General features: G+C 75.0%; 42 protein-coding genes. 27 read left to right on the top strand and 15 right to left on the bottom strand.

Going from position 1 to position 110,518, the window contains the following annotated elements; all coding sequences use genetic code 11:
- Positions 1 to 82: 82 nt before the first annotated feature.
- Both ACZ52J_RS33330 and ACZ52J_RS33325 read left to right on the top strand, forming a co-directional pair.
- Positions 83 to 310 carry a hypothetical protein gene (locus ACZ52J_RS33330; protein ID WP_465624066.1) on the top strand — a complete coding sequence of 76 codons (228 nt, stop codon included), beginning with the start codon at positions 83 to 85 and terminating at the stop codon, positions 308 to 310.
- Positions 307 to 4,476 carry a CHAT domain-containing protein gene (locus ACZ52J_RS33325; protein ID WP_465624064.1) on the top strand — a complete coding sequence of 1,390 codons (4,170 nt, stop codon included), beginning with the start codon at positions 307 to 309 and terminating at the stop codon, positions 4,474 to 4,476. The genes ACZ52J_RS33330 and ACZ52J_RS33325 overlap by 4 nt, the downstream gene beginning before the upstream one ends.
- 7 nt (positions 4,477 to 4,483) lie before the next feature.
- Here the strand turns inward: ACZ52J_RS33325 and ACZ52J_RS33320 are convergent, their stop codons facing one another.
- A complete protein-coding gene (locus ACZ52J_RS33320) occupies positions 4,484 to 6,376 on the bottom strand; it encodes a caspase family protein (RefSeq protein WP_465624062.1) in 1,893 nt (630 codons plus the stop codon).
- A gap of 337 nt (positions 6,377 to 6,713) precedes the next feature.
- On the opposite strand from ACZ52J_RS33320, the gene ACZ52J_RS33315 reads away from it, so the two are divergent.
- Genes ACZ52J_RS33315 through ACZ52J_RS33295 form a run of 5 tightly spaced genes read left to right on the top strand, consistent with a single transcriptional unit; the run spans position 6,714 to position 11,288 of the window.
- Entirely contained in the window at positions 6,714 to 7,049 is a 336-nt protein-coding gene (locus ACZ52J_RS33315) for a hypothetical protein (RefSeq protein ID WP_465624060.1), read from the top strand.
- Positions 7,050 to 7,089: 40 nt separating this feature from the next.
- Positions 7,090 to 8,880, top strand: coding sequence for a hypothetical protein (locus ACZ52J_RS33310; RefSeq protein WP_465624058.1), 1,791 nt, complete (start codon positions 7,090 to 7,092; stop codon positions 8,878 to 8,880).
- Positions 8,877 to 9,062 (top strand): hypothetical protein, encoded by a 186-nt coding sequence (locus ACZ52J_RS33305; RefSeq protein ID WP_465624057.1) that lies wholly within the window; start codon positions 8,877 to 8,879, stop codon positions 9,060 to 9,062. Before ACZ52J_RS33310 ends, ACZ52J_RS33305 begins: the two co-directional genes overlap by 4 nt.
- A gap of 44 nt (positions 9,063 to 9,106) precedes the next feature.
- Positions 9,107 to 9,664 carry a hypothetical protein gene (locus ACZ52J_RS33300; RefSeq protein ID WP_465624055.1) on the top strand — a complete coding sequence of 186 codons (558 nt, stop codon included), beginning with the start codon at positions 9,107 to 9,109 and terminating at the stop codon, positions 9,662 to 9,664.
- 58 nt (positions 9,665 to 9,722) lie between these two features.
- Positions 9,723 to 11,288, top strand: coding sequence for an AAA family ATPase (locus ACZ52J_RS33295; RefSeq protein WP_033354984.1), 1,566 nt, complete (start codon positions 9,723 to 9,725; stop codon positions 11,286 to 11,288).
- Positions 11,289 to 12,881: 1,593 nt separating this feature from the next.
- Here the strand turns inward: ACZ52J_RS33295 and ACZ52J_RS33290 are convergent.
- The gene (locus ACZ52J_RS33290; RefSeq protein WP_465624053.1) at positions 12,882 to 13,439 is read right to left on the bottom strand and encodes an integrase core domain-containing protein; all 558 of its coding nucleotides are present in this window, start codon (positions 13,437 to 13,439) and stop codon (positions 12,882 to 12,884) included.
- Positions 13,440 to 14,068: 629 nt separating this feature from the next.
- On the opposite strand from ACZ52J_RS33290, the gene ACZ52J_RS33285 reads away from it, so the two are divergent.
- The 9 genes from ACZ52J_RS33285 to ACZ52J_RS33245 all read left to right on the top strand — a co-directional run bounded on the left by ACZ52J_RS33285 (position 14,069) and on the right by ACZ52J_RS33245 (position 27,799).
- Positions 14,069 to 14,917: a carbohydrate kinase family protein gene (locus ACZ52J_RS33285; protein WP_360493112.1), complete on the top strand. Its 849-nt coding sequence runs from the start codon at positions 14,069 to 14,071 to the stop codon at positions 14,915 to 14,917.
- Positions 14,914 to 17,988 (top strand): non-ribosomal peptide synthetase, encoded by a 3,075-nt coding sequence (locus ACZ52J_RS33280; RefSeq protein ID WP_465624051.1) that lies wholly within the window; start codon positions 14,914 to 14,916, stop codon positions 17,986 to 17,988. Before ACZ52J_RS33285 ends, ACZ52J_RS33280 begins: the two co-directional genes overlap by 4 nt.
- 26 nt (positions 17,989 to 18,014) lie before the next feature.
- Positions 18,015 to 19,016 carry a methyltransferase gene (locus ACZ52J_RS33275; protein WP_360493106.1) on the top strand — a complete coding sequence of 334 codons (1,002 nt, stop codon included), beginning with the start codon at positions 18,015 to 18,017 and terminating at the stop codon, positions 19,014 to 19,016.
- 2 nt (positions 19,017 to 19,018) lie between these two features.
- Positions 19,019 to 22,363 (top strand): ACP S-malonyltransferase, encoded by a 3,345-nt coding sequence (fabD, locus tag ACZ52J_RS33270; RefSeq protein ID WP_465624049.1) that lies wholly within the window; start codon positions 19,019 to 19,021, stop codon positions 22,361 to 22,363.
- Positions 22,364 to 22,467: 104 nt separating this feature from the next.
- Positions 22,468 to 23,754 carry a cytochrome P450 family protein gene (locus ACZ52J_RS33265; RefSeq protein WP_391492864.1) on the top strand — a complete coding sequence of 429 codons (1,287 nt, stop codon included), beginning with the start codon at positions 22,468 to 22,470 and terminating at the stop codon, positions 23,752 to 23,754.
- Positions 23,754 to 24,968 carry a cytochrome P450 gene (locus ACZ52J_RS33260; protein WP_360493098.1) on the top strand — a complete coding sequence of 405 codons (1,215 nt, stop codon included), beginning with the start codon at positions 23,754 to 23,756 and terminating at the stop codon, positions 24,966 to 24,968. Before ACZ52J_RS33265 ends, ACZ52J_RS33260 begins: the two co-directional genes overlap by 1 nt.
- A gap of 14 nt (positions 24,969 to 24,982) precedes the next feature.
- Positions 24,983 to 25,399, top strand: coding sequence for an aspartate 1-decarboxylase (gene panD, locus ACZ52J_RS33255; protein WP_360493574.1), 417 nt, complete (start codon positions 24,983 to 24,985; stop codon positions 25,397 to 25,399).
- Between the two features lie 31 nt (positions 25,400 to 25,430).
- The gene (locus ACZ52J_RS33250) at positions 25,431 to 26,390 is read left to right on the top strand and encodes a class I SAM-dependent methyltransferase (RefSeq protein WP_465624046.1); all 960 of its coding nucleotides are present in this window, start codon (positions 25,431 to 25,433) and stop codon (positions 26,388 to 26,390) included.
- Positions 26,391 to 26,449: 59 nt separating this feature from the next.
- Positions 26,450 to 27,799, top strand: coding sequence for an acyltransferase domain-containing protein (locus ACZ52J_RS33245; RefSeq protein WP_465624044.1), 1,350 nt, complete (start codon positions 26,450 to 26,452; stop codon positions 27,797 to 27,799).
- 81 nt (positions 27,800 to 27,880) lie between these two features.
- Here ACZ52J_RS33245 and ACZ52J_RS33240 read toward each other — a convergent pair whose 3' ends face one another.
- The 6 genes from ACZ52J_RS33240 to ACZ52J_RS33215 form a co-directional block, all read right to left on the bottom strand.
- Positions 27,881 to 28,426 carry a DUF2087 domain-containing protein gene (locus ACZ52J_RS33240; protein ID WP_360493090.1) on the bottom strand — a complete coding sequence of 182 codons (546 nt, stop codon included), beginning with the start codon at positions 28,424 to 28,426 and terminating at the stop codon, positions 27,881 to 27,883.
- A gap of 68 nt (positions 28,427 to 28,494) precedes the next feature.
- A complete protein-coding gene (locus tag ACZ52J_RS33235) occupies positions 28,495 to 28,827 on the bottom strand; it encodes a DUF6204 family protein (RefSeq protein WP_360493087.1) in 333 nt (110 codons plus the stop codon).
- A gap of 142 nt (positions 28,828 to 28,969) precedes the next feature.
- Positions 28,970 to 30,673: an MFS transporter gene (locus tag ACZ52J_RS33230; protein WP_465624042.1), complete on the bottom strand. Its 1,704-nt coding sequence runs from the start codon at positions 30,671 to 30,673 to the stop codon at positions 28,970 to 28,972.
- On the bottom strand, positions 30,670 to 31,413 hold the full coding sequence (locus tag ACZ52J_RS33225; protein WP_465624040.1) for a TetR/AcrR family transcriptional regulator: 744 nt from the start codon (positions 31,411 to 31,413) through the stop codon (positions 30,670 to 30,672). The genes ACZ52J_RS33230 and ACZ52J_RS33225 overlap by 4 nt, the downstream gene beginning before the upstream one ends.
- 118 nt (positions 31,414 to 31,531) lie before the next feature.
- Positions 31,532 to 31,927, bottom strand: coding sequence for a DUF3037 domain-containing protein (locus tag ACZ52J_RS33220; RefSeq protein ID WP_465624038.1), 396 nt, complete (start codon positions 31,925 to 31,927; stop codon positions 31,532 to 31,534).
- Complete coding sequence (locus ACZ52J_RS33215; RefSeq protein WP_465624036.1) at positions 31,924 to 32,682, bottom strand: HipA family kinase; 759 nt, start codon at positions 32,680 to 32,682, stop codon at positions 31,924 to 31,926. Before ACZ52J_RS33215 ends, ACZ52J_RS33220 begins: the two co-directional genes overlap by 4 nt.
- A gap of 763 nt (positions 32,683 to 33,445) precedes the next feature.
- On the opposite strand from ACZ52J_RS33215, the gene ACZ52J_RS33210 reads away from it, so the two are divergent.
- The 6 genes from ACZ52J_RS33210 to ACZ52J_RS33185 are packed head-to-tail and all read left to right on the top strand — an operon-like array spanning position 33,446 to position 92,398.
- Positions 33,446 to 39,373, top strand: a complete 5,928-nt coding sequence (locus ACZ52J_RS33210) for a beta-ketoacyl synthase N-terminal-like domain-containing protein (protein WP_465624034.1) — start codon at positions 33,446 to 33,448, stop codon at positions 39,371 to 39,373.
- Between the two features lie 58 nt (positions 39,374 to 39,431).
- Positions 39,432 to 51,911, top strand: coding sequence for an SDR family NAD(P)-dependent oxidoreductase (locus ACZ52J_RS33205; RefSeq protein ID WP_465624033.1), 12,480 nt, complete (start codon positions 39,432 to 39,434; stop codon positions 51,909 to 51,911).
- On the top strand, positions 51,908 to 56,635 hold the full coding sequence (locus ACZ52J_RS33200) for an amino acid adenylation domain-containing protein (RefSeq protein ID WP_465624031.1): 4,728 nt from the start codon (positions 51,908 to 51,910) through the stop codon (positions 56,633 to 56,635). Before ACZ52J_RS33205 ends, ACZ52J_RS33200 begins: the two co-directional genes overlap by 4 nt.
- Entirely contained in the window at positions 56,635 to 76,068 is a 19,434-nt protein-coding gene (locus ACZ52J_RS33195) for an SDR family NAD(P)-dependent oxidoreductase (RefSeq protein WP_465624029.1), read from the top strand. The genes ACZ52J_RS33200 and ACZ52J_RS33195 overlap by 1 nt, the downstream gene beginning before the upstream one ends.
- Positions 76,068 to 83,036: an SDR family NAD(P)-dependent oxidoreductase gene (locus tag ACZ52J_RS33190; protein ID WP_465624028.1), complete on the top strand. Its 6,969-nt coding sequence runs from the start codon at positions 76,068 to 76,070 to the stop codon at positions 83,034 to 83,036. The genes ACZ52J_RS33195 and ACZ52J_RS33190 overlap by 1 nt, the downstream gene beginning before the upstream one ends.
- Entirely contained in the window at positions 83,033 to 92,398 is a 9,366-nt protein-coding gene (locus tag ACZ52J_RS33185) for a type I polyketide synthase (protein WP_465624026.1), read from the top strand. The genes ACZ52J_RS33190 and ACZ52J_RS33185 overlap by 4 nt, the downstream gene beginning before the upstream one ends.
- Before the next feature lie 515 nt (positions 92,399 to 92,913).
- Here the strand turns inward: ACZ52J_RS33185 and ACZ52J_RS33180 are convergent.
- The 4 genes from ACZ52J_RS33180 to ACZ52J_RS33165 all read right to left on the bottom strand — a co-directional run bounded on the left by ACZ52J_RS33180 (position 92,914) and on the right by ACZ52J_RS33165 (position 98,480).
- Positions 92,914 to 94,299, bottom strand: coding sequence for a serine hydrolase domain-containing protein (locus ACZ52J_RS33180; RefSeq protein ID WP_465624024.1), 1,386 nt, complete (start codon positions 94,297 to 94,299; stop codon positions 92,914 to 92,916).
- A gap of 128 nt (positions 94,300 to 94,427) precedes the next feature.
- Entirely contained in the window at positions 94,428 to 94,841 is a 414-nt protein-coding gene (locus ACZ52J_RS33175) for a hypothetical protein (RefSeq protein ID WP_465624023.1), read from the bottom strand.
- A gap of 64 nt (positions 94,842 to 94,905) precedes the next feature.
- On the bottom strand, positions 94,906 to 97,668 hold the full coding sequence (locus ACZ52J_RS33170) for an FtsX-like permease family protein (RefSeq protein ID WP_465624021.1): 2,763 nt from the start codon (positions 97,666 to 97,668) through the stop codon (positions 94,906 to 94,908).
- Positions 97,669 to 97,670: 2 nt separating this feature from the next.
- The gene (locus ACZ52J_RS33165; protein ID WP_465624068.1) at positions 97,671 to 98,480 is read right to left on the bottom strand and encodes an ABC transporter ATP-binding protein; all 810 of its coding nucleotides are present in this window, start codon (positions 98,478 to 98,480) and stop codon (positions 97,671 to 97,673) included.
- Positions 98,481 to 98,853: 373 nt separating this feature from the next.
- On the opposite strand from ACZ52J_RS33165, the gene ACZ52J_RS33160 reads away from it, so the two are divergent.
- Together ACZ52J_RS33160 and ACZ52J_RS33155 are read left to right on the top strand one after the other, a co-directional pair.
- Positions 98,854 to 99,993 carry a sensor histidine kinase gene (locus ACZ52J_RS33160; protein WP_360493569.1) on the top strand — a complete coding sequence of 380 codons (1,140 nt, stop codon included), beginning with the start codon at positions 98,854 to 98,856 and terminating at the stop codon, positions 99,991 to 99,993.
- Complete coding sequence (locus ACZ52J_RS33155) at positions 99,981 to 100,643, top strand: response regulator transcription factor (protein ID WP_360493050.1); 663 nt, start codon at positions 99,981 to 99,983, stop codon at positions 100,641 to 100,643. Before ACZ52J_RS33160 ends, ACZ52J_RS33155 begins: the two co-directional genes overlap by 13 nt.
- A gap of 144 nt (positions 100,644 to 100,787) precedes the next feature.
- On the opposite strand, the gene ACZ52J_RS33150 is transcribed toward ACZ52J_RS33155, so the two are convergent.
- Positions 100,788 to 101,228, bottom strand: a complete 441-nt coding sequence (locus ACZ52J_RS33150; protein ID WP_465624019.1) for a hypothetical protein — start codon at positions 101,226 to 101,228, stop codon at positions 100,788 to 100,790.
- A 52-nt stretch (positions 101,229 to 101,280) separates the two neighbouring features.
- Entirely contained in the window at positions 101,281 to 101,487 is a 207-nt protein-coding gene (locus tag ACZ52J_RS33145) for a hypothetical protein (protein ID WP_350516285.1), read from the bottom strand.
- Between the two features lie 270 nt (positions 101,488 to 101,757).
- Here ACZ52J_RS33145 and ACZ52J_RS33140 point away from each other — a divergent pair, with 270 nt between their 5' ends.
- Together ACZ52J_RS33140 and ACZ52J_RS33135 are read left to right on the top strand one after the other, a co-directional pair.
- Positions 101,758 to 103,071: an MFS transporter gene (locus ACZ52J_RS33140; protein WP_465624017.1), complete on the top strand. Its 1,314-nt coding sequence runs from the start codon at positions 101,758 to 101,760 to the stop codon at positions 103,069 to 103,071.
- A 76-nt stretch (positions 103,072 to 103,147) separates the two neighbouring features.
- Positions 103,148 to 103,906 (top strand): thioesterase II family protein, encoded by a 759-nt coding sequence (locus tag ACZ52J_RS33135; RefSeq protein ID WP_465624015.1) that lies wholly within the window; start codon positions 103,148 to 103,150, stop codon positions 103,904 to 103,906.
- Here the strand turns inward: ACZ52J_RS33135 and ACZ52J_RS33130 are convergent.
- Entirely contained in the window at positions 103,869 to 104,498 is a 630-nt protein-coding gene (locus ACZ52J_RS33130; RefSeq protein ID WP_465624013.1) for an ATP-binding cassette domain-containing protein, read from the bottom strand. The genes ACZ52J_RS33135 and ACZ52J_RS33130 overlap by 38 nt on opposite strands.
- A 583-nt stretch (positions 104,499 to 105,081) precedes the next feature.
- Here ACZ52J_RS33130 and ACZ52J_RS33125 point away from each other — a divergent pair.
- Positions 105,082 to 110,518: amino acid adenylation domain-containing protein (locus ACZ52J_RS33125; protein WP_465624011.1), on the top strand; the 5,437-nt coding region annotated here is incomplete at its 3' end.

Raw genomic sequence — 110,518 nt, 5'->3', positions numbered from 1 at the left:
AAGACCGCAGACTCCCGCCCACGACCAGCACGAGCACCCCGGAGAACCGTCACGCCAGCCCCTCCGACCAGCACGTTCGAAGATGGCGAAGGCTCATTGGATCCGTGAGCACACCGACCTGTGGGCGCAGGGCTTCCTCTGGCCGTCCAAGCGTGAGCCCGGCGACCGGGTGGTGGTCCTGTTCGGTGACCGCTGCGTGCCGGACGTGATCGAGGAGACGGGCGTCCCGCCGGTCGACTTCGACACCGCCGAGGGGGAGAGGCGGCTCAACTCCTTGCTGGAGCCCTACCACGCGAGGATCGCCCCGTGACGCCGGAGCGGGCGATGGACCCGGACCCGGACCCGGACCCAGACGAGGTCTCCGACGACGAACTGCGCGCCGAGCGGGACGAGTTGCTGGAGCAGCTGGCAGGTCTGCGGGCGGACGACCCACAGGTGCCGACGGCGTGGGCGGTCGCCGGGGACTTCAGCTACCAGCTCTTCCTGCGGCAGGCACGCCCGGAGGACCTGGACCTGGCGGACGAGGCGTTCGAGCGGGCCTTCGCCCGGCCCGGCGACGAGGGGATCGACGACGAGGAGATCTGGGACGCCTGGCGGATCCTCCGCGCTCGCGTGCTGCTGTTCCGGTACGACGGCTGGCCGCAACCCGAACTGCTCGACCGGGCCTGGGCGTTGCTGGTCGACGGCCTGGCCGAACCGGTCGCCGGGTCGTCGTTCGAGCACCTCAGGATGCTCGGCAGGTACCTGGTGGCCCGGCTCGCCCGGTTGCGGTGGGTGCAGGCCGACGACCGGCCCGCCCCGCAACGGGCGGCTCTGCTCTCCGAGGCGCTGCGCCGGTACGACGCCGCGCTCGACGACCACGCACCCGGCAGCCCGGAGGCCGCCGAACTGCACGGGGAGGCCGGTGCACTGCACCACGAGCGGTACCGGACCGGCGGTGACCTGCCCGACGCGCAGGCCTCCGTCCGGCATTTCCGCGCGGCTCTCGAGGCGGCCACGCCGGACAGCGACGTCCCGCTGCTGCGCTACGGACTCGCCACCGCCCAGATGGTGCACGGCCAGCGCGCCCGGGACCGGGAAATGCTGACGGAGGCCCGGACCCAGTTCGGCCGAGCGCTGGTCGAGGCGGGCGAGCGATCCGCGGAGCGATCGTGGTGGGGCCGCGAGGCGATGGCCCGGATGGTCTACATCCGGGCGATGCTGTGGTGGCACTGGGACGACAGTACCCAGGTCGGGCCCGCCGAGGCGGAGTTGGCGCCACTGCTCGCCGAGCCCGATGCCGTCGACGAACTGCTGCCCACGTACCTGGACTGCTTCGGACGGCTGCTCTACCAGCGTGCCACCGAGCGCGACGACGACGCCGGACGAGACCGAGCGCTCCACCTGCTGCAGCGGGCTCTCGACTGCTGGCAGCCCGAACGCGACGGCGGCTCGGCCGCACCGCTGGGCCTGCTGGTGGCGTCTCTCCAGTGGGCCCGCTACCGGGCGGACGGCGACCCGGCGCGCCTGCCGGTGCTCGCCGCGGCCAGCGGGCGTGCCCTCGAAGACGAGAGTCAGGGCGCCGAGTTCCGGCGGATGGCCATCATGTGCCACGGCTGGGTCAGACACGAGCTGGTGCGCCAGGGCCTTGCCGAGGCGGGCCCCGAGGTCGACGCCCTCTTCCAGGAGGCCCACCGCGCCACCATGGGGACATTGGCGGATGCCAGACACGGCGGGGCCTTCCTGAACCTCAGCGATCAGGACTTCAACGGTCTCGCCAACGACATCGGCGGCGTCGACCGGCTGCCCGCGGAATTCGACCGGCTGTACCGGACCTGGCACGAGATGGACCCGGACAGCCGCGAGTCGGGTGAGTCGGCCGCGTTCTTGTACGGCCTGGTGCCGTTGCTCGATCCGCACGGCACGCACGTCACCGCCGAGCAGAAGACCGCGCTCCTGCAGGCCGCACTGCAGCACCGGAAGGGGGATGCCGCCGGGCTGAGCAACGTCCACGCCATCGCCGGCTTGATCGGCCTGAACGAGGCGACAGCCGGAGACGGGTCGGGCCTGGAAGGGGCGCTGGAGCACATCGATGCGGCCCGCGACCTGCGCACCGGCCAGGACGGGCGGGTGACCGACGGCATCGAGCTGCTGCGCTCGGCCGTCCAGGGCCAGCGAGGTCAACTGCGCGGCGGTCTCGACGAGGTGGAGACGGCCGCGAGCGCCATCGCCCGGTTGCGCGATCGGCCCGGCACCACCCCCTACCTCCGGTCGCTCATCGACGGCCAGGTCGCGGGTATCGAGGCCATTCGGTACGCGCGGCAGGGTGACCTGGCCGGCACCGACCGGGCCATCGCGCGGCTCGCCGAGGTCCACGGCGCGCTCGACCCGGACGACCCCGCCCGCGGGGAGCTGTGGACGCTGCTGGAGAACGCCCGGATGGGCCGCGACCAGCTCGCCAGGAGCCTGGGCCTGCCGACCGCCTCCATGGCGACCCACGGTGGTGCCACTCTCGACGAACTGCGCCGCCAAGCTGCACGGTTGCCGCGCGACCACCGTGCATGGGTGCTGGGGGACGCGGGTATCGCCCGCATCGCACGGGGGGTGGACCGGCCCGACCGCCGGCTTCTCGACGAAGGAATGACCCTGCTCCGGGAGGCCTTGGACCTGTCCGACGAGGGAAGCGACGACTGGCTGCGCTACGCCTTCGTGCTGGGCAGCACCCACTGCGCCAAGGCCTCCCGGAGCGGCGACCGCCGTGAGCTGGGGACCGGCATTGACCTGCTGGAGCGGGCCGCCCAGCTGGCCGGCGGCCCCGAGCACCGGCTCTGGGCGGTGTGCAGCCTGACCCTCGGCCGGGCCTACCGGCTGCGCGCCGACCCGGCCCGCGACGACCGCCGCCGGGGACGCCTCGCCGGGCTCGAGTCCCTGCGCGGACACTCCTGGATGGCGCTGCTCCAGTCCGGCACCGGGCACGCCGCCGAGGGCGCACCCGAGGCCACCGCCGCGGCCCTGGAGGTGGCCGCCTGGTGCCTGGCCGACGACGCCCCCGAGGCCGCCGTCCAGGCACTGGACGCCTGCCGCGGACTGGTGCTGCACGCCGCGAACACCGCGATGACGGTGCCCCAGCTGCTGACCGCCACCGGTCGGCCCGACCTGGCCGAGGAGTGGCGGGCCGCGGGCGGCGCCGAACCGCCTGGCGGAGCGGACGGCTCGACCGGGCCCGGCGGCGTCCCGAGCGAACTGCGCCGCCGCGTCCTGACCGCGCTGACCGCCGACGGCCCGTACGGCGGGCCGTCGGCCCGGCTGCTCGGCACCCCGGCCCCCGCGGAGATCGGTGCGGCGCTGCGCAGCTGCCGGGCGGACGCCCTGGTGTACCTGATGCCGGCCTCCGACGACCGCGGCGGGGCGGCGGTCCTGGTCACCGCGGATGGTGGCGCGCACTGGCTGCCGCTGCCGCTGCTGAAGGAGGACGCCGGGCCCCTGCGGGACTACACCCCGGCCGGCCGGTCCGTCCGGGACATGGGGCCGGCTCCGCACGCCGCCGCACCCGACTCGCCCTCGCTGCGCCGGCAACTGGACCGGCTGTGCTCCTGGGCCTGGTACGCGGCGGTCAAGCCACTGCTGGACATGCTCGTGCCGCCACCCGGCCGGACCCGCCCGCCGTCGCTGATCCTGGTGCCCATGGGCGCCCTCGGCGTGGTGCCGTGGCATGCGGCCTGGTCGGAGCCGGACGCCACCGGACGACGCCGGTACGCCGTCGAGCAGGCCGAGATCTCGTACGCCGCCTCGGCCCGGCTGCTGTGCGACGTGGCCGCCCGGCCGTCCACACCGCACACCGACGCCGCCCTGGTGGTCGGCAATCCGACCGGGGACCTGCGCTACGCCGGCGAGGAGGCGGACGCGGTGCAGCGGGCCTTCTACCCGCGGGGCACCTTCCTCGGGCGGCGCGCGGCGGGCGAGGCCGACGGCCCGGGCACGCCGGCCGAGGTGCTCGCCTGGCTGCGCCGCGGCGGTGGTGGCGTCCTGCACCTGGCCTGCCACGCCACCGTGGCCGCCAACCAGCGCTACAGCTCGTACCTCTCCTTCAGCGGCGGTGAGCTGGCCGCCGAGGAGCTGACCGAGGCGGCCGGGCGGGGCGGCGACGGGCTGGAGCTGGTGGTCCTGGCGGCCTGCTGGAGCCACGTGTCCGGGCGCGGCCACAACGAGGCGTACAGCCTTGCCACGGCGTTCCTGGTGGCCGGAGCCAGATCGGTGATCGGCTCGCTGTGGCCGGTGCCTGACGACGCCACCTCGGTCCTGATGTTCATGACGCACCATTTCCTGCGCCGGGAGCAGGAACAGGCGGGCCGGGCGCTGCGCAGGGCCCAGCTGTGGATGCTCGACCCGGACCGCCGGCTGCCGCCCGGTATGCCCGGCGCGCTGGCCGCCCGCGCCGCCGCGGTGGAGCCGGACGACCTCTCGGCCTGGGCCGGTTTCACCCACCTGGGGCAGTGACGGCGGATCAGTCCGGGACGACCGTGCAGAGCGGAAGAGTGAGCGCCGCCCAGCGGCCGGGGGAGGCCGCCGGGCGGCCGGGCAGCATGTCCCGGCTGCCGCCCGGGGCGAGCGGGCGGAACACGCCGTCCGTCGACCGGCCGGTCTGCCGGTCCGCGGGCAGCGTCGGATCCCAGGGCCCGAACTGGTAGGGCACGGTGTTCAGTTCGCCCTCCGCCACGATCAGCTTGAGCCAGTCGCGGACGTAGGCGCCGGGCCGGACCGGTCGGGTGGACGGGAGGCTGAGGTGAACCGGATCGCCGTCCAGCGCGTAGCCGGTGCAGCCGGAGGCGATGAAGGCCCCGGGGAAGAGGACCGATCGGCTGGCGTAGCTGTCCGTGAGGTTCAGCAGGACGCACCAGAGGGCCCTGCCCGTCGAACGATTGTGGATGCGCACGGACACTCTCGGCTCCTGCCAGCCGCCCGGCCCGCGACCGTAGCTGCAGACGATCTCACCGGAGCCCTCGGGCAGGATCGGGTCATCGCCGCCCCAGGGCGTCACCTCGACCCGGACGTGGGATCCGAGCGAGGGATCGGGGTTGGCGAGGTCGCGCAGCTGGTGCCAACCGGCCAGGTGGACAAGGCAGTCGACGATCCGCCGGGCGTCAGCCGAACCCGCCCACGGCAGCGCCGGGACGGCGGGGGACCCGTCCCGGAACAGCACCCGGGCCTCCGCCCGGTCCAGGACGACCCGCAGCAGTGTCCCGGGCGCGTCCCGCGGATCGTCCACGAGGCGAAGCAGCGGCGAGCGGGCGGTGCGCAGGGCGTCAGTCAACTCGGCATCTACCGCAGGACGTTCTAGTGCCTCGACCAGCACCGAAACCGGCGGCAGGGCCAACGCGGAGAGCGTCACCGGGTAGCTGAGCGCCGGATCGGGTGACCAGCCGGACGGCTCCACCAGGGTCCGGTCGACCCGGACCTCCCAGGCGGTCAGCAGGTGTCGGTCCTGGCTGCCGGGCCCGGGCTCGACGCTGAACTCGGTACCGCCGGCGTCCGGGCCGCCGCGCAGCCCGTGGACGGTTCCACAGTCCACCTCCCAGCCCGAAGCACCGTGGCGGAGCAGGTGAGGGCTCGGGGCGCGAACGGCCCCGCCGAGGAACGGCCGGTCGGCAGGGCCACCGGCCTCCAGGGGGAGCAGGACCGGGTGCTGGCGTTCACCCGAGCCCTGCACCCGGCACTGCACGGCCGCCATCAACCGGCGGTAGCTCAGCTCCGGGCCGCCCTGCTCGCCGAGCGCGCCGAGGAGTGCGTGCGTGAACACGCCGTGCCTGCGTCCGTCGAACCAGTCCTCGAACGCGGGCTGGTTCAGCCGACTCGCGGCCAGCAGGACGTGACCCGGCTCGGCCGCGGGACCGGTGACGTCGCGGGCCGTCGCGAGCGCCCCCCAGGACGGATCCGGTGGAAGGAGGCGCGCGCTGCCCTCGGCGTCCCGGGTCGCGCCGCCCGAGAAACAGCAGTCGAGGACCGCGACGACATGGGCGCCGCGGGCGGCGACCTCGTCCAGCAGGGCCCCCAGCTCCTTGTCCAGCAATGGCCCGTCGGCGCAGACCAGGGCCTGGCAGCGGCCGGTGGATTCGACCTTCAGCTGCTCGGCCGTGGCGTCGAACTCGGTCCCGTGGCCGGAGAACCAGAGCAGTGCGGTGTCCTGCGGCCCCGCCTGCCCGAGATGCCCGCGGATGCCGTCGATGACCGCACGCACGGTGGCGTCGGTGTCGAGCAGCGTCCGCACAACCGGCTCCGTCACCTTCGCGTCCAGCCAATGCTCAGCAGCAGCCGTGTCATTGACGCACCCCCGGAGCGAAGCGCGGCCGAGCGCCGAGTAGTCGTTGATCCCCACCAGGAGTGCAAAAACCGTCCTCATGGTCAGAAGTGTTCCAGGCGGACACCGCCCCGGCGGTCCGGTCGACCGGGCGAATGGTGGGTGGAAACAGGTCGTCATCCGGCCATGCGCGTGCGATCACCTGCACGGCTTCGCAATATGGCAGTGCGATCACTATCCTTCCCTTCTCGACCGCGCGGTGTGAGCGCGGTGTCACTCCATGGTCATCGGGGGATTCATGGGTTTCATTGAGCAGCCCCGCCGCGTCGTGCGACCGGGCCAGGCGACCGGGCCCGGTCGGGCTGCGGCGAGCGGTCCGGCCACCGGCGGGCGACCGCCACAGACCCGCGTCGGGGCGGACCGGCTGCGCGAGAGGCCGGTGGGCTTCCTGAACGCCGTACGCCGACTCGACGCCGGACTCGACCCGGCCGCCTGCAACGAGCTGGCCGACTGGCTCAAGGAGCACTACACCACCGAGTTCGGCGACGTCCCACTCGGCTTCCTCGCCACCTGCTACCTCGGTGCACCGTACGTCGACCATCAGCTGAACCTCTTCCACTCGATCGTGGACCACTTCGCACCCGGGGATCCGATGCCCCACCCCTTCGCGGCCGCCCGGATGCTGGTGCGCACCGGCGCCTACGCCTTCGTCGAGGTGTACGACGGCGGCCTGGTGCTGCCGGTACTCCCGGACGGCAGCGTGGTACGCCCGTGAACCCGTCCCGCCGACTGCTCCACCGTGAACGGAGACCCGCATGACAGAGGTGGACTACGTCCTGCGCAACCAGGTGGCGCAGGTCGACAGACTCGTGAACCGGCTCTCCGAGCAGGTCGGCCAGGTGTCCGGTCAGGTCTCCGCCGTCGGCATCGCGCAGCAGCAGACCCAGAGCGAACTGCAGCAACTGCGCGCCGACTTCCTGGCCTTCGTCCACCAGTCCCAGCTGACCGCCAACGTGCAGCGGGCCGAGACCCGCATCGGTGTCATCCAGGACAAGGTCGACCACGAGTTCGGCCACCACAAGGTGGTCCGGCGCACCGCCGTCGGCATGTTGCAGGCATTCGACCTCGGCCTGGTGTCCGAGGCGACGGTGACCTCGGTGAGTGAGCAGCTGATGATCCAGACGCCGCGCTACTGGCTCGCGCCCGCCCTGGTCGCCCTCGCGGCCTGGTCCGCCGACGACCCGGCGCTGTGCGAGCGGGCGGTGGACGAGGCGTTCCGGCGCTCACCGGAGCGCACCTCGCTCCTCTTCGCGCTGGTGCTGCGCCGCCAGGGCCGCCAGCAGTCCGCGGTGCGGTGGCTGCGGCACTACCTGATCGCCCAGGACCCGGCCGCGCTCGGTCGGGAGTTCGCGGTCATCCTGGAGTCCATCTCGCAGGGGGCCTTCGGCGCGGGCGGCCGCGAGATGCTGCACGAGACGCTCGGGCGGTGGCGCGAGACCCTGCTCGGCGACGACGAGGCCCGGGCCGCCCAGGTACGCCGGTGGCGTGCGGAGCTCGACAGCCTGCGCGCGCCGTCGGCCGCCGGCGAGTTCCCCCGGCTCTCGCAGGTGTCCCCGCAGTGGCCGCAGTTGGACGCCGTACTCGCCTCGGCCCGGGCCCAGCAGGCGATCTTCGCCAAGTACACCGCGATGATGGCGGGCGAGTCCGTCCCGTCCGAGCGGCTCGAGGACGCCATCGACGACATCCTGGACCGGTTGGTCTCGGAGTACGACAACGAGGAGCTGCCGCTCCGCCGCGACCTGGCGTTCAACCAGGCGGTGGTGGCGTGCGACGGCGACCTGGACGCCGCGAGGCACGCCGTGGACGTGGACTCCGCTTCGCTGGAGGAGACGCTCGACTACCTCACCATCCAGTCCACCGCGGCGCTCAACCCCTCGGCCATTGGTGCTTCGGCCTCCACCCAGCGGCTCGCCGTCGCCGCCTGCCACGAGTGGTTCGCGCAGGCCCACGCCGGCTTCAGCCGGGACTACCGGATGGCCGAACCGCCGGACGTCCACGCGGTGTTCGCCACCAGCCACACCTTCGGGGCCCAGGTCTTCAACCTGCCGCAGTGGGCGGGTTCGTTCAACACCCCGCTCCCAGCCCTGGAACAGTCGCTCGCCCAGCACTGGGACCAGCACACTGCCCCCTTCCTGGCCTCGCTGGCCTACCCGCTGACGCGCCAACTGGTCATGCTCGGCGGCGCGATCGCGCTGCTGCTGTTCGTCGTCGGCCCGATGAGCATCGCGGTCGCCCTCGGCCTGGCCGTCCTGGCCGGCAGTATCTGCGGACTGGTGCTGTACACCCGCTCCCAGGCCGCCCGGAAGGCCATGGAATCGGCCAAGCAGCTGCTGGCGCGCGCCAAGAACGACTCCATCCACCAACTGCGCGGCGCCTGCGCCGAGTACACGGACTGGAAGACCGCCTACCGGAACGCGGACCAGGTGGAGACCCGGACCCGCGAGTTCATCGGCTCACTGGCCGCCGCCGGCCACGCCCACAGCCCGTTCGACGGGCGCACCGTCCGACCCGCCGCCGCCACGCCGCAGTCCGGAGGAACGCCATGACCACGCCCTACCCCGCCCCGCCACCACCGCGTCGCCCCGCCGCCTCCCCGTGGGCGGCCAGCCCCAAGCCCACCACGGAGCGGGCCACCAGTCGGCTGCGCCGGATCGTCGAGGGCCTGCCGGACTGGGAACCGCTGCCGCCCGGCGAGGTGACGGTGCGCCGCCCCGGAAGCGGGCTGTGACACCGGCCTGGCGGCGGCGCGTGACACTGGCCAGGCAGCAGGCAGTGCGAACACCCGGACCACTCGGCGGCCCGTACCACGCCTGGGCCGAGTTCCTGGAACGCTGGTCGGCGGGCGAGCCGGTCGACGACACCGGCCTGCCCGCACTCACGCCCACCGACTTCCCCGAGGACACCTGGCAGCGGCTCGGGGCGCGGATCAGGGAAGCGCTCCAACAGCGCCTCCAGGCATGGGCGGACGCGCTCGTCGCGGCTGTCAACGCGGCCGACGACGAGTTCGCCGCGGGCCGCGCCCTCACCCAGGCACGCACCGGGCTGCACCGGATCCGGGTGCTCGCCGGCCACCCGCAGCTCCCGGCCGACCTGAAGGAGAAGCTGACCGCGATCATCGACGAGCAGACCCGCCGGGCCCAGCAGGACTTGGAACGCGAGCTGGAGCGCCGGGCGTCGCGCGAGCACGACCGACAGGCCGTCGACGCCCGCCGCCGCACCCTGCGCGACAACCCGCTCACCGCCGTCATCACCGCCACGCCCCCGGCCGACCCGGGCGGCTGGTCCTACGACCCCGCCGACGGGCCGCGCCGCCGCATCGTGCCGGGCTGACCGCGTCTTCGACCCGCCGTCCTACCGCCGTCCCGCCGAACCGAGACCCGAGGCCCAGATGTCCAACTACGCCGAGAGCCGAGACGACCTCGACAACTACCTCACTGCCCGAGTACCGGTGATCGGCCTGCGTACCATCGAGCAGCAGCGGGCGCTGCGGCTGGTGAAGGAGGTGGCGACCCGGTCGCGCCGTAGCAGCCAGCCGTTCTGGATCTACACCAGGGCCACCGGCCTGCGCGACCTGCGCTCCAACGCCACCGTCCAGGACGACCGCTCCCTGACCGGTGCCATGGAGTTCGCCGCCGCCCAGTTCACCAGCCGCCCGCAGGCCACCCTGATCCTGGTCGACCCGGACGGGCTGGAGACCGACACCCACTTCACCCGGCACGTCGCCGAACTCGCCCGGCTGGCCGACGCCAACGCCGGCAGCATCGTCTTGATCACCGACAGCCCGATCTGGAGCGGACTGCAACGGCTCGGCATGAGCCTGCAGCTCGAACTGCCGGACGCAGACGAGATGTACGGCACCATCAAGAGCTTCCTCGACGACCACCACGGCGTGGTGCCGATCGAATGGAACGAGGACGACGCGCGCCGCGCCTCGGAGTTTCTGCTCGGCGTGACCGAGGCCGAAGCGGTCAACCTGATGGCCACCATCGTCGCCAAGGGATCGGTCCAGCGCGACGACGTCCTCGCGCTGGCCCGGGCCAAGGACCGGATCTTCAGCGACCTCGCCGGCCTCGAGCGGGTCCAGCTCAAGGCATCGGACTACTCCGTCGGGGGCCTGAGCAGCCTGCGGGGATGGCTCCAGCGCAAGCACGAACTGATGCACGCTGATCTGCGCGGCACCGACCTGCGGCCGCCGCGCGGCGTGCTGCTGGTCGGCGTGCCCGGCTGCGGCAAGTCGCTGTCCGCCAAGGCCATCGCCTCGCAGTGGCAACTTCCGCTCTACCGACTCGACATGGCGAGCATCCACGGCAAGTACCTCGGCGAGTCCGAGGGCCGGATGCGGGAAGCGCTGGAGACCGCCGACCGGGTGGCGCCGTGCATCCTGTGGATCGACGAGATCGAGAAGGGGCTGGCCGGCAGCCACGACATGTCCGGCGTGCCGCAGCGCATCATCGGCCAGTTCCTCTTCTGGCTCCAGGAGTCGGACTCCCGCGCGTTCGTCGTCGCCACCGCAAACGACGTCCGCAGCCTCCCGCCCGAGCTCCTCCGCAAGGGTCGCTTCGACGAACTCTTCTTCGTCGACCTCCCCGACGCACAGGACCGCAAGGAGATCATCGATCTCTACTACCGCAAGTACGTCAAGGTCGAGCCCGACCCGAACCAGGTGGACCGCCTCGTCGACCTCTCCGAGGGATTCGCCGGCTCCGACATCGAAGCCGCCCTCCACGAGGTCGGCGCCGAGGTACACCTCAACGGCGGAGCCGCCAAGCTGCTCCCGTCGTTCGTGCTCGACACCTTCGCCAACACCACGCCGCTCAGCCGGACCAACCCCGAACAGATCGAGGAGATCCGCACCTGGGGCCGCGACCGAGCCGTCCCGGCCGGCCGCACCACGACCACCACGACGTCCGGCACCTCCGGTACACCCCGCCGCGTCGTCTTCATGGGCGAGTAACCGACCGCCCATGCGTGCGCCAGGGGTCTGTACTTTGAAAGGCTCCGTCTCGTAATCGGTGGTAACCGTTTGTGATTCAGGCGAGGAGGATGCGGTGTCATAGCCAGGAAGTGGCCTTGTCGCTGCGCACCGCCCGCAGCGTGCCGATGAAGGCACCGGCGCCGGCTGCGAGGAACTTCTGGGCCCATCCCGTCATCTGGGGTGAAGTCCGGGGAGGCTCCCGAGGAACGGCAGGCGGCGAGCAAGGCCAGCGGGTTGCTGCGGGCCAGACTGCGCTGGGCGCCTGCACCGTTGAGCAACTTTACGGACCGACGCTCCTCGGCCCTGGCTTGGTTTCCGTCAGCCGTCGGGGCCCGACGGGAACGGCGGGGGCGCGACCCGCTGTACAGGTCCATGTAGAACATGTACTGCATCAGCTGTTGGAGCGTGTGGAAGGTACGGGCGAAGACGCCCTCACCGACCGTGACGGGCGGGGTGCATGACCTCGAACAGGTCGCTCAGCCAGTCGGCCGAAGGCGAGGATGAGATCCCGCTCGACGCAGTCCTCGTACCCGGCGTAGGTCGTCAGCGCGAGCTCCTCCTTCCTCGCCACCAGCCACTCCCGCAGGAACTCGCCACCGTGATGCGCCGGTCTTCGTACACCCCGCGCGGCTCACCGTCCAGCACCGCCTTCATCTCCCGGGCCGCCTCGGCGCGGGTGGCGACCCCCGCGCCGGCGGGTCTTCCGGTTCCCGTCCTCGGGGGCAAGTTCGGCACAGTACGTCCACTTGCCGTGCTTCAGATCCCCGGCCAGCCTCGGACACCACGGCCTCAACTGCCTCCCGGATCCGCCCGTACAACCACACCGCTGGTACACCCGACCACGCTGCGCACGCTGTCCCATGAGTTTCCCCTTCTCTCGGACTGAGTGGTGCCTCCGGGCAACAGCGGCTGTCGTGTCGGGTGTGGCGGCAGAGCGCGTTGGGCGGTGCGCGAAGCACATCAGAATCAACCGGCGAAGACACGCTCAAGACGCGCTCGGAAGATCACCATCCATGACCAGTGGGCAGGCGACCATGATCCGCCCGCAGGCCCGGCCCCGTGGGCCAGTGGGCGGCACCGGCGCAGGGGCAGTCGGGCTGGCGTGACGCCGCCTTCTGAAAGCCCGACAGATTTCGGTTACAGGCAGTACCTGCGGCGGGGTGGGCGGCCTGGGGAGCATTTTGGGACCACGCCAGATGAGCGCCCATGGACGCTGATGATCCGAAACGGACACTTATGCGCAAAGTAAACGCTGAGCCACGGTCAGCAGCTCGCGGCGCCGCTTCCATTGAGAAGTCACAACTCACCTGTATCTCATGGTAGTTGAATAACAAGAAAGACCGACACCTCAGGGTCTCGGCTTTCGACGCTAAGTCGACCCCTTGGCTGGGGGTCAAGGGGTCGCAGGTTCAAATCCTGTCGTCCCGACAGTGATGTCGGAGCCCCGCTGACTGGACGAAGGTCCAGGCCAGCGGGGCTTTTGCCGTTTCTGAGAGCAGGTCAGCGCACGAACCTCAGGTGGCGACCGGGGGTCTCCGGCGGGTGCGGGGGCCGATAAATCATCCGGCCTGCTCACGCGGCATGTCGGTACTCCTGCGGGGTTCCTCCGGGTCGGTCTCGTCGGCGGATCTGAAGGTGCCTGATCTGCGCTGGCACGTCGATCGGGTCGGGTAGGGGACGGAGCGGCGCGGCTTGCTTCAGTGCTCGGTGGGGCCGGTGCTCGTTGTCGTGGGTCTCGAACTCGCGGAGCGCGTGGAGGAGGTGGCGTTGGTGCCAGATCGAAGTGCGGTCCAGGGGCTCCCTGCGGCAGGTCTGTATCCGGCGCTCCATGACGGAGTTCATTCGCGGTATCCGGATGCCGGTGGTGACAACAGTGAGTCCGGCGTCGGTCAGCAGGGCGTCGAAGGCGGCGGTGAACTTGACGTCGCGGTCGCGGTCGCGGTCGCGGATCAGGAATCTGGCCCTGGCGCGGATGGAGCGGACGGTGGGCGGGCGCCCGCGACGCCTCGGTGCGCAGGTCGCGGCATGGCGCCGCTTGAGCAGGTCGCGGTGCCACCGCGGGACCGTGTCCGGGCGGACCAGCAGTAAGAGGTGCCGTAGCTGGCCAGACGCAGCAGCACGACAGATCATGATGCCGCTGGTGCCCTGTGCAGGTGAAGATGCCGGGGAAGCGCCGAGCGGATCCGAACATCGACGATCAAGGCCGCGACCTGCGCGGATGATGTGTCGGCACCCGCAGTGTCGGGCGTGATGACCAGCGGACGTCGTGTCAGATGAGGTCTCCGGCAGGGCGATACCGCTCGTGATGTCCCGTCAACTCCGGTGCTGCGGCGGATGCCGGCGGTGGGCTCCGGGCCCCTGGCGGGCGCCGTCGGCGCGGTGGGGGCCGGTGCGAAGACTTTCGGACAGTTCCCGGTGGCGCGATGCCCCTCCGCGGGGGGCGTTTGGGGCGGAATCGGGGGTGTGATCCACTGGATTTCCGCCGATTTTCCGGGAATTTCGCGCACTTTCTCGGCAAGGGAATGTTTGGCATGCCGGATTTCTGGGTAATGGCGATCTTGTCGCGTGTGTCTGAAACCCTCCCCCCTGGCTCAAAGTCGCGTAAGGCGCATCATGATCAGGCGTGATTGGTCTTGATCGATTGATGTGGACAGGATGATCAGCTGGATCTAGTATCCGGGGTGGCCCGGGCCGGTGAGGCCTCGTCAGGCCCGTGAAAATTACCCGGCAACTCATCGTTGACAATCGGGGGAGTCAATATGCCCAACCCTGCCGTGTGGAACGTCGTCTTCGACGCCGGAAGTGACGCCGATATCGTGCTCGCCGCCGATTTCCCGGTGACCGGCCGCAACGAGGGCGGGTTCGCCGAGCTGGCGCCCGGTCTGAATCCGGACTTCTCGCTCTGGCAGACGGTCGCGCCGGTCCGCGCCCCCGAGACCGGCGCCTCGCCGGACGAGTACCTGGAGGGCTGGCTCTCCGAGATCGAGGCGTCCGGACGGACGGTCCGGGCGGTCATGGGCTACTGCGCGGGCTCGGTGTTCGCGGGCGCCCTGGCCGAGAAGGTCGCCGAGCGCCAGGCCGTCGCCCCCGCGGTGATCGTGTTCGACCCCGAGCTGGTCGACGTGCCCACCGCCCACCTCCAGTTCGGGCGGGTGGTCGGCAACATGACGACCATCCTGACCGAGGAGGAGATCGCCAACCTGTCCGGGACGGCGGAACTGCTCGCCGCCAAGCCCGGCATCGAGCCGGCCGAGTTCGCGGCCGAGCTGTACTCGGTGTTCACGCCGATCGGCCGGGGCGCCCTGCTCCGGGCCGGGCTGGCCGAGGACTACGCCGACGAACTGGTCGCCATGGTCGGCTCGTTCATGGCCTACCTGTGCGCCGCCTCCGGCCTCGACCCGCGGCCGGGCTGGGCTCGCGCCACGGTGGTCACCTCCGGCAGCGAGCGCAGCGGCCTGAACCGGATGCGCACCACGCCGGGCGTGGCGCCCATCGTCATCGCGGACGAGCACCGCTTCGAGGTCGAGCACCGCGACCTCCTGCGCACCCCCGCCGTCGCCGAGACCGTGGCCGGCCTGCTGGCCGCCCGGCCGGAGGGCGGCGCGTGAGCCCCGACATACCGGGCGGGGCCGTTCGCGCGTCCCGCAAGGAGACCACCCTGTGGCTGCTCGACGAGCTGGTCCCGGGCAGTGGTGCCAACAACCTGTCGCTCGGCCTGCGGGTGCACGGCCGCCTCGACGCCGCCGCGGCGGCGAAGGCCACCCAGCTCCTGCTGGAGCGCTTCGAGGTGCTGCGGACGGTCTTCCACCGCAAGGACGCCGAGCTCACCAGGTCCGTCCCGGCCTCCCTGGCCGTCGACCTGGAGGAGGCCGACCTCGGTGAGGGCGAGGAACTCGCCGCCCTGACCGCCTTCGTCGCCCGCCCCTTCCTCGCGGACGGCAGCCCGCTGGTGCGGGCCCTGCTGCTGCACGGCCCGGACCACGACGTGTACTGCCTGGCCCTGCACCACGCCGTATCGGACGTCCAGTCCACGGCGATCCTGCGCGCCGAGTTCGTCACCCTGTACGAGGCGGTGCTCGCCGGCGGGCACCCCGAGCCCGTCGAGGTGCCCGCCTGGCACGAGCCCGAGGCGTCGGAGAAGAGCCGCCGCTACTGGGCGCAGACCATGGCCGGGTTCCGGTCCTCCGGGCTGGAGCTGTGGTGCGAGCGTGCCGAGCAGCCGGTCACCACGCTGCGGGGCGACGAGGTCACCCACGTGCTGTCGCCCGAGGCCCACGCGGTGGTGCGCCGCCTGCAGCGGGAGCTGCGGGCCCCGGAGTCGGTGGTCCTGCTCACCGCCTACGCGGTGCTCCTCGCCGCGCACGGCGCCGGCCCGGACCTGACCATCGGTTCGCCGGTGAACTCCCGCACCCGGGAGGCGATGGACGCGATCGGCTACCACAGCAACCTGGTCACGCTGCGCCTGATGCTCGACCGGGAGGCGAGTTTCCGGGATCTCGCGGCACTGGCCCGTCGTACCTTCCTGGAGGCGATGGCCCACCAGGACGTGTCCGCCGACGATCTGCTCGACGTCGTCGAACGGGACGGTTCCGGTTGGCGCAACGTGCTGTTCAAGCACGTTTTCAACTACGTTCCCTACGTCGAGGACCAGCGCGCTTTCACGATTGCCGGAACCGACGCCGAGCTCGTCGTCGTGGAGAACGGCTTCAGCCAGTTCGACCTCGAATTCTTCGTTTCCGCCAGCAAGGACAAGGCCACCGTGCGCGCGGTGTTCTACACCGGTGTGCTGGATCGATCCGACGTCGAACTGATGGTCAGCCGGTACGACGCCCTGCTGGTCGCGGTGGGCGCCGAACCGGACGCGCCGATCGCCTCGCTGCCGACCTGGTCGGAGCGGGACCACGCGGTCATCGACGCCGCCAACGCGACCGACCGCGCCGTCGAACCGCCGTCGGTGCTCGCGGGCTTCGCCCGGCGCGCCGCCGCCGAGCCGAAGGCCCTGGCCGTCCGGGACGGCGACAGCGCGGTGACGTACGGCGCGCTGTGGTCGGCCGCCGTCGACACGGCCGCCCGGCTGACCGAGGCCGGCGTGCGGCGCGGCGACGTCGTCGCCCTGCTGCTGCCGCGCGGCGCGGCCCTCGCGGCCGCGGTGTTCGGCACCTGGCTCGCGGGCGCGGCCTACCTGCCGCTCGACCCGAACCACCCCGAGGAGCGGCTGGCCCACCAGCTCGACGACGCGGGCGCCCGCACCGTGATCGTCGGCGCGGGGATCACCGCGCCGGACGGCCCCCGCGCGGTGGCCGCGCCCGACTGCGCCACGGCCCCCGAGGTGCCGGTCGACCCGGCCGCGGTGACCGTCGGGCCCGACGACCTGGCCTACCTGATCTACACCTCGGGCTCGACCGGCCGCCCCAAGGGCATCCCGATCCCGCACCGCAGCCTGGTCAACCACATCGTCGACTACGCCGAGCGGTTCGGCGTGGCCGGATCCCCCCGGCCGACCGGCTGGCTGAGCACGTACAGCTTCGACACGTCCTCGCTGGAACTGATGATGCCGCTGCTGCACGGCGGCCACACCGTGGTGCTCCCCGACGAGGCGCGCACCGACGGCGCCCTCCTCGCGGCGGCCGTCACCGCCCACGACATCGGCTTCCTCCAGGCCACCCCGACCACCTGGCGGCTGGTCGTACGGGAGGACGCCGACCTGACGGCCGGCCGGACCATCCTGACCGGCGGCGAGCCGCTGCCCGCCGAACTGGCCGACACGCTGCTCGCGGCCGGCGCCGACCTCTGGAACGTCTACGGCCCGACCGAGAGCACGATCTGGGCGACGGCCGGCCGGATGACCGCCGACCGCACCGGCCGGGTGGACGTCGGCGCGCCCGTCGCCAACACCCGGATCTTCATCGCCGACCCGCACGGCCGCCCGCTGCCGATCGGTCTGCGTGGCGAGCTCTGCGTGGCCGGGATCGGCGTCGCCGAGGGCTACCACCGGCGGCCCGAACTGACCGGCGAGCGCTTCGGCGAGAACGCCGAGTACGGCCGCTTCCACCGCTCCGGGGACGTCGGCCGCTGGCGCCCGGACGGCCGGATCGACCTGTACGGCCGGACCGACCGCCAGGTCAAGCTGCGCGGCAACCGCGTGGAACTGGCCGAGGTGGAGGCCGTGCTGGTCGGCCATCCCGACGTCGAGGCGGCGGCCGTGGTCGTCGTCGGAGACCCCGGGGCGGACGGCTCGCTGGCGGCGTTCGTCCGGGTGCCCAACCGGCCCGAGGCCGTCGACGAACTCTGGGACCACGCACACAAGTTGCTCCCCCGCTCGGTGATCCCGCACCGGTTCGTCGCGGTGGACGCCTTCCCGCGCACCGGCAGCGACAAGGTCGACTACCTGGCCCTCGCCGCCCTCGCGGCGCAGGACCAGGGCCCGGCCGCCGCCGGCCCCGCCGCGGCCACGGACGACGAGCTGACCGGGACGATCACCGCGCTCTTCGCCGAGCTGCTGGAGCGTCAGGACCTGCACGCCGGGGCGAACTTCTTCGCCAACGGCGGGCACTCGCTGCTGGCGGTCGTGCTCGCCCAGCGGATCCGGGACCTCACCGGCGTCCGGCTCGCCCTCACCGACATGTTCGAAAACCCGACCCCCTCCGCGCTGGTCGACCGGCTGCGCCGGACCGCCTGACCGGACCTCGAAGGAGCCACAAACCCATGGAGATCCTCAAGCTGGCCGTCAGCGGCTGGTTCGCCCGCGCGCTGGCCGTCGCCGCCCGACTGGAGATCGCGGACATCCTCGCCGACGGGTCGATGACCGCGGCCGAGCTGGCCGAGCGCACCGAGACCGACCCCGACGTGCTGTACCGCCTGCTGCAGATGCTCACCGTGCCGGGCATCCTGGAGCGCGACGGCGAGAAGTTCAGGCTCGCCGAGGCCTACGCGCCGCTGCGGGCCGACCACCCGTTCACCCAGCGCCACTTCGCGATCCTCTCCGCCGAGCTGTACGACGACGCCTTCGCCGGCCTGATGCACACCGTCAAGACCGGCCGCTCCGGCTTCCAGGAGGTGTTCGGGGAGTCGCTGTACGAGTACCTGGAGACCCACCCGGAGACCGCCGAGCTGTTCGACCAGGGCATGATCGACCTGGCCGCGCCGGTCGCCCACTGCCTGGTCCAGCAGCACGACTTCACCGGTGCCAAGACCGTCGTCGACGTCGGCGGCGGCAGCGGCGGCCTGCTCCCGGGCATCCTCGCCGCCAACCCCGGGCTCAACGGCGTCGTCGCCGACCGGGCCAGCGTCTGCAGCCGCGGCACGGCCGCCCTCGGCCGGGTCCGCGACCAGGAGGTGCTCGACCGGATCAGCTACGTGCCGAGCGACTTCTTCGCGTCCGTCCCCGCCGGGGCCGACCGCTACCTGCTGAAGAACGTGCTGCACGACTGGACGTACGACAACTGCGTGCGCATCCTGCGGACCATCGCCACCGCGATGGCCGAGAGCCCGGCCGACGCCCGGCTGCTCGTGCTGGAGCCGCTGGTGGAGAACGACATCGACGGCTGGCGCGCGATGTTCCAGGCGGTGGCGTGCGACGAGGGCACCCTCGGCCTGGACGAGCCGGCGATGCGCCGGGCCCTGGAGGAGGGCGGCTTCACCGTCGAGTCGGTGACCCAGCTGCCCACCGGTCACAAGGTCCTCGAAGCCGCCCTGCGCGCCTCCTGACCATGCTCACACCGGTCTTCCTCTTCGCGGGTCAGGGCTCCCAGTACCACGGCATGGGCAAGTGGCTCTACGGGGCCGACGCCGTGTTCCGGGACACCCTCGACTCCCTGGACGCCGTCGTCCGCGACACCCGGGGCGACTCCGTGGTCGCCGCCATCCACGGCGGCGACCACGGGCCCGAGCGGCCGATGACGCGGCTGTCGCTGACCCAGCCGGCCATCTTCATGGTCGAGTACGCCCTGGCGCGGATGCTGCGCTCGTACGGCTTCGAGCCGGCGGCGGTGCTAGGCGCCAGTCTGGGCGAGGTCGCGGCGGCCGCGGTGGCCGGCATCGTCGACCCCGAGGAGTGCCTGACCTCCCTGCTGCGGCAGGTGGAGCTCTTCGAGGCGGAGTGCCCCCGCGGGGGCATGCTCGCGGTGCTCGCCGACGTCGGCCTCGCCCGACGGGACCCCGTCCTCGCCCGGGCGCACGTGGCCGCGGTGAACTCGCCGGAGAACTTCGTCCTCGCCTCGACGGCCGGGGAGCTGGACCGGATCGAGCGCCACCTCCAGGCCTCCGGCACGCTCTGCCAGCGGCTGCCCGTGCTCTACCCCTTCCACTCACCGCTGATCGACCCGATGGAGGGCGCCTTCAAGGACCTGGTCGGCTCGCTGACCACCAGGCCCGCGACGACGCCGCTGATCTCCGGAACCACCGGGACGGCCGTGCAGATGATCGACCCGACCCACCTGTGGCGGGTGCTGCGCGACCCGTTCGACCTGACGAGGGCGCTCGGCCCGCTGCTGGCCCGGGACGACCTGCTCTTCCTGGACCTCGGTCCGTCCGGCTCGATGGCCAACCTGGTGCGCGCGGCCCTGCCGAAGGGCAGCTCGTCCCGGGTCATGCCGCTGCTGTCCCCGTACGCCCGCGAGGAGGTGCTCCACCGGGCCGTGCTCGACACACGCCCCGCGCTCGCCACCCCCGCACGACGAACCGAGGTGACACCCGTGACCGCTCCGACGGCAGTGCCCGCCCGACCCGCCGGCGACGCGAAGCCGCTCGACGCCGACCCGGGGACACTCGACGTCTGGGTCTTCCCCGGACAGGGAGCGCAGGCCAAGGGCATGGGCCGGGAGGTGTTCGACCGGTTCCCCGACCTGGTGGCCCGGGCCGACGCCGTGCTCGGCTACTCCGTCCGTGAACTGTGCCTGGAGGACCCGGGCCGCAACCTGCGCGACACCCGCTACACCCAGCCCGCGCTGTACGTCGTCAACGCGCTCACCTGGCTGGCGGCCGTGCAGGAGGGCGGCCGGCTGCCCGACTACGTCCTCGGCCACAGCCTCGGGGAGTTCGTCGCCCTGTTCGCCGCGGGGGTGTACGACTTCGAGACCGGGCTGCGACTGGTCGCCGAGCGCGGCCGGCTGATGGGCGAGGTCACCGGCGGCACGATGGCCGCGGTCTCCGGCGTCGACGCCGGGCTCGTCCGGCAGGTGCTCCGGGACCACGCCCTCGACGAGCTCGACCTCGCCAACGACAACGCGCCCACCCAGACGGTGATCGCCGGCCCGGTGGAGGCCGTCAACCGGGCGCTGCCGCTGCTGAAGGAGGCGGGCGCCCGCTGCGCACCGCTCAACGTCAGCGCGCCGTTCCACAGCCGCTACATGGCGCGGGCCGCCGAGGAGTTCGGACGGCTGCTGGACGCCACCACCTTCGCCGCGCCCAAGATCCCGGTGATCGGCAACGTCGAGGCCAGGCCCTACCGGGCGGGCGAGGTGGCCGCCACGCTCCGCCGGCAGATCGTCTCGCCGGTCCGCTGGACGGACAGCATCCGGCTGCTCATGGCTCTGGGCGGGTTCCGGGTGCGGGAGCTCGGCCCCGGGCAGGTGCTGACCAAGCTGATCGACCGGATCCGGACCGAGGCCACCCCGCTCCCGGCCGCGGAGCTCTCGGCCGCGGGGTTCCCGGCGGCAGGGCTCCCGAGCACGGAGTTCCCGGCCGCGGGGCTTCCGACCGCGGACGACCGGGCCGCAGGGCTGCCGGCCGCGACGGCGCAGGCCGTCCGGGGCCCCGGGGAGCTGGGGTCGGCGGCCTTCCGCCGTGACTACGGGGTCCGCCTCGCCTACGCCGCGGGCGGGATGCGCCTCGGCATCGGCTCGGTGGACCTGGTCGCCCGGATGGCGCGGGCCGGCCTGCTCTCCTTCTTCGGCGCCGCCGGACTCCCCGCGGCCGAGGTGGGCGCGGCGGTGGCCCGGATCCGGGACCTCACCCCGGCCGGCGCGCCGTTCGGCGTCAACGTCACGCACGACCCCTTCGACCCGGGAGCGGAGGACGAGCTGGTCGACGTGCTGATCCGGCACGACGTCCGGTTCGTGGAGGCCGCGACGCACGTCGAGGTGACGCCCGCCCTGGTGCGGCACCGCCTCACCGGCGCCCGGGTGCTGCCGGACGGCACCGTCCACGTGCCCCGCAAGCTACTGGCCAAGGTGACCCGCCCGGACGCGGCGCGCCTGTTCCTCTCGCCGCCGCCCGCCGCGCTCGCGCGGCAGCTGGTGGCCGAGGGGCTGCTCACCGCCGAGGAGGCGGCGGCCGGCGAGCGCGTCGCGCTGGCGGACGACGTCTGCGCGGTCGGCGACGCCGGCGACCACTCCGACCTGGCGGCGCTGTGGGCGCTGCTGCCCTCGCTGCGCCGACTGCGCTCGGAACTCGGGGGAGTCGCGCGGGCCGTGCGGATCGGCGCCGGCGGCGGCATCGGCGCACCGGAGTCGGCGGCCGCGGCCTTCGTCCTCGGCGCCGACTTCGTCCTCACCGGCTCGGTCAACCTGTGCACGGCCGAGAGCGGGATCAGCCCGGCGGCCAAGGACCTGCTGCAGCAGGCCGACGTGCACGACACGGCGTTCGCGCCGTACGGCGGCCTGTTCGAACTCGGCGGCCGTGCCCGGGTGTTCCGCCGCGGCGTGCTGTTCCACGCCAGGGCGACCAAGCTCTACGACCTGTGGCGCAACCACGACTCCTGGGACGCCGTGCCCGCCGCGGTGCGCGCCAAGGTGGAGCGCGACTACCTCGGCGCCCCGTTCGACGAGGTGTACGCGCGGCTCGGCCGCACCGCCGAACCCGGCACCGACCCCAAGCGGCGGATGGCGCTGGTCTTCCGCTGGTACTGCGCGCAGGCCAGTGCCTGGGCCATCGAGGGCGCACGGGACCGGGTCGCCGACTACCAGATCCCCTGCGGCCCGGCGCTGGGCGCGTGCAACCGCTGGCTGGAGCACACCCCGCTGCGCGACTGGCGGGACCGCCACGCCGACGAACTGGCCGACCGCCTGATGGCCGAGGCCGCCGCCGTCGGCACCGACACCGCCGCGGCCGCCTGACCGGCCGCCATCCACCGCGCCGCGCCGGTCGTCCGACCTGCCGCGCCGCCCCGGCCGCCTGCCCCGGCCCGATCGAAACGCTGAACGAGGAGCGAGCTGACCCCATGACCGACACCGCCGTGCCCGAGCACCCGCACGACGCCGACGAACCCGCCGGTACCAGCGGACCGGACCCGCTCGCCAGCGAGTTCGACCTGTCCGACCCGGCGTTCATCACCGACCCCGCGGCGGGGGAGCGCTGGCTCTCGGCCCCCCGCCCGGTCTGCCGCGGCAAGTTCGCCGACGGCAGCGACATCTGGGTGGCCACCGGCTACCAGGACGTCAGGAACGTCCTGGGCGAGCCGACCCTGCGCAGCCGCCCGCCGGGCGACTCGCACCGGCAGAGCATGCTCAGCCGGGGCGTCCCCGAGGACATCGTCGACATGTTCGACTCGACCCTGCTGACCATGGACGGCGCCGACCACATGCGGGTGCGCCGGCTCGTCACCCGGGCGCTGTCCGCGCGCCGGATGCAGGCGCTGTCCCCGGCGATCGCCCGCGTGGCCGAGCGCCTGCTGGACGGCCTGGCGGCCGAGCCCGAGCCCGACCTGATCGCGCACTACGCCCACCCGCTGGCCATCATCGTCATCTGCGAACTGCTCGGCGTGGACGAGGAGTACCGCGAGCAGTGGCGCGAGTGGAGCGAGACGCTGGCCCAGGCCCTGCGGCCCAACCCGGAGCAGTTCGCCCCGGCCGTGCGCGGCATGGCCGACGTGACCCGCAAGCTGATCGACGCCCGCCGGGCCGAGCCCAGGGACGACCTGATCTCCGAGCTCGTCGAGGCGCAGGAGGACGACAGCGAGCGGCTGAACGACGACGAGCTGGTGGCGCTGGCCATGGTCCTGGTGCAGGCCGGCCACGAGACCGTCCGCAACCTCATCGCGCTCGGCGCCCTCACCCTCCTCCAGCACCCCGACCAGCTGCGGCTGTTCAAGGAGAACCCCGGGATCGGCGACCGCGCGGTGGCCGAACTGGTGCGCCACACCGCGCCGGTGAAGCACACCTTCCGCCGCTTCGCCACCGAGCCGGTCGAGATCGGCGGGGTGACGGTGCAGCCGGGCGAGGCCATCCAGGTGGTGCTGGCGGCCGCCAACCGCGACCCGGAGGAGTTCGAGCACCCGGAGCGCCTGGACCTCACCCGCGAGCACAACCCGCACCTGGGCTTCGGCCGCGGTGCCCACTACTGCCTGGGGGGCAGCCTCGCCCTCATCGAGGGCGAGATCGCCCTGACCAGCCTGTTCGACCGGTTCCCCGACCTGCGGCCGGCCGTCGACCCGGCGGAGATCGCGCCGCGCTACCTGCTGGCCATGCAACGGTTCCCGGTGCTGCTGTCACCGGAGGAAGAGAAGTGATGAGCGACGCCACCCCCACCCCCATCCCCACCGTCGACGGCCATCCGATGCGCCGAGGCAGTTGTCCCTTCGACCCGGCCGTGGGGCTCGCGGAACTGCGCGCGGAGCACCCGATCGCCCGGATGGTGTTCCCGGACGGGCACATCGGCTGGCTGGTCACCGGCTACGACGAGGTCCGCCGACTGCTGACGGAGCGCCGGATGAGCTCGCGCGGGGAGATCCTGCGCTCGCCCATCCCGCTGCCGATGGCCTCCTCCCGCATGGCGATCCCGCCGGGCATGTTCACCGCGATGGACCCGCCGGAGCACACCCGCTACCGGCGCCAGGTCGCCTCGTGGTTCTCGGCCCGCCGCACCCGGACGCTGGAACCGTGGATGACCGAGCTGGTGGACCACCACCTCGACGCGATGGTCGCCCACGGGGGGCCGGTCGACCTGGTCGAGGCGTTCGCCGAGCCGGTGGCCGTCGCCGCGATCTGCGAGCTGCTCGGCGTGCCGGCCGACCAGCGCGAGGAGTTCGGCAAGGCCATCCAGGCGCTGTTCACCGTGCACTCCAGCGCCGAGGAGGCGATCGCGGGCTGGCAGAACATCGGCGCCGCGCTGGCCCGGCTGGTCCAGACGAAGCGCGCCGAGCCCGCCGACGACATGCTCGGCACGCTCGTCGCGGGGGGCGAGCTCAACGACGAGGAACTTGCCACGATCGGCAGCGTGCTGCTCGTCGCCGGTTACGACACCAGCCTCAACATGATTGGCCTGGGGACCTTCGCGCTGCTCGAACACCCGGAGCAGTACGCCGCGCTGGCCGCCGACCCGGAGGGGCTGGCCCCGAAGGCCGTCGAGGAACTGCTGCGCTACCTGACGGTCGTTCACGGGGGCTCGATCCGCGCGGCCGGCGAGGACCTGGAGTTCGACGGGCACCGGATGGCGGCCGGCGACGCGGTCTCGATGTCGCTCGCCGCGGCCAACCGCGACCCCGCGCTCTGCGCCGACCCGGACCGGCTGGACATCACCCGGGAGTCGGTGCCGCACCTGGCCTTCGGCTACGGCATCCACCAGTGTGTCGGGCAGCAGTTCGCCCGGCTGGAGCTGCGGATCGCCTTCGAGCGCCTCGCCGCCCGACTGCCGGAGCTGCGCCTCGCCGTCCCGGCCGAGGAGATCCGCACCCGCGCGGAGATGATCATCTACGGCGTCCACGAGCTGCCGGTGACCTGGTGAACGGGGAGACCATGCTGTTCCGCGAAATGCTCAAGTCCAAGATCCACCGAGCGACGGTGCGACAGGCGGACCTGCACTACGTCGGCTCGATCACCATCGACGCCACCCTGATGAAGGCCGCGAACCTCTGGCCCGGGGAGAAGGTCGACGTCGTCGACGTCGACAACGGCGCCCGCCTGAGCACCTACGTCATCGAGGGCGAGGCGGACAGCGGGATCATCGGCATCAACGGCGCCGCCGCCCGGCTCATCAGCCCCGGCGACACGGTCATCATCATCGCCTACGCCTCGATGACCGAGGAGCGCGCCCGCTCGTACGAACCCAGCGTCGTGTTCGTCGACGCGGACAACCGGCCCCTCACCACCGGCGGCGACCCGGCCGACGTGCCCGAGGGCTTCGGCCTGGTCCGCGGCGACACCGTCAGCGCGTGAGCGCCCCCGACCCGGCTCCCGGAGAACGCACATGACTGCCACTCCCGAGATCATGACCGCCTTCACCAGCGGCCTCAAGGACATCAACCTCGACGAGTCCAGCGCGCCCCGCCAGGGCGAGAAGGCCGCCGGGATGAAGAAGGCCAGCGCCACCATCTACGACATGGCCGCCACCCTCTCCGGTGAGGGCGACCTGTGGAACTGGGGCATGTACGACGCCAGGATCGCCGAGGAGATCCGGGCCCTGCTGCCCGGGTTCGGCGAGCCGTGGACCGACGGCTTCAGCGAGCAGCTGTACTTCCTCGCCCTGCGCGACCTCCCGGTCGAGCTCGACGACCTGGCCGGCCAGGACGTCCTGGAGGTCGGCTGCGGCATCGGGGCGGGCCTGAACTTCCTCTCCAGGATCGTCCCCGAGGCCCGGATGACCGGCCTCGACCTGTCGCCCAGGGCGATCACCCGGGCCAACGCCACCCTCGCCCGGGGGAGCGGCCTGCGGTTCGTGCACGGCGACGCCGAGGAACTCCCCTTCGAGGACGCCTCGGTGGACGTGCTCGTCAACATCGAGAGCTCGCACACCTACCCCGACCTCGGCAAGTTCCTGCGCGAGGTCGAGCGGGTGCTGCGCCCGGGCGGTCACCTCAGCCACATCGACGTGTTCACCCGCCAGCGGTACACGGCGATGCGCAAGACCGCCGCGGAGATCGACGGGCTGGAGTGGACCACCGACCACGACATCTCCGCCGAGGTCCGCGCGGCGGTGCGGCGGCGGATGGCGCAGGGCAGCCACTTCCGCAAGAAGCTGGAGCGCCAGCGGCTCAACCCGCTGATGCGCCAGATCGTGGCGCACAGCCAGATCCTGATGTTCGGCGGCATGTTCGCCGGCTACCAGCCGAACTCCACGATCCGGGCGCTCAGCCGGATCGGCGTGGTCCCGTGGATGAGCGGGCTGCCGATGGAGAGCTACCGCCACCAGATCGCCGTCCGCCGATGACACCGTCCGGCGGGGCGCCGGCTCCCGGCGCCCCGCCACCCGGACCGAGAGAGGGAGACGTGAACGCACGGCTGTTCGCCGTCGCCGCCGACACCGGGGACCGGCTCCGGGCGGTGCTGTTCGCCCACCGGGCCCGGATCCTGGACGGGCGCGACCTGCCACCGCTGGCCCACTACTGCCGGGACGCCGCGACCGGCTCCGCCGGCCCGTACCGGGTCGCCTTCGCCGTCGAGTCGTACGAGGAACTCGCCGGGCAGCTCTCCGAGCGGCTCGACGGGTCGAGCACGGCGGAGGGCGGCGGGAGCCTCCCGGAGGCCGCCCCCGACCGGCCCTCCGGGCTGGTGTTCGTCTTCGCCGGCCAGGGCGCCCAGTGGTACGGGATGGGGTGCGAACTGCTCGCCACCGAACCGGTGTTCCGCGAGGCCCTGCACCGCTGCGACCGGGAGGTCCGGGAGTTCGCGGGCTTCTCCGTCGTGGAGCAGATCGGCCTGGACAACACGGCGTCCAGGCTGGGGGAGATCGACGTCCTGCAGCCGACCATGGTGTCCCTGCAGATCGCCCTGGTGGCGCTCTGGCGCAGCTGGGGCGTGACGCCGGACGCGGTGGTCGGCCACAGCATGGGGGAGATCGCCGCCGCGTACACCGCCGGGGCGCTGTCCCTGCGGGACACCCTGATGATCGCCTGCCGGCGCAGCGGACTGCTGCGGCGGATCGTCGGCAAGGGGGCGCTGGCGACCACGGAGCTGCCGCCCGCCGAGGCCCACGCGGTGGCCGCGGCCAGCGGCGGCCGGATCAGCGTCGCCGGGGAGAACAGCCCCCGCTCGACGGTCCTGGCCGGTGACGCGGACTCACTCGCCGCGCTGGTCGAGGAGTTGGAGCGGCGGGACGTCTACTGCCGGGTGATCAAGGGCACGGTGGCCTCGCACAGCCACTACGTCGACGAGCTGCGGGACGACCTGAGGGCCGCGCTGCGCTCGCTGCGGCCGGTTCCGACGCGGGTGCCGATGTACTCGACGGTCACGGCCGAGCCGGTGCCCGGCACCGAACTCGGCGCCGGCTACTGGATGCGCAACCTGCGGGAGCCGGTCCGGCTCGCCGCCGCGGTGGAGGGGCTCCACGCGGCCGGCCACGAGGTGTTCGTCGAGGTCAGCACCCACCCGGTGCTGCTCAGCCCGATCCGGCAGACGCTGGAGCACGGGGAGCGGGCCGGTCGCCTGCTGCCCTCCGGCCGTCGGCGGGCCGAGCGCCGCTCGGTGCTCGACTCGCTGGGCGCGCTCCACCAGTGCGGGTTCCGGCCGGACTGGTCGGCGCTGTTCCCGCCCGCCGGGTCCGCGTCGGCGCTGACGCCGTACCAGGCGGCCGTGCTGGACGCGGTGCGCCGGCCGAGGCCGGTGCCGGCCGGGATCTGAGGGGCCGGGCCCGCTCGACGGGCCCGGAGGGGAAAGAGGCGGAAGGCCCCGCGTTCCGGGTGCGGGGCCTTCCGCCGGTCTTCATCCGGCGCTGCCCACGGGGGCGGCGAGCCGGTAGCGGTTGGACTCACGGGCCAGCAGCCCGTCGTCGACGAGGGCGCGCCGCAGCGAGACGGCGTCCAGCACGCCACCCTCGCACCAGGGCTGCAGGCGGTCGGTCACCGCGCGCTCGTCGTAGTCGTCGCCGGCGGCGAAGGTGCTCCCGGCGATGTGCCCGAGCACCGCGAGCCTCGCGTCGTCCTGCTCCGGCACGTCGACCAGGATGCCGCCGCGGATGTGCCCGCGCAGCTGCGGGTCGGGCTGGTCGGCCGCCATCTCCTCGGCCACCCGCCGGGCGGCGGTCTCCGCGGCCTCGGCGAGGGAGGCCTCGTCCAGGGCCAGCGAGCCGCGGCCCTGGACGAGCAGCCCGCTGCGGACCAGCTGTCCGATGGCCTTGGCGGCCTGCGGTGCGGCGAGCCCCGAGGCGGAGAGGATCTCCGAGGAGGTCGTCGCGCCGAGGGCGAGCGCCGAGAACACCCGGCGCAGAACCGGATCGCCCAGGTCGATGGCGAGTTGTTCGGGTGTCATGAGAGAACGCATCCTTTCCGAAGCCTGCCGGCCCGTGCGCCCGGCACGGGCCGGTTCCCATCCGGGGGTCAGCGGCCCTTGCGCTTGACCTTGATCTTGGACAGGTCGGTGGAGACCGACCGGAGGTCCCGGTAGGTGCCCCCGAGCTTGTGGATGGCGGCCGCGGCCAGCTCCTCGGCCTGGCCCAGCACGAGGTCCTCGGTGTCGTCGTCGGTCGCCGGGATGAGGACGCGGAACGTGAAGGTGAGCAGGGCGGGCTCGTACGTGACGGTGCCCTCCTCGGTGAACCGGGCCTTGAACAGGTCGTGCTCGCCGGCCTGGGCGACCAGGGAAGCCCGCTGTTCGTCCGTGAGCTCGGCGAACTTGCCGTGGGTGATGACCTGGTAGGTCGTACCGCTCATAACTGTGCTTCTCCAGGTGTGGGTTCGGTCACCGGCCCGCGTTCCACGGGCCCGCGCGGTGGAGTTGATTGCGCGTCAGTCGGTGACAGGGCAGCAGGTCAGCCTAGCAGTCGGGGGCGAACACCCCTTCGGTCGCCGAGGCTCACGCCTGCTGCTTCTCCGGCCGGTGGGTCCGGTGCGGCAGCAGGAACAGCAGGCCGGTGACCAGCACCAGACCGCCGGCCGCCCAGTACAGCGCCTCGCTGTAGGTGGCGATGAAGGTCTTGGAGCGGATCTCGTTCAGGGTGCTTCCGACCGTCTTGGCGTCGGCGCCGGAACCGGCGTCCTGGCTGCTGCCCGAGCTGCTCGCGAGCAGCGTGGTGCAGCTCTCGGGCACCTTGGTCAGGTCGGGCTGGCCGAGCGAGTCGGTCGCGCAGGCGCGGATCGCCCCGGCCTGGGCCGGTGCCACCGCCTGGACGGTCGGGATGATCTTGTCGGCCTGCGGGCCCGCGTTGCTCGCCAGGGCGGAGAAGAAGACACCGCCGATGATCGCCACGCCGAGGGCCGCGCCGAGCTGGCCGGTCGCGTTGATGATGCCGGACGCCGCGCCGGCCTCCTGCGGCTTGACCTCGCGCAGGATCAGACCGGTCAGCGGGGCCATCAGCAGACCCATGCCGGAGCCGAGCAGGAGCATGGACGGGACGGCGTGCCAGGAGGTGATGCCGTCCCCGGCGTGGTTCGCGACCCAGGCGTAGGAGCCGACGCCGAGCATCATCGCCACGGCGCCCGCCACCAGGGTGTACCGGCCGTACCGGGGGTAGAGCGTGCGCACCGCGATGGTGCCGACGATCGGGACCCCGAGCGAGAACGGGATCGCGGTCAGACCGGTGTGCAGCGCCGACCAGCCCAGGCCGCCCTGGAGGTAGAGCGTCCAGCTGAGGAAGAAGCCCGCCGGCACGGCGCTGAAGAGCATCTGCGCCGCGACGCCGGCGCCGAACGCGCGGACCTGGAACAGCGAGAGGATCACCAGCGGGGACCCGTCCTTGCGGGTCTTGTACCGCTCGTAGAAGACGAAGCCGACGAGGACGGGCGCGGCGCCGAACAGGCAGGTGATGCTCCAGGCGGGCCAGTCGAGCTCACGGCCGAGCATGAGCGGCAGCATCAGCAGGAGCAGGCCGACGATCGCGAGCAGCATGCCGATCAGGTCCAGCCGCATCGCGTGCGGGGACTTCGACTCCCTCATCCACTTCGAGGCCCCGACCAGGGCGGCGATGCCGACCGGCAGGTTGACCACGAAGATGGCGCGCCAGCCGAGGTCGAACGGGCTCCAGTCGACCAGGGCGCCGCCGAGGATCGGGGCGGCGACGATGGCCAGGCCGATCATGCCCGCGTACAGGCTGACGACGCGGCCGATCTCCTTCGGGTCGAAGGTGACGTGGATGACCGCCAGGACCTGCGGAACCATGATCGCGGCGGTCATGCCCTGGAGGATGCGGGCGACGACCAGCATCTCGGAGTTCTGCGCGGCCGCGCAGAGGGCGGAGGACACCACGAACCCGGCGACGCCGGTCATGAACATCCGCTTGCGGCCGAAGATGTCGCCGAGCCTGCCACCGGTGATCAGGATGGCCGCGAACGCCAGGGTGTAGCCGGCGGTCACCGCCTGGACGACGACGGCCGACGCGCCGAGGTCACCCTGGATGGTCGGGATCGCCACGGTGACGATGTTGACGTCCAGCAGGTCCATGAAGGTGGCGACCAGCAGGACGGCCAGCGCGAGCCACCGCTTCGGGTCCGGCGCGGGGGCGTCGGAGGCGACAGGCGGTTCGGCGGTCGGCTGCGCCGCCTGCCCAGCCTTGCTGCTCATGGGTTCTTCTCCGGCTTCTCGATCGGTGGCGTCCGGCCCTTGTCGGTCGGACGCCCGGGGGACGGGCGGGAGGCTTCGTTGGCGGGCGCGGGGTTCCGGGCGAGCGCGCTCCACGAGCGCATCAGCAGTTCGATGGCGTTCGCGACGGTGTCGATGTCGCTGTCCTCGGGGGAGATCACGCGCTGGATGGACAGTCCGTCGCCCAACGAGTGCACGACGAGGGCCAGGAACTCGACCGGGGCCGGGGGGGCCACCGAGCGGTCGGCGAAGCCCTGTTCCAGCGCCTGGGCGAGCGCGGCGCGCGAACGCCGCTCGCGGTCGGCGAGCACCGGCAGGAGCTTCGGGTCGCGCAGGCCGTAGAGCCAGAGCTCGGTGCGCAGGGCGAGCCAGCTGCCGAGGGTCTCGTCGCGCCGGCGGTACCAGGAGCGCATGTGGTCCATCAGGTCGTCGAACGACCCGGCGTCGCGGCTGAGCTCCTGTATCTCCTCGAGCTCGCGCTGGGTGCGTTGCTCCAGCAGGGCCAGGACGAGCTCGTGCTTGCCCTCGAAGTTGCCGTAGAACGCGCCGCGGGTGTAGCCGGCGCGCTCGACGATCTGTTCGACCGAGGTGCCGCTGACACCGTGCTCGGCGAAGAGTTCGGCCGCGGCCTGCAGCAGCTGCTCGCGGGTGAGTTCCCGGCTCTGCTGCCGGGTGAGCCGCCTGGTGATGGTGATCGCCTCCTGATGCGCCGTCGGATACAAGACTGTATCCCAATACGGCTCTGTATCTGAAATGGATTCCGGAACGACGAAGGGCTGCCGCCGCCTCCCGGGGGAGGCGACGGCAGCCCGAGGGCGACCGGTGGGGCGAATCCCGAGGTCAGTGCACGAAACGGCGCATCAGCCGGTCCAGTTCCGCGGCCGGGTCGGCGGTGATGCCGCCGTGCACCGGGCTGGGCTGGACGATCGCGCTGCGCGGCGCGGTGAGCCAGCCGAAGCGGGTCCGGGCGGTGCCGCCGGCGGCGGGGCCGGCGGCCCGGTCGCCGGCGCAGATCGCGCGGATCGCCTCCAGGGCCCCCGCGACGGCCACGACGTCGACCTCGGGGTCGAGGGCGCGCAGCCGCGCCTCGTCGAGGTGGATCGCGGCGCCGAGGTAGTCGGCCTCCTTGCAGTACAGCAGCGCGCCGACGTTGATCCGCTCGCCGCGGTCGACGCGGGGAACGGCGTACAGCAGCGCGTAGTCGAATCCGATGGACGGGGTCGTCTCAGTGCTCATGCCGGCCACCAGCCGCGCTCGCCGGCGCAACGGGCCGTGAGGTAGTCGCAGTAGCGCTCCCGCAGCACGTCGGGTTCGAGGCCGTTCGCGGAGTTCATGCCCAGGAGGAAGTGGTCGGGCACCATCCCGACGACCTCCTCGACGGTCTCGCGGGTCACCAGGGCCGCCAGTTCGGCGTCCAGGTCCCGGAGCTTCGCGTCGGAGACCTCGGACACCGGCTCGCTCAGGACGTGCGAGTCCATCGGGTACTTGCGGTTGGCCCAGGCGTCCACGGCCGGCCACGAGTGCTGGAAGATCAGCGCGGCGCCGTGGTCGATCGCCCACAGCTGCCGGTGCCAGATCAGCAGGTTGGGGTTGGACCAGGTGCGGTCCACGTTGGCCGTCAGCGCGTCCAGCCAGTAGATCCGGGCGGCCTCCTCGGCCGGCGGCTGCCACTTGATGCCGTCGTAGTTCACCGAGCCGGGCAGGAAGTCCATGCCCAGGTTCTGGCCGGTGCTCGCCAGCAACAGGGCCTGGACCTCCTGGTCCGCCTCGCGGCGGGCCAGTTCGGGGTCTATGTCGAGGAGGACCAGCTCGGGAACCCGGATGCCCAGGCGCCGTCCGAGCTCGCCGCACACGACCTCCGCGACCAGGGCCGCGCTGCCCTGACCGGCCCCCCTGAACTTGACCACATAGGTGCCGTCGTTGTCGGCCTCGACGATGCCGGGTAGTGAGCCGCCCTCGCGCAGGGCGGTCACATACTGCGTGCCTTTCACGTTCCGTAACATGCTGGGCACCCTACTGGGGGCGGTGGTGTGCTCCAAAGCGCCGGCCGAATCCTCGCCGTCGGCCCGGGAGTTCGCGGTCGCGGCGGCCGACCGGCCGACCCGTTCCCCGGTGAATTCCCGAGCCGGCGGGCGTGGCTGGATTGTTGTCCCCGTCGATGGTTTTCGGCCGATCTCCGGGCAGGGCCGGACGGACCCCTCCGGCGACGGTGACCGGGTGATCCGTTCCGACCGACACCGCGATCGGTCGTAAGGCGAGGTGAAATGACCATGCATCAGCTGGTCAGCCATCAGAAATGCCTGGTGGGGGCCCTGATGGAGAAAGATCGAAATAACCGGAATGAAATCCGCCGATGTGGGGAAGGCCTTGTCCGGTCCACCTGTCGAACGGGTGTCCGTTCGGCGTGGCGTGCGGGCGCGTCGCCGACGACTCCCGTCGTGAACGAACTGACACCCCTTGCGGGTCGTGGACATGATCGTTCATGATGATCGGCGTCGGGGGGGCGAGACCACGGGGACGTGGGAGGCGCGATACGCCTCTACAGCCGCCGACTGTTCTTCTTCGACGGGTTCCACGAATCGTGCGCGGGCGGTTTGCCGCGCAGCCTCGGAGCCCGCGCGACGACACATCAGGGACGGGGGATGTGGTGAACCGGCGCTGCCGAGAGATGTCATGCGCATGTCCGGAGGTGGGAGTCGGCGGTACGGAGCCGGACCCCCTCCTGCCGCCCGTCCCGGCCACCGGGAGGCCGGCGTGCTGAGCCGGTCGGTCGTCCTGGGGCTCCCCTCGCTGTCCGTCGGCGGACTGTCGGAGAACTGGCTGCTGCGCGAGGCCGGCGACCTCCACTGGGAGCTGATCGGCAATCACTTCGGCAGCAAGGTCGCCGACCTGGCGGACGGCGACGGCACCAGACTGCTGCCCGCCTTCGTCCGGGTCCGGCTCACCGCCGCCGACTCCCTGCGGTTCTTCGCCGAGCACGACCGGGGGCAGCTCGACGGCACCCTCGCCAGGCTGGACGACCAGGCCTTCGTCAGCGACGTCCGGTTCGCCACCGCCACCTCGCACGTCGAGGCCCGGCTGCTCACCTCCTTCGTCCGCAGGGGCGCGGGCAACTGGCTCTCGCCCGGCGCCCCGCGCAACCCGGGGCGGGCGCCGGTGGCCCAGCCGACCGCCGAACACCTGGAGTTCCAGGCCGAGTTCCGCGCCAGGAACGGGCTCGGCCCCGGTGCCGGCCCCGGGTTGTTCCAGGACACCTACGAGCTCAACCCGTTCGCCGACGTCAACGCGGCCGGACTGCTCTACTTCGCCTCGTACCCGCACATCAACGACCGGGGCGAGCGCAAGTACCTGCAGTCGCTCGCGCCGGGAGGGGAGTGGGCCGTCGAGGCCTGCACCCTCAGCCGGGACATCCTCTACCTGGGCAACTGCGGCATCGAGGACTCGGTGCGCTACCGGCTGGACGAGTGCCGCTTCGAGTCGGACCACCGCGCCGTGCTCACCTCGACCCTGCTGCGGGAACGCGACGGCCGGCCGCTCGCCCGGATCGAGACCGTCAAGCGCCTCGTCCACCCCGGTGTCTTCGCCGGCCTCTGGGACGGCGGGACGGCCTGGACCGGGACCGCCGCACCGGCGCCGGCCCCGGCTCCGGCGCCCGCCGCGTCCGTCCCCGACGACCTGGAGGCCGACCTCCTGCCGCTGCTGGAGGACGTGCTCGCCCGGCCCGCCGGCTCGCTGACCGCCGAGGACGACCTGCGCCCGTTCGGGCTGGACAGCCTGGCGCTGTCGGAGCTCGCCGCCCGGGCCGAGGACGACCTCGGGCTCGAACTCGACCCCAGCACCATGTTCCAGGCGTTCACGGCCGCCGCCATGGCCCGCGTGCTGCGCGGCGAGCGACCGGCGGCCGCGACCGGCCCGGTGACCACCGCGCCCCGTGACCCGTCGGCGCCGATCGCCGTGGTCGGCATGGCCGGCCGGTTCCCCGGCGCGGAGAGCGTCACCGAGCTGTGGGACCTGCTCGGCCGGGACGTGGACGCCGTCCGCGACATCCCGCTCGACCGGTGGGACACCGCCGCCCACCCCGACGTGGTGGGCAGGGCGGCCCTGCTCGACGACATCCGCCGCTTCGACCACGAGTTCTTCGGCATCAGCCCGCGCGAGGCGGCGCTGATGGACCCCCAGCAGCGGCTGCTCCTGGAGACCGCCTGGGCCACCGCCGAGGACGCCGGCTGGGACCCGACCGCACTGGCCGGCAGCCGCACCGGCGTCTATGCGGGCGTCTGCCACTCGGACTACGCCGCCGTCCTCGTCGAGCACGCCGGCCGCGACGAACCGCACCTGAGCGTCGCCGTGTCGCCGTCCCTGGTGGCCAACCGCGTCTCGTACGCCCTCGGGCTGCGCGGCCCCAGCGTCGCCGTGGACACCCTCTGCTCCTCCTCCCTGGTCGCCGTCGCCCAGGCCGTCGCCGCGCTGCGCGCCGGCGAGTGCGACCAGGCCTTCGTCGGCGGCGTCAACGTGCTGTGCGACCCGGCCCGGCAGAACGCCTACCAGCGCACCGGCGTGCTGAGCCCGCGCGGCCGCTGCCACACCTTCGACGACGACGCGGACGGCTACGTCCGGGGCGAGGGCGTGTGCGCCCTGCTGCTCAAGCCGCTGGACCGGGCCCTGGCCGACGGGGACCGCGTGCACGCGGTGATCCGCGGCGTGGCCGTCAACCACGGCGGACAGGCCCAGTCCTTCACCGCGCCCAACCCGGAGGCCCAGGCCGACCTGCTGGTCGCCGCGCACACCGAGGCGGGCGTCGACCCGGCGACGATCGGCTACCTGGAGGCGCACGGCACCGGCACGCGCCTCGGCGACCCGATCGAGGTCTCCGGGATGGTCGCCGCGTTCGAGCGCCTCTACGACGCCTGGGGTCACCCGGGCCCGGAGCGGCCGCACTGCGGCGTCGGCTCGCTCAAGACCAACATCGGCCACCTGGAGGCCGCCGCCGGGATCGCGGGCATGATCAAGGTGATCCTGGCCATGCGCCACCGCACGATTCCGGCCACCCGCAACATCACCCGGCCGAACCGGATGATCAAGGTCGAGGGCTCCCCGCTGCGGCTCCAGCGGGAGCGCGGCCCCTGGGAGGAGCCGACCGGCGGCGGCCCCCGCCGGGCCGGCGTCAGCTCCTTCGGCATGGGCGGCACCAACGCGCACGTCGTGCTGGAGGAGGCCCCCGCGGCGCCGGCCGACCGGCCGCTCGACGGCCCGGTGGTCGTCCCCGTCTCGGCCCGCACCCCGCAGGCGCTGCGCGCCGCCGTGGCCGCGCTGCTCGCCGTGGTGCGCTCGCCGGACGCCCCGCCGCTCGCCTCCATCGCCCGGACGATGCGCACCGGGCGGGCCGCCCTGGCGCACCGCGTCGCCGTGGAGGCCACCGACCTCGCCGGACTCGCCGAGGGGCTCGCCACCGTCTTCGACCGCGAGCCCGCCGCGGAGCGGGAGTCGACCACCCCGGACGCCCCGCCGGTCTCGCTGCCGACCTACCCGTTCAGCCGCGACCGGCACTGGGTGGCGCCCACGGCCGGCGCCGAGTTCCTCACCACCACCTGGGAGGACGCGCCCGCCCCGCCGACCGTCCCCGCCGGCCGCCTCCTGGCGGTGACCGCCGACCGGGAGCTCGCCCGCCGGGTGCTCGGCGAGCAGGCCGTCGTGCACGTCCCGGGGGAGCCGCTGACCGACCCGGCGGGCCTGGCCGGGATCGTCGACCTGGTCGACTGGAGCGAGCCCGGCACCCGGGTGACCGAACGGATCGCGCTGCTCCAGCAGGTACTCGCCGCCAACACCCGGTCCGGACTGCGCTGCGTCCACGTGAGCGGCGCCGAGCGGTCCGTCCTCGCCGGGTTCTACCGGGCCCTGTCCGGCGAGTTCCCGGCCGTCCACTCACGGACCGTCCGGGTGGACGGCGACGACGACGCCCTCGCCGCCGCCCTGGCCACCGAGACGGCCGCGGTCGACCGCGAGACCGAGCTGCGCCACACCGGCGGCCGGCGCCGCCGCCCGGTGGCCGGGTTCGCCCCGGCCGCCACCGGCGCCGACCCGCTCACCGGGCTGGACCGCGGCGCGACGGTGATCACCGGCGGCCTCGGCGGGATCGGCCTGCGCCTGGCGGCCCACCTGGCCGACCGCGGCGCCCGGCACCTCGTGCTGCTCGGCCGCTCCCGGATGCCCGCCCGCAACCGGTGGGCGTCCCTGCTCGCGGACCCGGCCACCGACCCGGTGCTGCGCGCCCGGCTCACCGCGCTGACCGCGCTGGTCGAGCGCGGTGTGACGCTGACCGTGCGCACCGACGCGCTCGACGACGCGGCCCGGCTGCGCCGGCTGTTCGGCCAGGTCAGGAAGCAGTCCGGGGAGATCGTCGCCGCCTTCCACTGCGCCGGCGTGATGGACCGTCCGACCTCCTTCCTGGCCCGCGGGGCCGAGGAGATCGCCGAGGTGCTGCGGCCCAAGACCGACGGACTGCGGGTGCTCCGGTCCGCCTTCGGCGGGCAGCCGCCGAAGCTCCTGGTGCTGTTCTCCTCGGTGGCGGCCGCCTCGCCGCGGCTGGCGGCGGGCTACCTGGACTACGCGGCGGCGAACACCGCGCTCGACGACTTCGCCGAGGCCCGGGCCGACGAGCCCGGCTGGGTGGTGCGCTCGCTGCGCTGGCCGCTGTGGCGCGAGGTGGGGATGGGGGCCGACCGCACCAGTGCCAGCGCCGCGCTCGGCGTCCCCGACGTGGACGGGACGGACGCGCTGCGGCTGTTCGACCTCGCCCTGCGGGTGCCCGACGGGGCGGTGCTGCTGCCGTGCCTCGTGGAGCGCTCGTCGGTGGCCACGGCGGAGCTGTACCTGGCGCCGCGGCCGGCCGCCCCCGCGCAGCCGGCCCAGGCCACGCCGGTCACCCCGGCGGCCCCTGCGGCCCCGGCGGCCGCGCCGGACCTCGGCTGGCTGTTCGCCGTCGTGGCCCGGACGACCAGGGTCGACCCCGCGCTGCTGGGGCCCGACACGACGCTCGGCGACGTCGGCGTGGACTCGCTGCTGATGGCCGAACTGGTGCGGGCGCTCGAAGCCGAGCTCGGCGACGTGGTCGACCCGAGCCTGCTGCAGGAGCACCCGACCCTCGGCGGGCTCGCCGCCGCCCTCGGCGCTCCGGCCGCCGCTCCCGCCGCTGTCGCTCCGTCACCCGCCGCTGCCGCCCCGAGCGCGACCCTCGCGCTCGCCCCGGCTCCCGCTGTCGCTGCCGCACCCGTTCCCGCTGCGGCCACCGGGCGTCCGACGCCCATCGCCGTGATCGGCATGGGCTGCCGCCTGCCCGGCGCGAGCGACCCGGACGGGCTCTGGCAGGCCCTGCTGGCCGGCCGTGACCTCGTCACCGACGTCCCGGCCGACCGCTGGGACACCACCGGGCTCTACCACCCGGACGGCGGCCACGGGCGCAGCCAGAGCAAGTGGGGCGGGTTCCTCGACGACGCCGACCTGTTCGACCCCGGCTACTTCGGCTTCGACGACGAGACCGCACGGCACCTGGACCCGCTGGTGCGCAAGACCCTCGAGGTCTCGGTGGAGGCCGTCCGGGACGCCGGGTACACCGACGCCGAGCTGCGCGGGCGTCCGGTCGGCGTGTTCGTGGGCGCCCGCACCGGCAACCACCGCCTGCACCTCCAGCCGCCGAAGCGCGAGTACATCGTCGGCGTGAACCAGAACTTCGTGGCCGCGCACGTCTCGCACTTCCTCGACCTCACCGGCCCCAACCTCGTGGTCGACAGCGCCTGTTCGTCCTCGCTGGTGAGCATCCACCTGGCGGCCCAGAGCCTGGCCTCGGGCGAGTCGTCGATGGCCCTGGCCGGCGGGGTCGACCTCCTCTTCGACGAGGAGCCGTACCTCATGCTCAGCGCCGGCAAGGCGCTGTCCCCCAGCGGCCGCTGCCGCACCTTCGACGAGTCCGCCGACGGGCTGGTGCCCGGCGAGGGCGCCGGGATGGTGCTGCTGAAGCGGCTGGACGACGCGCTGCGCGACGGCGACCGGGTGCTCGCGGTGCTGGAGTCCTCGGGCGTCAACAACGACGGCCGGACGATGGGGTACACCACACCGAACGGCCGCGCCCAGCGCTCCCTGGTCTCCGACGTGCTCACCCGCGGCGGAATCGACGCCCGGACGATCGGGTACGTCGAGGCCCACGGCACCGGCACGATGATCGGTGACCCGATCGAGCTCCAGGCGCTCACCGCCGTCCACCGCGCCCACACCCAGGACCGCGGCTACTGCGGGATCGGCAGCATCAAGAGCTCGATGGGACACCTGCTCAGCGCCGCCGGCGTCGCCGGGTTCATCAAGGCCGTGCAGACCCTGCGGCACGGCACGCTCGTGCCCACCCTGCACTGCCACCGCCCGAACCCGCGGTTCGCCTTCGCCGAGTCGCCGTTCTTCCCGGTGACCGAGGTCGCGGACCTGCCCGCCGGAAGCCGGGTCGCGGTGAGCGCCTTCGGCTTCGGCGGGACCAACGCCCACGCCGTCCTCGGCGCCGGCACGCCCGGAGAGCCCGGGCGCCCCCCGCTGCCGCCCCCCGCCTACCGTCGCCGCCGGTTCTGGCACCGGCCCGCCGCCGCCGTGACCACCCCGGCCCCGCGCAGGTCTGCCCGGCTCGACCTGACGCTCACCTAATCCGGCGCGCCCGCCCGCCGCCCGCCGAGCCGAACCGCCGATCACCAGGAGAGAACACGTGGACCGACGGTCCGTACGCTGTGCCTTACACCTGAACAGGGACAACCCGATCGTCGACGACCACCGTGTGCACGGGGTGCGCACCCTGCCGGGAGTGACGTTCCTCGACATCGTCCAACGGCTGCTCGCGGCACACGACTTCCCGCTGGAGCGCACCGGCCTGAGCGACGTGCTGTTCGTCGAGCCCGTGGTGACCACCGAGGCCTTCGACCGGGAGCTGACCGTCGAGGCCGAACCCGACGGCGGCGTCTACCGGGTGACGGCGACCAGCCGGCGCACCCACGACGGCGGCCCGGTCGACGACACCGTGACCACCCACCTGCACGCCACCCTGCACACCGACCTGCCGCCGCTCACCGGCGCGCCCGACCCGGCGCCGGCCGGCGCCGCGCGCGACGTCGCCGAGGTGTACGCGACCGGGCGTTCGGCGGGCATCGAGCACCGGGCGTTCATGCGGGTCACCGGCACCCTGCGGGCCTCGGCGGACCGGGTCCGGTCCGAGATCGCGCTCGGCGAGGAGGCCCGCGCCACGGCCGAGGACTTCCTGCTCCACCCCGCCCTGCTCGACGGCTCCACCATGCAGGCGTACGCGCTCGCCTTCGCGGGCGAGGACGCCGACGGGCGCCCGCTGATCCCGCTGCACATCGGCGGGTTCCGGGCGGTCCGTCCGCTCGGCGAGGCCTGCACGGTGGACCTGCGGTTCACCCGGGTGGCGGCCGGCGCCGACGTGGTGAAGGCCGACATCGACCTGTACGACGGCTCTGGCGCGCCCGCCGCCCGGTTCACCGGCCTCACCTTCAAGCGGATCCGCTCCACGGCGTCGATCACCCGGCTCACCACGGTGGCCGCGGAGCCGGTGGCCGCCGCGCCGGAAGCCCTGCCGGCCCCCTCCGCCCCCTCCGCCCCGCCCGTCCGGTCCGCTCCGTCCGCCCCGGCGGCCGCCGGTGACGGGCTGGGCGACCTCCGGGCGGAGGTCGCCGGGCTGGTCCGCCAGGCCGCCGGGGATCCCGCCCTGGCGGTCGACGGCGACCTCGGCTTCTACGACCTCGGGCTGGACTCGACCCACCTGCTCTCGCTGGTCCGCGCCTTCGAGGAGCGGTGGGACATCTCGCTGTACCCGACCCTGCTGTTCGAGTACCCCACGGTCGACGCGGTCGCCGCCCACCTGCTCGGCCTGCTGCCCGCCGACCGGCGCGCCCCGGCCGCCCCCGCGGTGGACGAGCCGGAGCCCGACGCCCCCGCCCGCACGCACTGCCTGACCGGCGTCTGGCAGCCGGCGCCCCGCCCGGCCGCGCCGGAGCAGGGCCCGCTGCTGGTGATCGGCGACCTCCGGGTACACCCCGGGCAGATCACCGTCCGGCGCGGCGCGGCCTTCCGCCGGCTGGGGCCCGACGCGTACGAGCTCCGCGCCGACGAGGCCGGCGACCTCCGGCGGCTCCTGGCCGAGCTCGGCACCGCGCCCGAGCGGGTGCTGCACCTGGCCGCGCCCGCCGACGACCTCCCGGAGGCCGTCGAGACGGCCTGCCGCGAGCTGCTCGCCCTGGTGCAGGCGCTCGCGCCGCAACCGGTGTCCGTGGTGCACGCCGGGCCGGGGCCGGTCGCGGCCGCGGTGGCGGGGCTGGCCCGGACCGTCCGCCTGGAGCAGCCCAAGCTCGCCGTGACCGCCGTCGAGTGCGACGGCGACGCCGACCCGCGGGCCCTGCTCGCGGAGTTCGGCAACGGAGCCGAGACCTGGGTGCGGCACTCCCGGGGGCGCCGCGAGGTGCGCCGCTACCGCGACACGCCGCTCGACGCCGGGCAGCGGATCCGCCCCGGCGGCGTCTACCTGGTCACCGGCGGCGCGGGCGGCATCGGCCGGGAACTCGCCGCGCTGCTGGCCGAGCGGGGTGCCACGGCCGTGCTGGCCGGGCGGACGCCCCCGGCGGAGCCGGTCGCCGGCCGGTTCGTCCGCGCCGACGTGACGGTGCCCGCCGACGTAACGGCCCTGGTCGCCGACATCCTCGACCGGCACGGCCGGCTGGACGGCGTCGTGCACGCGGCCGGGGTGCTGCGGGACGCCATGCTGCCCGGAAAGTCCGCTGTGGACCTCGCCGCGGTGCTGGCACCCAAGGTGCGCGGCACGGTGCTGCTCCACCGGGCGACCCGTCATCTGAGCCTCGACTTCTTCGCGCTGTTCTCCTCGGTGACGGGCGTCGCCGGGAACGTCGGGCAGGTGGACTACGCCGCGGCCAGCGCCTTCCAGGACGCCTACGCCCGCGAGCACGGGCTGGTCTCCTTCGGCTGGCCGCTGTGGGCCGAGGGAGGGATGCGCACCGACGACGCGGCGCGTGCGCTGTTCCGCCGGCAGGGGCAGGTCCCGCTGCCGACTGCGGAGGGCCTGGCCGTGTTCGAGCGGGCGCTGTCGCTCACCGGCGCGGAGGTCGTGGTGCTGCACGGCGACCCCGAGCGCGCCCGTGAGGCGCTGGCCCTGGCCCCCGCCGACATCGCCGCCGACGCCCCCGCAGACGTCGCCGCGGTGACCGAGCCGGCCTGGGCCGAGGAGGCCGCGCCCGACCCGACCGGGGACATCGCGGTGATCGGCGTCGCCGGCCGCTACCCCATGGCCGAGGACCTCGACCGGTTCTGGACCAACCTGCGGACCGGACGCGACTGCGTCACCGAGATCCCCAAGGACCGCTGGGGGCCGGACGGCTTCTACGAGCCGCAGCGCGCCCCCGGTCGGTCGACCAGCAAGTGGGGCGGCTTCCTCGACGGCATCGACGAGTTCGACCCCGGCTTCTTCCGGATCACGCCGCGCGAGGCCGAGGGCATGGACCCGCAGGAGCGGCTGTTCCTGCAGACCTCCTGGCACGCCCTGGAGGACGCCGGCCTCACCCGCGCGGACGTCGCCGGGCGCCCGGTGGGCGTCTTCGCCGGGGTGATGTTCACCCAGTACCAGATGCTCGGCCTGGGCGCCGAGGAGCGGCTGCCGGTGCTGCCGACGTCCTTCGCCTCGGCCGTTGCCAACCGGGTCTCCTACTTCCTCGACCTGCGCGGGCCCAGCCTCGCGCTCGACACCATGTGCTCGTCGTCCCTCACCGCGCTGCACCTGGCGTGCGAGAGCCTGCGCTCCGGGGAGTGCGAGGTGGCGCTCGCCGGCGGCGTGAACGCGATCGTCCACCCGTACAAGTACCTGCACCTGAGCCAGGTCGGCTTCGTCTCCTCCGACGGACGCTGCCGGGCCTTCGGCAACGGAGGGGACGGCTACGTGCCCGGCGAGGGCGTCGGCGTCGTCGTGCTCAAGCCGCTGGCCCGCGCGCTGGAGGACGGCGACCGCGTCCTCGGCGTGATCAAGGGCAGCGCCGTCAACCACGGCGGGCGGGCGGGCGGCTTCTTCGTGCCCAACCCGGCCGCCCAGGCCGACGTGGTGCGCCGGGCGCTCGCGCGGGCGAACGTCGACCCGGCCTCGATCGGCTACGTCGAGGCGCACGGCACCGGGACCTCGCTCGGCGACCCGATCGAGATCTCCGCCCTGGACCGGGTCTTCGGCGGGACGACGACCCGGATCGGGTCCGTGAAGTCGTCGATCGGCCACCTGGAGTCCGCGGCCGGGATCGCCGGCCTGACCAAGATCCTCCTTCAGCTGCGCCACCGCACCCTCGCGCCCTCCCTGCACGCCGACCCGGCGAACCCCGCCATCGACTGGGACACCGTCGGGCTGAACGTGCAGCGCCGGGCCGAGCCGTGGCCGGCCGGGGTCGGCACCCCGCGCCGGGCCGGACTGAGCGCGTTCGGCGCGGGCGGGGCCAACGCCCATGTCGTCGTCGAGGAGTTCCCGGAGCCGCCCGGACCGGACACCGGCCTCTGCGGGCCGCAGGCCGTCCTGCTCTCCGCCCGCACGGAGGAGGCGCTGCGCGAACTGGCGTACCGCTACACCGACCTGCCGGGCGCCGACCGGACCGCCGAGGTGGCGGAGCTGGCCGGGCTGGCGGGCGCCGACCCGGACACCGCCCTCGACGAACTCGGCCTGGACGCGGAGGACCTGCGCCGGCTGGCGCTGACCCTCGGCGAGCGCTTCCCCGGCCGGACCCCGCACGTCGACGCGCGCTCGACGCTGGCCGACCTCGCCGCGGCCGTGCCGGCCGGCACCGGAGCCGGCGTCCCGCTGGCGGACCTCGCCTACACCACGCAGACCGGGCGGGAGGCCATGGCCGAGCGGCTCGCCGTGGTCGTCTCCGGGCCGGACGAACTCCGCTCCGCCCTCCAGGCCTACCTGAACGGCTCGGCGCCGGCCAACTGCTATCGGGGCACCGCCGCCGGACCGGGCGGCGTCACCGCCCCGGACTCCCTCGACCCGCACGAGCTGGCCCGGGCCTGGGTGGCCGGCGCCGCCCCCGACTGGCGGGCGCTGCACCGGGACCGCAAGCCGCGCAAGGTGCGGCTTCCCGGCTACCCGTTCGCGCGGGTCCGCTGCTGGGTCGACAACACCCCGGCCGCCCCGGCCACCCGCCCGGCGGCGGCCCCGGCCCCGGTGGCGCTCCCGGCGGACGTCCCCGCGCAGGCCGCCGCGGACGTCCCGATGGACCTCCCGGTCTGGGAGCCGTGCGCGGTCCCCGCCGGGCGACCGACCCCCGACGGCCCGGTCGTGGTGCTGCACGCCCCCTCCCGGGCGGGCCTGGCGGCCGAGCTGGCGGACCGTCATGAGGGTGCCCTGGTCGTCGAGTTGGGTGGCCAGGTGACGGCCAGGCCGCGCCTGGTCTACGTCCTGACCGGCGCGACGGAGGCCGCCCCGAACGAGGTGGACCGGGTCGCCCGGGCCGAGGCGTCCGGCGTCCGGGCCCTGGCCCGGTACGCGCGGGAGTGGTCCCGGATCCGGGAGCTCGACTGGGTGATCGTCACCGCCGGTGCCGCCGCCGCCCCCGGGCGCGGTGTCACCGACCCGTACGCCGCCGGGGTCGTCGGCTTCGCCCGGGTGCTGGAGAACGAGCACCGCGGCTGGTCGGTCGCGACCGTCGACCTCGACCCGGCCCACCCGTCCGCCGCCCTGGTGGCACCGGCCCCCCGGGGCACCCGCCTCGCCTACACCGGCACGGTCTGCCACACCCAGGTGCTGCGCCCCGCCCCGGCGGGCGGCGGAGCCGTCCCGCTGCGCCGCGGCGGCCGGTACCTGGTCGTCGGCGGCGCGCAGGGGATCGGCCTGGCGCTCGCCCGCCGGCTGGTCGCCGAGTGGGACGCGCGGGTCGTGCTGGTCGGCCGCAGCGAACGGCCGGCCGACGGGCTCGGGGACGGCATCCGCTACGTCCGGGCCGACGCGACCGACGCCCGCCGGGTGGCGGCCCTCCTCGACGAGGCGGGGCCGGTGCACGGCGTCCTGCACGCCGCCCTGGTCCGCCGCGACCGGCTGACCCACGACCTCTCGGACACCGACCTGACCGAGAGCCTGGCCGCCAAGTCCGGCGTCGCGGCGGTCCTGGTCGACGCCCTGCGCGGACGGCACCTCGACTTCCTGGTGTTCTTCTCGTCCGCGCAGTCCTTCCTGGGCGACCCCGGCCTGGCCAACTACGCGGCCGGATCGACCTTCCTGGACGCCTACGCCCACGCCCTCGACGCCCGCCTGCCGTACCCGGTGCGGGCCGTCGACTGGGGCTACTGGGGCACCGTCGGAGCAGTGGCCGACGACACCCACCGCGACCGTCTGACCGCCGCCGGCTTCGCGTCCATCGAGCCCGGGAGCGGCTTCGCCGCGCTCGCCCGGGCCCTCGGACAGCCGGCGCCCCAGGTCGTCGTGGTACCCGGCAGCGCAGCCCTGCGCGATCGGATGGGAGCAGCGAGAACGGAGACGACGCAGATGGTGCCCACCGGCCGCCCACTGACCGCCGGAGACCGCCGGGTGGTGGACGACTTCCACGCCCTCGACCGCCGCATGACGACGATCGCGAGCGGCGCCCTGCTCGCCGTCCTCGACGACCTCGGCGCGTGGCACGGCTCCGACCCGGATGCCGACGAGGTCGCCCGCCGGGTGGGGGTCGTCCCCCGCTACGACCGGCTGCTGCGCACCCTGCTGACCATGATCATCGAGAAGGGCCTGGTCGAGCTCCGCGACGGGCGCCACCGGCCGGTGCCGGGCGCCCTGGCCGCGGCCCGGGCCGACGGACACCTGCGGCAGCTGGAGGACCTCGCCGCCGAGCACCCCGAGCACGCGGTGTTCGTCCGGCTGCTCGCGCACTGCCTGGCGCACTACGGCGAACTGCTGCGCGGCGAACTCCTCGCCACCGAGCTGCTGTTCCCCTCCTCCGGCACCTCGCTGATGGAGGGCATCTACCGGGGCAACCCGATCAGCGACCTCTACAACGACCTGCTGACGGACCGCCTCATGGCGCACGTCGAGCGGCGGGCGGCCGAGCTGCCGGCCGGCGGGACGGTCCGCGTCCTGGAGGTCGGCTCGGGCACCGGCGGCACCTCCGCCGGCCTGCTCCGCGCGCTGGACCGGTACGGCGACCGGGTGGAGTACTGGTACACCGACCTGTCCGTCACCTTCCTCGCGCACGGCCGGCGGGAGTTCGGCGGACGCCACCCGTTCACCCGGTTCAAGCGCCTCGACCTGGACACCGACCCGGTCACCCAGGGGTTCCCCGCGGGCGGCTTCGACCTGGTGGTCGGCGCGAACGTCCTGCACGCCACCTCCGACCTGGGCCGCGCCGTCCGCCACCTGCGCGCCGTGCTGCGCACCGGGGGCGAGCTGCTGCTCAACGAGCTGACGACGGTCACCCTGTGCGGGACCGTCACCTACGGCCTGTTCGACGGCTGGTGGACGCACCACGACACCGCGCTGCGCCTGCCCGGCTCGCCGCTGCTGGACGTGCCGGGCTGGACGGCGCTGCTCACCGGGGCCGGCTACGGCCCGGTGGCCGCGCTGCCGGGCACCGCGGAGACCGGCCGCAACTTCCAGCACGTCGTCGTCGCCACGGCGGCGCCCGGCACCGCCCAGGACGGCGTCGCCGCGCCGGCCGGCGCCACCGCCACGGCGGCCGCCGGCACCGCCACCGCCCCGACCGGGTACGACCCCGCCGCCGCGTTCACCGACGAGCTGCTGGTGCTCACCTCCGACGCCTCGGGCATCCCGCGCGCGGAGCTGGACCTCGACCGGGCGATCGGGGACTACGGCTTCGACTCCGTCAGCTACAGCCTGCTCGCCACCCGGCTGAACGACGAGTTCGGCTTCGACGTGACCCCCGCGCTGTTCTACGAGACGGCCACCCTGCGCGCCCTGGCCGAGCGCCTGGTCCGCGACCACGGGGACCGGCTGCGCACCCGGTACGCCGGGCCGGCCGGGAACACCGCGCCGACGGCCGGGCCGGTCGGGACCACCGCGCCGGCCGGGAACACCGCGGTCGAACACCGACCGGAGCCGGCCGCCGAGCCCGCCGCCCCGGCCCCGCGGGACGCCGCCCGCCCCGCCGGCCCGGGCCCGATCGCGATCATCGGCCTGTCCGGGCGGATGCCCGGCAGCCGGGACCTGGACGACTTCTGGCGTCACCTCGCGGCCGGTGACGACCTCATCGGCGAGGTGCCGGCCGACCGCTGGGACTGGCGCACCCTCCCGGAGGGCGTGCACGCCCGGCGCGGCGGATTCGTCCACGACGTCGACATGTTCGACCCGCTGTTCTTCGGCATCTCGCCGCACGAGGCCGCCGGGATGGACCCGCAGCAGCGACTGGTGCTGCAGGGGGTGTGGACGGCGCTGGAGGACGCCGGCCTGGCACCCGGCACGCTCGCCGGATCCGACGTCGGCCTGTTCATCGGCGCCGGGTCGAACGACTACGACGAGATCCGGCAGGCCGCAGGCCACCCGGTCGACGCCCACGCCGCCACCGCCACCACCCACTCCATCCTGGTCAACCGCGTCTCCTACCTGCTCGACCTGCACGGGCCGAGCGAGCCGGTCAACACCGGCTGCTCCAGCTCCCTGGTCGCGATCCACCGGGCCGCCGAGGCGATCCGGTCGGGGGAGTGCGACATCGCGGTGGCCGGTGGCATCAACCTCATCCTGACGCCGCACAACCACGTGCTGCTGAGCAGCACCGGCATGCTCAGCCCCACCGGGCGGTGCCGCTCCTTCGACGCGGACGCGGACGGCTTCGTCCGCAGCGAGGGCTTCGGCCTGGTCGTGCTGACCAGCGCCGACCGGGCGCGCCGGCACACCGTCCGGGCCTGGCTGCGGGGCAGCGCCGTCAACCACGGCGGCCGGGCCCGCTCGCTGACCGCGCCCAACCCGGCCGCCCAGGCGGCGATGATCGTCCGGGCGCACGAGCGCGCGGACGTCGACCCGACCACGATCGGCTACCTGGAGACCCACGGCACCGGCACCGAACTCGGCGACCCGGTCGAGATCAACGGCCTGCGGATGGCCTTCGACGAACTGCGCCGTGGCCGGGGCCTTCCCCAGCCGGCCGAGCCCCACTGCGGGGTCGGCGCGGTGAAGGCCAACGCCGGCCACCTGGAGTCCGCCGCCGGCGCCGCCGGGGTGATCAAGGTGCTGTTGGCGATGGAGCACGGCGTGCTGCCGCCGGTGGCCGGCCTCACCGAGCCCAACCCGCACCTGCGGTTCGACGGGAGCCCGTTCCACCTGGTGCGGTCGGCGACCGCCTGGCCGCGCCCGGCCGGCCACCCGCGCCGCGCGGGCGTCAGCTCCTTCGGCTACGGCGGGGTCAACGCCCACGTCGTGCTGGAGGAGGCGCAGCCGGGCCCGGCGCCGCGGCGTCCGGCCGGCCCCTGGGTCTTCCCGCTGTCGGCGCGCACGCCGCAGGCGCTGCGCCGCTACGCCGCCGCCCTGCGCGACGGCCTGGACCGGATCGCCGACCTGGCGGACGCGGCCCACACGCTGCAGCACGGCCGCGACGCGATGGCCGAGCGACTGGCCGTCACCGCCGCCGACCGCCGGACCCTCGCCGCCGCGCTCGCCGCCGCGGCCGAGGGAGCGGACCACCCCGCGCTGGCCCGGCCCGGTGGCACGGCCCCAGCCGACCGCTGGGTCGCCGGGGAGCCGGTGGAGTGGCCGGACGGCGGCGTGCTGGTGGCGCTGCCCACCTATCCGTTCGAGCGCCGGCGGTGCTGGGTCGGCGAGCACGAGCCGTCCGCCGAGGCGGCCGTGCCCGGGACCACCGCCCCGGCCGAGGCCGAGGCCGTTCCGGTGACCCCGGCCGGGCCTGGCGAGGCCACCCCGGCCGCGGCAGGAGTCCGACCGCTCGCGCCGCAGGCGGGATTCGAGGCGCCGAGCCCGGTGCTCGGCCGACAGGAGGTTCAGGTGGCAGTCGCGGGCACGGAAGACCTCCTCGCGGGCACCGCCGCCCCGGCGGCCGGGACGGACCGGGAACAGGGCGCCGGCGCGGCCGACGATGCCTGGCAGGCCGCCGTGGCGGGCGAACTGCTGGCGCTCGTCCAGGAGGTGGCCGGGGTCCTGCCCGGTGAGCTCGCCGCGGACGAGCAGCTCAGCCGCTACGGCTTCGACTCGATCATGTACACCAGGCTCAGCCACCAGGTGAACACCCGCTGGGACCTCGACGTGACCCCGGCATCCTTCTTCGGGGTCGCCACCGTCGAGGACCTGGTGGCCAAGATCCTCCGTGACCACGGCCAGGCCATCCTCGCGCAGGATCCCGCGGCGGCCGCGGCCGCGGCAGCGCCGCTGGCGGCGCCGGTGGCCGCGTTCATGGCCGCGCCGGTCGCCGTGCCGGCCGCCGTCGCCGCGCCCGCCATGGTCGTCGCGCCGGTCGCGCCGGTCGCGCCCGTGGCCACGCCCGCCGTGCCGGTAGCCGCCGCGCCCACCGCCGTGGCCGCGTCGGTCGCCGCGCCGGTCGCCGCGCCGACCGTGGTCGCCGAGCCCACCACCGCCGCCGCCGTGCCGACGAGCGCCCCGGCGCCGGTCGCGGCCGCGCTCGACGGCGTCGCGATCGTCGGCATGGCCGGGGTGCTGCCGGAGTCCGACGACCTGGACGAGTTCTGGGAGCACCTGGTGGCGGGCGACGACCTCGTCCGCGAGATCCCGGCGGACCGCTGGGACTGGCGCCGCATCGACGGCGAGCCCGAGCCGGGCGAGTTCCGCACCAACGTCCGGTGGGGCGGGTTCATGCGCCGGGTCGACCTGTTCGACGCGCGGTTCTTCGGCATCTCGCCGACCGAGGCCGTCGCGATGGACCCGCAGCACCGGCTCGTCCTGGAGGCCACCTGGAGCGCGATCGAGAACGCGGGCATCCGGCCGTCCGCGCTGTCCGGCACGGACACCGGCGTCTTCATCGGGAGCAGCACCTACGACTACTTCGAGCTGCAGCACGCCCTCGGCGTCCCGCTCGACGGCTACAACTCGGCCGGCCGGGCCCACGCGATCCTGTCCAACCGGGTGTCCTACCTGCTGAACCTCCGCGGCCCCAGCGAGCCCGTCGACACCGCCTGCTCGTCCTCGCTGCTCGCCGTCCACAAGGCGGCCGAGGCGATCCGGCAGGGCGAGTGCGAGGTCGCGCTGGCCGGCGGCGTGAACGTCATCGCCTCGCCGACGCTGTTCGTCGACATGAGCCTGGGCGAGATGCTGAGCCCGGACGGCCGCTGCCGCACCTTCGACGCGCGGGCCAACGGCATAGCCCGGGCCGAGGGCGTCGGCATGGTGGTGCTCAAGCGCCTCGACGCGGCGGTGCGCGACGGCGACGTCATCCACGGCGTCCTGCGCGGCAGCGCGGTCAACCACGGCGGCCGCACCAACTCGCTGACCGCGCCCAACCCGGACGCGCAGGCCGCCTGCGTGGTCGCGGCCCACCGCCGTGCCGGAGTGGACCCCCGGACGGTCACCTACGTCGAGACGCACGGCACCGGCACCGAACTCGGCGACCCGATCGAGGTCGAGGGCCTGAAGACGGCCTTCACCCGGCTGTACGCCGACCACGGCGCCCAGTGGACCGAGCCGCACGTCGCGCTGGGGTCGGCGAAGCCCAGCACCGGCCACCTGGAGGCGGCCGCGGGCGTCACCGGCCTGATCAAGGCGCTGCTCTCGATGCGCCACCGGGAGATCCCGGGCAACGTGCACCTCGAAACCCTCAACCCGCACCTGCGGCTGGAGAACAGCCCGCTGCGGGTGGTGCGCGAGCGCGAGCCCTGGCTGCCGGTGCGCACCGCTACCGGGGCCGAGGCCCCGCTGCGTGCGGGGGTGAGCGCCTTCGGGCTGGGCGGGGTCAACGTCCACGCGGTGGTCGAGGAGTACCGCGAGGCGCCGGTCGCCGGGCCCGCCGGCGACCAGCTGTTCGTCCTGTCGGCGCGGGACGCCGAGCGGCTGCGCGACTACGCCGGGAACCTCGCCCGATGGGCCCGGCGCCACGAGGACGTGGACCCGGCCGCGCTCGCCCACACCCTGCAGAGCGGGCGGGAGGAGTACGCCGAGCGCCTCGCCGTCGTCGCCGACTCGCCGTCCTCGCTCGCGGCGGTCCTGGAGGCCTGGCTGGCCGACGGCACCGAGCAGCGGGTGTTCACCGGAAGCGGCCGGGACGCCACCACGTCGCTCCTGCTGGAGGGGGCGGAGGGGCTCCACTACCTGCGGGCCGTCGTGGACGCCGGCCGGCTGGACAAGGTGGCCCGGCTCTGGGTCGGCGGCGCCCCGATCGACTGGGCGCAGCTGTGGCGGGGGGCGGCACCCCGGCGGGTGCCCGCGCCGACCTACCCGTTCGCCCGGGAGAGCTACTGGCTCACCCCCGGCGACCGGTTCGACCGGGTGCAGGCCGCGGGCTCGGGGCTGATCGCGGCCGAGGGCGCCGCCGTGGCGCCGGCCGGGCCCGTGCCGGCCGAGCCCGTCGTGGCCGAGCCCGTCGCGGCTCCGGCCCCCGCTCCGGCTCCGGTGGCGGCGGCCGCACCTGCGGCCGCACCCGTGGCCGCGCCCGCTCCGGCGCCTGCTCCGGTGCCTGCTCCGGCACCGGTGGTGCCCGCGCCCGCCGAGGCCGCCGCGCCCGCCGCGGTCCCGCCGGTCGGGCCGGCACCGGCCGACGGTGACCCGGAGGCCGCCGTCCGCGAGCACGTGCGCGCCCTGCTGGCCGCGCACCTGGGGATGCGGATCGAGCGGCTCACCGTGGACCTGGCGCTGTCCGAGGCGGGGGTGGACTCGCTGGGCCTGCGCCGACTGAGCCGGCGCCTGGGCGCCGACTACGGCGTGAACATCCCGACCCGCATGTTCTCCGTGCGGCAGACCGTCAGGTCGGCGGCGCAGGCGGTGTTCGAGGCCTACGGGCCGTTGCCCGCGTCGCAGCAGCCCGCACAGGCACCCGCACCCGCACCCGCACCCGTGACCGCGCCGCCGTCCACACCCGCACCGGCACCCGTAACCGCACCGGCACCCGTAACCGCAGCGGCACCCGTGACCGCGCCGCCGTCGGACGGCATCGCCGCGCTGCTGGCGGGCCTGCGCGACGGCAGCCTCGGCGTCGACGCCGCGCTGGCCGCACTGAAGGAAGGGGCGGGCCGATGAGCACCGCACTGCGCGAACTGCTGGCGGCGATCGCCGCCGGCGAGGTGTCGGAGGACGTGGCGGGGCCGCTGCTGCGCAGCCTGGTCGAGGCCGCCCCGGCCGCCGCCGCCCCGGCCGCTGCCCCGGCCGCCGCCGCCCCGGCCGCCGCGACGGCGCCCGTACCGGCCCCGGCCGCGGCCCCCGCGCCGACGGCGTACGACCCGAACCCCTATCCGCTCACCCGCGGCCAGGCCGCGCTGTGGGCCATCCACGAGGGCCGGCCGGACGCCACCTCCTACAACCTCCCGCTCGGCCTCTGGCTCGGCGAGCAGGTCGACCCGGACCGGCTCGCCGAGGCGCTGATCGCCGCGGTGGAACGCAACCCGGACCTGCGCATCGCCGTCCGGCTGGACGCCACCGGCCCGGTGCAGGTGATCACCGACCGCCCGGTCGAGGTGCCCCGGCTGGACCTCGGGCACGTGACCGACGGCGAGTTCACGGCCCGCGTCAACACCCTCGTCCGGCAGCCGTTCGACCTGGAGCACGACCCGCTGCACCGGTCCTGGCTGATCACCACGCCCGGCGGCGGGACCCTGCTGCTGCTCGTGTTCCACCACCTGATCACCGACGGCGTCTCCAGCCACCTCCTGCTGCGCGACATCGTCGCCTGCTACGACGGGCTGACCTCCGGCCGCGGGCTGCCGCCGGTCGAACCGGCCACGCCGTACTCCGAGTTCGTGCGGTGGCAGCGGGAGATGCTGGCCGGCCCGCAGGCCGAGGAGTACCGGCGCTGGTGGCTCGACCGGCTGGGCGGCGCCTCGACCGCGCCCGTGCTCCAGGCGGTCGCCGACCGCCGCCGGGTCGGCCCCGCCTCGCACACCAGCGGGGCGATGGTGCAGCTCCGGCTGCCGGAGGCCACCTGGAGCGCCGTCCGGAGCACCGCCCGCGCGGCCGGGGTGACCACCTTCGGCGTGGTCTTCGGCGCCTTCGCCGCGCTGCTGCAGCGGCACTCCGGCCACCGCGACATCAGCGTGATGGTGCCGACCGACGGCCGCCCCGAGTACCGCTTCGACCGCACCGTCGGCTACCTGATCAACCCGGTCGTCCTGCGGGTGGACTGCGACCCGCAGCTGAGCTTCACCGAGCTGGCGAACGCCGTCCAGGACGAGATGGTCCGGGCCGAGGACTACGGCGGCTACCCGTTCGCCTCGGTCGTCGACGACCTGCGCCGCGGCCCGGACGCCGGCGCGGAGTTCGGCATCGGCTTCTACCTGCAGCAGGGCGTCGGCGGGGACCAGGACATGGCCGCCGGCCAGACCGTCTTCCGGGACGCCCTCGACCTCACCCAGGAGAGCGAGAACGACCTCGTCGTCGAGGTGGTCGTCCGCGACACCGAGGCCCTGCTGTACGTCAAGTACGACACCGAGCTGTTCGACCGCCCCACCGTCGAGCGGCTGGCCGAGCACTACCGGCTGCTGCTCGAAGCCGTGACGGCCGACCCGAACCGGCGCGTCGCCGACCTCGACCTGGGCACCCCCGACGAGCGGGGCACCCTGGAGCGGGTCAACGCCACCCGCGCCGAGCGGCCGCGCGACGTCAGCACGGCCCAGCTGGTGCTCGCCCGTGCCGAACGGCACCCGGAGCGCACCGCCGTGGTGGACGCCGAGGGCGCGCTGACGTACGCCGAGCTCGCGGGCCGGGTGCGCGCCCTCACCGGGGTGCTGCGCGCCCGCGGGGTGCAGCCGGGCGACCTGGTCGGCGTGCTGACGGACCGTCGCGCCGTGCTGATCGTCGCGCTGCTCGCCGTCCAGGCCGCCGGGGCCGCGTACGTCCCGCTGGACCCGGACTTCCCGGCCGCCAGGCTCGCCCACATCGGCTCCGACGCCGGGCTGGCCGCCGTCCTGCTCGAACCGGGCCTGGCCGACCGGCTGCCCGCGGACGTCCCGGGCGTTCGGATCCCCGTCGACGACCCGGGCGCCGCGGCGCCGGCCGAACCGGTCGCCCGCCGCGACGCCGACCTCGCCTACGTGCTCTACACCTCCGGTTCGACCGGACGGCCCAAGGGCGTCGAGGTCACCCACGGCAACCTGGTCAACCTGCTGACCGCGATGGCCGACCGGCCGGGCTGCACCGAGGACGACGTGCTGCTCGCCGTCACCACCGCCGGCTTCGACATCGCCGGACTGGAGCTGCTGCTGCCGCTCACCCGGGGCGCCACCGTGCGCATCGCGCCCGCGGACACCGTCCGGGACGGGCTGGCGCTGGCCGAGCTGCTGGACGGCTCGGGAGCGACGCTCGTCCAGGCCACCCCGGCCACCTGGCAGATGCTGCTGCACGCCGGCTGGACCGGACGGGTGCGTCGGCTGCTGTGCGGCGGGGAGCCGCTGACCGCCGAACTCGCCACCCAACTGCTCGACCGCTGCGACGAGTTGTGGAACATGTACGGCCCGACCGAGACGACCATCTGGTCCTCCGCGCTGCGGGTGCGCCGCAACCGGCCGGTCACCGTCGGCACCCCGATCGCCAACACCACCTTCCGGGTGGCCGGTCCGGACGGCGCCCCGGTGCCGTTCGGCGCCGTCGGGGAGCTGCTGATCGGCGGGGAGGGCGTCGCCCGGGGCTACCGCAACCGGCCCGAGCTGACCGCCGAGCGCTTCCCGCGCGACCCGGCGACCGGCGAGCGGCTCTACCGGACCGGGGACCTGGCGCGCTGGTCGGCCACCGGGGAGCTGCTGCTGCTCGGCCGGGCCGACCGGCAGGTGAAGCTGCGCGGCCACCGCATCGAGCTCGGCGAGGTCGAGTCCGCCGTCCGGCGGCACCTCGAGGCCGGGGACGTCCGGGTGGTCGTGCGCGAGGACCTGCCGGGCACCCCGCAGCTGGTCGCGTTCGTGACCGCCGCCCCCGACGCCGCGGCCGCGGCCCTCCGACGGGCCGGCGAGCTGCTGCCCGAGTACATGGTCCCGGCCCGGACGGTCGCGCTGACCCGGTTCCCGATGACCCCCAACGGGAAGGTCGACGTCGGCCCGTTGGCGGACCTCCCGCCGGCCGAACTGCTGAGCCGGTTCGGGCACCCGCAGGAGCGGACCGCACCGGGTGCGCCCGCCGCCCCGGCCGCCCCGGCCGCGGCGCGGCAGGCCGCGCCCGCCGGCGACCTGCTGGCCCGGCTGCGCGAAGCCACCGCGGGCGTCGCGGGGCGGCCCGCCGAGGAGGTCCCGGTCGACCGGCCCCTGGGCGAGGTGGGCTTCGACTCCGTCGGCTTCACCCAGCTGGCCGTGGTCCTGCGGGAGCGGCTCGGCATCGCCGTGCGGCCCACCGTCTTCTACTCCCACCCGGACCTCGCCTCGCTGGCGGCCCACCTGACCGCGACCCACCCCGAGGCGCTCGCCCCGGTCGCCCGGGCGTCCGCGACCCCGGTCGCCGGGCCGGCCCCGGCCGCCGGTGCGCCCGCGGCCGCCGTCGGCTACCCGCCGGTCGCGATCATCGGGGTCGGCGGCCGGCTGCCGTCCTCGGCGAGCCTGGAGGAGTTCTGGGGCCACCTCACGGCCGGCCGCGACCTGACCCGCCCGTACCCGCTGGAGCGCGGCTTCTCCGCCCGGCTGTTCCCGGAGAGCTACCGCGGCTCCTTCGTCGACGACGTGGACGCGTTCGACCCGTCGCTGTTCCGCATCTCGCCCCGCGAGGCGGCCCAGATGGACCCGCAGCACCGGCTGCTGCTGCACGCCGCGCACGAGGCCCTGCTGGACTCCGGGCACGTGCCCGCCGAGCTGGCCGGCAGCCGCACCGGTGTCTTCGTCGGGCTCAGCGGCGCGGACTACCTCAGCCTGCTCGGCCCCGGCTCCCCGGAGATGGGCGACCACTTCCTGATCGGCAACGTCGCCTCCATCGCGGCCAACCGCATCTCGTACGTCTACGACCTGAGCGGCCCGAGCGCGGTGTTCGACACCGCCTGCTCCAGCTCGCTGGTCGCGATCCACCGGGCGGCCCGCGCACTGCAGTACGGCGACTGCGAACTGGCCCTGGCCGGCGGGGCGAACCTGCTGCTGGCGCCGCACGGCTTCGCCGGGCTGCGCCGCGCCGGGATGCTCAGCCCCGACGGCCGCTGCAAGACCTTCGACGAGCGGGCGGACGGCTACGGACGCGGCGAGGGCGTGGTCCTGCTGGCGCTCAAGCTGCTCGACCGCGCGCTCGCGGACGGGGACCCGGTGCACGCCGTCCTGATCGGCTCGGCGGAGAACCACGGCGGGCACACCCACTCGCTGACGGTGCCCAACCCGCAGGCGCAGCGCGAGGTCGTGCTGGCCGCGCACCGCGCCGCCGGGATCTCGCCGGACACCGTCGGCTACATCGAGGCGCACGGCACCGGGACTCCGCTCGGCGACCCGATCGAGGTCGACGCGCTCAAGGAGGCGTTCACCCGCCTCTACGAGGACTGGGGGATCCCGGTCGCCCCGGGCCGGACCGGCGTCGGATCGGTCAAGACCAACATCGGTCACCTGGAGGCCGCGGCGGGCGTCGCGGGCATCGTGAAGGTCATGCTGGCGATGCGTCACCGCACGCTCCCCGGCCTCGTGGACCTTCGGACGCCCAACCCGATGCTCGACTTCGCGGACAGCCCGCTGCGGATCCAGTCCGCGGCGCAGGCGTGGGAAACACCCGACGGCGCGCCGGCCCGAGCCGGCGTCAGCTCGTTCGGCATGGGAGGCAGCAACGTGCACGTGGTAATGGAAGAGGCGGGGGAACGTTGATGGGTGGCACCACCGAGGACCGAGCCGCTCGGCTGATCGTGCTGTCGGCCGACGGCCGCGAGCAGCTCGACCGCTACCGGGCCGAGCTGGCGGCCTGGCTGGACGCCCACCCGGCTGCCTCCCTGGACCGGATCGCGTACACCCTGGGGACCGGCCGCGAGCAGCTGCGGGAGCGGCTCGCCGTGGTCGTCACCGGGGTCGCCGAGCTGGCCGCCCGGCTGCGGGACGGCGAGGGCGTGCACACCGGGACGGCCGCGCCCGGCGCCGCCGACGGCCCGGTGACCGTCGACGACCCGGCCGCGGCGGCCCTGCGCTGGACCACGGGCGGGACGCTGGAGTGGCCCCGCCCGGCGGGCCGCCGGCCGGCCCGGCTCTCGCTGCCGCAGCCGCCCCGGGCGACCCGCGGCTTCTGGATCGACCCGCCTGCGGCGTTGGCCGGGGCCGTCCCCGAACGACTGCTGACCGGCGGCGAGTTCTACCTGCGCGACCACGCCCTGGGCACGGTCCGGATCCTGCCCGCCGTCGCGGCGCTGGAGTTCGCGGTGGACGCCGCCGCCGAGCGCGGGCACGGCCGGGCCACCGGCATCGTGAACGTGCTCTGGGCCCGCCCCGTGCTGGTCCGGGACGAGCCGGTGCGGGTGCGCCTGCACCTCGAACCGGCCGCCGACGGCGGGGTCGCCTACGAGCTGCGGCGGGTCGACGGCACGGCCGACGGCGTGCTCTGCTCGACCGGCACCCTGCGCTTCGACGAGGCCGCGCCGGCGCCCCGGATCGACCTGGAGGTCATCCGCGCCCGCCTGCCCAGGACGTCCACGGCCGAGGACTGCTACGCGGTGTTCGCCGCGCTCGGCGGCGGCTACGGGCCGAGCCTCCAGGGCCTGGAGTCGGTGCGGCACACCCCGGGCGAGGCGCTGGCCCGGGTGGCCGTCCCGGCGGCCGCCGACGAGCCGTTCGACCGCTTCACCCTGCACCCGTCGCTGCTCGACGCCATGCTCCAGGCCTGCCTGTGGACCGACCAGGACCCGTCGGCCCCCCGGGCGCGCGAGCTGCCCTTCGCCCTGGACGGCGTCGACATCTTCGGGCCGCTGCCCGAGCGGGGCCACGTGCACGCCGTGGCGACCCCGGCCGGCCACGACGTGGTGCTCGCCGACGACGACGGCCGGGTGTCCGTGCGGCTGCGCGCCGTGGTCACCCGGGCCCTGGACGGCGCCGCCGCGCCGGACGGCCCGGCCGCCGCCCACCTGCTCGTCCAGCGGTGGCAGGACGCCCCCGCCGGAGCGGACGCCGCCCGGCCGACCCGGGTGCGGCTGCTCGGCGAGGGCGAGCTGCCCGGCGCCGAGCGGACCACCGAGGACGCCGTCCTGGCGGGCGACGAGGACCTGCTCGTCGTCCGCACCACCGACGGCGACCCGCTGCCCGGACTGCTGCGGCTGTTCCGCTCCTGGGCGGCGCGGCCGACCGGGCGCCCGGTCCGGGTGCTCCAGGTCCTGCGGCCGACCGGCGGCGCCGACGACGCGCGGGTGCACGCCCTGGACGGCTTCGCCCGCGCGCTCGCCAACGAGCACCCGGAGTTCCGGGTCGCGGCCGTCGAGGCGGACGACCTCGCCGCCGCCGTCGCGGCCGAGGCCGGTGCCGCGCACGAGTTCCGCGTCCGGTACACCGCCGGGCGCCGACAGGTGCTCCGCTGGGAGCCGGTCGCCCCGGCCGCCGCCCCGATCGCCCCGCGCGGCACCGTGCTGGTGACCGGTGGCGCGGGCGCCCTGGGCCGCCACCTCATCGCCCACCTGGGCGCGGGCGCCCGCTACGTGCTGACCGGCCGTTCGGCGGAGGCCGACCTCTCCGCTCTGCGCGCCGCCGGGCTCGACGTCCACTACCTGCGGGCCGACCTGGGCGCTCCCGGTGCGGCCGCGGAGCTCGTCGGGCGGGTGCACGCGGACTTCGGCCCGATCCACGGAGTGCTGCACCTCGCCGGGACCACCCGGGACGCGCTGCTGGCGCGCAAGTCCGACGAGCAGTTCGCGGACGTGCTCGGGCCCAAGGTCGCGGGCACCCTCGAACTCGACCGGGCCACCGCGGGCGACCCGCTGGAGTTCTTCGTCTGCTTCTCCTCGATGTCCGGCGCCGCCGGCAGCCCCGGACAGACCGACTACGCCTACGCCAACCGCTTCCTGGACGCCTTCGCGGCCTGGCGCCGGGCGAGCGACCGGCCCGGGCGCAGCCTCTCCGTGCTCTGGTCGCTCTGGGCGGACGGCGGGATCCGCGTCGACGCCGACGAGGCCACCGCGGCCCGGATGGCCCGTCAGGTCGGGCTGGTGGCGATGCCGACCGCCGCGGCGCTGGAGGCGTTCGACCGCGCGCTGGGCCACGACGGGGACCACGTGATGGTCGCGCACGGCCATTTGGCGCGGCTGCGGGAGGTCCTCGACGCACCGGCCCCGGCCCTGCCGTCGGTGGCGGCGCCCGCGGCCTCCGCCGCGTCCGCCGAGTCCGCCGCGTCCGCGCCGGACGGGCGGTCGCCGGAGGTGACCGGCGCCGTCGAGGAGTTCCTGCGCGGCGTGCTGGCCGAGGTGTTCGACTTCCCGCCGGAGGAGATCGACGCGGACACCGCGTTCGAGCAGTTCGGTATCGACTCGCTGCTGATCATGGATCTGACCCGGCGGCTGGAGGACCACTTCGGGTCGCTGCCGAAGACCCTGTTCTTCGAGTACCAGAACCTGCGGGCGCTCGCGGGCTGGTTCGCCGGGCAGTACGGCGACCGGTTCGCCCCGCGGGCGGCGGCGCCCGCGCCGGAGGCCGCCCCGGTGCCCGAGGCCGTGCCGGTGGTCGAGGCCGCCCCCGCCCCCGCCCCCGCCCCCGTCGCCGCCGCGTCCGCGCCGGCCGCCCCCGCCGGCCCGATGCCCATCGCCATCGTGGGCGTGGCCGCGCGGTTCGCCGAGTCGGACACCCCGGAGGAGTTCTGGGCCAACCTGCGGGCGGGCCGGGACCTCGTCACCGAGATCCCCGCGGACCGCTGGGACTGGCGCGACTACGACCAGGCCACCCCCGCCGACCAGGCTGCCCGGTACAGCCGCTGGGGCAGCTTCCTGCGCGGCATCGACCGCTTCGACCCGCTGTTCTTCGGCATCTCGCCCCGCGAGGCCGAGATCATCGACCCCCAGGACCGGCTGTTCCTCCAGGCCGCCTGGCACGCCATGGAGAACGCCGGCCGCACCCGCGAGGACCTGCGCTCCCGCCGCGTCGGTGTCTACGTCGGCGCGATGTACGGGCTGTACCAGCTGCACGAGGCCGAGGACGGCCGGATCGGCGCCTCCTCGCACGCGTCGATCGCCAACCGCGTCTCGTACACCCTGGGCCTGACCGGCCCGAGCCTCGGCGTGGACACCATGTGCTCGTCCTCGCTGACGGCCATCCACCTGGCGGTGCGGGACCTGCGAGCCGGTGACACCGAGTTCGCCGTCGCGGGCGGCGTCAACCTCCACGTGCACCCGTACAAGTACCGCTTCCTCGGCCAGGGCGGCTTCACCTCGAGCGACGGTCGGTGCCGCAGCTTCGGCGCGGACGGCGACGGCTACGTGCCCGGTGAGGGCGTGGGCGCCGTGCTGCTGCGCCCGCTCGCTGACGCCGTCCGGGACGGCGACCACATCCACGGCGTCATCCTGGGCTCCAGCGTCAACCACGGCGGCCGGACCAACGGCTTCACCGTGCCCAATCCGGTCATGCAGGGCGGGCTGGTCAGCCAGGCGCTGGCCGAGGCCGGGGTGGACCCCGACTCGCTCGGCTACCTGGAGGCCCACGGCACCGGCACCGCGCTCGGCGACCCGGTGGAGATCCGCGGCCTCGCCCTGGCCCTGGGCGGCTCCGACCGGGCGCCGGGCAGCCTGCCGATCGGCTCGGTCAAGTCCAACATCGGGCACCTGGAGTCCGCCTCCGGCATGGCCGGACTCAGCAAGGTGCTGCTGCAGATGCAGCACGGCGAGCTGGTGCCCTCGCTCCACGCGGACCCGCCGAACCCGAACATCGACTTCGACTCGACCCCGCTGCGGGTGCAGCGCGAGCTCGCCCCCTGGCCCCGGCAGGACGGCCGGCCCCGCCGGGCGGGCATCAGCTCCTTCGGCGCGGGCGGTGCCAACGCCCACCTGGTCGTCGAGGAGTACGTCGCCGACCCGTCGGCCGCGCGGCCGTCGGCCGGCCAGGCCGGCCCCTGGCTGTTCCCGCTGTCGGCCCGGGCGCCGGAGCGCCTGCCCGTGCTGGCCGCGCAGCTCGCGGACGCCGTGGAGCGGGGGCGGTACGACCTCGCGGACGTGGCGTTCACCCTGCAGGCCGGGCGCGAGGAGTGGGCGGACCGGATGGTCGTGCTCGCCGCCACCGCCGAGGAACTGGTGGCCGGGCTGCGCGGGGACGCGCTGTCCGGCGTCTGGAACGGCAGCGCGCGCGGCCGGGCTTCGGCCCGGGCCGCGGCGCCCGCCGGCGACGACCCCGCCGAGCTCGCCGCGGCCTGGGTCGCCGGCGCCAGGATCACCTGGCCCCGGGGCAGCGGGCGGCGCGTGCCGTTGCCCGGCTACCCGTTCGAGGAGCTGCGCTGCTGGCTGACCGACACCATCTGGTCGCCGCCCGCCCGCACGGCGGTGTCGGGCCCCGTCCACCCGCTGCTGGACGGGGTCGACCCGGCCGACAGCCTCGACGGTCTGACCCACCGGGCCGTCTTCGGCCCCGAGCACCCGCTCATCGACGGGCACCGCGTCGGCGAGATCCGGCTGCTGCCCGCCGCGGCCATCCTGGAGATGGCCCGCGCGGCCGCCGAGGCGGCCGGCCTCGCGCAGCCCGTCCGGCTCGACGGCGTCCGGTGGCTGCGGCCGTTCACGGTGGCCGGCGCCGAGCGCACGGCCCGTCTGCGGCTGCGCCGCGGACGCGTCGGCCTGGAGTTCGAACTCCTCGGCGACGCCGACGAGTTGCTCGCCGAAGGACGGCTCGCCCAGCTGGCCGAACCGCGGCCCAGGGCCGTCCCGGTCGAGGCCCTGAAGGCCCGGCTGACCCGGCTCCACCAGGGCGCGGACCTCTACGCCGACCTCGCGGCCGCCGGGCTGCTCTACGGCCCCGCCCTGCGGACCGTCGAGTGGATCGCGTCGGGCGAGGGCGAGGCCCTGGTGCGCCTGCGCGTCCCCGCGGAGGCCGCCCGGTTCGCCGGCTGCGCCCTGCACCCCTCGGTGGTGGACGGCGCGCTGCACGCGTTCGCCGTCCTGCGCGACCGCACGGCCGGCTCCGCCATGGTGCCGTTCGCCCTCACGGCCGCCGAGGTGTTCGCCCCGGTGTCGGAGCTCGGGTACGCCCATGTGCGGGCCGTCGGCGCCGACCGCTACGACCTGACCCTGACCGACGACACCGGTGAGGTCCGGGTCCGGCTGCGGGACCTGTCGCTGCGGCCCGCCGGGGGCGCCGCGCCCACCGCCGCCCCGCAGGCGCCCGCGCCGCAGGCCGCCCCGGTGCCCGCGCCGGACGCCGCACCGGTGTCGCCCGACGAGCTGATGTTCGTCCCGCGCTGGGCACCGGTGGCCGAGCCGGGCCAGGCCCCCGCCGGGGGCACCACCTGGCTGGTCCGCGGCCCGGAGCACGCCGCGCTCGCCGCGGCCCTGCGGGCGGGCCTGGCCGGTACGGTCACCGAGCTGGACCCGAGGCAGGTCCGGGACGCCGGCGGCCGGCCCGACCACGTCGTCCTGCTCGCCCCCGCGGGCGGGCGCACCGACGACGTCGAGGCGCTCGAAACCGCCCAGGACCGGGGTGTCCTGACGCTCTTCCGGCTCGCCAAGGTGCTGCAGCGGCTCGGCTCCCCGATCCGGATCACCGTCGTCACCGAGGACGCGCTCACCACGGGCGACGAGCCGGTCCGCGACCCGTACGCGGCGAGCCTGCACGGGCTCGCCCTGTCACTGGCCCAGGAGCACCCGCGCTGGCGAGTGGCCGTCGTCGACCGGTCGTCCGCCGACGCGCCGACCGCCGACCTGCTCCGGGTGCCGGCCGGCGGCCCGTACGCGCTGCGCGGCGGCGTGTTCCACCGCCGCCGGCTCGTCGCCGCCGCGCCCACGCCCCCGCAGGAGCGGATCCGCCGCGACGGCGTCTACCTGGTCCTCGGCGGCGCCGGGGGCATCGGACTCGAACTGGCCGACTGGCTCGTCCGGCGCCACCGGGCGAAGGTCGTGCTGCTCGGCCGCAGCGAGCTGGACGCCGGGCGCCGCGCCCGGCTGCGCGCCATCGACCCCGGCGGCGAGCTGGTCTCCTACGAGCGGGCCGACGCGACGGACCCGCGGGCCCTGCGCGAGGCGGTCGCCCGCACCCGCGCCCGGCACGGCGCCCTGCACGGCGTCTTCCACGCGACCATCGTGCTGCGCGACCAGACCGTCGCCACCATGACGGAGGACACCTTCCAGGACGTCCTCGCCGCCAAGACCCGCACCTCGGTCGCCCTGCACGCGGCGCTCGCCGACGCGTCCGACCTGGACTTCGTCCTCTTCTTCTCCTCGGCGGTGGCGCTCTCCGGCAGCGCCGGGCAGGGGAACTACGCGGCCGGCTCGACCTTCGAGGACGCCTTCGCCCACCACCTCGACGGGGTGCTGCGGGCCAGCGTCGCAGTCATCAACTGGGGCTACTGGGGGACGGTCGGCATCGTCGCGGACGAGCGCCACCGGGCCCGCCTGGCGGCCACCGGCATCCACTCGATCACCCCGGAGGAAGGGATGGCGGCCGTGCACAGCGTGCTGGGACGCCCGGACCGACAGGTCGTCGTCGTCAAGGCCGACGCCTCCGCGCTGGCCGCGGTCGGCGTCGAGCAGGAGACCGCCGCGCCCGGCACCCCGGCCGACGACGTGTCGCTGGTGCCGTCCCTCGCGGCGCTCCGGCCGGTCGAGCGGTTGCTCACCGAGGACGACGACGCCCGCCTGGACGAGATCATGCTCGGCTGGCTGTGGACCCTGTTCCGCCAGGAGGGCGTCTTCCTGACCGAGGCCGAGCGGTGGACCCCCGAGGCGCTCACCGAGCGGCTGGGCGTCGTACCCGCGCACGGCCGGCTCTTCGCCGAGCTCCTGCGCCAGCTCACCGAGGCCGGCTTCCTGCGCGACAGTGGCGGGCGGCTCGCCCCCACCGGGCGCCCGGTGGGCGCCGACCCGGAGGGCGACCTGGTCGAGCTGTGCGAGCAGAAGACGGCGCTGAACCGCTTCGACCGGCTGCTCAGGCCCTGCATGCACAACCTCTTCGGCGTCATGCGCGGCACCGTCCGCGCGACCGACGTGATGTTCCCGGGCGGCTCGACCGCGCTCGTCGAGGGCGCCTACCGGGGCAGCCCGGTCGTCGACCGGGCCAACGAGCTCGTGGTCGGGGCCGTCCGCGACCAGTTGGACGGGCACCGCGGCCGGCTGACGGTCGTCGAGATCGGGGCGGGCACCGGCGGCACCACCGCCAGCGTCCTGCCCGCGCTGTCCGCCTCCGGCGTCGACGTGAGCTACGTCTACACCGACATCTCCCGGGCCTTCCTGCAGCACGGCCGGCAGCGGTTCGCCGCCGAGCACCCGTACGTCCGCTTCGAGCAGCTCGACATCTCGCGCGACCCGGTCGCGCAGGGCTTCCAGCCCGGCAGCGTCGACCTGGTCGTCGCCGCCAACGTGCTGCACGCCACGACCGACCTGCTCGCCACCCTGCGCGCCGTCAACCTGCTGCTCAGGCCGGGCGGCCGCCTGGTGCTCAACGAGGCCAGCAGCAACGTCATGACCGCGACCCTCACCTTCGGGCTGCTGGACGGCTGGTGGCTCCACCAGGACGCCGAACTGCGGCTGCCCGGCTCGCCGTTGCTCTCCGCCCCCGGCTGGCGCCGGGCCCTCGCGCTGGCCGGCTTCGCCCGCAGCCGGGCCCTGCCCGCCGACGAGGGGCTGAGCCAGCACGTGGTCGTCGCCGAGACGGCGGCGGAGGGTGCGCCGCGGGCCACCGCGCCGGCGGTCACCGCCGCCCCGGCCCCCGTGACCGCGACCGCCGGCCCGGGCACCCCGGCCGACGGGGACGCCGACGCGCTGACCGAGGCGGCCCGGGAGTACGTCAAGGACGCCTTCGTCGAGATCCTCCAGGTCCCGCGCGAGCGGCTCTGGCTCGACGAGACCTACGAGAACTTCGGCGTCGACTCGCTGACCGTGCCCCGGATCGCGGACCTGCTGGCCGAGCGGACCGGCGAACTGCCCGCGACCCTGCTGTTCGAGTACCCGACGATCCGCGAGGTCGCCGACTACCTGGTGGAGCGCCACCCCGCCGCCGTCCGCGCGCTGCTCCCCGAGCAGCCCGCCCCTGCCGCCGCCCCCGCCGTGGTGGCGGCGTCCCGGCCGCAGGCCGCGCCGCGCCCGGAGGCGGACCACCGCATCGCGATCATCGGCGTCGCGGGCCGCTACCCGCTCGCCGACGACACCGAGGCGTACTGGGAGAACCTGCGGGCCGGCCGCGACTGCGTGCGCGAGGTGCCGTCGGAGCGCTGGGACCACCGCACGCTGACCTCGGCCGACGGCCGGCCGGTCAGCCGCTGGGGCGGATTCCTCGACGGCATCGACGAGTTCGACCCGCGCTTCTTCCAGATGTCGCTGCGCGAGGCCGAGCTGACCGACCCGCAGGAGCGGCTGTTCCTGCAGACCTCCTGGCACGCCCTGGAGGACGCCGGCTACCCGCGCACCCGGCTGCGCGGCAGCCGGGTGGGCGTCTACGTGGGCGTCATGTACGGCCACTACCAGCTGTTCGAGGACGAGCGCGGCCTCGCGGGCGGCATGGGGTACTCCTCCATCGCCAACCGGGTCTCCTACGTCCTCGACCTGCACGGCCCCAGCCTGGCCGTCGACACCATGTGTTCCTCCTCGCTGACCGCCATCCACCTCGCCTGCGAGGCCCTGGTGGCCGGCCGGGCGGACTACGCGCTCGCCGGCGGCGTCAACCTCGCCCCGCACCCGCGCAAGTACCGCCAGCTCGCGGTAGGCGGCTTCACCGGCGACAGCGGACGGTGCCGCAGCTTCGCGGCCGACGGCGACGGCATGGTGCCCGGCGAGGGCGTCGGCGCCGTCCTGCTCAAGCCGCTGGCCGCGGCGGAGCGCGACGGCGACCGGATCCTCGGCGTCATCCTGGCCAGCGCCCTCAACCACGGCGGCAAGACCGGCGGGTTCGCCGTGCCCAGCCCCGCCGCCCAGGCCGAGGTCGTCGCCGAGACGCTGCGCGAGGCCGGCGTCGAACCGGGCAGCGTCTCGTACGTGGAGGCGCACGGTACCGGGACGGCGCTCGGCGACCCGGCCGAAGTGGCCGGGCTGGTCCGCGCCTTCGGCGACCTGCCGGCCGGCTCGATCGCCCTCGGTTCGGTGAAGTCCAACCTCGGGCACCTGGAGTCGGCGGCGGGCATCGCCGCGCTCACCAAGGTCCTGCTGCAGCTGAGGGCCCGTGAACTGGCGCCCTCCCTGCACGCGGACCGGCTCAACCCGGCCGTCGACTGGAACCGGGTGCCGTTCCGGGTCCAGCGCGACCTCGCGCCGTGGACCGGCCCCGGGCCGCTGCGCGCGGGCGTCAGCGCCTTCGGCGCGGGCGGCTCCAACGCCCACCTCGTGGTGGAGGAGTACCGGCAGGACGCACCGGTCGCCGCCCCGGCGGGCCCGGCCGTCCTCCCGCTCTCGGCCCGGGACGAGGAGGGTCTGCGCCGGGTCGCCGAGCGGACGCTGGCCTGGCTGCGCGCCGCGCGCCCGGCCGTCGACGTGGCGGACCTCGCGGCCGCGGCGGGCGTGCCCGTCACGGCGGTGGACGAGCCGCTCGACGAGCTCGGCCTCGACCCGGCCACCATCGTGCGGCTGATCGGTCGCACCGACGCGGTGCGCCCGGGGGCCGTGCACGGCGGGACGACGCTGCGCGAGCTGGCCACCCGGTCGGCCGGCGCCGGAGCCGGGGTCGACCTCGGCCGGCTGGCGTACACCCTCCAGGTCGGGCGGGAGGCCCAGGCGCACCGCCTCGCCGTCGTCGCCTCCTCGGCGGAGGCGTTCGCGGACGCGCTGGCGGGCTTCCTCGCCGGGCGCCCGGGCGGGTACACCGGCGTCGCGACCGCGGAGCCCGGCCCCGCCACCGTGCCGTCCGCCGACGCCGAGGACACCGCGCGCCGCTGGGCCGCCGGCGAGGCGTTCGACTGGGCGGGCGCCCACCAGGGCGCGGTCCGGCCGCTGTCGCTGCCGGGGTACCCGTTCGCGCGGACCCGCTGCTGGATCGACGCGGTCGCCCCGACCGCCCCCGCCGCCCCGGCCTCCGCCGCTCCGACCGCCCGGACGGCCGTGGCGGACGGCACCCGTGTGCTGGCCGCGGTGCTGCGCCTGCTGGGCGACGTCAGCGGCTACCCGGTGGCCGACCTCGACCCGGCCGGCTCCTTCCACGACCACGGCCTGGACTCGCTGAGCCTGGTCCGGCTGGCCGGCGAGGTCTCCGAGGCCTTCGCGGTGCCGGTCGGCCCGGACCAGTTGCTGGCCACCCCCACCCCGAAGGAACTCGCCGCCTGGCTGGCGCGCGAGTACCCGGACGCCCTCCCCGAGGCGGACCGGCCCGCCCCGGCGGAGGCCCCGGCCGCCCCGGCCGCCCCGGCCGTCGCGGTCGAGGCGCCGGTCGCGGTCACCCCGGCCGAGGACGACCCGGTGGTGATCGTGGGCATGGCCGGGACCCTGCCCGGGTCCGCCGACCTGGACGCCTTCTGGGCCAACCTGCAGCGCGGCGGCGACCTCTTCGAGAAGGTGCCCGAGGACCGCTGGGACGCCCGCGCCCACCACGGCGACCCGGCGCTGCACCCCGACCGGACCCGGATCACCCGGGCCGGCTTCATGCCGGACATCGACCGGTTCGACCCGCTGTTCTTCGGCATCTCCCCGCGCGAGGCCCGTTGGATGGACCCCCGCCAGCGCCTGCTGCTGCGCACCGTGTGGACGGCCCTGGAGGACGCCGGCATCGACCCGACCTCCCTCGCCGGCACCGACACCGGCCTGTTCGTCGGCGTCGGTTCCTCCGAGTACGCCGAGCTGGTCCAGCGCTCCGGCACCGCCACCGACGCCTACGCGTCGACCGGCCTGACCCCGTCCATGCTGGCCAACCGGGTCTCCTACCACCTAGACCTGCGCGGCCCCAGCGAGCCCGTGGACACCGCCTGCTCCAGCTCGCTGGTCGCCCTGCACCGCGCGGCCGAGGCCCTGTACCTCGGGCACTGCGACACCGTCATCGCGGGCGGCGTCAGCCTGATGCTGTCGCCGGTGACCTTCGCCTCCCTCGAACGGGCCGGGATGCTCAGCCCGGACGGCGTCGGCCGGGCCTTCGACGACGACGCCGCCGGCTACGTGCGCGGCGAGGGCGTCGGAGCCGTCGTGCTCAAGCGGCTCAGCCGGGCCCGCGCCGACGGCAACCCCGTCCTCGCGGTGCTGCGCGGCACCGCCGTCAACCACGGCGGGCGGTCCAACTCGCTGACGGCGCCCAACCCGCGCGCCCAGGCCGAGGTCATCGTCAAGGCGCACCGCGCCGCCCGCGTCGATCCGGCGACCGTCGGCTACATCGAGACGCACGGCACCGGGACGGTCATCGGCGACCCCGCCGAGACCAACGGACTGCGCCAGGCCTTCGCGGAGCTCTACCGCGACTGGGGCCACCCGGCGCCCTCGGCGCCGCACTGCGCCCTCGGCGCGCTCAAGAACACCATCGGGCACCTCGAACCGGCCGCCGGCATCGCCGCCGTCCTGCGGGTGCTGCTGTCGATGCGGCACGGCCGGATCACCGGCGACCCGCACGGGCCGCGGCCCAACCCCCACCTGGCGCTCGCCGGGACCCCGTTCGAGGTCGCCGCGGCCGGCCGCGACTGGCTGCCGTCGGCCCCCGACGTGCCGCGCCGCGCGGGCGTGAGCTCGTTCGGCTACGGCGGGGTCAACGCCCACGTCGTCCTGGAGGAGTACCGCGCCGACGACGAGCCGGCCGCGACCACCGCCCCGGTCGTCCTCACCTTCTCCGCGCGCGACGGGGAGCGGCTGCGCGCCCACGCGCAGGCGTTCCTGGACAGGCCGGAGAGCTGGACGCCGGACCTCGCCGCGACCGCGCACACCCTGCAGAGCGGCCGCGCCCTGCACGCCGAACGCCTGGCGTTCGTCACCGGTTCGGCCGACCACGCGCTCGCCACCCTGCGGCGGTTCCTCGCCGGGGACACCGCGGGCCTGCACCTCGGCCGCGTCGAGCGGGGCACCGACCCCGAGCCCTTCGACGGCCACGGTGACGACGAGGCGGCGGCCGCCGCCTGGGTGCGCGGCGCGACCGTCGACTGGGCCGCCCGGCGGACCGGGGCACCGGCGCTGCGCTCCCTGCCCGGCTACCCCTTCGCCGCCGAGCGGCACTGGTTCACCGACGGCGCCCCGGCGCCGGTGGCCGAACCGGCCGCGCCGGTCAGCCTGTTCGCGGCGGAGTGGGCGGCCGAGCCCGTGCCGCCGGCCGTGCCGCGCACCGACCGGGTGCTGGTCTTCGGTGACCTGCCGGTCCCCGGCGCCGTGCACGTCCGGGCCGGCACCAGGTATGCCGAGGACGGCGACACCGTCACGATCCGCCCCGCCGAGCCCGAGGACTACGCCCGGCTGCTGGCCGTCCCGGCCGACCGCATCGTGCACCAGTGGCCGCTGCTCACCCCGGACCGCGCGGACCTCGGCACCGAGTCGGTGTTCCTGCTCGCCCGCGCGCTGATGGCCTCCCGGGCCCCGGCGCGGCTCCAGGTCCTGGTGCCCGAGGGCGCCATGGCGGAGGCGTGGGGCGGCTTCGAGGCCTCGCTGCGGGCCGCCCTGCCCGGCATGGCCGTCTGCGTGGTGCGGGTGGCCGGCCGGGTCGGCCAGGCCGCGCTGCTCGCCGAGGTCGCGGCCGAGCGCCTCTCCGGAGCCGCCGTCCGCCTCTCGGAGACCGGCCGGGCGGTCCGGCTGCTGACCGAGATCGCCCCGCGGCCCGCGCAGCCGTCCCCGCTGCGCCCGGGCGGCGTCCACCTGGTCACCGGCGGCACCGGCGGGCTCGGCCTGCTGCTCGCCCGCACCCTGCTGGCCCGCGGGGCCAAGGTGGCCCTCACCGGCCGGTCGCCGGAGGCGGACCGGGCCGCGGAGCTCGCCGAGCTGCGCACGCTCGGCGAGGTGCGGTACTTCCGGGCCGCGGTCGAGGACCGGGCCGCCATGGCGGCGGTCGTCGCCGCCGTCAGGGAGCAGTGGGGCGGGCTGAACGGCGTCTTCCACCTGGCCGCCACCGCCTCCCGCACGCCGCTGCCCGGCAAGGACGTCGCGGAGTTCCGCACGCACCTGCGGGCGCGCTTCGAGGGCACCAGGGTGCTCGACGAGGTGACCGCGGGCGAGCCGCTGGACCTCTTCGTGCTGTACTCCTCGCTCGCGGGCCAGCTCGGTGACTACGGCCTGGTCGACTACGCGGTGGGCGCCCGCTTCCTGGACGGCTTCGCCGAGGAGCGCGAGGCGCTGCGCACGGCGGGCGGCCGCAGCGGGCGCACCGTCTCGATCGACTGGCCGATGTGGCGCGACGGCGGCATGCACGTGGACCCGGAGGACGAGAGCCGCTACCTCGCCGCCACCGGCTTCCGCTACCTGGAGGCCGAGGAGGGCGAGCGGCTGCTCGACGTGGTGCTGCGCCTGGGCCGGCCCCAGGTGGCCGTGCTGCCGGGGGAGCCGGAGCGGATGCGCGAGCAGGTCGCGTCGATGCGGACCCGCGAGGTCCTGCGCCCGGCCGAGCCGGTCGCGGCGCCGACCGTGGTGCCGGTCGTCGAGCCGGCCGTGGTGCCGGCCGCCGTACCGGTGGTCCGGTCGGTGGGGGTCGACGCCGCGGGTGAACTGGCGGTCCGGCTCCGGGAGATGATCGCGGAGAACCTGGGCCTGGCGCCGGCGGCGCTCGACCCGCAGGCCGGTTTCGGCGAGTACGGGCTGGACTCCTTCGGTCTCCAGTCGCTGTCCGCCGCGATCGAGGAGCGCTACGGCGTGTCGGTTCCGACCACGACGCTGTTCGGTGCGAACACCATCGGCAAGCTCGCCCGGCACCTCGCCGAGGAGTACCCGGGACTGGGCCGGCCCGCCGCGCCCGTGGCGCCCGCCGCACCGGTCGCGCCCGCGGCGCCCGCCGCACCCGCAGCGGTCCCGGCCGCCGCGGCACCGCGCCCGGAGGCCGTCGCCTCCGCGGTGCGGGAGGCGGCACCGGCCGAGGACGACGCGATCGCCGTCATCGGCATGGCCGGGCGGTTCCCGGGCTCGGCCGACCTGGACGGGTTCTGGCACCACCTCGCGGACGGACGGGACCTCGTGACCGAGACCCCCGCCGACCGCTGGGACTGGCGGGAGGTGTCCCGGCGCTTCGGCGGCACCGCCCGGTGGGGCGGCTTCCTCGACGACGTCGACCGCTTCGACGCGCGGTTCTTCAAGATCTCGCCGGCCGAGGCCGAGGTGATCGACCCCCAGCACCGGCTGTTCCTGGAACACACCTGGGCGGCGCTGGAGGACGCCGGCTGCCGGGCGGACCGGCTCGCCGGGCGCCGGGTGTGCGTCTTCGCGGGCGTGCAGTTCAACGACTACGAGGCGATGGTGATGGGCGGCGGGCAGGTCAACGCCCACGCCGGCACCGGGCTGGCGCGGACGATGCTGGCCAACCGCATCTCGTACCTGCTGGACCTGCGCGGCCCGAGCGAGAGCATCGACACCGCCTGCTCCAGCTCGCTGGTGGCGCTGCACCGCGCCGTCCGCGCCCTGCGGTCCGGGGAGAGCGACCTGGCCATCGCCGGCGGGGTGAGCCTGGTGCTCTCGCCGCAGACCGTGGTCGCGGGCAACCAGCTCGGCGTGCTCTCGCCGGACGGCCGGTGCAAGGCGCTGGACGCGGCGGCCGACGGCTACGTCAAGGGGGAGGGCGTGGGCGTGCTGGTGCTGAAGCCGCTGGCCCGCGCGCTCGCCGACGGCGACCGGGTGCACGCAGTCATCCGGGGAAGCGCCGTCAACCACGGCGGACACGCGTCCTCGCTGACCGCGCCGAACCCGCTGGCCCAGGCCGACCTGCTGGTGGACGCCTACCGCGACGCCGGCGTGCCGATCGAGACGGTGTCCTACGTCGAACTGCACGGCACCGGCACCCCGCTCGGCGACCCGGTGGAGATCGACGGCCTGACCCGGGCCCACCGCGCGCTCGCCACCGGCCCGGCCGCCGCCTGCGGCATCGGGACGGTGAAGAGCAACATCGGCCACCTGGAGCCCGCCGCCGGCATCGCCGGAGTGATCAAGGTGGTCCTGGCGATGCGGCACCGGACCCTGCCGCCGACCCTCCACCTGCGCACGCTCAACCCGCTGATCGACCTCGACGGCACGCCGTTCGAGCCGGTCGGCGCCGCGACCCCGTGGGAACCCGTGGACGCCGCCGGCGCGCCGCTGCCGCTGCGCGCCGGGGTGAGCTCCTTCGGCTTCGGCGGCGTCAACGCGCATGTCGTGCTGGAGGAGCCGCCGACCGCGCCGCCCGCCACCGCGACCGGGCCCGCGGCGGAGCACGAGGTGTTCGTGCTCTCCGCCCGGACCGAGGACGCGCTGCGCCGGTACGCGGCCGCGACCGTGGCGCACCTGGACGGCCTGCCCGAGGGCTCGGCGCCGTCGCTGTCCTCGCTCGCCTTCACCTCCCAGGTCGGGCGGGTGCCGATGGCGGTGCGGCTGGCCGTGGTCGCCGGGTCGACGGCGCGGCTGCGCGAGCTGCTGGCCGCCTTCCTCGCCGGCGGCTCCGCCGGCGGCTCCGCCGGCGGCGGCACCGCCGGGGACCACGCCTGGCTCGCCGAGCCGGAGGGCGCGAGCTACCTGGCGCGGCTGGTCCGCGAGGGCCGGCTCGACCGGATCGCCCGGCTCTGGCAGGACGGCGCCGACATAGACTGGAGCGCGCTGCGCGCCGACCGGCCGCCGCTGGTGTCCCTGCCGACCTACCCGTTCGCCCGCGTACGGCACTGGCTGGCGGGCGGCACCGCGCCCGAGCCGGTGCGGCAGCCGGACGCGCCGTCCTCGCTGCTGCTGGTGAAGGACTGGGTGGCCGCGCCGCTGCCCGGGGCCGAACTGCCGGGCGGGATCGTGGCGTTGGTGAGCGCCGAGACCGAGCCGCTGGCCCGGGCCGCGTTCGGCCCGGCGGCCGAGCTGCTCCGGCTGGACGGCGACGACGAGGCCGCCGGCGCGAAGCTCGCGGCCGCGCTCGGCCGGGTCGGGGCGGTCGTCGACCTGGTCGACGTGTCGACCGTGCCCACCGACGTGGTGGCGGCCGACCCGGCCCGGATCGCGCTCCTGCGCGAGCTGGTCGCGGCCCACCGGGCCGGAGGTTTCGCCTACCTCCACCTGACGCACGGCCTGACCACGTTCCGCGCCGAGCGGCCCACCCTGCGGGGTGCCGGGCTCGCGGGCCTGGTCCGGATGCTCACCGCCGAGTACCGCGGGATCCTCGCCCGCACGCTCGACGTCGACTCCCTGGAGCCGGCCGCGCTGCGGGCGGCGGTCGCGGCCGAACTCGGCGCGACCGACCCGGTGACCGAGGTCTGCGTGCGCGGCGGCGTGCGGCACACGCCGGTGCTGCGGGAGGCCGCCGAGGCCGCGCCGGGCACCGACTGGTCCGCGGACCTGGCCGGGCGGACGGTGGTGATCACCGGCGGGACGGGCGCCCTCGGCCGGCTGGTGGCGGCCCGGCTGCTCGACCGGGGCGCCGACCGGCTCGTCCTGCTCGGCCGCACCGAGCTGCCCGAGCGGGCCGCCTGGCCGGCCCTGCTGGCCGACCCGGCCACCGATCCCGCCCTGGCGGCCCGCCTGCGGGACCTTGCGGCGCTCGACCGCCCGGGCGTCCGGGTGGCGGTCGAGAGCGCCCCGCCGGAGCGGATCGGCGAGGTGATCGACCGCGCCCGGCGCGAGCTGGGCCCGATCGCCGGGATCGTGCACTGCGCCGGCCTCGGGGTGATGACCGACCCGGCCTTCATCGGCAAGCGGATGGCCGACGTCAGCCGGGTGCTCGAACCCAAGACGACGGGGCTCCAGGGCCTGCTGGACGCGTGTGCGCAGGACCCGCTGCGGTTCGTCGTGCTGTACTCGTCCGTCGCCGGGCAGGTGCCCGCGCTGGCGGTCGGCATGAGCGACTACGCGCTGGCCAACTCCGCGCTGGACCGCCTCGCCGAGTACCGGGCCGCGACGGGCGGGCCGCTCGTGCGCTCCGTCCAGTGGCCGAGCTGGCGGTCGGCGGGCATGCCCGAGGTCGACACCGCGGCGTACCGCGGCCTCGGCCTGCGGGCCGTCGAGCCGGAGGTCGGACTGGACCTGCTGGACCGGGCGATGGCCGCCGCGGAGCCGGTCGTGCTGCCCTGCGTGGTGGACGGCGGGCGGTTCGACGCCGACGCGCTGCTCGCGGTGCCGGCGCCCGGCCGGCCGGAGGCCGCTCGGGGCGGGAACGCCGCCCCCGCCGGGCCGTCCGGGGCCGCCGCGACCGCGGTGGCGCCGTCCGGCCGGGCCGGGGAGGACCTGGTCCGGCGGCTGACCGAGGTGATCGCGGGGACGCTGCGGATGGACCCCGCGCAGGTGGAGCCGGGCGCCGACTTCGCCGACCTCGGGGTGGACTCGATCATGATCGCCCAGATCCTGGCCGCCCTGGAGCGGGAGCTCGGGGTAGTCGCCGAGCCGTCGGCGGTGCTGGAGAACCCGACCGTGGCACTGCTCGCGGAGGCGCTGCGGGACCAGGTCCCGGACCTGCCCGCCGTGGCGGCGCCGGTGTCCGTGGCGGTGCCGACGTCCGCCGAGGTGCCCGAGCGTGCCGAGGCGCCTGCTTGCGCCGACGTGCCCGAGCGTGCCGAGGCGCCTGCTTGCGCCGAGGTGCCCGAGCGTGCCGAGGTGACGGCCTCCGCCGAGTCGTCCGGGGCCGCCCGGACGGCGGCGGCGCCGCGGGACGGCATCGCCGTCATCGGGATCGCCGCCCACTTCCCCGGTGCGCCCGACCAGTCCTCGTTCTGGCGGAACCTGGCGTCCGGGACGGACTCGGTGACCGAGGTGCCGGCGTCCCGCTGGGACCAGGAGCGGTTCTGGCGCCCCGCCCAGGAGCCCGGCACCACCATCAGCAAGTGGGGCGGCTTCCTGGAGGGCATCGAGCAGTTCGACCCGGAGTACTTCCGGCTGGACCCGGCGGGCGCCGCGCACATCGACCCGCTGGTCCGCCAGGTCCTGGAGACCGGCGCGGAGTGCCTGGCGGACGCCGGGCTGACCGCCGCCGACGTCGGCGGCCGGCGGGTGGGCGTCTTCGCGGGCGCCCGGGCGGCCAACTTCGGTGCGCACCACGGCTCGGGCGGACCGCAGGCGATCAGCGGGGTGGCGCAGAACTTCATCGCCGCCCAGCTGTCCCACTTCCTCGACCTGCGCGGCCCGTCCGTGGTGGTCGACTCGGCCTGCTCCTCGGCGCTGGTCGCGGTGCACCTGGCCGCGCAGAGCCTGCGGAGCGGGGAGTCCGACCTGGCGTTCGCCGGCGGTGCGGAGATCCTCCTCGACGAGGTGCCGTTCATCGGCATGAGCGAGGCCGGCGCGCTGTCGCCGACCGGCCGCTGCCACACCTTCGACGAGCGGGCCGACGGCATCGTCCTCGGCGAGGGCGCGGGCATGCTGCTGCTCAAGCGGCTGGCCGACGCCGAGCGGGACGGCGACCGGGTCTACGCGGTGATCGAGGGCGGGGCCGTCAACAACGACGGCCGCACCATGGGCATCACCACGCCGAACCCCCGCGCGCAGCGGGAGGTGATCGAGCGGGCGCTGGCGGACGCGGGCGTCCGTCCGACGCAGATCGGCTACGTGGAGGCGCACGGCACCGGCACGATGATCGGTGACCCGATGGAGCTGAAGGCGCTCACCGAGGCCTTCCGCGGCGCCACCGACGAGATCGGCTTCTGCGGCGTCGGCAGCGTGAAGACCAACATCGGCCACACCCTGAGCGCGGCCGGCATCGCCGGACTGATCAAGGTCGTGCTCTCCGTCCACCACGCGCAGCTGCCGCCCACGCTGCACTGCGCGACGCTCAACCGGCGCTTCCGGTTCGACGAGTCGCCGCTGTTCCCGGTCCGGGAGCTGCGGCCGTTCGAGGGCCACGAGGGCGTCCGCCGGGCCGCCGTCAGCTCGTTCGGGTTCGGCGGCACCAACGCGCACCTGGTGGTGCGCCAGGCGCCGGCCGGGCACGTACCGTCGCGGACGCCGCTGGATCCGCCCCGCTACCGGCGGCGGTGGTTCTGGTTCGACCGGGCGGCGCAGCCGGTGCAGCCGGCCGTCCCCGCGTCCGTCCCCGCGTCCGCCCCTGCGACCGCCCCGGCGTCCGGGCCCGCAGTGCCGGCGCCGTTCTTCGAGCTCCAGTTCCAGTCCGTGCCGGGAGGAAAGTAATGATCGCGTTGGATGGCCTGACCTGCACCGTGGTGGTGCGAGGGGCCGACCCGGTGCTGCGCGACCACCGGGTGCACGGCACGCGCATCCTGCCCGGCGTGTCGTTCCTCGACATGATCTACCGCATCCTGCTGGCCCACGGGGTCGACACCGAGCGGGTGGAGCTGCGCCGGCTGCTGTTCCGCAACCCGGCGGCGGCCGGACCGGACTTCGACACCGAGGTGACGATCCGGTTCACCGCCGAGGGTGACGGCTACCGGGTGTCGGCCACCGGCACCCGGCGGCCGTCGGGCGAGGTGGAGCCGCTGTTCGACTGCCGGCTCCTGCTCGACCTGCCGTTCCCCGCGGAGTCGACGGACCTGGCCGCGCTGCGCGCGCGGGCCACCCGCACCGTCGACATGGCGGAGCTGTACGCGACCGTGCGGCGCACCGGCATCGAGCACGGGGACTTCATGCGGGCCCGCGGCACCCTGTACGTCGGGGCCGGGGAGATGCTGGCGGACCTCTCGCTGAGCCCGCAGGCCGCGGACTACGCCGAGTACTTCCACCTGCACCCGGCCGGACTGGACTCCTCGACGCTGCTGCCGACGGTGTTCGCCACCGCGGACGTGGGCGGCGGCGCGCGGCCGTACATCCCGATGCTGATCGAGTCGTTCCGCGCCCGCGGCCCGCTCGGGACGCGCTCCCTGGTGGTCGCGGCGCCGCCGCGCCCGGCCGGTGCGGACGGCGACCTGACCACCTGTGACCTGCGCTTCCACGACGAGCACGGGCAACTGCGGCTCTGGCTGCGGGGCCTGACGTCCAAGCGGGTCCGGGACGAGGCCGCGATCACCCGTCTGGAGGCCGCCGCGCCGGCCCGGGAGTCGGGCGAGGAGGTCGTGCGCCGACTGCTCACCGACCGCCTCGACCGGGCGGAGTTCGACGAGGAGGCGGGCTTCTACGAGCTGGGCCTGGACTCCTCGGCCCTGCTGGGCATCGCCGCGGACCTGGAGGGCGCGTTCGGCCGGGACTTCTCGCCGACGCTGCTGTTCGAGCACAACACCTTCGCGGCCCTGGCCGAGCACCTGCGGGAGTTCGAGCCGGTGACGGGCCCCGTACCGGCCCCGGCCGCCCCGGCGGCGCAGGCCGCTCCCGCCGAAGAGCCGCCCGCCGAAGAGCCGGCCGCCGAGGAACCCCCCGCCGAGGTGGTCTGGTTCGCACCGCACTGGCGGGCGGCGCCGCTGCCCGCGGCCGCGCCGCCGGCCGCCGTGCTGACCGTCGACGCGACCACCCCACACGACTGGCCGGCCCTGCTCGCGGGCTCCGACGCCGCGGACGTGCTCTGGATCCCCGCCGATCCGCAGGACCTCGCGGCCGAGGCGGTCGCCCTGACCGGGTTCGCCGCGGCCCTGCTGCGCGCGCGCCGCGGGCAGGTCCGCCTCGCCCTCCACCTCGCCGCCGACGCACCCGTCGCGGCCGTCGCGGCCCTGTTCCGGACCCTGCGCCGGGAGCAGCCGGACGTCCGGGCCGGCGTGGTGCGCTCCCCGTACACGGCCGACGCGCTGGCGGAACTCGCCGCCGGCGTCCCGGACCCGGACGTGCGGTACACCGACGGGCGGCGCGAGGTCCGGGACGTCCGGCCGGTACCGGCCCCCGAGCGCCCCGCGCGGCTGCGCGACCGGGGCGTCTACCTGATCACCGGCGGCCTCGGCGGGGCGGGCCTGGCCCTGGCCCGCCACTTGGCCCGGACCGTCCGGGCCCGCCTGGTGCTCTGCGGGCGCTCCGCCGCGGACCCGTCGGTGAGCGCCGAGCTGACCGCCCTCGGGGCGGAGGTCGCCGTCGTGGCGGCCGACGTCACCCGGGCCGAGGACGTGCGCCGCGTCGTCGACCTGGCGCTGTCCAGGTTCGGTGCGCTGCACGGCGTGGTCCACGCCGCCGGCGTGCTGCGCGACGGACTGATCGCGGGCAAGGCCGCCGAGGACGTCCGTGCGGTGCTCGCGCCCAAGCTCGCCGGCGCCCGCCACCTGTACGGGGCGACCCGGGACCTCGGGCTGGACTTCCTGGTGCTCTGCTCCTCCACCGCGGGGGCGTGGGGCAACCCCGGTCAGGCCGACTACGCCTGCGCCAACGCCTTCCTGGACGGCTTCGCGGAGGGGAAGCCGGGCGTGGTCTCGGTCGGCTGGCCGGCCTGGGCCGAGGGCGGGATGCCGCTCGACACCGCCGGGCTGCGGCGGATGGGCCTGCGGCCGATGGACACCCCGACCGCCGTGGACATCCTGCTGGCGGCGGTCGGCAGCGGCCGCCCGCACGTGGTCGCCCTCGTCGGGTCGGCGGAGCGGATCACCGGCGAGTTCGGGGCCGTGGCGGAACCGGCCGCCGAGCCCGTTCCCGCGCCGGCCCCCGTTCAGGCCGCCGCCCAGGCCCCTGTGCAGGCCGCCGCCCAGGCCCCTGTGCAGGCCCCTGTGCAGGCCGTCGGGCGCGTCCACGCCCAGGCCCCCGCGGCCGCCGTGGAGCGGACCGCCGCCCCGGACGTCCGGGACGACGCGATCGCCGTGGTCGGGATCAGCGGACGCTACCCGAAGGCCCGTGACCTCGACGAGTTCTGGGCGAACCTGCGCACCGGCCGCGACTGCATCACCGAGGTGCCCGCCGACCGCTGGGACCACCGGGCGATCCACACCGAAACCAAGGGCCTGCCCGGCCGCTCCTACGGCCGCTGGGGCGGCTTCGTCGACGGCATCGACGAGTTCGACGCCGCGTTCTTCCACATCTCGCCGAACGAGGCCGCCGTGCTGGACCCGCAGGAGCGGCTGTTCCTCCAGGAGGCGTGGCACGCGTTCGAGGAGGCCGGCCACGCCCCCTCGGCCTGGCGCGGCCGGGACGTCGGTGTGTTCGCCGGGGTGATGTACAACCAGTACCAGCTGTACGGGGTCCAGGACGAACCCGGCCTGGTGCCGTCCTCGTTCGCCGCCTCGATCGCCAACCGCGTCTCGTACTTCCTCGACCTGCGCGGGCCGAGCATCGCCCTCGACAGCATGTGCTCGTCGTCCCTGACGGCGATCCACCTCGCCGTCGAGGCGATCCGGCGCGGCGACTGCGAGGCGGCGCTGGCCGGCGGCGTCAACCTGCACGTCCACCCCAACAAGTACCTGCTGCTGAGCCAGTCGTCCTTCCTGTCCACCGACGGCCGCTGCCGGGCCTTCGGCGAGGGCGGGGACGGCTACGTGCCCGGCGAGGGCGTCGGCGTGGTGCTGCTGCGCCCGCTGCGCGACGCGCTGCGCGACGGCGACCACGTGCACGCCGTCATCCGCGGCACGACCCTCAATCACGGCGGCCGCACCGGCGGCTTCTCGGTGCCCAACCCGGCCTCCCAGGCCGCGCTGATCGCCCGGTCGCTGGCGGACTCGGGCGTGGACCCGGCCGAGCTCGGCTACCTGGAGGCGCACGGCACCGGCACCAGCCTCGGCGACCCGATCGAACTCGACGCCCTGGAGCGGGCGTTCGACCAGGCCGGCGCCGGTCGCGGCCCCTGGCCGATCGGTTCGGTCAAGTCGAACATCGGCCACTTGGAGTCGGCCGCCGGCATCGCCGCCGTCAGCAAGGTCGTGCTCCAGTTCCGGCACCGGCAGCTGGTGCCCTCCCTGCACGCCGACCCGCTCAACCCCGCCGTGGACTGGGACGGTTCGCGCTTCCGGGTGCAGCGCGCCACCGAGCCGTGGGCGCCGCGCGAGGGCGGGCCGCGCACGGCGGCGATCAGCTCCTTCGGCGCGGGCGGCTCCAACGCCCACCTGGTGCTCGCCGAGCACCCCGCCGAGGCGGTCGCGCCGGCGCCGGCCGAACCCCGGCTGTTCGTGCTCTCCGCCAAGGACGTCACCCGACTCGACACCGTGGTCGAGGAGTTGCTCGCCCACCTGGAGCGGACGGCCGACGGAGACACCGCGTCGGCGCTGGAGGCGATCCTGACCGAGGTGGTCGGCTTCCAGGCCGACCCGCGCGAGCCGCTGGCCGAACTCGGCCTCGACTACCCGCGGTTGGCCGAACTCGCGCACCGCGTCGAGGCGGCCTTCGGCGTCCGGCCGCCGATCGACGAGGGGACCACCCCCGCCGACCTGGCGGCCCGGCTCGCGACGCGGGCCCCCGCGGTGGACCTGGAGGCGCTCGCCTACACCCTCTGGGCCGGCCGCGACCACCTGGACGAGCGGCTCGCCGTCGTCGCCACCACCACCGCCGAGCTCATCGAGGCCCTGCGCGCCGGGACCGGCCACCGCGGCCGCCGCCGGCGCGCCGCGGCGCCCGTCGCGGCCGGCGACCTGCGGACCCTCGCCGGCGCCTGGGTCGAGGGCGCCGAGATCACCCTCGCCCCGCCCGCGCGCCCGCGCCGGCTGTCGCTGCCCGGCTACCCGTTCGCCCGCGAGCGCCACTGGGTCGAGACCGCCCCCGCGGGCGCCCGCCCGCGGGCCGAGGCGGTCGAGCTGGTCGAACTGGCCGACGGGGACGTGCTCACCGCGCGGACGTCCCGGGCGGACCAGCCCTGGCTGGCCGACCACACCGTGGACGGCACCGCCATCGTCCCGGGCGCCTTCCTCGTCGAGCTGGTCCTGCACGCCGGGGCCCGGCTCGGCCGCCCCCGGATCGCCGAGCTGGTGATCCAGGCCCCGCTGCTGTTCGACGACGCCGACCTGCGGGTCACCGTCCGGCCCGCCGACGCGGACGGCCGGCGCGAGTTCGAGCTGCACGCCCGCCCGACCGGCGGCGCCTGGACCCGGCACGCCACCGGTGCCCTCGACCCCGCCCCCGCCGACACCCCGAGCACCCCGCCGCTGCCCGGCGACGCCGAGGAGATCGACGTCACCCGGCTCTACCAGGGCCTGGCCGGGTACGGACCGGCCTTCCAGGGGCTGCGCCGGGCCTGGCGCGCCGGCGAGGCCGTGTACGCCGACGTGCTCGTGCCCGGCGGGGACGCCGGGCCGTACGCCCTGCACCCGGTGCTGCTCGACTCCGCCCTGCACGCGGTGGCGCTGACCGGCGTCATCGACGGCGACCGCCCGCGGCTGCCGTTCGCCTGGTCGGGCGTCCGGGTGCACAACCCCGGGGCGACGGCCGCCCGGGCCAGGGTCGCCCACCTGGGCCCCGACACCGTCGAGGTGCGGCTCACCGACCCGGCCGGCCGGCCGGTCGCGACCGTCGAGTCGGTCGTCCTGCGCCCGGCCGGTGCCCCCGCCGACCCGCTGTACCGGGTCGAGTGGGTCCCGGTGGACCCGCCCCGGCCGGAGCGGGCCGCCCGCTACGCGGTGGTCGGCGCCGACCCGGCCGGCGCCGCGGCCGCCCTGACAGCGTCCGGCGCCGAGGTCGTCCGGGCCGCGGAGCTGTCCGCGCTGGCGGACGTGCCGCCGGTGGTCGTGCTGCCCGTCGCCTCCGACGGGCCGGACGGCGCCGCCGCCCGCGCGCTCACCCGGCGGGTGCTCGACCTGATCCAGGAGTGGCTGGCGGGGGAGCGGTACGCCACCGCCCGGCTCGTCCTGCTCACCACGGCGCCCGACCCGGCCACCGCCGCCGCCTGGGGCCTGGTGCGCTCCGCGCAGTCCGAGCACCCCGGCCGGTTCACGCTGGTCGAGGCCGACGACCTCACCGACCTGCCGGCCGCGCTGGGCTCCGACGAGCCGCAGCTGTCCCTGCGGGACGGCGCCGTCCGGGCGGCCCGCCTCGTCCGGATGCCCGCCGAGGCCGCCGAACCCGGGCCGCGCGACCACGGCACCGTCCTGGTCACCGGCGCCGCCGGCGCCCTCGCCGGTCCGGTCGTCCGCCACCTGGTCGAGCGGCACGGGGTCCGTGACCTCCTGCTGGTCAGCCGCAGCGGCCGGGCCCCGGAGGGCCTGGCCGGCCTCGACGCCCGCGTCGAGACCGCCGCCTGCGACGTCGCCGACCGCGCCGCGCTCGCCGCGCTGCTGGCCGGCCGGACGGTCGGCACGGTGATCCACGCCGCGGGCGTGCTCGACGACGGGGTGGTCACCGCCCTCGACGCCGAGCGCCTCGACGCCGTACTGCGCCCGAAGGCCGACGGCGCGAGCCACCTGCACGAGCTGCTGCCCGACGCCGACCTGGTGCTGTTCTCCTCGGTCGCCGGCGTCCTCGGCGGCCCCGGCCAGGGCAACTACGCCGCGGCCAACGCCTTCCTCGACGCCCTCGCCCGGCACCGGGTCGCGGGCGGCGGCCGCGCCGTCTCGGTGGCCTGGGGCCCCTGGGCGACGGACGAGGGCATGACCGCCGACCGCGCCCGGCTCGCCCGGGCCGGCATCGAGCTGCTGCCGGCGGACGCCGCGCTGCGCCTGCTCGACGCCGCCCTGGCCGGCACCGAACCGGAGGTGGCCGCGATCCGCCTCACCCCCGGCCGGTCCGCCGCCGTCCCGCACCTGCTGCGCGCGCTCGTGCGGCCCGCGCCCGCGACGGCCGACCCCGCCCTCGCCGGGCTCGCCGCGCTCGACCCGGACGAGCGGCGCACCCGCCTGTCGGCCGTCGTCCGCGGCCAGGCCGCCGCGGTGCTCGGCTACGCCGACGCCGGTGCGATCGAGTCCGACCGCTCCTTCCAGGAGCTCGGCTTCGACTCGCTGAGCTCGGTCGAGTTCCGCAACCGGCTCGGCGCCGCGCTCGGCCTGACCCTGGAGGCCACCCTGGTCTTCGACCACCCCACCCCGGCCGAGCTGGTCGTCCACCTCGACGAGCGGCTCGGCGGCGCGGACCGTTCGGGCGACCTGCCGTCGCTGTTCGCGGCCTTCGACCGGCTGGCCGCCGAGCTCACCGCCGCCGCCACCGACGACCTCGCCCGCGACCGGGCCGCCGAACGCGTCCGCGGCCTGCTCGACGAGCTGACGCCGCACGCCGCGCCGGGATCGCTCGACCCCTTCGAGACCGCGACCGACGACGAGGTCTTCGCCCTGATCGACGCTGAACTCGGCAGCCCGCTGCCGGGACTGGAGGACCGTACCCGATGACCACCGACGACAAGCTGCGCGAGTACCTGCGGCGGGTCACCGCGGAACTCCAGTCGACCAAGCGCCGACTACGCGACCTCCAGGACCGCTCCGCCGAGCCGATCGCGATCGTCGGCATGGCCTGCCGCTACCCCGGCGGCGTCGCCTCGCCCGACGACCTGTGGAAGCTGGTCGCCGAGGGCCGGGACGGCATCAGCCGGTTCCCCGCCAACCGCGGCTGGGACCTCGAGGCGCTCTACCACCCCGACCCGGACCACCCCGGCACGACCACCGTCATGCAGGGCGGGTTCCTGCACGACGCCGCCGAGTTCGACGCCGGGTTCTTCGGCATCTCGCCCAAGGAGGCCCACTACACCGATCCGCAGCAGCGGATGATCCTCCAGGCCTCCTGGGAGGCCGTGGAACGGGCCGGCCTGGACCCGACCGCCCTGCGGGAGAGCCGCACCGGCGTCTACACCGGCGTGATGCACCACGACTACCCGGGAGCCCAGGGCGCGGGCAGCGTCGTCTCCGGGCGGGTGGCCTACCAGCTCGGCCTGCGCGGCCCCGCCGTCACCGTGGACACCGCCTGCTCCTCCTCGCTGGTCGCCCTGCACCTGGCCGTCAAGGCCCTGCGGCGCGGCGAGTGCGACATGGCGCTGGTGGGCGGTGCGACGGTGCTGGCGACCCCGACCGCCTTCGTCGAGTTCAGCCGCCAGCGCGGGCTGGCCCCCGACGGGCGCTGCAAGCCGTTCGCCGCCGCCGCCGACGGCACCGCGTGGTCCGAGGGCATCGGCGTCCTCGTGGTCGAGCGGCTGTCGGCGGCGCTCGAGGCCGGCCGGCCGGTCCTCGCGGTGGTGCGCGGCAGCGCGATCAACCAGGACGGCGCCAGCAACGGCCTGACCGCCCCCAACGGCCCCGCCCAGCAGCGGGTCATCCGCGAGGCCCTGGTCGACGCGGGCCTCACCCCCGCCCAGGTCGACGTGGTCGAGGCGCACGGCACCGGCACCCCGCTGGGCGACCCGGTGGAGGCGCAGGCCGTGCTCGCCGCCTACGGCAAGGAGCGCGCCGAGCCGCTGCGACTGGGCTCGATCAAGTCCAACCTCGGGCACACCCAGGCCGCGGCCGGTGTCGCCGGGATCATCAAGATGGTCATGGCGATGCGCCACGGCGTGCTGCCCAGGACCCTGCACCTGGACGAGCCCAGCCCGTACGTCGACTGGTCGGCGGGCGCCGTGGAACTGCTGGCCGAGGACTCGCCCTGGCCGGCCGGCGCCGAACCCCGGCGGGCGGGCGTCTCCTCGTTCGGCGTCAGCGGCACCAACGCCCACGTGATCCTGGAGGAACCGCCCGCGGCGGCCGACCGGGACGAACCCGCCGAGGACGCCCCCGGGCCGTGGACCTGGGCGCTGTCCGGCCGGTCGGCCGCCGGGCTGCGCGCCCAGGCCGAGGCGCTGACCGGGTACCTGGCCGCCCGGCCCGCGCTGCGGGAGGGCGACGTCGCCCTCTCGCTGGCCACCACCCGGGCCGCGCACGAGCACCGCGCCGTCGTCCGCGGCGCCGACCGCGCCGAGCTGACGGCCGGTCTGGCCGAACTCGCGGCCGGCCGCCCCTCGGCGGCCGTGGTCGAGGGCACCGTCGGCCCGGCCGGCGGGGTGGCCTTCCTCTTCCCGGGCCAGGGCTCGCAGTGGCGGGACATGGCGGTGGAACTGCTGGACACCGACGAGGTGTTCCGGGCCCGGATCGCCGAGTGCGCGGCCGCGCTCGCCCCGCACGTCGACTTCGACCTGGAGGCCGTGCTGCGCGGCGCGGGGGACCTGGAGCGGGTCGACGTCGTCCAGCCCGCCCTGTTCGCCGTGATGGTCGCCCTCGCCGAGGTCTGGCGCTCGCTGGGCATCCGGCCCACCGCCGTGGTCGGCCACAGCCAGGGCGAGATCGCCGCGGCCTGCGTGGCCGGCGCGCTCACCCTGGAGGACGCCGCCCGGGTGGTCGCCCTGCGCAGCCGGGCGCTGCCGGCACTCTCCGGCCGCGGCGGGATGATGTCCGTCGCGCTGCCCGCCGACCAGGTCCGCGAGCGGCTCGGCCGCTGGGACGGCCGACTGGCGGTCGCCGCCGTCAACGGCACGTCCTCGGCGGTCGTCTCCGGTGACGTCGACGCGCTGGACGAGCTCCTCGCCGCCTGCGAGGCCGAGGAGGTGCGGGCCCGCCGGGTCGACGTCGACTACGCCTCGCACTGCTTCCACGTCGAGGCCGTCCGCGACCAGGTCCTGGAGGCGCTCGCACCGGTGCGCCCGCGCGCCCCCGAGGTGCCGTTCTTCTCCTCCGTCGAAGGCCGGTGGATCGACGGCGACGACGCCTTCGACGCCGACTACTGGTACCGCAACCTGCGCGAGACGGTCCGCTTCGACGAGGCCGTCACCGCGCTGGTCCGGCGCGGTTGCACGACCCTGCTGGAGGTCAGCCCGCACCCGGTGGTCACCAACGGGGCGCAGGAGACCGTCGAGGCGCTCGACGCAGACGTCGCGGTCGTGCACACCCTGCGCCGCGACGAGGGCGGCCGGGCCCAACTGCTCACCGCGCTCGCCCAGTTGCACGTCAGGGGGGTGCGGCCGGACTGGTCGGCGGTGTGGCCCGGCGCCCGCCGCGTCGAGCTCCCCACCACCGCCTTCGTCACCGAGCCGTACTGGCGCGCCGACGACGACCCGGCCGCCTTGGGCCTGGACCTCGTCGACCACCCCGTCCTGCGGGCCTGCCTGGGCGGCGAGCAGACCGTCCTGACCGGCCGGCTCTCCCTGACCGCCCTGCCCTGGCTGGCCGACCACGTCGTCGACGGACTGGTGGTGCTGCCGGGCGCGGCCATCACCGAACTGGCCGCCCGGGCCGGCGACGAGGTGGGCTGCGCGGTCGTCGACCAGCTCACCCTGCTCACCCCGGTCGTCCTGCCCGAGGACGCCGAGGTCCGGGTGCGGCTCGACGTCGCGGCGCCCGCCGAGGACGGCTCCCGCGCACTGACCCTGCACACCCGCACCGGCGGGACGGATCACTGGACCACCCACGCCACCGCCGTCCTGCTGCCCGACGACGCCCGACCGGCGCCCACGCCGGTCGCCTGGCCGCCGGCCGACGCCGAACCGCTCGACGTGGAGGAGCTCTACGCCCGGCTGCGCGGCGCCGGGCTCCCGTACGGCCCGGCCTTCCGCGGTGTGCGGGCGCTGTGGCGCGGCCGCGACGGCGCCGTGTTCGCCGAGGTCGCGCTGCCCGGCACCGAGCCGGACGGCTTCGTGCTGCACCCCGCGCTGCTCGACGCCTGCCTCCACCCGGTGGCGCTCGGCGGCTTCCTCACCGGGCCGCCCGACCGGCCCTCGCTGCCCTTCGAGTGGACGGGCGTGCGCGTCCACGCCGTCGGCGCCGACTCCGTCCGGGTGGCCGTCACCGCGGCCGGGCCCGACGCCGTCCGGATCGAGATGGCCGACCCGTCGGGCGCGCCGGTCGCCACGGTGGACACGCTCGTGCTGCGCGCGCTGCCCGAGGGCGCCCTGGGCCGGTCGGACAGCCGCGACCTGCTGCGCCCCGCCTGGGTGGGCCGCGCCCTGCCCGACGGCGCCGCGGTCGACTTCGCGGTGCCCGACCCGGACCTCGCCGCGCTGCTGAAGCGTCAGCCCGCCACCGGCACCGCGCCGTTCGTCCTGGTCCCGGCGCCGACCGGTGAGCCGGCCGCCGCCGTGGCGAGCGCGCTCACCACGGTGCAGGAGTGGCTCGCCGACGAGGGCTCCGCGGCCGCGACCCTCGTAGTGGTCACCCGCCGGGTGCGCGAGGACGTCGCCGAGGCCGCCGTGGCCGGCCTGGTGCGCTCCGCCCAGGTCGAGCACCCCGACCGCTTCCTGCTGCTCGACCTGGCCGACGACTCCGACGCCACGCTCACCGCGGTACCCGCCGCGCTGGCCGCCGGTGAGCCGCAGATCGCGCTGGCCGACGGCGCCGCCACGGTGCTCCGGCTGGAACGCACGGCGCCGACCGCCGACCCGACCGCCGACCCGACCGCCGACCCGACCGCCGACCCGGCCGCCGACCCGGCCGCCGACCCGGCCGCCGACCCGGCCGCCGACCCGGCCGCCGACCCGGCCGCCGACCCGGCCGCCGACCCGGCCGAGGACCCGGCCGCGGGGCTCGGCAAGGTCCTGGTCACCGGGGCCTTCGGCACCCTCGGGCAGCTCGTCGCCCGCCACCTGGTCGACGCGCACGGCGTGCGCGACCTGGTGCTGGTCGGCCGGCGCGGCGCACGGACCCCCGGCGCGGCCGAGCTCGTCGACGCGCTGACCACCGCCGGCGCGACGGTCGAGGCGGCGGCCTGCGACGTCTCCGACCGCGCCGCACTGGCCCGGCTGGTCGACGGCGCCGGCTTCACCACCGTCGTCCACGCCGCGGGCGTCCTGGACGACGTCCTGGTCACCGACCTGACGCCGGAGCGCCTCACCCGGGTGCTGGCACCCAAGCTCGACGCGGCCCTGCACCTGCACACCCTGCTGCCCGACGCGCGGCTGGTGTTCTTCTCCTCGGCGGCCGGCCTGCTCGGCGGGTTCGGACAGGCCAACTACGCGGCGGCCAACGCCGGACTCGACGCCCTGATCCGGCTGCGCCACGCCCGGGGCCTGCCGGGGGTCTCCCTGGCCTGGGGCCTGTGGGAGGCCGAGAGCACCATGACCGAGGGGGTCGACCGCGACGGCTTCGGCCGCTCGGGCTTCCTCGCGCTGTCCGACCGCGCCGGCCTCGCCGCCCTGGACGGCGCCCTCGCCTCCGACGAGCCGGTGCTCGCACCCATCCGGCTTGACCCGGCCACCCTGCGCGCGATGGGCGACGGGGTGCCCGCCCCGCTGCGCGCCCTGGTCGGTGCGCCGGCCCGCCGCACCGCCGCCGGCGGCGGCGTGGCCGTCGACCCCGAACTGGGCGCCCGCCTGGCCGGCAAGACCCCGGCCGACCGGCAGCGGGTGCTGCTCGACCTGGTGGCCGCGCACGCCGCCGCCGTCCTCGGCCACGGCTCGGCGGACGGCGTCGACCCCGACCGGGCCTTCAAGGACGTCGGCTTCGGTTCGGTCAGCTCCGTCGAACTGCGCAACCGGCTCTCCGCCGCCACCGGCCTGCGGCTGCCCGCGACCGTGGTCTTCAGCCACCCCAACCCGGCCGCGCTGGCCCGCCACCTGGACGACCTGCTGGCCGGCGCGCAGGCCTCGGCGCCCGTCGCGGCCGCCTCCCGGCAGGCCGACGCGGACGACCCCGTCGTCCTCGTCGGGATCGGCTGCCGGCTCCCCGGCGGCGTCGCCACGCCGGAGGACCTCTGGGAGCTGCTGAGCGCCGAACGCGACGGCATCGGCCCCTTCCCCGAGGACCGCGGCTGGCCGGTCGACCGGTACGACCCGGACCCGGCCGCCGCCGGGCGCAGCTACGTCCGGCACGGCGGCTTCATGGCCGGCGCGACCACCTTCGACGCGGCCTTCTTCGGGGTGTCGCCGCGCGAGGCCGCTGCGATGGACCCGCAGCAGCGCCTCCTGCTGGAGACCGTCTGGGAGGCCTGCGAGGACGCCGGGATCGACCCGGCCACGCTGCGCGGCACCCGCACCGGCGTGTTCGTCGGCTCCATGTACCAGGACTACGGCCGCCTCCTGGAGGGCGCGGCGGCCGAGGGCTTCCTCGCCCCCGGCGTCGGCGGCGGCGTGCTGTCCGGCCGGGTCGCCTACAGCTACGGCCTGGAGGGCCCGACCATCACCGTCGACACCGCCTGCTCGTCCTCCCTGGTCGCCCTGCACCTCGCCGCCCAGTCCGTCCGGGCGGGGGAGTGCGACCTCGCGCTGGCCGGCGGCGTCACGGTGCTCTCGACGCCGATGGTGTTCGTCGAGTTCAGCCGCCAGCGCGGACTGGCCGCCGACGGCCGCTGCAAGCCGTTCGCCGCCGCGGCCGACGGCACCGCGCTCGGCGAGGGGGTCGGCATGGTGCTCGTCGAGCGCCTCTCCCGGGCCCGCGCCCTCGGCCACGAGGTGCTGGCCGTGCTGCGCGCCAGCGCGGTGAACTCCGACGGCGCGAGCAACGGCCTCACCGCGCCCAACGGCCGCGCCCAGGAACAGGTGATGCGGGCGGCCCTCGCCGCCGGCGGCCTGCGCCCCGCCGACGTGGACGCGATCGAGGGGCACGGCACCGGCACGGCGCTCGGCGACCCGATCGAGGCCCAAGCGGTGCTGGCGGTCTACGGCCAGGACCGCCCGGAGCCGCTCTGGCTGGGCTCGCTCAAGTCCAACCTCGGGCACGTGCAGGCGGCGGCCGGCATCGCCGGCGTCATCAAGGCCGTGCTGTCCATCCGGCACGGGCTGCTGCCGCGCAGCCTGCACCTCGACGAGCCGTCACCGCACGTCGACTGGAGCACCGGGAACGTCGCCCTGCTGAGCTCGGCCCAGCCCTGGCCCGAGCGGCCGGGCCCCCGCCGGATGGGCGTGTCCTCGTTCGGGATCAGCGGGACCAACGCCCACGTGGTGATCGAGCAGCCGCCGGCGGCGCCCGTCGCCGAGTCGGCCGGGCCCGACCTGGAGGGCGTGCCGTGGCTGCTGTCGGCGCGCTCCGAGGCGGCGCTGTCCGCCCAGGCCGCCCGCCTGCTGGCGGCGGACACCACGGACCTGCCCGCCGTCGCCCGCGCCCTGGCCACCACCCGGTCCGCCCAGCGGTACCGGGCGGCGGTGACCGGCGCGGACGAGTCGGCGATCCGTACCGCGCTGACCGCCCTGGCGGACGGCCGGACCGACCCGGGCCTGCGCCGCGCGACGGCCGGCCGGCCCCGGCTCGCCCTGCTGTTCACCGGGCAGGGCAGCCAACTCCCGGGCATGGGACGGGAACTGTACGAGACCTTCCCGGTCTACGCGCGGGCCTTCGACGAGGTCTGCGGGCTCTTCGACCTGGGCAGCCCGCTGCGCGAGGCGGTCTTCGGCGAGGAGGGGCCGCTCGACCGCACCGAGTACACCCAGGCGGCGCTGTTCGCCCTCCAGGTGGCCCAGTTCCGGCTGCTGTCCTCCTGGGGCGTGACGCCGGACCTCCTGATCGGCCACTCCGTCGGCGAGCTCTCCGCCGCCTGCGTGTCCGGCCTGATCCCGCTCGACCGGGCCGCCCCGCTGGTGGCCGCCCGGGGCCGGGTGCTCGGCGCCCTCCCGCCGGGCGGCGCGATGATGTCGGTCCGGGCCTCCGAGGAGGAGGTGCTCGCCCTGCTCGACGGCCGGGCGGACCGGGTGGCGATCGCCGCCGTCAACGGTCCCGCGGCCGTGGTGCTCTCGGGGGAGGACGAGGCCGTGACGGCGGTCGCCGCCGAGCTCGTGGCCCGCGGGCACCGCACCCGCCGGCTGAACGTGGGCATCGCCTTCCACTCGCCGCTCGTGGAGCCGGCGCTCGCCGAGTTCCGCGAGGTGGCCGCGGCGGTGCGGTTCGGGACGGCCGGGATCCCGGTCGTCTCCACCGTCCGCACCGACGCGCCGATGGACTCCGCCGACTACTGGGTGGACCAGCTGCGCGGATCGGTCCGCTTCTCCGACGCCGTCCGCCGCGCCCACGAGGACGGGGCGACCGCGTTCCTGGAGCTCGGCCCCGACGCGGTGCTGGCCCCGGCCGCCGCGGTGTGCCTTCCGGACCTCCCGGTCCGCCCGGTCGCCCTGCTGCGACGGGACCGGACGGACGTCCGCGCGGCCACCGAGGCGCTGGGCGCCCTGCACACCCACGGGGTGCCGGTGGACTGGGCGGCCGTCCACGAGGGCAGGCCGCTGCGCCGGGTGTCGCTGCCGCGGTACGCGTTCCGCAGCCGGCACTACTGGCCCGAGGTCGTCGTGCCGAAGGCCGTCGAAGCGGCGCCCGCGGTGCCCGAGCCCGTGGCGCCCGCCCCGGCGGACACCGTGCTCGCCCCGCTCTGGTCCGCCCTGGAGAACGACGACGTCGCCTCGGCGCTGGGCCTGCTCGACCTGCGGGGGGACGAGACGCCCGCCGAGATCCTCGCGGCCCTCGGCCGGCTGCGCTCCGGCGCCCGGCTCCCCGTCGTGCAGACGGCCCGGTGGCGGCGCGTCCCGGACGGCCCGGCCCCGGCCCTCGACCGGGACGTGCTGCTCCTCGCCCCGCCCGGGGGCGACGACGACCTGGCCGACGCGCTCGCCGGGGCCCTGGCCCGGCACGGCGCACGCGTGCGGACGGGCGGCGCCGAGCGGCCGGACCTCGTCGTCGCGCTGCCCGGGGCCGAACCGGTCGCGGCGCCCGGCGTCCCGCGGTGGGCCCTCGGCACGGACGGCGGCGACCCGGTCGGCGACCACCTGGTGATCCTGCCGCCGGTGGTCGACGCCCGGGCCCGGGCCCGGCTCTGCGCGGTGATCGCCGAGGGGCACCCCGAGGCCCGGATCGAGGCGGACGGCGTGTCCGTGCGCGAGTACCGGACGGTGGAACCGGCCGAGCGGTGGCGCCCGGCGGGCGACGTCCTGCTGGCCGGCCTCCCGGACGGGCTCGCCGGGGCGGTGGCCGAGGAGGTACGGCGTTTCGGCGCCCGCTGCCTGGTGGCGGGGGGCTCCCCCTGCCCGCCCGGTGCCGTCCGGCTCGCCGAGGCGGAAGGCGCGGTGGCGCCGACGGCGGCGATCGTCGGGGCCGGGGTGGACCCGGGGACGGTCGGGAGGGACGGGACGGTACCGCTGGTCGCCGTCGTGTCGGTGGGGGAGCGGGTGGCGGAGCCGTCGGCCGGGATCCTCGCCCTCGGTCGCTCCGCGGTCGCGGTGGCGGTCGCTCCGGGGCTGGACCCGCGGGCGGCGGCGGCCGGGCTGTTCCGGGCGCTGACGGCGGGTGAGCCTGCGGTCCGCCTCGTCGACGGGGACGCGCTTCCCGCTGCGACGCCGGGGGCTGCCGCCACCGGGACCGAGGCGGCGGGGGCCACGGCCCCCGCGCCCGAGGTCTCCGCGCCGGTTGTTTCCGTGGCCGTGGCCGTGCCCGTGGCCGTCGAGCCCGACGCCGCTCCCACCGCTCCTGCCGCTCCCGCCGCGGACGCGGCGGATACCGCAGAGGACGAGCCCGAGGCCGGCCCCAACCGGGAGGCCGAACTCTGGCTGGCGCTGGCCGCGTTGCCGCGCGACCAGTGGCAGGACGCCGTCCTGGGCGGTGTCCGCGGACTGGTGGCCGCGGTGCTGGGGCACGAGTCCGTCGACGAGGTGGGCGTCGAGGACGAGTTCTTCGACCTCGGTCTCACCTCCGTCACGGCGATCGAGCTGCGCGACCACCTCGTCGCACTGACCGGCCTCGACTGGGCCGCCGACGTGCTGTACGAGAACCCGACGCCGCAGATCCTGGCGGACCTCGTCATCGACCGGCTGGCCGCCGCGATGGACTGATCCGCCGCTCCCCGGCCGACCCGCTCGCCCCGCCACCGCCCCCACCCCGGGGCGGTGGCGGGGCGAGCGGCGTCCCGGGCCGCACCCCCGGAGGTGGTGGCTTTGCGGGGGCCTTGCAGGACCGGCAGTTGATGCCAGAGTGCGAGGATCCCGATGTTTTCTCTCTGTCGCTCATCGGCAGGAGCCGCAGCAGCGCGAAGGTGTTGGTCTCGGCGAGGCAGGCCAGACGCAGCAGCACGACAGATCATGATGCCGCTGGTGCCCTGTCCAGGTGAAGATGCCGGGGAAGCGCCGAGCGGATCCGAACATCGACGATCAAGGCCGCGACCTGCGCGGATGACGTATCGGGACCCGCACAGTCGGCGGCCGTCCGTCATGCCCTGCGCTCGTGGGATCTGTTGAGCGACCTGCGGTGCGGTCGGGTGAGATGACTCAGCCTGCGATGCGATTTCCAACGCGGCACCCCTGTCCCGACCGCGAGGGCGGTGGTTTCGCGCTCGGGGCCTTCAGTGCGGTCAGTCCCGGCCCGCGCCGGCCCGTTCGCGCGGCGGGGTGGTGCGGGTGAGGGCGCGACCGTTGTACTGCAGGGCTGTGGGGTTGTGGGGGCTGCGCAGGAAGCGGCCGACGAAGGGGGTGCTGTGACCTGGGGGCAGGGCGGAAAAGGTGAGGTCCGCGCGCGGGGTGACGGGGTACGTGGCGCCGCCCGGGAGGGTGAGGGTGAGGGTGCCGGAGTCCAGGCGCGCGGTGATGGCGAGTTCCCCGTTGCGGTACTCGCCGAGGCAGGGGGTGAAGTCCTCGACCGGGGCCTCGGGCGGGAGTTGGGGGCGGTGGACGCCGACGGGCAGGCCCGCGTCGGCGAGTTCGCGCAGGACGGCGTCCCACAGCTGCCGGCCGGTGGTGGAGTTGGTGGTAAGCGCGACCACGGTGCCGGACGTGGAGTCCAGACGCAGGTGGCAGGTGGTGCCGTCGTGGGTGCCGTCGTGGCCCCACCAGGCGGTGCCGGGCGTACCGAAGCGGCCGAGGCCCAGGCCCCAGCCGTCGGCGAGGCCGAACGGTTCGGCGCCGTCGACCGGGGTGGTCATCTCCTGCAGGACCTGCGGGTCGCAGAGGTCCGGCCCGTTCCCGAGGGCCAGCCGGGCCAGTGCGACCAGGTCGGTCGCGGTGCCGGCCAGGCCGCCGGCCGCGAGCGAGTCGGAGTCCGTGGTGCACGCGATGGCTGAGACGGTGCGGGTCTCGTGGCCGGCGGCCGGGGGCTGGATGTGGTGGCCGTGGACGGTCAGGGCCGGGGCGGTGCGCGGGCGCGGGCCCGGAAGGAAGCCGGCCCGGGTGTCGAGGGGGCCGAGCAGGTAGGTGTCGAGGGTCTCCGGCCAGCTCAGGCCGGTGGCATCGGCCACCAGCTGGGAGAGCAGGTGGTAGCCGACGTTGGAGTAGGAGAACGTGCCCGGGGCGGGCCAGGCGGTCCGGGCCGGGGGCGGCACGGCGGCGAGCAGGGCCCGTAGGCGGCGGGCCGGCGGATCGCCGCCCGCATCGTGCGACTCGTGGTCGGACGGCAGGCCGGCGGTGTGGCTGAGCAGTTGCCGTAGGGTCGCGTCCAGGGCCGGGTCGGCGCCGCCCACCCAGCGGCGGATCGGGTCATCCAGGGTCAGCAGGCCGTCGGAGACCAGCTGGAGCGCGCAGACGGCGGCGAAGGTCTTGGAGGTGGACCCGTACGCGAAGGCCGAACCGGAGTGGACCTCAGTGCCGCCGTCGACCTCGCGGCCGAACTCCCGGGTGTGCAGCGAACCGTGTGCGTGCACCGCGAGCTGGGCGCCCACCACCGCGCAGTCCCGGGCCAGTCGGCCGAACCGATCCAGCGCGGTGACGAGCGTTGCTCTCGATGGTGCCGCCGATGTGCCGTCCACCTCAGGTCCCTTCCCGTCGAACACTGCTCAGGGGAGAGTCTTCAAGGCCGGGCACGGCTACGGCAGATGGTTAAGCCGTGGCTGAAACACCCACGCCGGAGGGCCGGCTGACGCGGGCGGCCGCGCGGTCAGGCGCGCCTGGGGGGCAGCACCGCCACGGCGATCAGCAGCAGCAGGACACCGCCGTAGGCGTTCCACAGGCCGGTGTGCAGGTCGGTGATGTCGAAGGAGACCGGCGCCACCTCGAGGGACTTCTGGACCGTCCACAGCACGCAGGTGGCCAGGGCGAGCAGCCCGGCCAGGAGCATCACCAGCCGAGAGCGCACCAGCAGGGCGAGGGCCGCGATCGCCGCGCCGGCGGCCAGCGGGATCATCATGGACGTGCCGGTCGTGGCGGTGCGGTCGGGGGAGAAGCCCTGGAAGAGGTCTGCGATCGGCACCGACCGAGGATCGCTCTTCTCGTACCAGGGCTGGAAGGCGCTGAGGACCAGCGCGGCCGCTCCGGCCAGGGCCAGCAGACTTGCTACGGCGACGCGACGCATCGGGTGGAGTTCCTCGTTTCTTTCTCTGCCTACAACTACTGCCTGCCCTGCTGCCGGAACGGTGTCACACGCGCCGGAGTTCGGCCGGATGCCGCCTGCGCCGGAAGGACCGGCCCGGCAGCAGGTAGCCGGCCAGCGTGGTGACCACGACGGTCGACACGATCAACGCCACCTGCATTCCCGGCAGATAGGGCAGTGAACCGGCAAGTGACCAACTGAAGGCGGCCAGGGGAATGAGCGCCGCCAGGGCGCCGATCACCAGGCCGACCGTCATGACGATCAACGCCTCCACCTGGAGCATGCCACGGACCTGCCGCCGGCCGGCGCCGACCAGTCGCAGAAGGGCGAGTTCCGGCCGCCGTCCGGTGACGATCAGGGCCAGGGTGCTCAGCACCGCGATCACGGTGAAGCTGCCGATCGCGGACACCGCGACCGTGGTGATCACCTGGCCGACGCCGCGGTCCTCCTCGCGCAGGTGCTCGGGGGACGGCTGGTCGGTCACCGTGGCACCGGGCGCGGCAACGGCCAACTCCCGCTCCACGGCGGCCCGCACGGCCCGGTGGTCGGAGCCCGGGTCGACCGCCAGCAGCGCCCGCCCGTTCGCCGGGGCGGCGGTGTGCGCGGCCAGTTCGTCGTGGGCGAAGAGGAACTCGCCGAGCGCCAGCTGCCGTTCGTAGAGCGCGACCACGCGCAGCGGCACGGCCGCGCCGTCGCCGTAGCGGATCGTCACCGTGGAGCCGACGGACAGGCTCAGATCGCGGGCGCGCTCGGTGCCGACCGCGACCGTGCCGCGGCCGAGCGTGCCGAGGTCACCGGCGGTCACCTTGGGGTCGAGGGTGGCGGGCAGGGCCTGCGGGGTGATGCCGAGCACCGGGAACCGGTCGAGCTTGGGATCGCCGACCTCGCGGTGTGCCAGCACGATGGTGCTGTACAGCACGCCGGTGGCCGCGCTCACGCCGTTCGTCCGGGCGAGCCGCTGCACCACCTCCTCGGGGATGCCCGCGCCGCCGGCGGTGACCGACAGGTCGGCCCGCATGGAGCTGCCGGCCTGCCGGCCGCCCTCGCGGTCCAGCGTGGCGCCGGCCGAGAGCTGGACCCCGACGAAGGCCACCACCAGCACGATCGGGGTGATCGCCGCGCCCAGGCGCCGGGAGTTCGCCCGGGTGGCGGCGTCGGCGAGGTAGCCGCCGGCCCCACCGAGGCGGCGCACCGTGCCACCGACCAGGTGGATGGCGAGCCGGGCGATCCACGGGCCGAGCAGCGCGCACGCGATGACCAGGGCCATCGCGGCCGAACTGGCGGCCGCGGCGGCGGTCTCGCCGCGCTGCAGCGAGGCCGTGCCGGCCGCGCTGACCCCGGCGAAGAGCAGGATGACGCCGGTGATCGTGCGTCCTTTGCCGGGCTGCTCGGGCTCGGTCTGGGCTTCGCCCATCGCTGCGGCCGGCTTCAGCTTGGCCGTCCGCCCGCAGGCGAGCGCGGCCGCGACCCGGGCCACCAGCAGGGTCAGTGCCCCGGTGAGGACCACCGAGGCCAGCATCATCGGCGGCATGGACAGGTCGAGGCCGACGGGGATCGCGCCGCGCTGCTCCAACATGGCGACGAGTTCCAGGTAGACGGGGACGGCGCCGGCCGCGCCCAGCAGGGCGGCGGTGATGGCGACCATCGCGGTCTCGCGCCCCACGGTGACCCGCAACTGGCGGGGGGTCGCCCCGACGGCCCGGAGCAGCGCGAACTCCCGGGCCCGCTGGTGGACGGCCTGCGCCACGGTGCTGGAGACCACCAACACGGCGATCATGGTGACCACCACGCAGACCGTGGCCAGCAGCATCAGCAGCCCGATCCGGCTGGGCGCGGCTTGGAGGAACTCCGCGTTCCCGCGGGCGTTGCCGGTCAGCACCCGCAGGGCCGAGGAGTCCTGCGGCGCCCGCTCGCCGACGGCGTCGTGGGCCGCGGTGCCGCCGTCCAGGGCGGCGCGCAGCGCCGGGTAGAGGGTGTGGACGGTTGTGCCGTCCTCCGCGAGGACGCCGATCGCGTCCACCTGGCCGGGGTGGCCCGCCAGGTCGCGAGCCTTCTGGTCACTGAGGAAGACCGTGCCCTGGTGGGCCAGGCCGGTGCCGTCGCCACCGCCCCGGGGTGCGGCGATGCCCGCCACCCGGTAGTGCACGGGCAGGCCGACCGGCGACTGGAGGCCGACCTCGTCGCCGACCTTGGCCCCGGCACGGGCGGCCAGGGCGCCGTCCAGGACCACTTCCTGCGGCCCGTTCGGTTGGTGGCCCGAGCGCAGCGTGAAGGGCGCCAGCGCGGCGGTGCTCCAGCCGTGCGCGTAGACGGGGGAGACCCCGGACTCCGAGTCCGGCCCCGGGACGGCGGTGGTGCCGTCGGCCGCGGTCAGGGTGATCGGGACGGCGCTGTCCGGGATCGCCGCCGCGACGCCGGGGACGGCGGCCAGCCGGGCGACGGCAGATTCCGGGACGCGCACCCGCTCGGTGAGCGCGGCCGTGACGGACTTCGGCTTGCTGGCGAACGGGGTGGCCTCGTAGGTGGTGGTCTGATTGCCGCCGACGACCGCGACGGTCGCCGCGTAGCGCTCGACCCGGGCGTGCCCGGCGAAGGCGGACAGCGTGGCGAGGGCGAACGAGCCGAGCAGCAGGGAGGTCAGCAGCAGCGCGGCGAAGACCGCGCTCCACGCCTTGAGGTGCATCCGGACCGCGCGGACGGCCAGGAAGTGCGCCGTGCGGGCGGTCGCCTGGCCCTCGCCGCGGCCCGGGCCGTTCGGGCTCCGCAGGGCCCGGGCCGCGGCGCGGGGGACGGTGCGGGTCGCGGACATGGTCAGCAGCCCCCGATCTCGGCCATGACCTGGGCGACGTCGGCGGTCTGCGGCCGGACCATGGTGGTGACGATCCGTCCCTTCGCCAGGAAGACCGCCTCGTCGGACCAGCTCGCGGCGACCGGGTCGTGGGTGACCATCACCACGGTGTGCCCGGTGTCGTCCACGGCCCGGCGCAGCAGCGTGAAGACGTCGTTGGCGGTGGAGGGGTCGAGTGCCCCGGTCGGCTCGTCGGCGAAGATCACGGCCGGGTCGGTGACCAGGGCGCGGGCGATGGCGACCCGCTGCTGCTGGCCGCCGGACAGGTGCTGCGGGGAGTCGTCCGCGCGGTCTGCCAGCCCGACCGACTCCAGGACGCGCATCGCCCGCTCCACGGCCTGCGGGCTGTCCGGTCGCTCGCCGCCCAGCAGCAGCGGCAGCGTGACGTTCTCCCGCACGGTCAGCGACGGCACCAGGTTGAGCGACTGGAACACGAAGCCGATCCGGTCCCGGCGCAGCCGGGTCAGCGCCGCCTCGCTCAGCGAGCCGAGGTCGGTGGTCCCGATCCGCACGGTGCCGGACGTCGGCCGGTCCAGGCCGGCGGCGCACTGCAGGAAGGTCGTCTTGCCGGACCCGGAGCGGCCCATCACGGCGACGAACCGCCCCTGGGGGATCTCCAGGCTTACGTCGTCCAGGGCGTTCACCGGCTGGCCGCCCCGAAGGTAGCGACGGGTCACCGACTGCATGGTCAGGGCGACCGGGCCGATCGGGTGGCCCTGCTCCTGCTCGACGGCTGAATCCGCCGCGTCCGTCCGTCCGATGCGCTGCCTGATCACCAGTGAACCCTCCCGGGCGTGCTTCCTGGCCGGCCGGCCGACACTGCGGTGGGCCGGCGTGGCCGCGGGTCACCCGCGTCCACGCAACCGACCCTAGGATCTCCGCCGAGGGCGCCGCGATGACCTTTCCACCCGTCTTGGGGTTCAGCCAGCACACCCATGTGCTGGGGTGACAGAGACACCGCAGGGTGCGCTTCCGGTTCGTTACGGTGGGACGCAACCCCGTGGTGCGGCGGTCGCCGCAGTGCAACGCCAATCCCAGGAGGCCCTACCGGTGTCAGAGTTCGAGCCCCAGCCGGACACCGAGGAGGACACGTCGAGACTCGGCGCGGCCGTCCGCGACGCCCGGGACGCCAGCGCCTTCCTGTACATGGGCCTGCCGATGGCAGTGGTCTGCTTCTTCGGCTGCTTCGTCGTCCCGGCCTCGCTGTTCTTCACCGTGTTCCTGATCGGCGCCCCCGCCTGGCCGGAGGTGGTGCGGGCGCTGCGCAGCCTGGCGGGGCACGAACGGGTACGCGCGGGCGCCTTCCTGGGCACCACGGTGCCGGAGCAGTACCTGCCGCTGGACGGCTCGCTCTCGGACCGGTTCCGACTGGCGATGACCGACCCCGGCACCTGGCGCGACGCCCTGTGGTTGCCGGTGCAGACCCTGAGCGTGATGCTGCTCAGCCTGCTGACCCTGCTGCTGTGGCTGGTCGGCCTGCCGCTGGACGGCGTACGACTGGGCATGGCCGACGCGGTGGCCCGGCGCCGAGGCGTCCCGTCGCGGGCCGAACCGCTGGTGCTCAACCTGCAGAGGTTCCTGGCCGAGCGTCAGGCGGGCTGGACGGTACACCTGTTGCGCCCGTCCGAGTCGTCCCGGCTGGCAGAGCGGGTGGCCGAGCTGTCGGAGAGCCGGGCCGGAGCCGTCGAGGCGCACAGCGCCGAACTGCGGCGCATCGAACGGGACCTCCACGACGGCGTCCAGGCGCAGTTGGTCGCCCTGTCGCTGCGGATCGGGCTGGCCAAACAGCAGTTGTCGAAGGACCCGGAGGCGACCAAAGCGCGGCTGGACGAGGCGCAGGAGGGCATCGAGCGGGTCCTGGCCGACCTGCGCCACGTCGTACGGACGGTCTACCCACCGGTGCTGACGGACCGTGGACTCGCCGGTGCCGTCCGGGCGCTGGCGGCCGGCTCGTCGATTCCGGTGGACCTGCAGGTGAGCGCGGTGGAGAACGGCCACCGGGTGCCCGCGTCCGTGGAGGCGGCGGCCTACTTCGTGATCGCCGAGGGGCTGACCAACATCAGGAAGCACAGCCGGGCGACCAGGTCCTCGGTACGCTTCCAGCGCAGCGGCGGACAGCTGACCATTACGGTCACCGACGACGGACGCGGGGGTGCCGACGAACACGGCGGCTCCGGTCTGGTCGGCATCCGCCGCCGGGTGGCCGCGCTGGACGGTACGGCGACCCTCACCAGCCCTGTCGGAGGGCCTACGGAGCTGAAAGTGGAGCTGCCATGCGGATCGTGATCGCGGAGGACAACGCCCTGCTGCGGGAGGGGATGGTCCTGCTGCTCAGCAGCAACGGCCACTCGGTGGAGGCGTCGGTCGGCGCGGGACCGGAGATCCTGCCCGCGCTGCGCAACCACCGGCCCGACCTGGCGGTCCTCGACGTCCGGCTGCCGCCGTCGTTCCGGGACGAGGGGCTGCGGGCGGCGCTCGCCGCCCGGCGCGAACTGCCGGATCTGCCGGTCCTGGTGCTCTCCCAGTACGTTGAGGAGACGTACGCGGCCGAGCTACTGGCGCACGGGGCGAAGGGGGTGGGCTACCTGCTGAAGGACCGGGTGGGGCGGGTGGACCAGTTCCTGGAGGCGGTGGAGACGGTCGCCGGCGGCGGTACCGTGCTCGACCCGGAGGTGGTCACCCAACTGCTCAGCCGGCAGGTCGCGGCCAGGCCGATGCGCAATCTGAGCCCGCGCGAGCAGGAAGTGCTGGAGCTGATGGCGCAGGGCAAGGCCAACAACGCGATCTCGGAACAACTGGTGATCACCGAGCGGGCGGTGAGCAAGCACATCCGGAACATCTTCGACAAGTTCAACCTGCCGCCGGAGGGCGGCAGTGTGCACCGCCGGGTGCTGGCTGTGCTGACCTATCTCGGGCACGACGTCCAGGAGGCCTAGCAGGAACCGGCGTTCGTCGCGGGCCCGGAAACGGAAAGCACCGGGTGCCTGGGGCGGGGGGCCCCGGACACCCGGTGAGGGAGGTCGGAGTGAGCAGGCGGGGGTCCCGCCCACCACGGCCTCCGGTCCATGAGTGGCGGTGCGTCAGCCCGCCATGTCACCGGCGCTGGTGCAGGTGGAGCGCAGCGACTCAAGCCGCTTGTTCTGGCCGGCGACGTACACGGAGACGCTGCCGGGGTCGCGGTCCTTGAGCTTGGTGTTGCGCAGCTCGTTGGCGGTGTCGCTGGCGGCCTTCTTCAGCTTGTCGTCCTTGGCCTTCTTCACCAGCTCGTCGATCTTGTCCGCGCGGTCGTTGACATCCTTGACCGCGGCGTCGGCGTCCACGGGGTGCGGGTTGAACAGCGCCAGGTCGGTGATCTTCAGGCACATGTCGGCCCGATCGAGCACCTGCTGGGGCGAGTTGCAGGAGGCGAGGCCGAAGACGGCCCCGATCGCGATGGTGGCGGCGACCGCCCGCAGGCCCAGGCTCCGCTGGTAGGCGCGGGCGGGCCGCCGGGCCGGGTCGGCCGGGAACGGTGTGGTCATGGTCGGGGTGCTCCTGGTCGCAGGATGGGACGGCCGGGTCACGGTCAAGGGGTCACTCACCGTTGCTCGCCTTGCGCCAGCGGGCGACGCCCCAGACCAGGGCGATCGCGTCCAGGACGAACCCGCCGATCATGACGGTGGTGTGGGTGCTGCCCGTCACGCCGTGGGAGACCACGGAGGTGAGCATGGCACCGATGAAGAACAGCACCAGCGGAAGGACGACCCAGCCCGATCCGGGCTTTCCGGCAGAACCGGCCATGAGAAGACTCCTCGAAACCCTTGTGAGACGCGGCCTCAACCGCGCCGCTGTACGTCTCCAAGTCTGTCCGCTCGGAGCGTTCCGGTAAGTACACCGCACACCCGAAGGGGGGTGTTGCCTGCACTACTCTTTCGAGTTCCAGGCGGCGCCGGCTCGATCCGATCGGACGTTCGACCAGCGTTGTTCCGTCCTCACTTAAAGATCTCCCGGTTGCGACAGGCCGGTGGCAGCATGCGCAGGTCAGAACAGGGCGGGCGGAGGGATCTCAGGGTGCCGGACGTCGAACAGTCGCAGATTCCAAGACCATTGGCGCGAAACCGCAACTACAACGTGGTGCTGGTCAGTCAGCTGCTCTCCGAAATCGGTGGCCAGGTCTCGCTGTTCGCGATCCCGCTGGTAGTGCTCGCGCTGACCGGATCCGCCGTCACCGCGGGCGCGGCCGGCACCGTGAACGCGATGGTCCGGCTGCTGGTGCTGATCCCGGCCGGCGCGCTGGTGGACCGGTGGAACCGCAAGCGGGTGCTGATTGCCTGTGAGCTGGTGCGCATCCCGGTCCTCGCCGCGCTCGTGCTGGCGCTGTGGCGGGGGGACGAGGGCCTGGGCCTGGTGTTCCTGGTGGCCGCCGTGGACGGCGCGGCGGCGGCGCTGTTCACCCCGGCGGAGGAGGCGTTGCTGCCCCAGCTCGTCCACCCGAGCCAGCTGCCGGAGGCGGTCTCGCGCAACGCGGCCCGCAGCTACCTGGCGACGCTGGTCGGCCCGGGGCTCGGCGGTCTGCTGCTGGCCGCGCGCCAGTGGCTGCCGTTCGCCGTCAACGCGGTCACCTTCGCCGCCTCCTTCGTGCTGCTGCTGTTCCTGCGGCTTCCGGCCGCCGTTGCGGCTCCCGCCGGGCAGGGCGGCTCGCTGGCCGGGGACCTCAAGGTCGGCGTGCGCTTCATCCGGGAGCGCCCGGTGCTGCGCAGCGCCCTGCTGGTGGCGGTGGCGGTCAGCATCGCGTTCAACGCGCTCTACCTGCTGGTGGTGACCCTCGCGAAGCGGTCGGGGGTGCCGGCCGACGAGATCGGCGTGATCGGGGCCATGACGGGCGTCGGGGGCCTGCTCGGCGCCGTGGTGGCGCCGGTGCTGCAGCGGCTCATCGCGCCGCGGGTCGCGATCGCCGGCCTCGGCCTGGTCGGCGCCGCGGTCACCCCGCTGCTCGTGCTCGGCACCAGCGCGTACCTCTTCGGAGCCGTGCTCGCGGCGATCGCCTTCTGCGCGCCGACCGTGCACGCCACCGTGGTGGTGTACCAGATGAGCGTCACCCCGGACGGCCTGCGGGGCCGGGTCGGGGCGGCGATGGCGCTCACCGGTGGCGTCGCGGGGGTGGCCGGCCCGCTGCTCGGCGGCGTGCTCGCCGATACGGCCGGGCGCGGGACGGCGGTCGCGGTCTTCGTCGGCCTCCTGCTGCTCGCTGCGGTGGGAGCCGGCCTCAGCCGTACGCTGCGGGCGTTTCCGGATGTCCGCAGCGCCGTGCCCGCCGCCGGTTCCGCCCCCGAACCCACCAGGTCGGCCGAGCCCGCCGAGAACATCGGCGACCCCGTGCCCTGACCGTGTCCGCTCCGCCTCCTGCCCCCCGGAGACCCCGGGCGGCGTCCCCTTCGGAAAGCTCCGGAAAGGCAGTCCTGTGGAAACCACCAAGTCCCGTAGCCCGCGCTGGGTGGTCACCCGGCCCCAGCGCCCGGCGGCCAGGGTGCGGCTGTTCTGCTTCCCGTACGCGGGTGGCGGCACCAGCGTGTTCCGGTCCTGGCACGAGTTCCTGGACCCGTCCGTCGAGGTGTGCCCGGTGCTGCTGCCCGGCCGGGAGGAGCGGATCAGCGAGCCGCCGGCGACCGTGATGGCAGACCTGGTGGTGCGGCTGGCCGAGCATCTGGAGCCGTGGACGGACAAGCCGTTCGCCCTCTTCGGGCACAGCATGGGCGGTCAGATCGCCTTCGCGCTGACCCGGCTGCTGGCCGAGCGCGGGGCGCGGACGCCGACCTGGCTGTTCCTGGGCGGCTGCGTGCCGCAGCGCACCGCGATGCGCCGGCACCTGCTGCCGGACGCCGAACTGACCGAGGAGATCCGGCAGATGAACGGGATGCCGACCGCGGTGCTGAACGACCCGGAGATCCTCGCGCTGCTGTTGCCGGTGTTGCGGGCCGATTTCGCGCTCACCGAGACGTACCTGACCGAACCGGGCGTCACTGTGCCCGTCCCGATGACGACCTTCGCCGGGGTGGACGACGCGGAGGCGCGGCCCGCCGACATGAAGGAGTGGGCCCGGCACTGCGCGGGCCCGAGCGAGTCCCTGGAGCTGCCCGGCGACCACTTCTTCCTCAACGAACCGGCGGCGATGCTTGATCTGGTCAACCGCAGGCTGCGGACGGTTGCCGCGCGATCCTGAGCAGGCACTCGGCGAGTTCGGCCGGAGCGGCGCCGGCCACCGCGTCGACGACCTGCCCGCGGTGGAGGAAGATCGTCGCGCGGGCGAGCGAGGCGGCGACCGGATCCCGTACGGCCATGACTGCCGCGACGTCGAACTGCGCGGTGGCGCGCCGCAGGACGGCGGCCCGGGCGCGTTCGGCGGCGGGGCTGGGGTCCGGGCCGGGCTCGTCGGCCAGCAGCAGTCGCGGGGCCCGGGCCAGTGCGTGGGCGACGGCCAGGCGCCGGCGGCCGGAGGCGGACAGCTCCCGGACCGGCCGCTCCAGACTGCGCTCCAGCAGGGTCGCCCGGTGGACCAGGTCCAGGTCGGCCCGGCCGGCCGGGCCCGCCGACCGGACGGCCTCGGCCACCGAGGCGGCCGGGTGGTCCGGTTGCGGTTCGTCCGGGAGCAGTTCGGCGGGGACCGGTTCGTCCGGGTTCGGTCCGGGGGCCCACCACGTCGAACCGGAGGTCGGCGGGACCAGTCCGGCCAGGCAGCGCAGCAGCGTGGTCTTTCCAGCGCCCGTCGGGCCCATCACGGCCAGAAAGCAACCGGAGCGGATTCCGAGGTTCACGTTTTTCAGTGCGAAAAGCGGCTCACCGGCACTGGGGAGTGCGACGGAAACCGCGTTGAGCGAGGCCACCACCTCGCCGGGCCGGGCCGGCGGTGGAACGGTTCGATATCGCCGCATTGACGCCCCTGTGGCTGCCTGTGGGTGTGCGACTTCCCACCCTGTTCGATCGATGGTCCGCACCATACCGAGACATGGTGGCGACGCACTATGCCGTCTGCAGGATGGATTCGGGTTCAGCTGACACTCCCCCGGGGGTGGGGTGCGGCAGATACCCACGTGGAGTGGTGGCTGACCCCCCTTGGTACCGCCTCCGGAGTGGGTGTTTGCGGCAGGTCTAAAACTCCTGTTCGAGCGAATTCCGGCGGTGAAGAATGTTTCCCGAGGCATCGCTGTGCAGTCGGGGTGGCGGGCCGGACCGACGCGTTCCGATACGCCGTCGGCCCCGGGGGACTTCGGATCGAACCCGGGGAAGAACATCGGGCCGCATCGGCGGAAACACGCTCCGGCCGAGGCTGATGACGCGCCGTGCGCTCGACGGTCACAGGCGTCCACGAACAATTCCTCAGCGATTTGGGATACCGGCATGAAGTCTGGCATGTACTCGTCGTTCAATCGGTCGGCCATCGCCGGCACCACGCTCCACGGGCTGTTCGAAGCACAGGCCGCCCGCCGGCCCGGCCACCCCGCGGTGGAGCAGGCCGGCGTCAGCCTCTCCTACGGTGAGGTCGACCGGCGGGCCAACCTGCTGGCCCGCCGACTGGTGGCCGAGGGAGTGCGGCCCGAGAGCAGGGTCGGCGTCTTCGTCGAACGCGGCCCGCACCTGATCACCGGACTGCTCGCCGTCCTCAAGGCCGGCGGCGCCTACGTCCCGCTCGACCCCAAGTACCCGGCCGAGCGCCTCGCCTTCATGGTCTCCGACTCCGACATCAACCTCATCCTCACCGGGGACGCCGGCGAACACGCCTTCGGCGCCACCGCCCGGACCCTGCGGATCGACCAGCCCGACCAGGACGGCCCGGACACCGCCCCCGACGTGCCGGTGCTGCTGGACAACACCGCGTACGTCATCTACACCTCGGGCTCCACCGGCACCCCCAAGGGCGTGGCCGTCACCCACCGCGGCGTCGAGGCCCTCGGCGCCGCCCACGCCGACGCCCTCGCCATCGGCCAGGACAGCCGCGTCCTCCAGCTGGTCTCGCCCAACTTCGACGTCGCCATCGCCGACCTCGTCCAGACCTGGTACGCCGGGGCCACCCTGATCCTGCCCGCCGCCGACACCCAGACCGTCGGCGAGGGCATCGCCGAACTCCTGTCCACCACCTCCGTCACCCACGCGATGATCCCGCCGTCGGTGCTCGCCACCATCCCCCCGGTGGAACTGCCCGACCTGCGCGGCCTCGCCACTGGCGGCGAGCCCTGCCCGCCCGACCTGGTGGCCCGCTGGGCCCGCAACCGGCGCATGTTCAACGCTTACGGCCCCACCGAGGCCACCGTCACCACCACCGTCAACGGCCCCCTGCCCCCCGAGCTCGGCGAGGTTCCCGGCATCGGCCGTGCCGTGCCCGGCGTCCGGGTCATGGTGCTCGACGACAGCCTGCGCCCCGTGCCCGAGGGCGGCGTCGGCGAACTGTGCATCGCCGGCGACGCACTGGCCCGCGGCTACGTCAACCGGGCCTCGCTCACCGCCGAGCGCTTCGTCGCCGACCCCAACGCCGACGACGGCACCCGGATGTACCGCACCGGCGACCGGGTACGCCGACTCGGCGGCGAGCGGTACGAGTTCGTCGGCCGCCACGACCACCAGGTGAAGATCCGCGGACTGCGCGTCGAACTCGGCGAGATCGAGGCTGCCCTCAGCGAGTACGAGGGCGTGCTCCAGTGCGTCGTCGTCGCCCAGGGCCCCGAACCGCGCCGCCTCGTCGCCCATGTCGTCCCCCGCCTGCCCGAGGCCGTCCCCTCCGCCACCGAACTGCGTGACCACCTCGCCGGGCGACTCCCCGCCCACATGGTGCCCACCGCCTTCGGCTTCCTGGACAGCCTCCCCCTCACCCCCAACGGCAAGGTCGACCGCACCGCCCTGCCCGCACCCAGCCGCATCGCCGAACCCGCCCACACGCCGCCGCGCACCGAACTGGAGCGCCACCTCGCCGAGATCTGGACCGAGATCCTCGGTGTCGAGCGGATCGGCGCCGACGACGACTTCTTCGCCCGCGGCGGCGACTCCATCGCCGGCCTGCGGATGGCCTTCCAGGTGGAACGCCGCCTCGGCCACCGCCCCGCCCCCGCCGACCTGTTCGACCACTTCACCCTGGCCCGGTACGCCGCCCGCCTGGAGCACCTGGAACAGCGCCCCGCCCAGACCGCCGCCGAACCGATCCCCGCCCTGGAGCGCGGCCGGCCACTGGGACTCTCCCCGGCACAGCGCCGGCTCTGGTTCCTCGACCAGTACGAACCCGGCGGCTCCGCCTACAACTGCGCCACCGGACTGCACCTCACCGGCCACCTCGACCACCCCGCGCTGCAGCGCGCCCTGGCCGCCCTCGTCGCCCGCCACGAGCCGCTGCGCACCGCCTTCACCGACCTCGACGGCGCCCCCGCCCAGGTGATCGGCGAACCCGCCGCCCTGCCACTGCCGGTGGCCGAACCGGCCGGGCTCACCGGCCCCGCCCGGGACGCCGCCGTCCAGGAACTGCTGCGGGCCGAGGTGTCCGCCCCCTTCGACCTGCGCTCCGGACGCCCCCTGCGGGCACTGCTGGTGCGCACCGCACCCCAGGACCACCTGCTGGTCCTCACCGCGCACCACATCGTCGCCGACGCCTGGTCGATGGACGTCATCGCTCACGACCTCGGTCTGCTCTACCGTGCGGCACTGACCACCACCGACCCGGACACCACCGCCGAGACACTGATCCGCCAGGCCGGGCTCGCACCCCTCGCCCTCCAGCACGCCGACGTCGCCCACTGGCAGCAGAGCCAGGCGGACAACCCCCGCCTCGCCGGCCAACTCGCCTACTGGCAGCGGAAGCTCGACGGCGTCACCGCCCTGGAACTGCCCACCGACCGGCCCCGCCCGGCCCTGCGCAGCTCCGCCGGCGCCCGCCACCTGTTCACCCTCGTACCGAGCACTGTCGAACGCCTGACCGTCCTCGGCCGGGACCACGGCACCACCCTGTTCACCACCCTCGCCGCCGGCACCCAACTGCTGCTCTCCCGCTGGTCGGGCCGCCGCGACATCGCCATCGGCACCGTCGACGCCGGTCGCGACCGCTTCGAACTCGCCGAACTGGTCGGCTTCTTCGTCAACACCCTGGTGCTGCGCGCGGACGTCGACGAGACGCTCAGCTTCGCCGACTTCGTCGACCGCACCCGCACCGACGTCCTGGACGCACTGGCCAACGACGACGTGCCCTTCGACCGCGTCGTGGACGCCGTGGTCGTCGAACGCGACCCCAGCCGCCCCCCGCTCGTCCAGGCCATGCTGGTCCTGCAGAACGCCCCGGCCCGGCTGCCCGACCTGCCCGGGCTCACCGTCACCGAGACCGTCCTGCCCCGCGAAGCCGCCCTGTTCGACATCACCCTGGAGTTCTGGCAGAACCCCGACGGCGGCCTCACCGGCTCGCTGGAGTACAGCACCGACCTCTTTGACGAGCCCACCGCCGTACGCCTCGCCGACCAGCTCGGCGTGCTCCTCGCCGGCCTCGCCGCCCGCCCGCAGCACCCGATGGCCGAGGCGCCGCTGCTCACCGACGCCGAGACCGAGCGCCTCCTGCACACCTGGAATGACACCGCGCGCAGCGTCACCGAGGCCACCCTGCCCGACCTGTTCGCCGCCCAGGCGGCCCGCACCCCCCGGGCCGCCGCCGTGCGCGCCGAGGGCGTCCGCCTGGACTACGCCGCACTGGACGAGCGCACCAACCGGCTCGCCCACCACCTGATCGCCCTCGGCGTCGAGCCCGGCGACCGGGTCGGCATCCACCTGGAGCGCGGCACCGACCTGATCGTCGCCCTGCTCGCCGTGGTCAAGGCCGGCGCCGCGTACGTGCCGCTCGACCCGGCCTACCCGCTGGGCAGGCTCGATTTCATGGCCGAGGACGCCGGCCTCACGCTGCTGCTCACCGACCGGGACTCCGCCGCCCGCTGGACCCCGGAGGGACCGGCGGTGGTCCTGCTCGACCGCGACCGCGCGGCCGTCGACGCCCGCCCGACCGACCGCCCGCAGGTGACGATCACCCCGGGCAGTGCCGCGTACGTCGTCTACACCTCCGGTTCCACCGGCCGCCCCAAGGGCGTCGAGGCCACGCACCGCGGCGTCGAGCGGGTCGTCCGGGACAACGGCTACCTCGAACTCGGCGGCGAGGACGTGGTCGCGCAGCTGGCCTCGGTCTCCTTCGACGCGGCCACCTTCGAGATATGGGGCGCGCTGCTGAACGGTGCCACCCTGGCCATCCCCGCGCCCGGGGTGCTGGACACCCGCGAGCTGGGCGCCTTCGTGGCCGAGTACGGGGTGACGACGCTCTGGCTCACCGCCGGCCTGTTCCACGAGGTCGTCGACTCCGGCATCGAGGCGCTCGGCGGGGTGCGCCGGCTGCTCGCGGGCGGCGACGCGCTGTCGCCGCGGCACTGCCGGGCCGTGCTGGAGCGCTTCCCCTCGCTCACCCTGCTGAACGGCTACGGGCCCACCGAGACCACCACCTTCGCCGCGGTCTGCCGGATCACCCCGGCCCACCTCGACGGCGACACGGTGCCGGTCGGCCGGCCGATCGCCGACACCCGGGTGTATGTGCTGGACGGCTGGCTGCGGCCGGTGCCGCCGGGTGTGGTGGGTGAGTTGTACGTGGCCGGCGGCGGTGTCGCCCAGGGCTACGTGGGTCGGCCGGGGCTGACGGCGGAGCGGTTCGTCGCGGACCCGTTCGGTGTGGGCGGCCGGCTCTACCGCACGGGTGACGCGGTGCGTTGGACGGCCGGGGGCGAGCTGGAGTTCGTCGGCCGGGTCGACGACCAGGTGAAGGTGCGCGGGCACCGGGTGGAGCTCGGTGAGGTGGAGTCGGTGCTGGCGTCGGCTCCGGGTGTGTCTCAGGCCGTGGTCGTGGCGCCGGTCGGTCCGTCCGGCGGGCGTCGGCTGGTCGCCTACGTGGTTGCGGACGGCGCCGGGGGGCTGCGGGAGTTCATGGCCGCGGCGCTGCCGGACTACCTGGTGCCGTCGGTGTTCGTGTCGCTGGAGGCGCTGCCGTTGACGCCGAACGGGAAGGTGGACCGGCGGGCTCTGCCGGAGCCCGAAGTGGTGGGTTCCGGTGAGGAGTTCACCGCGCCGGTGGGCGCGGTGGAGGAGGTGTTGGCCGGCGTCTGGTCGCAGGTGCTGTGTGTCGAGCGGGTCGGGGTCGAGGACAACTTCTTCGACCTGGGCGGCGACTCGATCCTCAGCATCCAGGTCGTCGCCCGCGCCCGCAAGGCCGGACTCACCCTCACCTCGCGGGACATCTTCCAGCACCAGACGGTCGCCTCGCTGGCCGCCGCCCTCGGCGGCCCCACCGCCTCCGCCGCCCCCGTCCAGGACCAGCCGCCCGTGGAGGGCTCCGTGGTGCTCACCCCGATCCAGCGGTGGTTCTTCCGCACCCACCGCACGGCACCGCAACACTTCAACATGGCCGTCCACCTGGAACTCGCCCAAGCCGTCGACCACACCGCGCTCACCCGGGCGGTGGAGGCCCTGGTCGCGCACCACGACGCGCTGCGGCTGCGCTTCGAGCGCACCGGCGCCGGCTGGCGCCAGCGCAACCTCGCCGAGGACCGGACCGTACCGGTCGAGCACCACGACCTGTCCGCACTCGCGCCGGACGCCTGGCAGAGCGCGCTCGACACCATCACCGACACGATGCAGCACGGCTTCGACCTCGCCGACGGCCCGCTGATCCGCTTCGCCCTGATCGATCTCGGTGCGGGTGGGGTGCGGTTGGTGGTGGTGGCGCACCACCTGGTGGTGGACGGGGTGTCGTGGCGGGTGCTGCTGGAGGATCTGGCGG

This window comes from Kitasatospora sp. NPDC034035, assembly GCF_055575755.1.
The sequence above is the reverse complement of the archived record's forward strand: the minus strand, read 5'-3'. Positions and strand labels throughout refer to the sequence as shown.

Coding starts and splice junctions, on each gene's coding strand:
- ACZ52J_RS33330 (WP_465624066.1), top strand. CDS start 83: ATGGCGAAGGCTCATTGGATCCGTGAGCACACCGACCTGTGGGCGCAG.
- ACZ52J_RS33150 (WP_465624019.1), bottom strand. CDS start 101,228: ATGACCACACCGTTCCCGGCCGACCCGGCCCGGCGGCCCGCCCGCGCC.
- ACZ52J_RS33170 (WP_465624021.1), bottom strand. CDS start 97,668: ATGTCCGCGACCCGCACCGTCCCCCGCGCCGCGGCCCGGGCCCTGCGG.
- ACZ52J_RS33285 (WP_360493112.1), top strand. CDS start 14,069: ATGCCCAACCCTGCCGTGTGGAACGTCGTCTTCGACGCCGGAAGTGAC.
- ACZ52J_RS33160 (WP_360493569.1), top strand. CDS start 98,854: ATGGGCCTGCCGATGGCAGTGGTCTGCTTCTTCGGCTGCTTCGTCGTC.
- ACZ52J_RS33275 (WP_360493106.1), top strand. CDS start 18,015: ATGGAGATCCTCAAGCTGGCCGTCAGCGGCTGGTTCGCCCGCGCGCTG.
- ACZ52J_RS33240 (WP_360493090.1), bottom strand. CDS start 28,426: ATGACACCCGAACAACTCGCCATCGACCTGGGCGATCCGGTTCTGCGC.
- ACZ52J_RS33145 (WP_350516285.1), bottom strand. CDS start 101,487: ATGGCCGGTTCTGCCGGAAAGCCCGGATCGGGCTGGGTCGTCCTTCCG.
- ACZ52J_RS33155 (WP_360493050.1), top strand. CDS start 99,981: ATGCGGATCGTGATCGCGGAGGACAACGCCCTGCTGCGGGAGGGGATG.
- ACZ52J_RS33200 (WP_465624031.1), top strand. CDS start 51,908: ATGAGCACCGCACTGCGCGAACTGCTGGCGGCGATCGCCGCCGGCGAG.
- ACZ52J_RS33250 (WP_465624046.1), top strand. CDS start 25,431: ATGACTGCCACTCCCGAGATCATGACCGCCTTCACCAGCGGCCTCAAG.
- ACZ52J_RS33175 (WP_465624023.1), bottom strand. CDS start 94,841: ATGCGTCGCGTCGCCGTAGCAAGTCTGCTGGCCCTGGCCGGAGCGGCC.
- ACZ52J_RS33190 (WP_465624028.1), top strand. CDS start 76,068: ATGATCGCGTTGGATGGCCTGACCTGCACCGTGGTGGTGCGAGGGGCC.
- ACZ52J_RS33185 (WP_465624026.1), top strand. CDS start 83,033: ATGACCACCGACGACAAGCTGCGCGAGTACCTGCGGCGGGTCACCGCG.
- ACZ52J_RS33290 (WP_465624053.1), bottom strand. CDS start 13,439: ATGATCTGTCGTGCTGCTGCGTCTGGCCAGCTACGGCACCTCTTACTG.
- ACZ52J_RS33305 (WP_465624057.1), top strand. CDS start 8,877: ATGACCACGCCCTACCCCGCCCCGCCACCACCGCGTCGCCCCGCCGCC.
- ACZ52J_RS33295 (WP_033354984.1), top strand. CDS start 9,723: ATGTCCAACTACGCCGAGAGCCGAGACGACCTCGACAACTACCTCACT.
- ACZ52J_RS33320 (WP_465624062.1), bottom strand. CDS start 6,376: ATGAGGACGGTTTTTGCACTCCTGGTGGGGATCAACGACTACTCGGCG.
- ACZ52J_RS33260 (WP_360493098.1), top strand. CDS start 23,754: ATGAGCGACGCCACCCCCACCCCCATCCCCACCGTCGACGGCCATCCG.
- fabD (WP_465624049.1), top strand. CDS start 19,019: ATGCTCACACCGGTCTTCCTCTTCGCGGGTCAGGGCTCCCAGTACCAC.
- ACZ52J_RS33195 (WP_465624029.1), top strand. CDS start 56,635: ATGGGTGGCACCACCGAGGACCGAGCCGCTCGGCTGATCGTGCTGTCG.
- ACZ52J_RS33230 (WP_465624042.1), bottom strand. CDS start 30,673: ATGAGCAGCAAGGCTGGGCAGGCGGCGCAGCCGACCGCCGAACCGCCT.
- ACZ52J_RS33310 (WP_465624058.1), top strand. CDS start 7,090: ATGACAGAGGTGGACTACGTCCTGCGCAACCAGGTGGCGCAGGTCGAC.
- ACZ52J_RS33220 (WP_465624038.1), bottom strand. CDS start 31,927: ATGAGCACTGAGACGACCCCGTCCATCGGATTCGACTACGCGCTGCTG.
- ACZ52J_RS33235 (WP_360493087.1), bottom strand. CDS start 28,827: ATGAGCGGTACGACCTACCAGGTCATCACCCACGGCAAGTTCGCCGAG.
- ACZ52J_RS33265 (WP_391492864.1), top strand. CDS start 22,468: ATGACCGACACCGCCGTGCCCGAGCACCCGCACGACGCCGACGAACCC.